Source organism: Shewanella sp. FeAMO (assembly GCF_053653955.1).
The window spans coordinates 517,908-633,250 of record NZ_CM132201.1 but is presented as its reverse complement, the minus strand read 5'-3'; the positions used below and the strand labels follow the sequence as shown (position 1 = coordinate 633,250).

Below are 115,343 nucleotides of genomic sequence, written 5' to 3'. Positions count from 1 at the left end.
AACGTTCATCCCACTGACGAACTGTTCCTTCAAACCCCTTGTACGCATCGCTAATGCCTTGCATCTCAACTCCCTGTGTCCAAGCACAGCAAGTATAGACCTCAGCGCCTCAGTTTGCCTCGCCGGGCGGTATATCACAGCTTTGCCGCCAGCAGTTACGGCTGCTGACTCCGGCTTTATGCAGATACTCGAGTAGGCTCTTTTTGCCGGCCAGATGCCCGGCACCGACGGCCACAAATAATGGCGCCTGATTGGAACCCATCAGACTCAACAGGCACTCGGCCATGCCTTGGTTACGCTGCCACAGCAGTTTTTCCAGCAATACGTCTTCACCTTTGGTGGACAGCTGATGCAACATCAACTCGGCCAACGCTTTTTCATTACCGCTGCGCCAAGCCGTGATCAGCGCCTGGATCTCCCTATCTTCACCGCGAATGCTCTCCCTAACCATACTCCACTGATACTCCAGCGCCAGCGAGTCCAGCAGTGCCAACTGCATTTCTGTACTTTCCAGCTCCAGCACGGGTCTGTCACCGACCCCATCCAACAGATACTGTTCCACACCCAGGCTGGGTTGATAACCCAGCTCCACGAAGCGCTGCATACTGATCTGTACCGACTGCAACCAGGGGGACATCATAGCCAATTGCCGGCACAAAGGCTTGCCGCCACAGTATCCCTGCAGCAGCGTCTGGGTTTCCTCATCAGGTGTTGCGGCCTTCAAGCCATACTTCTGCAGCAACTGCTGCGCCGCAGGATCGCGGACATCGGCTTCCAGCACCAGAGCACCGGCGTGGCGATAGGCCTGCTCTATCTGGTTTGGCAGTGGATAGAAGTCGGTCTTGCCGACATGCACTGAGCCCATGAGAAAAGCCGTCTTGCCGGCAAACTCCAACTGATGGAAAGGCGGCTTGTCGCCATCTCTTGCTTGGGCCATACCGCTTAAAAGCAAGCCACATCCGAAGAAGATCCACAGCAGTCGACTTGTTGCGCGCATCCCTGTTCCTTATAATTTCAGCCAAAGTTCACCAGTTAGAGGCTGTTATGCCATACACCAAGGTCATTGAGCAACTGAAAGCCAATCTGCAGACCGCTTACCGTCAGGCTGTCGATGCCGATAACCGTCTGGATCAGCTGCAACAGGCCGGCCATGGAAAGTTTTCTGCCGTATTCACCCAAGAGCAAGGCTTTACCACATGCAGTAATCGCTTCCTCCCTTATGTACAGGAGCTGGCACAGGCGGTAGCGGATCTTGAAGCCGAAACGGCGCCCACCCCGGAACAGTTGGAGGCGCTGCTGCCGAAACTGGCGGTCTTGCTGCAGACCCTACAAAAATTTAAACAACAGAGTAAGTAGCAAGAGTTCAAACTGCAAAATCACTCCGATAAGCCGGGTCAAGCCCGGCTTTGTCATCTTAGTGTCACTTGCAACACCTAGACTCTATCCGATTTGGGGCCTGGTGAGGTATTGCAGTTTGATGGCCATAGACAGGATTGCTGAGCTTAGAAGTGTGTTGGATAAAGAGGATATCACCGCACTGTTTCAGCCGATTATCAACATAGACAGCAACAGTATTCATGGCTTTGAAGCCCTAAGCCGCGGCCCTATCGGCAGCAGCGTTCATTCTCCATTTCATCTGTTCAGTACCGCCGAACGACTGGGGCGCCTCTCCGAGCTGGAGACCTTGTGCCGCCGGGTCTCCATAGCGCAATTCCAGCATAGACAACTGCCGGGCAAGCTGTTTATCAATATCTCCCCCAAGGCACTGCTGGATCCAAGTCATCCCAAGGGACAAACACTCAAACTCTTGCAACAGTTCGGCATAGCACCATCCAATGTGGTCATAGAGCTGTCGGAACAATACCCGGCCGATGACATAGATCAGCTCAAAGCTTGTCTAGATCACTACCGCAATCAAGGGTTTCTGACCGCACTCGACGACCTTGGCGCCGGCTACTCAGGCCTGCGCCTCTGGTCAGAACTCTCGCCCGACTATGTCAAAATTGATCGCCACTTTATCCATCAGATAGATAAGTTTCCGGTTAAACAGGAGTTTGTCCGCTCCATCATAGAACTGTGCCAAAGCCTGACCTGTAAAGTCATCGCCGAGGGCATAGAGACAGAAGCCGAGCTGACGATACTGCGTCAGCTCGGGATCACCTATTGTCAGGGCTTTTTGCTTGGCAGACCCGAGGCGCAACCTGATAGGCAACTGCAAACTCGCTATCTCGCCATTCGTCAGCAGGAACAACCGAGATACAACGAGGCAGCAGAGAGCCTGTGCCATCAGGCGCAAACCTGCTGCTCTGATACCGAACTCAAGCAGTTGAGCGAACGCTTTCTCTCCCAGCCGGAGCTTCAGTGCATAGTAGTTCTGGAGCAGAAACAACCCTTGGGGCTGGTTTATCGCCATCGACTGATGGAGCTGTTTTCCCGGCCCTATGGCCGCGCCCTTCATGAGCACCAAGCGGTCACAGAGCTCATGGACAAAGATGTGCTTATGGTCGATGCGGCCACGCCGCTGTCGCGGGTGAGTCAAAAACTCACCGCCAAGCCTGGTACCGAAATAGCGCAGGAATTCATTATTCTGCGTCAGGGCGACTTCATCGGTCTGGGCCATACCCGCGAGCTGCTGCAACGCATCACTGAACACAGAATACAGACGGCGCGCCACGCCAACCCATTGACTGAATTGCCCGGGAATGTGCCCATTCAGGAAGAGCTGCAACGGCTGCGCAAACTGCGACAGCATTTCTATCTGGCCTATTTTGATCTATGCCATTTCAAACCCTATAACGACATCTACGGCTTCAGTCGCGGTGATGAAGTGATAAGGGCAGTCGCCGGCCTGCTCAGACAATACGGCAAGGCGCAATTTATCGGCCACGTGGGTGGGGATGATTTCGTAATGATAGGCACAGAGCCGCAACTGCTCGGGGTTTGTCAGCAAATATTGGCAGAGTTTGAACAGGGCAAGAGGCAGTTTTTCAGTGACGAGCACTGGCAAAGACAACACTTGTTTGCACAGGACAGACAAGGGCAGGAATGCCTTCAACCGCTACTGCGCCTCAGCGTCGGAATACTGCCACCGCCATTGAGTCTGGACGCCAGCGAGCATGAGTTGTCCCGCTTGTGTGCACTGGCAAAAAAACAGGCCAAGCACAGCACCCAAGGGCTGTGCTTGCTGGAGATGCCGAGGACGGCTTAGAGTTTAGGCTTGAGTGTTTTCTGGAACCAGTCTTTCAGCATTCTTTCTTCATAACGGAAGCTGTCGCTGTTAATTCTATCTACATGGTCGAGAAACTGCATATCAGTCAGCTTTTCATCGCCGGCAACGACCACCTGATCGCCTTCCAACAATCGATAACTGAAGCTGATCTTGGGCGGGTAAACGTTCTTGACTACACGTATATCGTTGGCGGTAGCGCCAAAGGTAGGCCGCACATCGCCGGCCAAATCCACATCTGTGACTGTCAGTTCCAGCTTTTGGTTGTCTTTTAGAGATGAGGAAACGTCTTTATCCAAGGCTTTGGTCAAGGTCTCGAACAGACGTTTTTCGTAACGGGATTGCAGCTCGCTGGCAGACTTGATGTCCCGAAAATCCTTGGGTGACTGCCACTCAATTTTTACCTTACCCGACTCGGTAACCGGGTTTTCATCGACCTTGTCGGCCGCCAGCGCCGAGCCAGAGGTCAGGGCTGCTGCAAGTAACAGATATCTGATTTTCATATCAGCCTCCTTTGGGAGCGAATGTCAGTATGCATTTGGTTCAAACTCAGAGTATAAAATTTAACCTGAATCCGGGCTTAACGCAAAACTAATATGCGAACATCATCCTGTTATAAGTGATTATTTTATTTTGTTATTTTTCATAGCCACCCACAAAAATGCGTTAACCTGAGTATCAATTTGTAGCAGCACCAACAAGCTTTAACACAAGGCTGCTTGAGTCAGGCCCGAGGAAGTAATCTAATAGCAGAGCTAAAAAAACCAGTCACAACAGGAGCGCCAGTGAAATTCTCGCCGTCTTTGCTGATTACCTTGGGACTATTTACCGCCCTGGGAATTGTTCTCGTCGCCATCAATCAGGATGCCAAACCCAAGGGGCCGGAAACCTGGAGCGCCTTCATTTATACCCATGGCTTCGATTCGGGGCGTTATATCAAAGAGGACGATTTTGGCGACTATGCCAGCTGTAAGGCGTTTGCCATCGAGAAGTCCCAGGCCGCGGAGGGGGCTCCTTGGGAGTGTGGCAGCTACTGCCGCTTCGACTCCCGCCGTCAGGGCTTTCAGTGTGAACAGATGCGCAACGACTAAGCCTGCTTAGAAAGGGAAACGGGCGCTGAGCTTGGGGTAAAGCTTGCGCAGTGCCTTGGGTTGATCGTTGAAACGCTTACCCTTGGGCTGACTCAGCCCCGAAGGCACAAAAGGCAACTCTTTCCCGGTACGGGTCTCGTATAGCTGGCCGGCCAGCAGATCTATCTCCTCAACAAAAGGATAAGCATAGCCATTCAGCTGCGGCCAAACTTCCAGTTCCCCCAGCGAATCCGCTGCATTGCAGGCCGCCTGATAACGCTCCTTACCCAGAGTCACCAGGAAGTTGCGAAACTCGGCAAAGCCATAATCTGAATCGACTCCGGCGATGATGTAAGCAGCTCCCCAGAGATCCCAGCTGTAACTCAGCCTGAGCTGCCGGGCAAAGTGTTTATCAAACTCTGCCAGCTCATCATCGCTCAAGTCTTGCAGTTTTTCGGTCAAACGCGCCTGGAGTTGTTGTTGGTCCTGTTCGGGATAGTCGCGGCTGACCAGCCCCCAAAACTGCTCTTCTGTCATTGAGTGTTATCCTGCCAAAAATGTCGGCGGTTATTTTACCGCAAAAAGCGATTAAAATCCGGCTGGACTCCCCCCAGGGCTTTCCATAGACTTAGGCCAATTTCTCACAGGAGTCATTTATGTCCATTTCAAGACCAATACCATTGGTACTGCTTTGTATCCTCTACCTGGTACTGGCTGTGGTAGCACTGTGGCGCACCATCAGCACCGGCGCTGTGGATCTGTTTACCTTGGGAGTCATCCCTGTATTGGTAGGCATAGTAACGCGCACATCCTGGTCATTGTGGGCATTGCGTATCTATCTCTTTATTCAGACTCTGGGACTCATGGCATTTGCCACTACGGCTTTGGTTGCACTGCAGATTACGCCGCAGGATGTCAAACTGGAGCTGGCAGGGCGAAATATCCCCTTGCTGCCGCTGGCGGCTGTGTTGCTGGCCTTGCTGTTATTCCAGTATTGGGTGGCTTTTTCCGGCAGGACCAAGCGCTTTTTGCAGCAGGAAAAGTCTGACTAGATCGCACTGAATTTAAGGAAATCGGCGACCGGCTCACAATTTTGTGTCTTTTTGGTTAAAAAATAGCGGATAAAGCCCAAGAAGCCCGCTGAAAGGCCTTTTCAAGCCAAAAACCTTATGGCATGTTAGATGGGCAATAATAACTTATCGACGGAAAGAAGAGACGCTCCAGATGAACAAAACTGAACTGATCGCTAAAATGGCAGAACACGCCAACCTGTCCAAGGCAGAAGCTGCCCGCGCACTCAAGTCGTTCGAAGTAGCAGTGACCGATGCCATGAAAGAAGGAACTAAAATCTCCATCGTAGGCTTTGGCTCTTTCGAAACTTCAACCCGTGCAGCCCGCACTGGTCGTAACCCGCAAACCGGTAAAGAGATCCAAATCCCTGCCGCCACTATTCCCAAGTTCAAGGCCGGCAAGGCACTGCGTGACAGCGTCAACTAAGCCGCTTTTCACAGATGAAAGCGCCTCATCTTGAGGCGTTTTTTATTGCCTGAGGTTCCCAACACTCCATTGCACAAAAAAAGTGCAGCCCGCCCCAGCGAAATGCAACATTTCCTTAACCTACCTCACACTCAAAAGCTAACCACATGTATTTAATGCCTATTTAAACTTGGCACAGGATTCGCTCATTCCGCACAGACAATAACGAGTATCTGCACCGGTCAAGCTTGCCCGGCTCCAGAACCCAAACCATCGAGGGGATGAGAATGAAACACACCAAGTTTTCACTGTCAGTTATTGCAGGTCTGTTGTTGGTGGCCGGCGAAGCCCAGGCCGCTGTATCGGGGAATATAGGTGCCGCCTCCAACTATCTGTGGCGCGGCACCACCCAGACGGATGACTCTGTCGCCGTTCAAGGCGGTATAGACTATAGCCACGACTCGGGTTTTTACCTGGGAACCTGGGCCTCCAATGTCGACTTTGGTGACGATACCAGTTACGAGCTCGATTTTTACGGTGGTTACTCCGGCAGCATAGGCGAAGACTTTGGCTATGACATCAGCTATCTCTACTATGGCTACCCGGATGCCGAAGGCGATATCGACTTTGGTGAGCTGGCGCTGACTCTCAGCTGGAAGTGGTTTGAGTTGGGTTATGCCAAGGTGGTTAACGCCGGTGATGACGTGGCCGCTGCGCCACTGGATAACAAGGATTTGAGCTATATCCATGCCGGTTTCAGCTATCCCATCACGGAAACCGTGACGCTGACGGCACACTATGGTTATTCAGACGGTGATGTGGTGCAGAGTTGGTTCGGGGTTTCCGACTACGCCGACTACCACTTGGCCATCAGCAAGGAAACCGGCATAGGCTCAGTCTCCTTTATGGTGGCCGATACGGATCTGCCGGACGACGATGCCAAGATAGTGCTCAGCTATGTCTATGAGTTCGAATTCTAAGGATGGGAAAGCCCGAGGCGCAATCAGGCGATGACAGGACGATTGCGTTTACGGGCGGCAACCATTTTTTCGATATGCTCCACTATCGGCTCGGCCACCTTGATACCTGTGGTCAACTCTATACCTTCAATACCCGGAGCTGAATTGACTTCAAGCACCAAGGCGCCACGCTCGGAGCGAAGAATATCCACCCCGGCAACGGCCAGCCCCATCGCCTTGACCGCATCAATGGCTGTCTTGCGCTCCTGAGGGGTAATCTTGATTTTCTCGGCGCTGCCGCCCAAATGCAGATTGGAGCGAAAATCCCCCTCCGGGCCCTGACGCTTCATGGCTGCAACCACCTTGTCGCCCACCACAAAGCAGCGGATATCACTGCCGTTGGCTTCTTTGATATATTCCTGCACCAGAATATTGGCCTTAAGCCCCAGAAAGGCTTCAATAACGCTCTCGGCGGCCTTTTTGGTTTCGGCCAGCACCACGCCTATCCCCTGGGTGCCTTCCAAAAGCTTTATCACCAGCGGCGCACCACCCACCATGGCGATGAGATCCGGAATATCATCCGGCTTGCTGGCAAAACCTGTGACCGGCATACCCACCCCTTTACGGGAAAGCAACTGCAGTGCCCGCAGCTTATCCCTTGAGCGGGCTATGGAGATAGAGTCATTGGCAGCATACACCCCCATCATCTCGAACTGGCGCACCAGGGCACAGCCATAGAAAGTCACACTGGCATGGATCCTCGGGATAATGGCATCAAAACCGCTGAGTTCCTCACCTTCAAGATGAATACTGGGCTGCACCGAGTTGATGTTCATATAACAGTTGAGTGGATTGATCACCCTGGCCTGATGACCACGTCCCTCACAGGCTTCCACCAGCCTGCGGGTAGAATAGAGCTCGGGAAATTGAGAGAGAATACCGATTTTCATGTTTGAGTGATCCGCCAAAGAGTTATGGCCCAGCAAAAGAAGTGGCATCTTTGACTATCCCTTGCCAATAGGCAAGTAAAATCAAACATCCCCCTCGGCCAGCAAAGGTAAAATATGCTGGGTTTCAAAATCCTGGGGCTGAATCGGCCGACAATAGAGATACCCCTGCAGCAGGTTACAGCCCCGCTCACGGCAAAACTGCGCCTGCGCCTCGGTTTCTATGCCCTCGGCAACTGACACCACGTTGAAGCCGTTGGCAAAGTTGATCAAGGCCGACAACAGACGCTTGCCGCGTTCATCCTGTTCGACCGAAGCCACAAAACTCTTGTCGATTTTCAGCACATTGATGGGAAAGTACTTGATGTGCTCGAGGGATGAAAAGCCGGTGCCAAAATCATCCAGAGAGAAAACAACCCCCAGTGCAGCTATCCGCTCCAGTACCTTGGCCAGTTCCAGCGGTTCCTCTATCAAGGCATTTTCGGTGAGCTCCAACTCCAGCAGCGAAGCCGGCAGCCCGGTTTGCTGCAATACCCTGACTATGGTCTGATACAGGGTTTCACGAATGATCTGCGACGGTGACAGGTTAACCGCCACAGATAACTGCTTGCCTACCGGAGCCAGCATGGCCAGCCACTTGACGGTTTGCGCGCAGGCCTGTGCCAACACCCACTCGCCTATCTCATCTACCAGGCCTATCTCTTCGGCTATCGGCAGGAAACTGTCCGGCGCCAGCAGGCCATCTTCAGGATGTTGCCAGCGCAGCAAGACCTCCATGCCCAATAGCTCACCGGAAATCGCATCGAATTTCCCCTGATAAAAGACCCTGAATTCATCCCGCTCCAGCGCGGTTCTCAGGCCCATTTCGATGCGGTTGCGAAACCTGACTTCTCTGGCCAACTCTTCGGAATAGAACTGGATCTGGTTGCGGCCCACCTTCTTGGCGCGATACATGGCAATGTCGGCACACTTGAGCAGCTCAGAGCTGTCACAGACAGAATCGCTGTACACTGCAATGCCAATACTGGCGCCGATAAGCACATCATGTTCCCCCAGAGGGAAAGGCTCTTCAAAGGCCCTTTGTAACCTGTTGGCCACCGCCATCGGGAAGTAACGATTCTCCGACTCGGTCACCAGCACTACAAATTCATCGCCGCCGAGACGGGCAATGAGATCCCCTTCCCTGAGTGCCGCGCTGAGACGGTTGGCCACTTCCACCAGTAGGATATCCCCCACCTGGTGCCCTAAGGTGTCGTTGATACCCTTGAAATCATCCAGATCCAAGAGGATCACCGCCAGCATGTCCTGATGACGCTTGACCTGACTCAAGGTACGATTCAGGCAGAGCTCAAAACCGTAACGATTGACCAACTTGGTCAGTGAATCATGTTCGGCCAGCTCTTTGAGTTTCTCGTGGCTTTGGCGCAGTGCCAACGCCATGGAAGCCCTTTGCTTGGCATTGCGGATAGCACGGGTCAAGCGGCTGGTATTGACTTCATCCTTGAGCAGAAAATCCTGCGCCCCCAACTCGATGCAGTGCTGCGCCAGCTTGTCGTCTTCATAACGGGAGATCATCACTACCGCGGTTTGCTCTCCGGCCGATTCATTGAGGCGGCTCAATACTTCCAGGCCATTGGCATCGGGCAACATATAGTCGAGCAGTATGCCGTCGAAACGCTGCTGGCAGGCGAACTCCAAGCCACTCTGGGCACAGTTGGCCTCCATCACCTTGAACGCCAGTGACGATTGATCCAGGGCGCGGATGATAGCGGCTCTGTCTATCTCATCATCATCGATCAACAGCAGATTCATGCTTTCCATCCCTCAGGCTTCCGGCAACTCAACAATACGCCAATAGCTTTCCAGCATATTGAAAATATTATAAAAACCATCGCTTATTTCATGTTTGACCATATAGCCGGCCACATGATGCTTATAAGCCTCAACCTTGTCTTCATCGGCGCTTGAGGTGGTCAACACAAAGACCACGGAGAGAGACAGCACAGGGTCATTGCGGATATGGCTGAGAAACTCCAGGCCATTCATCCGCGGCATATTGAGATCCAGCAAGATCAGATAGGGGCAGCGCACCCGACCGTCGCCCAACATCTCCAAGGCCTCCAGGCCATCTCTGGCCCTGACCAAGGGGTTGAGCAGCCTTAGCTGCTGCATCGCCCGCTGCACCGCCATGAAGTCGACATCGTCGTCGTCCACCAACAGAATAGTCACTTCCTTGTATCTGGCTGTTTGACTCATGACTCCTCCTTGAAGTGGGCCGGCCAGGTGAAGTAAAAGCTGCAACCACGCCCTTCCGATTTCACCCAGATCTTGCCGCCCATGTTTTCCACCGACTTTTTCACCAAAGAGAGACCAAGGCCACTGCCTTCAACTTCATCTCTTGGCTTAAGCGTTTGGAATATTGCGAAAATTTTATGATGAAACTTGGCGGCTATCCCTGGGCCGTCATCCGTGACACAAAAACAATAATAGTCGCCCTGGCGCTCGCTGCTGACGCTGAGTACCCCCTCACCCTTGTCGTGGTGTTTGATGGCGTTGCTGAACAGGTTTCGGAAAACCAACTCCAGCGGTACTCTGGCCGTGGTCAGCAACGGCATATCAGACAGGATAGTCAGCTTGAACCCGGTTGGCGGCGCCACCAGGCTGAAGGTATCCTGCACCAATTGCTTGCTGTCCACTTCCGTCAACTCAGTATCCACCCTGCCTATGCGCGAGAAAGTCAGCAGGCCGTCCAGCAAGAGTACCATTCGCTGTACCCGGCTCTTGATCAGTCGCAGATACTTTTGCACCTGTTCACTGCTGTTGTCGCTGAGATCTTCTGCCAACCACTCGGATAACTGCTCTATGCCACGCAGCGGCGACTTGAGATCGTGAGAGGCTATGTAGGCAAAACTGTCCAGCTCACGGTTGATCTTCTCCAGCTCCTCTGTGTGGCGGGCTTTTTCGGCTTCAATCCGTTTGCGATCCGACACATCGTTGATAGTGGCCAGAATCGACTGGCCATTGGTGAAATGGATTGGGGTCAACCCCACTTCGACCGCCACCAAAGAACCGTCTTTGGCGCGGCCGAACAGATCATCGCGCTGGGACATATTCTTGGCAATCGGCTGCTGCAGATAACCGCCCATGTGCCGATTGTGCGACTTATGCAGACTTTCCGGCAGCAGTATGTTCACGCTGCGGCCCAATAGTTCGTCCCGGGCGTAACCGAACAGTTGCTCTGTATGGGCATTCACCAGAGTGATGAGTCCATGACCATCTACCATGATCAGCGCCGATGGCGAGGCCTCAATAACCAGACGGAAGCGTTTCTCATTGGCAAGGATCTCATTGGCTAGCAAGCCTTCCTGATACCTGGCTCTGGCGTTATTGAGCAAGAAATAGAACAACACCATGATAAACAGCACGCCTATGCCAAGCATCAGCTTGCTTTGCAGCTTCTCGGTTTCGGAGACAAAACTCTTGTCGGCGCCGATTTTCAGCAACCATTGATGACCACCGACTTTAAGCGGCAACACATGGTTGTAGGTTTTGGTAGCCTGGCCTTCCTCCTCAGTGCTGTACAGCAGCGAAGTGTCAGAGGCGGTATCGCCATCAAATACCTGCAGAATCAGGGAGGGAAACTTATCCGCCAAAATGCCTTGCATCAGGTTGTTCATCCGAAAGGCGGCATAGACCACGCCCTTGGCGGCCTTGGGGCCGGCGGCAGATTCATCATAAAGCGCCAAATACATCAAAAAACCGGCCTGGATATCCTGTTGGGTTTCCTGTACCAGGGTGATTTTGCCGGAGATCGCCGCCTCCCCTGTGTTGATGGCTCTGTCTATCGCTTCACGGCGAGTCGGCTCGGAATACATGTCATAGCCAAATGCCCGCCGATTACGCCAATCGAAAGGTTCCAGATAGATGATGGCCTGATAAGTGTCGCGCTCGCCGGACGGGTACACCCGATACTCATCAAAGCCTTCAGCCCTGATGGCCTCCTCATGGGCCGCCAGTTGCTCCGGGTGCAAAATAACGCTATAGCCTATCCCCTGGATCCCGGGATAAAAGCTTTCCATCTTGGCGTTGGTCACATACTCATGCCACTCCTCACGAGTCACTCCATCGGATGCCATAAACAGGCCCACACCGCCCCGCAGCACCTGCTCATAGGTCAACAGACGATCTCTTATGGCATCTTTGACCAGCATGGCCTGATACTCAAAGCGCTCACGTCCGCGCTGCTCCGCATATTGATTGAACAGATACCAACCCAGGCAGGTGAACAGAAGCGCCACCAACATGATCAGCCAAACCGAGGCCGGAGTGGAAAAACCGAAGCTTTTTGCAGGGGAGGATGATGCGGTGAGACGATCGTCCTGGATCATAAACAGCCTAGTCCTTAGCCAATAAAGCGAATGCTATGAGGTTAATTCTGGTCAGGATCATGAAAAAAACAAGTCAAAAACAGCAAAAAATCCCCAAGTTTTAGGTCCTTGGAAAAGATCGTCAAAATGTTGTCTCGATCTCACTTCCTGTTGCGACTCAGTGCTAGATTTCAGTTTAACCAAGGCTAATATTGAGTAGAGGGACGGACAGAATCATTTGCTTTGTTAGACAAAAATTTTTGCTTTTCAGCCAATGCTTTTTTGGCTAGAAAATCCTTGGATAAACCGTGAGGAATTCGTTATGGCCCATATTGTTGAACTCGTGCCCAACGATGCTGAAATTGAAGCGATGACCACCCCCAAAAACCGTCAGGCCGAGAAGGCACTGCAGCACAAACGCCAGGTAAAACGCCGCTTGGAAGATTACCTGGAGCGCCTGGAACTCAGACGAGCCATGGGGCTCGATGATGACGATATGTTTTAGGGAAGGTGCGAACAAGTCCCATGTGCTCTGCGTCGGCTTGCAGATGTGGGAGGATGTCAGCAACATCCTCCTTATCCTTGCCGCCCCCGCAAAGACTGGGTTTGAATAAGCAGGGCCTCGGCTTTGGCCCCCAGCCAGACGTATAATCCCAAAGCCACCAATAAACCAACCACTGCCAGCATCATCAAAATCGCTCCCTGAATATATTCCACCTGCCCGAGTGATGCCTTGAACATGGTCAGCAAGGCCTCAATAGAGATGGCGATCAATATGGTGGAAACAAACCGGGTAATGGTGCGCCTGGTGGAGCTGTGGCGGAAGATGTCTTTATGCATCAACACCTCCTCTTCCAGTATGGTCTTGCCGAGATCGAATATCGCCAACGCCAGGGTGATATAGATGATGATCCCGAACGGCTTGAGTGAGTCATGAGCCAACTGCGGCCCCTGCGCCAACAAGTGCCAGATATCCCTGGCCGAAATCAGCACCAGTACCCCGACTATAATGAATAACCCTGTTACCAGAGTGAGATAAACCGCCTTGAACAAAGGCGTCACCTTGCGCCTGTGACTGTCGCCCATCATAAATTCAATCAGCCGGGTCAGGTTGATATCCACTACCACAAAGCCGCGACTGGCATCCAAACGACTCACTCCCAGGGACGCCGACAGACATAATTGCCCGGACGCATTGGAAAGATAAGGTGAAGTTATCTGTACCCCGCTCTTGTCGCTGGCATTGAGAAAATAGGGGCGCTGGCTGCGATCCGGGTATTCACCCACAGCCAGCAGTTTGATCTTTTGCTTGATAAGCGCCAGATTCGGGCTCACTTGGTGACCATTTTCGTCGAGTAAATACATCAATTCCACGAAGGGATAGCAGGCTGCCACTTCAGAAAACACCCTGATGGCCCGCCCTGTGTCGTCAAAGAGCTGAGAGTCGGCCATTCCGGTCAGAATCGATTGCAATAGTTCATCGATTAGCGGCTGATACTCATGAAAACGTTCAATCACACTCAAGTAACTCATGTTTGCCATAACTGCTCCTGAAATTCCGGCCATCTATCTCAGGTAAGCAGCTTGAATGCCAACAATGCAACATGATGAATATCAATTAATTAGCTTAAATCATCTGGGACGACTATGCTCAATAACCAAGCGGTTGCACCAAGATCTGGCAAAGATAAATTCTGTTGCCAGACAGCGCGTTATCCAAGATGATAGCCGCCAATAACCTGTGTCTTCCGAGGAGACTATTGATGCCAGACACAAGTGCCTATAAAGAGGATCTGCGGCGCCTCTCGGACGAGCTGATCCGGTTGCAGACGCCGATAAAAATCCTCGATGCCATCAAGTGGCCGAGAGAGATGGAAGCCCGTTTTCTCGAGAGTAACGGCAAGCAATTACCCGCCATAGACGCCGAGTTTTACCAGCGTCTGCCGCTGCCTTTTGACCCGGACAAGACCCGCCAAGAGTTATCCGAACTGCGCCTGCAGACCCGCAAGTGCCTGGGAAGATACGACAAGCTGGGCAAGATATTGATAGCCAATATCGAGCAATATCTTCAGGTTATCGACATGCTGCAACACCGCGGCAAGGCCGACTTCGGCGAATTCAGCCGTCGCCTCTACGGCAGTGCCAACCATAAACTCCATGGTGATAGACACAATCTCAGACAGCTCGGCGACCGTTTGAGTTACATCTTCTCGCTACCGGCAGCGCTGCGCAGCAATCGTCATCACCCCAAAGAAATCGCCGCGCCTGAGGCGGTGGATATACTCGGCCGCCGCCTGAAAGATTACTTTCACAGCGACGATATTCGGGTGCGTCTCAGTGATGGCATAGTCTCGGATGCCGCCGTGGGCGGCGATACGGTCAAGCTCAACAGCAAGGCGCTGTTCAGCCAATCGGATCTTGATGTCTACGAGGTGCATGAGGGCTGGGTGCACGTGGGCACCACCCTCAATGGCCGGGCCCAACCCTGGGCCACCTGGCTCAGCGTCGGCTCTCCCAGAGTAGCAGCAGCCCAGGAAGGGCTGGCCGTATTGATGGAAACCATTACCCTGAGCTCCAACCCAGGGCGGGCCAGACGTATCAGCGACAGGATCACTGCGGTCGATATGGCCGAGCAAGGTGCCGACTTTGTTGAAGTATTCAACTATTTCTGCGGCCAGAATCTCAGCAAACGAGACAGTTACCGGGTAACTCAGCGGGTGTTTCGCGGCGGCATGGTACAGGGTGGCAGCTACTTCACCAAGGATATCTCCTATGTGCGTGGCTATGTGGAAAACATTAACTTTATCCGCTCCGCCATCACAGCCGGGATCCCGGAGATTATCCCTATGCTGTTTGTCGGCAAGCTGGCCATTGAGGATATCCCCGTGCTTTATCAAGCCCACAGGGAGGGGCTTATTGCCGCCCCCAAGTATCTGCCGCCCATGTTTGACAACTTCAGTGGCCTCTACGCCTGGTTTGGTTTCGCCTCTGGGATGGCCGGGATAGACCTCAAGGGGGTGCAGAGGCACTTCAGCCGCCTGTTCAAACAGTTACCCAATGCCGAACCTATGTTCGAGTTATTGGAAGACACTGAGTTTGACAGCAACGCCGACTGATAAAGAAACAGGGCAACTCGAGTTGCCCTGTTTTTGGTTCTAAACCAATTGGCTCGCTATTTTTGCAACTCGGCCTGGCGCTGCTTGATAAAGTATTCCCGAGTCAAAGCAAAGACCACTGGGCTGAGCAGTAACAGGGCTATCAGGTTGGGGATCGCCATCATGGCATTCAGGGTATCGGCCACCAGCCAGATAAAGTCCAAAGACGCCATGGCTCCCACGGGCACCATCAGAGTCCAGACCAGGCGAAACGGCACTATAGCCTTGGTACCAAATAGGTACTGCACGCATTTTTCACTGTAAAAGCTCCAGCCGAGAATGGTGGTAAAGGCGAAGATAGCCAGTGCCACGGCCACTATGTACTGCCCTATGGGCAAGGCATGGCTGAAAGCGTAGGAGGTTAAGGCTGCGCCGGTTTCCCCCGAGGTCCAGGCACCGGACACGATAATCGCCAAACCTGTGATGGAGCAGACCACTATGGTATCGATAAAGGTACCCAACATGGCCACCAGTCCTTGAGCCACAGGGTTATTGGTCTGGGCTGCTGCATGAGCAATCGGCGCACTGCCAAGACCTGCCTCATTGGAAAACACCCCTCGGGCCACCCCGAAACGTATGGCGGCCCACACTGCCGCACCTGCGAAACCGCCCTGGGCCGCCACTGGATTGAAGGCGCTCTCGAATACCAGCTCCAGCGCCGCCGGGATCTGATCGAAATAGACCACAATCACAGCCAAACCTGAGGTGATATAAAACACAGTCATCAGGGGTACCAACTTACCGGCAACGTCGGCAATCCGCTTGATGCCGCCCATTAAGACAGCACCCACCAAAATCATCATAGCCAAGCCGGTTGCCCAGGCTGGAACACCAAAGTTGCTGTCCAAGGCATCGGCCACCGAGTTGGCCTGCACTGTGTTGCCTATACCAAAACCGGCAAAACCACCAAATAAGGCGAATAGCGTTCCCAACCAGGCCCATTTCTGGCCGAGACCATTCTTGATGTAGTACATGGGGCCGCCTATGTGGTTGCCACTATCATCGACCTCGCGATACTTGACCGCCAGCACGGCTTCAGAAAACTTGGTGGCCATTCCCACCAGCGCGGTGCACCACATCCAGAACAGTGCCCCCGGGCCGCCAAGAAATATTGCCGTCGCCACCCCGGCGATATTTCCTGTACCTATGGTGGCCGACAGGGACGTCATCAGCGCATTGAAGGGGCTGATCTCCCCTTTTATATTGGTGTCTTTATCCGGGATCCGCCCGGACCAAAGTAAACGGAAGCCTCTCCCCAGCTTGAGAAGCTGCATAAAGCGCAAACCTATGGACAGAAACAGTCCTACCCCCAGGATCATCACCAGCATGGGCACACCCCAAACCAGGCTGTTGAGCTGGCTAACCCACTCCATTATTGTTTCCATTCCAACCTCGTGTAGTTATTGTTATCGCTGCAGTTTCCATCTGTGATGGCAAAAACTGCATAAGGAACACCCAGATTACAACGAAAGATTAACAATTGGAAACCTACTGTTAAACCTCCCGCCGGGAAGCGAAAACACTCAACGTCCACGCCCCCTTATGAGAAAGGGCGCGAACGCGAGCTGGATTAATTAGGATAAGACTCAGTCGACCAATCCCAGGTTGGCCGGCAACTTGGCTATATCACCGGCCACCCATTCGGCCTCTATGCACTGCTGCAGATGCTCTGCCATAAAGTGCACCAATTGCCGCGCCGCATAGGGCATACGCCTGTCTTTACGGCTCACCAGATACCAATTGCTTTCCAGCGGGAAGCCTTTCACATCCAGAATAGCCGGGCGCTCGCGCCCTTCCTCCAGGGTATGGGCCGAGATAACAGATAACCCCAGCCCCGAGGCGACCCCCAGACGAATGGCCTCATTGCTCTCTATCTGCATACAGTCGCCCAGTTCCATCCCCTGACCGCTGAGCCAGGATTCAAACATTAACCGAGTAGCCGACCCCGGCTCACGGATGAGAAAGCGCTCGCGACTGAGCTGCTCAAACTTGAGTTCACTCTGCCCGGCGGCCCAATGATCTCTGGGGGCAATCAGCTGCAGTGGGTTACGGATGATCCGTGCCGATTGCACAGTTTCGCCCCTGGGAGGATGGCTGAAGAGGTAGAGATCGTCTTCCAGATGCTCAAAGCGATTCAGCACATGGGCACGGTTACCTATGTTCAGTGTGACTCGGACACCGGGGAAACGACGATAGAAGGCGCCGAGGATCCGCGGCACCACGTACTTGGCCGTGGTCACCAGGCCGATATTGATGTGGCCGCTCTCCCCTTCCCGCACCTTGGCCAGCATGCCGTTGAAGTCTTCCAAACGGGTCATCACGTCGACGGCGGCCCGGTACAGCTCCTGCCCAACCTGAGTCGGCCTCAGTCCCCCCGGGCCGGTTTCCAGCAAGGGCTCACCCACCAGCTCGGCCAGTTTTTTCAATTGCAGCGATACGGTCGGCTGAGTCAGATACAGGTGTCTGGCAGCGGCGGAAATATTCTGCCGCCGGACCACTTCGATATACACCTGCAACAAGCGCAGGCTGAGATGGCGAAGATCCATAGATAATTATCTATATATATGTAGTGAATAATTTATTTTCCAATATAGCGCCGGGCGAGCACAATCTCCAGCCGTCTAACAAGGAGAACCCCATGCCTGATGTTGTTATTGCCTTTTTCGGTCTAGGCCTGTTGGCCGGTCTGCTCAAATCGGATCTCAGAGTCCCCGAATCCACCTACGAAACCCTTTCCATACTGTTAATGCTGACCCTGGGCCTCAAGGGCGGCATGGCGCTGCACGGCCACACAGATCAGCTGTCCTTTGCCGAGCTGGGGTTAGTGATAGGTCTGGGACTGGCTATCCCGCTGGCGCTGTATCCCATATTGAAAAAAGTGGTTCGCCTGCCACAGAGCGATGCCATCAGTATTGCCGCCCACTACGGCTCGGTCAGTGCCGGGACTTTTGCCGTTGTCTACGCCATGACAGAGCAGCTGGGCTGGCCACTCAAGCCCGAAACTACTCTCTATCTGGTACTGCTGGAGCTGCCATCCATCATAGTCATGTTGTGGCTCTATCGACGCCTGAACCGGGATAAGCCGGGACGCAGCGGTAATATCCTGCTGGAAGCGCTTACCAGCCGTGGGGTGATATTGCTGGGGGGCGGCGTGCTTATCGGATGGGGCTACGGCTCTGAGGGCTTGGCCTCTTTGAGCCCTGTGCTGATGCAGGGATTCAAGACCTTGCTGGCGCTGTTCCTGCTGGAGATGGGATTGTGTACCGCCAGGGTTTGTGCTCCGCTGCCCTTGAGTCACTGGCGCCTGTTGGCATTCGCTGCCGTCACGCCTTTCGTACTCGCCTGGGTGGGGATCATTACAGGTCACGCCCTGGGGCTGCCCGCCGGTTCGGCACTGGTACTGGCCGGCCTCTGTGCCAGCGCCTCTTACATTGCGGCACCGGCGGCGATCCGCGCGGCCATCCCATCGGCCAATATCGGCGTGGCCATGCTGGCCTCGCTGGGGGTCACCTTTCCGATTAACCTGTTGATAGGGCTTAATCTTTACCGTCAATGGGTGGCCTGGATTTACGGGCTCTGAATCTGTTCCTGCGGCGTGGGCTCAAACTCGAGTAGCAGCTTGAGATTGCTGAGCCCGCGCAGCAGATCCGTGGCGATCATGGTTTCAAAGTCAACAAACAGAAACATCAGATTCGTCGGGTAATCCAGGTGCCCCTTAAAGCTCCAACTGAGGTTGGTTCTATTGCCTTCATAAGGCTCAAACAGCATGTAGGCAGGTTCAGTGGCCTCGAAGGGAGTCAGAAACCTGAGCTCATAATCGATGCGCTTGTTAGTTTCCATGGCGACTATCTCCTGCTCGCCTTGGCCCACCTCCGGGTTATCACTCTTCCAGGCAGAGACAAAACCGACAGTGCCGTCAACGCCGCGATAGCTGCGTTTCATCGCCGGATCCATCTTGGCCCAGATGCTGAAGTTATCTTGATTTTTCAGATACTTCACATAGTCATAGACCTCAGCCACCGGGCGGTTTATCACCACATTGGTGGTCACCTGGTAGTCGCTTTTGACAAACAGGGCGGCAATCAGCGGCACAGCCACTATCAGTGCCAACAGGATAAACAGTGTCTTGATAAAACGCATAAGGATTCTCCAAACAAGTTTTCTTCCGACAACAATTACTTGCCTGAGTATATCCTGCAAACAGACCAAAAAGTAACCAAGTCGTTAGAGATTGAAATAGCCTTCTTGAAACCGCCTGCACAAACAAACCCTGGCCGAGAAGCGAACCAAGCCACAAATCCCCTCAGGCGATTTGTTGTGCAAATGCTTTTAGGTTACAGTCACCTGTAAACATGGATGTCTAATCAAGGGACTGTAATGGGATTTATCCTGGCGCCATTGCTTGTTATCTGGCTGGCAATACTGACTGTGGCGGGTTACCAGGCCACTTTATACTTCAAAGAAACTTTCAGCCTCAGCGGGCTGTTGGCATTTTCCAGTGTCAGTTTGCTTTGCGCCGCCCTCTATTTTCTGCTCCATTTCCGACGCTATCAGGACGCCGAATCCTTGGGTGCCTTCGATATCAGTATGGAACTGCTGTTTAACCCTATAAGCGGTGGCATCTGCGTATTGGCGCTGCTGCTGATCTGGCTGGTGCCCATGGGGGTTTGTAAGCCTCTACTGCTGGCACTGGTCCTTGGCCTGGCTATCGCCACCCTGGCCGGGGTCGTTTATGAGGAAAGCTTTATGACAAAACATGGGATTCAACGCACTTACTGAACAAGATATAGTGCGAGCTGTGATTTCCGGCCACTGAGGCCACATCAACCCAAGGAGAGAGAATGATCAAACTCAGCAATAAAGAAACCGGCGCTTTTATCGGCCATATCTCTGAGCAGCAGCTGCAGTATCTGATCGACAACCTGGTAGAAGAGCATGATGCCGACCAGGATTACTGGCTGAACCGCACTCAAATAGAAACCTTCAAGGCCAGCGGTGCCGATGCCGAGCTCATCAACCTGTTGGAAACGGCCATGGGCGAAGCCGATGAGCTGGAGATCCTCTGGCAGCACCAGGGCTAAAGCCAAGTTTGCGCCAACAGTAAAAACGCTCCTTTATCAAGGGGCGTCTTTATTTGTTGTTAATAGCAAAGATAAAAATAGTTAACCGATAATAGCCTTCAAGAGCACCCCTAAAATAACTCCTAGGGAAGCTGCGATTAAGTGGTTCGCAGCTCCCAATATGACGCCCCAAACCGTCCTTTATCGACGTCCTGTGGCTCAATTTTCCAATTTTCAGCCCAAAATCGTCTCTTCGTGGCTGATTTTGGCCCTGTTTCAGGCCAATTTCCTCATTTCAGGTAGATCTCGCCTGTGCCCGTATCAATTGGTCAACTCGAACCAGGTTCGCCAGGGTGAATAACATCGCCAGTTGACTGTCATTTTTAGCCAGCCCCTTGTACCTGGCTTTGACGAAACCAAACTGACATTTTACTATCCGAAATGGATGCTCAACCTTCGCTCGGATACTCGCTTTCAGGTATTCGTAACGGATGGCCAGCTTGTTCTTGCGCGGGTGTTGCTTCAATGCATTCACTTTGCCGGGACGCTTGGCGATAAGCCAGTCTGCGCTGACATCGCTGAGCTCATCGCGCTTTTCGGCCCCCTGATAACCAGCATCGGCTGAGATAAATTCTTCATCGCCATGCAGTAACTTGCCAACCTGATTGAGGTCGTGCTCGTTAGCCGCCGTGGTCACCAGACTGTGGGTCAGGCCACTTTTGGCGTCCACGCCAATGTGCGCTTTCATGCCGAAGTACCACTGGTTACCTTTCTTGGTCTGGTGCATGTCTTCATCACGGCTATTGTGTTTGTTTTTGGTAGAGCTGGGGGCTTGAATGATGGTGGCATCCACCAAGGTGCCCTGGGTCATTAGAACGCCACACTCTGCTAGCCAGTGATTAACGGTACTGAAGATTTTGCGGGCCAGTTCATGCTGCTCCAGCAAATGCCGGAAATTCATGATGGTAGTGCGGTCTGGAATGGCTTTATCCAGTGACAGGCGAGCAAATTGGCGCATGGAGGCGATTTCATAGAGGGCATCTTCCATGGCCTCATCGCTCAGGTTGTACCATTGCTGCATGCAGTGAATACGCAGCATGGTTTCCAGCGGATAGGGCCTGCGACCATTACCGGCCTTGGGATACACAGGCTCGATAACGCCAAGTAATTTGTCCCAGGGAAGCAAGTTATCCATTCTGCCAAGGAAGATTTCTTTGCGGGTCTGGCGGCGTTTACTGGAAAACTCACTGTCGGCAAAAGTCAGTTGCTGGCTCATCCGGTTACTCATTCAGGGTTCAGGTTACAACACGATGATCTCATATCTCGGACTTATTCGCACCTTCCCTAGTAGACTCATGGTTCCGGCTATCCACCAACGAGTTTCCTTTTTATGGGCAATTTCGCTTGAGTGAAGGTTAATGGCAGTGGTTACCAATGTTGATATATCAGAGTTACTCAAAGGGTTCCTTGAAATGCGTGCTTTCTTTTCAGAACATAGCCCCCGAAACTCTTCTCTTGATATTTTTTCTTCTTTATCAATATCATATAATTTTTGATAATTCCTGCGCCAAACAAGAGATGCCTTAGTTCTAGTTTGATCCAAACGAAAAAATTCAGGATGTTGCTCAAATATCCTTTTCCAATATTCTCCCTGACTTTCATCGCCAGATATACGATCAGCCCAACCAGAAAACTCCAACTTGTAAAACTTATATGTTCCCATAACCTGTATTGCGGCTATGACATCAGCTAGACGATTTTTATTATCAATGTACGGGGTATTACTCATATTGCTTTACTTTGTCCCACTTAAGGTTAATTCTCTTTTGATTCAACGTCATAGCGCTCGACCTACTATAGGGAATGAACCGAAAAGTTAAGTTTATGACTTCCCACTAAAATTTAGCCCACAACCCAGCTCAGTTCGGGTAAACGGCTGAGATCCAGCTTGTCGCCTTCGGTCGCTATGGCCGAGGCCTGGGGTCTGGGTTTGGGCTGCACGCCGTCGGCATGTTCCAGCACACTCAGGAGTTGCCGCTGGGCATCCGGCTCACCGTGAACCAGAATGAGTGGCGGCGCGCCCTCAAACTCACGGTACCAGCGCAGCAGTTCGGCCTGATCCGCATGGGCCGACAACCCGCCGACTGTGTGAATTCTGGCGGCGACGTTCACCGAGTTGCCGTTGATGGTGAGCTCACTGGCACCATCGACCAACAGCCGCCCCGGGGTTCCCAGTGCCTGAAAACCACAGATGATAATGTCGCACTCGGGCCGCCACAGGTTGTGTTCCAGATGACAGCGGATACGACCGCCGTTACACATGCCGCTGCCGGCAATAATAATAAGCCCCTGGTGTACGTCGTTGAGTTCCATCGACTCTTCGGTACTTTGGATAAACTCTATTCCAGACAGCAGCGGGTGCTGCCCGGGGTGTTGATGCACGAAACGCTTGAAGTCCTCGTCCATCAAGGGATAGTTATTGATATACACCTTGGTGGCCTCTATGGCCATGGGGCTGTCGAGGCAGATTTTCCAGCGTGACAGATCCCACTCCCCAGCATAGAGGTGAAACAGATACAAAAGCTCCTGCGCCCGGCCAACCGAAAAGGCAGGGATCAGGATATTGCCGCGGCTCTCACTGATGGCTGTAGCGAAGATCCCCTTGAGTTCTTCCAGGGTCGCCTCCCAACTACGGTGCAACCTGTCGCCATAGGTACTTTCCATCAGCACCAGATCGGCCTGCTGGATCAGCGTCGGGTCTCTCAGAATCGGCATACCGGCGCGGCCGAGATCGCCACTGAACACCAGTTTTTTCTGGGTGTTGCCATCATTGATCCACAGCTCCAGTAGCGCCGAACCCAGAATATGGCCGGCATCACTCAGACACAGGGTCACACCGGGAATGGGATCCAGCTTGGTGCCATAGTCCAGTGGAATAAAGCGGGTCAGTGCCAGTTCGACATCTTCTTCGGTGAACAGCGGCTCTATGGGCTCGAGATCTTGCTTGGCACGTTTGCGGTTCTGCCGCTCGGCATCACGCTGCTGCAGCATGGCGGCATCCTTGAGCATGATGGCGCACAGCTCCATGGTGGCCTTATGGGTATAGATGGGGCCGCTAAAACCCTGCTTCACCAGCAAGGGCAAGCGCCCCGAATGGTCAATATGAGCGTGGCTCAACACCACGGCAGTCAGGGATTCAGGAGCAAAGGGAAAGGCTTCATGGTTACGCAGTTCATCCTGCCGCCCTCCCTGAATAAGACCACAATCCAACAGCAAGCTTTCGCCGTTGACCCGCAACAGATGGCAGGAACCTGTGACTTCTTGGGTGGCGCCCCAAAACTGCAAACTCATGGACATGACACTTCCCTCTTTGAAACAATTCGGCCAATACAGCTGCGGAAAAACTCTGCCGCACCTTCCCTAAGCCTATGCCCTTATGGAAAAAAGTGACACTCCCTTATAGTCTAATTTTGCAGTGGATCATTGCGCCTCATGCTCTTCCGGCAGACCACGGGAGATAACCAATGTCAGCAGTAACATGGCGCTGGAAACCCAGAGACAAGCCTCCAGCCCCCACCACTGAAACAGCGCACCGGAAAGCACTGTGCCCAGCAAACGCCCGGCGGCGTTGGCCATATAGTAGAACCCCACATCCAGGGATACCCCATCCTCACGGGCATAACTGACAATCAGAAAACTGTGCAGCGAAGAGTTCACCGCAAACAAGGCGCCGAACAGCAACAGGCCACCGATAAGCCAGATGTGCGAGTATTGGCTGCCAAGCCCAAGGGCGATAAGAGCAGGCACCAGGGTGAGCAAGCCGCACCAGAAGAGCGCCGCCGCCCGTCCCGGCAAGGCCGAGCCTTTATGCTTGCCGGCTGTCTTGCCGTCAGTCCTAGAGGTCAGCCTGGGTGCCAGGGCCTGCACCAAGCCATAGGCGATAATCCAGCCGGCCAGAAAGCCCCCCACCTGCCAGTGATCCCAGCCAAATTGGCTGGCCAGATACACGGGCAAGGCCACCACAAACCAGATATCCCTGGCGGCAAACAGAAACAGCCTGGCCGCAGAGAGAATGTTCACTGCCCGGCTCTTGGAAAAAAGCTCACTGAACTTGGGCTTATTCTTGGCCTGGCCCAGTTCCGCCTTGAGAAACAGCAGCGAGCTCAGCCACACCAAGGTCAAAACAGCGGCCATGGCGGCAATGGCACCGGCAAACCCCAGCAGGCTAAGCAGGGCGCCGCCGAGGAAGAAACCTATCCCTTTGAGGGCGTTCTTGGAACCGGTCAGCAACGCCACATAGCGATACAGGGTCTGCCCCGCTTGGGCCGCATCCTTGGGTACCAGGGTCTTGATGGCACTCTTGGCACTCATCTTGTTGAGATCTTTGGCAATCCCCGACAGCGCCTGGGCCGCCATTACCCAGGGAATGGTCAGCCAGGCCTGAGGCACCAACAGCATGGCCAGCGCCACTATCTGCAGCCCAAGGCCGATATTCATGGTGCGGTTGAGCCCCAAACGGGCACCGAGCCAGCCGCCCAACAGATTGGTGACCACACCGAAAAACTCATAGAAGAGAAACAGCATGGCAATGGCCAGCGCACCGTAACCCAACTGATAGAAATAGAGCACCACCAGCATGCGTAGCGCACCATCTGTCAGGGTAAAGGCCCAGTAGTTGCCGGTGATCAGCAGATATTGGCGCAGCGCCGGACTCATTTCAGCCATGGTGTTGTCCTTCAGGCATCCCGGTCCAAACGGCCCACCATCAGTGCCAACTCAGCGGTGCGATTGGCATAACCCCATTCGTTGTCATACCAGCAGTAGAGTTTGAGCTGAGTGCCGTTGATCACCATGGTGGACAGCCCATCCACTATGCAGGAGCGGGGATCTGTCTTGTAGTCCACCGACACCAGCGGCCGCGACTCGAAGCCGAGAATGCCCTTGAGCTCAGTCTCGGCCGCCTGTTGCAGCAAGTCGTTGACCTGTTGCTCTGTCACTGTTTGCTCCAGTTCAAACACACAGTCGGTCAGTGAGGCGTTGGCCAGTGGCACCCTGACCGCATGGCCGTTGAGGCGGCCTTTCAGCTCAGGGAAGATATGGGTAATGGCGGTGGCACTGCCTGTGGTGGTCGGGATCAGGCTCTGGCCACAGGCGCGGGCTCGGCGCAGATCCTTATGGGGCGCATCCAATATGGTCTGGGTATTGGTGATGTCGTGGATAGTGGTCATGGAGCCATGACGAATGCCGAAGTTCTCATGGATGACCTTGACCACAGGCGCCAGACAATTGGTGGTACAGGATGCGGCTGTCACTATCGGATGCCTGGCCGAGTCGTAACTCTGATGATTCACCCCCATCACCAGATTGGCGACGCCGTCCTCTTTCACAGGCGCTGTCACCACCACCCGTTTCACCCCTTGATCAAGATAGGCTTGCAGCAGCGCCTTGGTTTTCATCTTGCCCGAGGCTTCGATCACCAGATCGCATTGAGACCAATCGCTGTCTGCAATGGCCTGATTGCGACTGGTCGCTATCCGCCGCCCGGCTATGACTATGGCACTGCCCTCATGCTTGACTGGGTGCGACCAACGGCCATGAACAGAGTCAAACTCCAACAGATGCGCCAGGGTGGCGGCATCGCCGGCAGGGTCGTTGATCTGCACAAATTCGAGTTCCGGCCAATCCCAGGCAGCCCTCAAGGCCAGCCGTCCCATGCGGCCAAAGCCGTTAATTCCCACCTTTATTGTCATCTCAATTCTCCATTGATTTGTTGGCCGCAGGTCAATTACCACGGCGGCGATTGGCAAATGCCACCAGGGATAGCATCACAGGCACTTCCACCAGTACCCCGACGACTGTGGCCAGCGCCGCTCCCGAGTGCAGACCAAAGAGGGAGATAGCCACGGCAACCGCCAGTTCGAAAAAGTTGGATGCCCCTATCATGCAGGCCGGAGCGGCTATGTTGTGGGGCAGGCGCAAACGCTTCGCCAACCACCAGGTCAGCAGGAAAATACCGTAAGTCTGCAGTAACAGTGGAATGGCTATCAGCACAATATTTTGCGGCTGGGCCACTATGGTTTCGGCTTGCAATGCAAACAGCAATACCACAGTCAGCAGCAGCCCCAATATCGACCAGGGCTTGAGTCTGGACAGCAAGGCCGTAATCGCCTCTGGCCGGCTATTGAGGTGTTTGCGTGTCCAGATCCCCGCCAATAGAGGCAGCAACACGTACAAAGCCACTGATAGAATCAAGGTTTCCCATGGCACCTGAATATCACTCACCCCCAGCAGCAGGGCCGACAGGGGGGCGAAGGCAAAAATCATGATCACATCATTGACCGATACCTGCACCAGAGTGTAGTTGGCATCGCCCCGGGTCAGTTGACTCCAGACAAACACCATGGCGGTACAAGGAGCGACTCCGAGAAGGATCATCCCGGCGATATACTCCTGCGCCGTTTGCGGCTCCACCCAAGGGGCAAATAGAAAACGGAAAAAGAGCCAGCCGAGCAGCGCCATGGTAAAAGGCTTCACCAACCAGTTTATCACCAGCGTCAGCAGCAATCCCTTGGGATTTCGGCCAACATCCTTGATAGCGGAAAAGTCAATTTGCACCATCATGGGATAGATCATCACCCAGATAAGTACGGCAATCACCAGATTGACATGGGCGTATTCCAGCGCCGCCACCGCGGCAAATACATTAGGCGCCAGATAACCCAGTGCTATCCCAGCTAAAATACACAACCCTACCCACAGGCTGAGCCAACGTTCAAAAATTCCCATACATCCCCCTCTCCGGTCCCCCGGCGGTTAACTTCCGGCGCTCAAGTGATAGATTCCGGCCGTTTTCAACAGCAAGCTTGCGGCCTCGAGGCCATGGCCTCCAGCCGAGTCAGCTCATCAGCAATAAAGCCAGGGTTGGCCGTCAGTGTGTCCCGCAGCAACTGCTCGCACCAGGGTGCCAGCTCGGGGCTGAGACGATAAAACACCCATTGGCCCCGGCGTCTGTCCTGCAGCAGCCCCTGAGTTCGCAGCTGCGCCAAATGACGGGAGATCTTCGGTTGACTCAAGGCCAGGGCCTCAGTCAACTCGCAGACACAAAGCTCTCCCTGCTGCAGGATCAACAGCAGACTGCGCAGCCGGGTTTCATCGGCCAAGGCTTTGAAAAAAATGGTTAGTTCCATGATAAATGCCACTCCTTAAGGCCAATGATCGGCCTGCCATACATCTGCCAATTTCAGTTGGTCACTCAAATAAGCACCTTCAGCAATCTGGAGAATATATGGATAAACAGATATATGATAAATCATATATAAACACGCCTATAGTTCAAGCGCTATTTTGAGGAGTTTGTCGGGTTGGAATTGGAGATCTGCCCCAGGGGTTACACGGGTTTGCAGTGGTTCGCTTGGCAGAAGCCGACGCTATCGTAAATTAATTTTAAACCCTAATTATTTCCGGTTTATTTCAGAACCAAATCAGAAAATTGTTATAGCTCAAATATAGAACCTATCGCCTACCTTATAATTGTATTCAATATATTAAAAATTGAGAAAACTAAAAAAACTACAAAATAAACAACTGATTTAAATGAAAATAATCATTTAAATCCAGTTTAAAACCTAGTATTCAACTCAGATATAAACTTGATCATTTTCTGATAAACATGAATAATATCGTTCGAACAAAAACCATTTGAACACTAATCAATAGGTTGGTTAGCCTTCAAGTGGTTTTTCGCTAGCCCAACTTCAGATGAAACTTAAGGAAGGAGAATCACGATGAATGCCAACAGCTCACAGGAGTCTGACAGTCATCTTTCACGCTACCAAATCAGCCTCAGAGATAAAGCCAAGTACCTGATCCAATTAGGGTGTTTCTGGCTCGTACTCTCAACCTACCTGTACCCATTCTGCAAACAAAAACTCAATCAAGCCTTCACTGGCAATAACGGGCACTAATCTATGGATTATTCGAGTTATATCTCTTTGGCCATCTACTTTGTGGTCATGCTGGCGATAGGCCTGTTTGCCTATCGCAATTCTACCGATGATATTTCGGGCTACATTCTCGGCGGCCGTCAGGTCAGCCCTCAGGTCACGGCGCTGTCGGCCGGCGCTTCCGATATGAGTGGTTGGATGCTGATGGGTCTGCCGGGCGCCATGTTTGTTATCGGCTTCGACACCATCTGGATTGCGCTTGGCCTGCTTATCGGCGCTTGGTTCAACTATCTGCTGGTAGCGCCCAGGCTCAGGGTTTATACCCAGGAAGCAGATGACGCCCTGACACTGCCGGACTTTTTCAGCAAGCGCTTCGAGAAGAAAAACGGCTCGGTGCGGATGATTTCTGCAGCGGTGATCATACTCTTCTTTACTCTCTACACCTCTGCCGGTCTGGTCGCCGGGGGCAAACTGTTTGAATCCGCCTTCGGCCTGAGTTACCAGCTAGGCCTGGTGATCACTGTTTCAGTGGTGGTGGCCTACACCCTGCTGGGGGGCTTTCTGGCCGTCAGTATGACCGACTTTGTGCAGGGCTGTATTATGTTTGTCGCCTTGGTGATGGTGCCTATAGTGGCTTTTCAGGAGTTCAACAATGGCACTGAGATGATGGCGCAGGCCAATCACACCATAGTGCCTCTGTCTGAATCTGTGGAGAAAATGAGCCTGCTGGCGATTGTTTCCAGCATGGCCTGGGGACTGGGTTATTTCGGTCAACCACATATCATAGTGCGCTTTATGGCCATTCGTTCGGTGAAAGATATCAAGACGGCCCGCAACATAGGCATGAGCTGGATGTTGGTGACCATACTCGGCGCCCTGGCCACAGGCCTTATCGGTGTCGCCTATGTCAACAAGTTCCACCCTGGGCTGCAGGACCCGGAAACCATCTTTATTCTGTTCTCGGAAATTCTGTTCCACCCTCTGGTGAGTGGCTTCCTGCTGGCGGCGATTCTGGCGGCCATCATGAGCACCATCTCCTCACAGTTGCTGGTGTCATCCAGTTCGCTGACAGAGGATGTCTACCGCGCCGTGTTCCACAAGGACATAGACGAGAAGAAGCTGGTTAACATAGGTCGCCTCGGGGTGTTTGCCGTTGCTGCCGTGGCCACTTTACTGGCACTGGACAGCGACAGCAGCATATTGTCACTGGTGAGTAACGCCTGGGCCGGTTTCGGTGCCGCCTTCGGGCCACTGGTGCTGTTCAGTCTGTTCTGGTCGAAGATGACCCACTCGGGTGCCGTCGCCGGTATCCTCACCGGCGCCATCACTGTGCTGCTGTGGATCCTGCTGCCTGTCTTGCCCGATGGCAAGACACTCTCCAGCGTGATCTACGAGATAGTTCCCGGCTTTATCATAAGCTCCACGGCCATAGTGCTGGTCAGCCACTTTAGCCAGGATCCCTCACACTCAGTGCAGAAGACCTTCCACGCTACCCGGGAAAAGCTGCAGCAGGTCGGCTGATAGCTGGACATTACAAATCCCGTTATAGACCCGGTGGCAGACGCCGGGTCTAGCTTCAATCCCCAATCCGCTTCGAAGTAACACCTCAAACAGGTTAAGGAAGTTATGAATAAGCAACCAAGGCAACGAATTGTTTTAAAAGTCGGCAGCGCCCTGATTGCCCCTGACAGACAGGGCTGTAGCTCGCGCTATCTGCTGGCCATAGCCCAATTCATTGTGCGCTGCCGCGCTAAAGGCATTCAGACCATACTGGTTTCTTCCGGCTCAATTGCCGCCGGAGCCCACAGATTTCCGCTCAAACCTGGCAGTGAAGCCAATAGCCCTGAGGCCCAGGTGGTACTGAAAAAAGCCATGGCCGCCGCCGGGCAGACTGAGATGATGGCGACCTGGGATAAGTTTTTCGACTTTCCCACGGCGCAAATTCTGCTGACCCATGGCGATCTGCGCGACAGAGAGCGTTACCTGTCGATTAGGGAAACCGTGTTTACCCTGCTGGATCACGACATACTGCCGATCCTCAACGAAAACGATACCGTCACCACAGATGCACTCAAGGTGGGTGACAACGATAACCTGTCAGCCATGGTGGCAGCCGCGGCCGACGCTGATACCTTAGTGATCTGCTCGGATATTGATGGCCTCTATAACAAGAACCCGCATCTGCACAGCGATGCCGAGCTACTGCCCGAGGTCAATAAAATCGATGCCGCCATCTATGCCATGGCCGGCGGCAGTCACAGCGATGTCGGCACCGGCGGCATGCGCACCAAGATAGAAGCGGCGGAAAAGGCCAGCTCCCACGGCATTGATACCTATATAGTCAACGGCTTCAAAGAGGAGAGCTTTAATGCCCTGTTGTCGGGTCGCAATCCCGGCACCCTGTTCCGGGCATCCGAAACTCCGTTGCAGGAGCGGATGCATTGGCTGACCCACACTGTCAGGGCTCAAGGGGAAGTGATAGTCGCCGCCGATGAGGAGATGGACAGCGCCAAGAATTGCGCCGAGCTTTCCAGCAATGAAGTACTTGAGGTCAAGGGCAACTTTGCCGCCGGCGATACCATACTGCTGCGCAGCGACGACGGCACCCGTCTGGCCAAGGCCCGCAGCAACTACAGCAGCAGCCTGCTGAGTTTTATCGCCGAGCAGGAAGACCCTGAACTGGCCGACAGCTTCACCGACAGCCTGGGCGGCATAGTCTCGGAAAAAGATATCGCCCTACTCAGTAAAACGCCGCAACTGGAGAAATAGCAGCGGCCCGCCACCAGAGTAGCGCAACGAACAAAGGAGGACCCAAATGAGTCTGATAACCACACTGGCAAGCTCAGCGGCCAAGGCGGCCAGGGAGCTGGCACTCATAGATACCCAAACCAAAAATCAGGTGCTGAAAGCGATGGCCCGGGCGCTTCTCGCTGAAAATGACAATATTCTCAAGGCCAATGAGGAAGATCTCCTTGCGGCCCGCAGCGCAGGTCTCAGCGAAGCCATGCTCGACCGTCTGACCCTGACGCCAGAGCGGATCGCCGCCATGGCCAGTGGCATTGACACCATAGTCGAGCTGGACGATCCCGTGGGGCAGCGCCGCGAGCTGGGCCGCCGTCCCAACGGTATTCAGATAAGCAAGCTCAGAGTGCCGCTCGGGGTGGTCTGTATGATCTATGAGGCGCGCCCCAATGTGACCGCGGATGCCGCAGCGCTGTGTTTCAAATCGGGCAACGCGGTAATACTGCGCGGCGGTAAAGAGGCGCTCAACTCCAGCCTGGCGATAGCCAAAGTGCTGCACAAAGTACTGCAGGAGTTCAAACTGCCAACCGCACTGATATCCGTGGTGCCGGATCCCGACCGCGCCTTGATGCTGGAACTGTTGCAGCAGCGCGACTACATCGACCTGGTGATCCCAAGAGGCGGCGAAGGCCTGATCAACTTTGTCAGCGACAACTCTAAAATCCCGGTTATCCAGCACTTTAAAGGCGTTTGTCACCTCTATGTCGACAGAGATGCCGATGTGGAAAAGGCGCTCAACCTGCTGCTCAACGGCAAGACCCAGCGCACCGGCGTCTGTAATGCCCTGGAAGGCCTGTTGGTACACAAGGATATCGCCAAAGTATGGCTGCCTATCGCCGCTCAGGCCTTGGCCGACAAGGGGGTGAAGATCAATGCCGATGAGAAGGCGGCGCCCTTCTTCGACCAGGCCACTGTGCTGACGGAAGAGGAGTTCGGCCAGGAATACCTGAGCCTGGAAATCGCCGTACGCCAGGTCGATTCGCTGGCGGATGCCATGAAGCATATCGCCCGCTTCGGCAGCCACCATACCGAGGTGATCTGCACCGAAAGCCAGCAAGCGGCGCAACAGTTTCAGCAAGGGGTCGATGCCTCTGTGGTGATGGTCAACGCCTCATCGCGCTTCAGCGACGGCAGCGAGCTTGGGCTTGGTGCCGAAATCGGTATCGCCACCACCAAGCTGCATGCCTACGGCCCCATGGGACTGGAGTCATTGACCACGGAGAAATTCCTGGTCAATGGCACAGGTCAGACACGCGACTGAGGAAGGGTTTGGCAATAGCGGGGCTTACTGCCAAACCGCTATTGCCCACCACCTAGAGTGCGGATGCTGGAAGCCCGGATGCCGTGAATGACAGGATGTCCGAGAACGGCCTTTCGCACAGGCGATCCTGTGACACGGCGTGAATACGTCCCTGTAGCCTCGACGAAAACATCCCTGTTTTCGACGGTCACAGTCCCGCCTATGCCTGGAAAATAGGCGTATGTCTGCAAACTCTTCAGATATTTCAAGCTACTCCATTCTCACAGAATGCACCGATTCCCGCTCGAAGCGGCCGCAGGGCGTTGATGACAATCGCGTAGCGAGGCATGGATGCCGAAGCAGCGCCAGTCGAATCAGGGATGAGCGTCTGGCGCGATAGCGAATTGACATCATAAGCACAAGGGGTTTTCCGCTGCGTCGCGGGTCGCTGGGGGTTTGGAAAGGGGGCGAGTCGATACAGCCCCCTTTCCTCGGGTGTGGGGCGAAGCTCCACGACTTTAGGCCGCTGGTACAGCGGCTATCATAGCTTCCAGCTAAGAGTATCTAAGTTAGTATTGGCCGAGCTTCCGGCGACGGATGTTACTCATTGCCTGCCGCAGGCTTATGCACAGGCGATCCTGTGACTCGGCGTGAATACGTCCCTGTAGCCTCGACGAAAACATCCTTGTTTTCGACGGTCACAGTCCCGCCTGTGCCTGGAAGATAGGCGTATGTCTGCAGCTCAAAACAACTCTGTGTGGGAAGAATTGCACCAATTCCCCCTTCGGAGCCGCCGCGGGCGTTGTTGCAAATTGGCGTAACCGAGACAGGGATGTCGAGGCTCGAAGGTCGAGCAAGGATGCGAGTCCTGAGTGTAGCCAATGTGCTTCATAAGCCAGCGGGGATTTCGGCTACGTCGGGGGTGTCCTTGGGGATGCAAGGGGCTTTGGACAAGCAAAGCCCCTTGCCCGGTGTGGTTTGGCGAGAGTTGCGTAGCAACGTGCTTTCGAGTACTGACGTTATGCTTGGATGCACTTGCTCCACGACTTTAGGCCGCTGGCACAGCAGCTAGCATTGCTTTCAGCTCAAAATAGCCAAATAACATAGATTGAACTTCCAGCAACGGATGTCTCCCATTGCCTGCCGCAGGCTTATGCACAGGCGATCCTGTGACACGGCGTGAATACGTCCATGTAGCCTCGACGAAAACATCCCTGTTTTCGACGGTCACAGTCCCGCCTATGCCTGGAAAATAGGCGTATGTCTGCAAACTCTTCAGATATTTCAAGCTACTCCATTCTCACAGAATGCACCGATTCCCGCTCGAAGCGGCCGCAGGGCGTTGATGACTATCGCGTAGCGAGGCATGGCCGTTCACGGGCGTCCTGCCCTTCACGGCATTGGGACTCCTGTCCGGCAGATGCCCACTCAGCGCCAGTCGAATCAGGGGCGAGTGTCGCCTAGCGACGAGCTAACGAGCGCGAAACAGGATGTTGAGCTGGGTCAGAGTCACATGGATGTGACTCTGAGCGTCTGGCGCGATAGCGAATTGACATCATAAGCACAAGGGGTTTTCCGCTGCGTCGCGGGTCGCTGGGGGTTTGGAAAGGGGGCGAGTCGATACAGCCCCTTTCCTCGGGTGTGGGGCGAAGCTCCACGACTTTAGGCCGCTGGCACAGCGGCTATCATGACTTCCAGCTAAAAGTCGCTAATTAGTATTGGCCGAGCTTCTGAACCATGATGCAGGCCATCACCTGCGGTGCGCTTTTCGCACAGGCGATCCTGTAACACGGCGTGAATACATATATGGAGTGTATGCCGACATTTTTCTGGAACAAATGAGGTAGTCGCCTCGACGAAAACATCTGACCTACATGGACGTAGGAAATGCCGAATTTGTCAGGAACAGAATTCGGCCTTGTTTTCGACGGTCACAGTCCCACCAATGCCTGGAAAAGAGGTGTATGTCTGTAGGTATACAAGCAATTTCAAGCAGCGCTATGATTGCAGAATTGCACCAATTCCCCTCGGTGTAGCCGGCAGCCATTGGCGCATAATAAGGCGGCAGAAACATGGATGCCGAATCAGCGCCCAAGCTCCCTGGGTTCAACCTCATTAGTCTCTATCGCGAACAGAGTTTTGCTCCAGTAAACAAAGCCTCCCCGTGGCAAAAGGTTGTGACTGAGGTAAAATAGCCCATCTTTTGTCGGCGGCATCTCATACTGGTATGACTCCACAGCGGCTCTACCTCTCAAGCACAGCCTTTTCTGCTGCTTGCTGCTGCCCCGCCGCCGGCTCGCATTCTCCCGGAAACAGGCAGATAACAATAACCCCGCCTGCCGGACTTAGCCTTAAACCCTACACCCAGAGGAATACTCGTCATGAGTCTTGCTGATTCCGTTCTAGCCGTAAACAATGATTTGCCTATCCGCACCGACAAGCCGGTTCACAGCGGAAAAGTGCGCAGTGTCTACTGGTTGACCGAGGCCGACAGCGCCAGATTGATCCGCGAAAAGGGCTATGATGTGCCCGCCGATACTCCGCTGGCGATCATGGTGATCTCGGATCGTATCTCCGCCTTCGATTGCATCTTCCACGGCGAAGATGGCCTCAAAGGGATCCCGGGCAAAGGGGCGGCGCTCAACGCCATCTCCAACCACTGGTTCAGCCTGTTCAAGGAAAAGGGGCTGGCCGACAGCCATATTCTCGACATTCCCCATCCCTTCGTGTGGATAGTGCAAAAGGCTCGCCCGATAAAGGTGGAAGCCATTATTCGCCGCTATATTACCGGCTCCATGTGGCGCGCCTATCAAAAGGGTGAGCGAGTATTTTGCGGCATCACGCTGCCGGAGGGATTGCAAAAGGACCAGCAGCTACCCGAGTTACTGATCACCCCATCGACCAAGGGCATACTCAAGGGGATCCCCGGGGTACCGGAGCAGGATGATGTCAACATCAGCCGCGCAGATATCGAAGCCAACTTCGAGGCCTTCGGCTTTGAAAAGCCTGAAGATATCGATCTGTACGAAAAGCTGCTCAAGCAGGGATTCGAAGTCATTTCCGAGGCGCTGGCACAGCAAGATCAGATCTTTGTCGATACCAAGTTCGAATTTGGCTATGTCACTGACAAACAAGGCCAGTCCAAGCTTATCTATATGGATGAAGTGGGAACCCCAGACTCTTCACGTATTTGGGATGGCAGCGCCTACCGTGACGGCAAGATCCTCGAGAACTCCAAAGAAGGCTTCCGTCAGTTCCTGCTCAACCACTTCCCGGATCCGGATATCCTGTTGAACAAGGATAGAATGCCGGAACGTGAAGCCCTGGCCCGCGACAACGACCTGCCACTGGAGGCCATGATGAATGTCTCGCGTACCTACACAGGTATTGCCGAGAAAGTCACCGGAGCCAAGATCACTCTCTCGGATAATCCCAAGGCAGAAATCATCCGGGTACTCAAGGAACAATACGGCCTGGTGGACTAAGGCATTCTGCCGCGGCTGCGACTCAGGCAGTTTCCCGTTAAGCATAAAGCCCCGTCCGGGGCTTTATTCGTTCAATGACAGGGATTTTAGCCGAATCGGCACCTGCGAATATCTCCCCTGAACGCCAAATTTGTACCTTGCCAAGGCTGGCTTAAACTTAAAGAAGTGGCCAAGGCCGAGTAAAAGGAGATGCATCATGCGTACCCGACAAATCCTCTGTCCGGTCGACTTCTCTGAAGAATCCGAACACGCCCTGGAATATGCCATAGAGTTGGCGGCGCTCTATAAGGTAAAGCTGAGGCTGCTGCATGTGATCAGCAAGGCCTATGGCGAAGACATTACCACTCTGCCCCATCACGAAGAGAACTTCGGCATAGTGGCCGTGACCCCAGTGCAGCTACAGCAACATATGCAGGCCTACGCCTCGGAGAAAATCCACGCCCTGCTGCAACAATTGCATCCAGAGCAGCAACTCGAGGTGCTTATCCGTCGCGGCAGCGCTGCCGGCCAGATCCTCGAAGAAGCCGAGAGCGCCAATGTCGGCATGATAGTTGTGGGTTGTCATCAACGCACTGCGCTGGCCCATTGGCTGCTGCCCAGCGTCACCGAAGAGATTATCAACAAGGCCAAGTGCCCTGTGATGGTAGTTAAGTAGCCTTATCGGCTCAGAGCTTCACTTCACTGTAGGTGGTCCAGGCCAGTAAATTACCCATCTGCGGCACTATCCAAACGGCTGTCTTGTGATCCTGATAGACCCGGAAGTAGTAGATCTCCTCATCACGGATATCGTCTTTACGGATCTCGCGGTAGAAGTGCATCGCCGAGTCACTGACATTGTCCGGCTTGGTGAGTTCTTTCTGGTTCACTTTCACCTGGAACACATCCACCGGGGTGCCGGAAATCTCGGTGCGGTACTGGTGAAAATAGCCCCGCAGTTGATATTTTATCGGTGTGGTAAGGCAGTCTTGATCGGTAACGCAGGCCGATGAATAAAACTGCCCCGAGTCTTTACTGTCGTAAACCAGCGATAGGCTGAGATCGGTACGCACCAAGAGCTCATCGGCGACCGGGAAATAGATATCCGCATGGTAGTTGTGCTCCACCAACTCGGCATTGTCTACCGCCGGCGGCAAAATAATGCGGTTGTAGCGGATCCGCCGCTCCATCTCCTGGCTCAGGGGCACAAACTCCTTCATGCTGAGACCGGCAGGTTTCGGATCTATGGCGGTGATATTGATGATGCCATCGCCGTCACAGCCGGTTTCATCGGCACTGGGACAGATGGCAAAAGAGTAATTACGGCCATCCGAGGCGGCATAAGCGCTGAAATGCTTCAATCCGGGGATAAGATTTCCCTCAGGCGCCAGATGCTTTTGCCACATGGAAGGATGCAGCTGCTTGGCCTCATCACTGTAAAACAACTGCGCCGAGGCCAGCGTGCCTCCCACATTCAAGGGTAACTGCTTATCGGCACGCCAATGGCTCACCTGTTTGACCATTTCGTGATAGTCACTGTAGTACCAGAAGAAGCCCACCAGCCCCAACAGCAATAAAATACCCAGGAGTTTTATTTTCAGAGACACACTCACCAAGGCAGTGCGGATGGCTTCACCATCTGAGATGGCCAGCATATGCACATGGGACTGTTCGGAAATATTCAGCTGATAGCCACGGCGGGCAACCGTCTTGAGTTGAATTTCGGGATAGGGTTCCAGTTTCTTTCTGAGAATACTGATGCATTGGGTCAGTGAGGTCAGCGCCACCACCCGCTCCGGCCAACCTACAGCCAGCAACTCATCTTTTCCAAACACGTTTCCCGGGGCAGACAACAGGTGTGACAATACCTGAGCCTCAGAAAACGACAGGACGATTTCTGAACCATCGCGTTGATCCAGCAAGTGTTTTGCCTTGGTATCCAACGCCAAATAGGGAGTCAGCTGTTGCATTGGCACTCCGAAAAGTCACTCCAGAAGATTTGACTGCCCCATTCACGGGGGCTTGAGGATAGGTTATAAGTTTAACCTGAGTGCAACAGTCAGAATGTGATACTTATATCAATTAACAATTTGTTTTCGTTAAATAAAAACTATCTAATACAGCAAGCTCCAATAGCTGATTCACAGCGGCCGGCGCTGAAAACTGTAGCGGCACAGCCAAGATAACAACAACAGCCAACCAAAGAGTATTCCCAGTAACCAGGGCCAGGTCGGCACACCACTGGCCAAGCCCAGAAAACTTTGATTGAGCAAGCGAAACACACTGGCCGGGTTCAGCAACATCAGCCACTGCAATCCCGACTGCCCAAGGGTATCGGCCGCAACCACGGCCAATACCAGCAAGGCCAGATCATAGAGCAGCACCAGCAGCAGCCAAAGCAGCATCAGCAGCGCCAGTGCCTGAGCTTTCTGTTTGACCTGCATGCTGACCCAGTAGCCTAAAAGCATAAACACCAACCCGAGCAACCAGGCGCTGGCCAGCAAGAGGGCAAGGGCCGAGGGCAACTCGACGCTACGGTATTCCTGAGCCAATACCGGCAATAACCCCAAAGGCAAGCCAAACCCCAGCAGCAAAGCCAGCAGCAGGGCGCCGCCCTGCCCCATCAGCTTGCCGGCCAGCCACTGACTGCGGCTCAAGGGGTAGGTCAATAACAATAACAGGGTGCCGGCTTCGGCCTCCCCCACCACGGCATCGAAACTCAATAGCAGCGCCAGCAGCGGTACCAGAAAGACACTTAAGGTTAAAAGAGAGTTGAACAACTGCGGCAGCGCCTGCCAACGAAACTCACCGCCTAAGGCCCCGGCGCCGAAAATAACCGCAGCCGCCAACAGGGCAAACAAACAGCAAGCCGTTTGCAGCCAGCGGCTCCGCAGGCAATCTTTGAACTCCTTGACGGCAACGATAAACAACGGATTAGGCCGCTGGGATGTCAATGCTTCATTTTCTCTGACCAGTTGCATCAGGCGGCCTCCCCGAATCTTTTGGGCGCGACATTCCGGCGATTTGAGTCAAGCGGTGCCATAAAATGATGAAACAGCTCACCGAGCGAGGCCGGAGGCAACTGAAAGTCAAAGCAGCGGTACTGCTCCGTCAGTACCGCTATCGCCTCCGGCACGCTGGCCTTAGCCAGTTTCAACCGGCCAGCGGAAAAGCTCGGCCCCAGCACGGGATCGCCACTGAGGTCCAGCCGGGATGGCAACTGGATCTCCTGTGGTAAGTCAGCCTCTTGCCTCAGGTTATCCAGGCTTCCCAGCGCCCGCATCCGGCCATTTGCCAGCATGAGAGCCAAGTCAAGATGCGGCTCAACCAAAGCCAGTTCATGGGTGCAAACCACTATGGTACAGCCCCGCTGTTTCAGCGCCGCCAATTGGGCATACATGAGCGCCGAGGCCGAGGGGTCCAGGCCCACTGTCGGTTCATCGAGCAACAGTAATCTGGGGCGGCTCAGTAGCGCCTGCGCCAACCCAAGTCGCTGTCTCTGGCCCTTGGAACACTGCCCTAACCTGCGTTTTACCAAACCGTCCAGTTCAAACTCAACCAGCAGCTCTTTGACCCTGGTCGCACCTATGCCCTTGAGCCCGGCGAAATAATTCAACAGTTCGCCCAAGGGCATATTGTCGTAGAAGCTGACGTTCTCCGGCAGATAACCCACCTGCATTGGGCTTTCACCTGCGGCCTTGCCGAGAATCTTCAGCTCGCCACCGGCGGGTTTCAGCAGCCCCAGCAGCAGTTTGATCAGGGTCGATTTGCCGGCACCATTATGGCCCAGCAATGCCAGCAACTTACCCTGGGGCAGCTGCAAGCTGATATCCTCCAGCACAGGCCTGTCGCCACGGACATAGGCCAGTTGCCGACAATCAATGCTGGGCATAGCGGGTCTCCTCGTCACTCTGTTGCGAATTGGTTTTCATCTCTTGTTTCGGCCTAATATCAATGGGCTGCAACAAAGGAAAACTGTCGCGAACACCTATATCCTCGGCCAGTGCCAGTTGGCGCTGCAGCCAGCGCAGCAAGAGCACCACAGGGCTGTCCATCAACCATCTGGCCTCGGGGTAAAGCCAAAACAGCCTGTCCAGGGCATCGTTGGGCTGATAGGGGGTATCGCCTATGCCATCACCATCGAGATCCCAGCCCTGATAGCTGCTCCAATAGTTGCCCTGTCCCAGAAGGCTCCACTCCTGCGACTTGCTGCCGACATAACGCACCTGAGTCAGATTGTTTTCTATGTTGTTGCGCCACAGACTATTGCCCTCACCGCCCAGGGCAACACTGATACCGGTATCGCTGTCACTGAAATGGTTATGGCTGATGCGGTTGTCGGCGGCGCCGTAGATAAACAGCCCCTTGCCTTCACTGGCGATGGCGGGATCGCCCTTGGGGTTGTGAATAGCCGTTACCCGGTTATGGTGCACCTCGCTCTGCTGAGTCACATTGAGCAAGATACCAAAATCGATTGCGGCGCTGACTTGGTTGTGTTCCAAGGTGATCCCCTTGGAGCTCATCAGTGCATAGCCGCCCTGTAGCCACTTGGCGCGGTTGTTCCAGGCGCTGTCATTGCGGGTATACATATAGTGAATGCCATATTGCTGGCGGCTGAATTGATTGTGGCTGACCCGGCTGGCGTCGACGTTTTCCAGATAGATACCGTCGCGCACCGAAGCTATCTGATTGTGGTGCAGCTCGGGGGCCTCAACATATTTGAGAAAGATGCCGTCACCTCTGTCCAGCAGATAACGCCTGTCGTCACCGCTTATACGGCAGTATTCCACTTCCGGGCGTTTGAGCTGCTCGCCATGAATGCCAAATCCAGGCCCCGACAGCTCAAGCTGCAGCAGGCGGACATCATCGGCCCCCGGCAGCAGACGCACCCCGGAATCATGTTCATAAAGATCGCCGCCCCAGTTACGTATCTCAAGCCCCTGCAGGCGCACGCCGGCGGCCTTGATAGTCACGGCGCTGCCTTTACCGCCGGCATCGATTATGGTGCCTGGCTCACCGACAATGGCGATAGCCTTGTCGATCACCAGCGGCCCCAAATACTCGGCGGCAGAGAGAGTCAGCACCTCGCCTTCACTCAGTGCATCTATGCGTGCCTGCAGCGGGCTTTGGCCGCCAAGGCAGCCAAAAGAGAGCAGCATCAGCGCCAGCAGGGTGCGTAACATCTGTCTCAGTTGGCTCCTTCCAGCAGTTCCAGGGTGACCTCTTCATAGGCCAGTACCCGGCCACCCCAGGCTTCGGCGAAAGCCTTTGCCGCTTCCTTGGTTGAAAACGGTGCAACGGCAGGCCCCATCACTCCCTTCTTGCTGGTGCCATAGACATACCAGGCCTTGGTGGCATCGATAAAGGCGTTGTCATCCGGCTGCTCCCAGTCGGTTGTGCCCATGTCATGAACAAACATGGCGGCAATACGGCGTTGATTTTCCGGTTGCAGCGCAAAGCTGAACATGTCGCGGCTGGAGCAGAACTTGGGCACGGCATCACTGTCTTTGAGCATAAGTTGGCCCTTGGGCCCAGGGTATTTGGTGATCATCATGCCGCACATATGGCACCTGTCATGCTGTTTCAGGTGCTGGGCGTGATGTTCATGATTGTGGCTCTGCGCCGGTGTGCATCCGGGCAGCCCCAGCAGCAGGATGGGAATGGCGATGGCCAGCAGTGTCTTTTTCATCTTTCTCTCCAATCAATAGATTCAACGCCTCGCCGGGGCCTTGCAGGGACAACCCATTTGGCGAGGGTTGAAAAATCACTCGAGTCGGCTGCGGGCGTTGGCAATGGCATATTGCAACGCCTCACGATCCAGTTGCGTATTGTTGCTGTCCAGCAGCAGTTGCCAGTGGCCTATGGCCTCGGCATATCTTTGGTTGAGGAAGGCATCATTGGCCAGCAGCAGCCGGGTGCCGGGGTCGGCACTATCCAGCGCCAGGGCCTGTTCGACCCAATCCTGGGATTCCGGCAACCACTGGCGTTGATCTCGGTAATAGGCGGCTTCGGCCAACTGCCCCAGTAAGGCGGCGCTCTTGCCCTGAAGCTGCAACAGCTGCTTCAGGGTAGCCACCGCATCCAGATACATGCCGCCGCGCACATAGGCCTGGGCCAGCTGTTGCATCAGGGCACTGTCTTGTGGCGCATCGGCACTGGCGCGTCTGAGCCGGACAATTTCGGCGGCCAGCAGGTAGTCTATGCTGTCGTCGGCCTCGGCCGACTGCCAATCCTGGTAGCGGCCGGTATAGGAGTAAGTCCCAAGACTCAGGCCTATGATCAGCAGCGGCAGCAGACTCCAGTGCCACAGGGCTGGAAGAACTCTGTCCCCGCGGCAGGTTTGCCACTGATAGAGGGCAAACAGGCTCATAAATGCCAGGCTCAGCAGGGCCAGTCCCAACCAGAGCGGATTAGCCATAGTGCCTCCTGTCAACCGTGGCCAGGCATTGGGTGCTTACTGTCTTTACCCGGCTTTTCGACCTTGACCAGCTCGACTTCAAACACCAGAGTGGCCTGCGGCGGGATCACCCCGGGGGCCTGCTCGCCATAGGCCAGCTTGGCAGGGATCACAAAACGGAACTTGGACCCTTCGGGCATCAATCTCAGGCCTTCTTCCCAGCCGGGGATCACTGTCATCAGCGCGAAACGGCCGGCGGCCTTGTTTTTGTTGCTGTCTTCAAATACTGTGCCGTCGATGAGCTTGCCGACATAATTGACTGTCACCACATCTTCCGGGTTAGGCTTCTTGCCCTTGCCCATGCTCAGCACTTCGTACTGCAGGCCACTGTCGGTAACCTTAACGCCGGACTTTTTCTTGTTCTCGGCCAGGAAAGCTTCGCCGGCCTTGAGGTTTTCCTCGGCCAGTTTGTCGAAGCGCGCCTCTCTTTCTTCATTGAGGGCGATGGCTCTTTGGTTGAGCAGATCCAGGATCTGTTCATCTGTCAGTTGCTGCTTGTCTTTAAGAGCATCGGTAAAGCCGGTGATCAGCAGCTCCATATTGACTTCGGCGCCCAGCTCCAGCTGTTGGTAAACCTGGCCCGAAATATAGTTGCCCACTGAAGCACCCAGAGCGTAGGAGGTCTTGTCTGTCTCTGTCTTCAAGTCAGCCGCCAGCGCGGGCAGGCTCAGACAAAGCGAGAGGGAAATAGTAGTAGCAAGTTTTTGTAATTTCATGGTTTTCATCCTGCAATTTCTAAATTCAATGCCCAAATAATCTATTTTCAAGGACGCTCAATCGGCCGTCCGGAAATACGCCAGCCATAGATACCATCCGGCATCTGCCTGACATCGGTATAACCCAGTTTCATCACCTCTCTGGCGGCCACATTGCTGGCGGTGCAGAGGCGGTTGGCACAGTAAAACACCATGGTGGTGTCCTTGTTTTCCGGCAACAAGGTCTTCCAGTTATTGACGTTGAAGTAGATGGCGCCGGGAATGAAGCCATCCCCCCATATCTCCAGAGTGTTGACGTCATAGAAGATCACTCCGGGCTGGCTGAGCAGCATCTCGGCCTCACGCATGGAGATCTGGTTGAGTATCTCTTCGTGGTAAGGGGCAGGAACCAGATCCCCGCCACCGCCGGCCAACACCGCCGGTGTCGCAACCATAAATGCCAGTGGCAGCAAGGACTGTTTCAGCGCCTGTTTCAATGAGAGTCGGACTCGCATCTTTATCCTCCATTAAAGGCTCCGGACGAGCGCCCGGAGCCTGAGTTGCCTAATTACAGCGAGGCTGTCTTGGTGCCTTTGCCGTCGGCGATGGCTTCAGCCTGAGTCACATAAGTGACAGCTGCATCCATACGCTTGACTGCGTAACGGGGAGCGTGAACCCCCCAGGAACCGTCTTTACGAATAAACTCAACTATGTCGCGGGCCTTGTCGGTCAGCAGCAGTACCTGAGTCTTGTCTTCGATAGACAGCTTGTTCTTGGCGACCTTGCGATCAACACGCTTGAGCGCTTCTTCCACTTTCGCCAAGCTGTCTTTAACAGGTGTCTGCCACTTCATGACCTTGCCGTAGATCTCTTTCTGATCCTTGAAGTGCAGGCCCTTGCTCAGCTCAGACTGGAACTGGCTGTGACAACCTTTACGCTCAACTACATCGTGGTCAGAGATAGAGGTACGGGCACAGGTCCACATCAGGTCGAGATAGCCGTGACCATTCTCATCCTTGGCCACAGTCCAACCTTTGGTGGTGGATTTGCGAGGTTGACCTTCGGGTGGGTTAAGGGTCTTGCGATCCGGGCTGACATCAATCTTCCACAGGTGAGACTTACGCACTGCGTCGAAACCGGCCATATCCGGATACTGAATCGCGGTGAAGTTCTCACAGCTGCCCATGTTGGGCATGTGACAGCTGGTACAGCTGTTCTTGGCGTGGGTACCTGTATTGGCTGCCATTTCGGCCTGAACCTGGTGACAGTCAACACAGTCTTTCTTGATAGCAGGCTTGGTATAACCTGATTTCCAGTCATTGCTGGTGACTTCGTGTGGATCGTGACAGGTAGAACAGCGCATGCCCTTGTCATAGTGAGAAGACATGAACATCTGTGAACCTTCGGTACCACAGGAAGGACAGGCGGACTTCATCTTGACGTTGAAGGCATATTCCAGCTTTTCTTTGCCTTGCTCTGTCTCGGCCAGCTCATCGATATAGTTGAAACGCTGGTGACAACGTTCACAGTTGGAAGGCATGCCGCCACCGTTACCACCATCCAGGTGACCACCGGCGCCGTGACACTCTTCACAAGCGATACCACGGCTGATGGTGTGTTCCTGCAGCTTCTTGGGATCGCCAAGAGCATCCAGGTATTCCTGCTTGTTCTTGAAGTCAAACTTGAAGCTATGGCAAACCTCGCAGTAGGAGCTGGCAGGCTGGAACAGGAACTCTTTCTTGTACTTGGCACCGTAGGAGGTCATACCCCACTGGTGGGAACCACTGGCGCCGAAGTCTTCCATCTTGGTGGGGAAGTCAGGAATCACCTTCTGGATCTTCTTGGCCATTTCCGGGGTCAACCATTCGGCCCAACCACGGGAGAACTGGTTACCACCGGCAACCATGGTACCTGTACCGTCTTTCAGCAGACCGCCTTCAATATGGTAGGAACCACGCACCAGGAAGCTGTCGATATAGCCATACTTGGTTCTTGGAGTACCGACTGTGGCGTAGATAGCATCCGGAGTTATGCCGTCCGGCAATACGGAAGCATCAGAACCATACAGCTTTTTCTTCAGATCATTGTCCACTTCCGGGTGTTCACCGGGGAAACGTATGGTCTTGGCGTGACGGGAGCGCTGCCACTTCTCATACTGCACCGCGTGACACTCACCGCACTTCTCAGGGCCAACAAACTTATTGGGGAAGTCGAGAATAGACTTGGCCGCCAAACGATACTGCACCGCAGAGGGGCGCCCCACCCGCTTGCTGTACTTCTGGCCATTACCTTGGTCCATGTACTCTTCACCGCGGTCACTGACCTTGTACATACCAATTAACTTGCCCTGCTCCTGATACTTGAACACAGGGTGATTCTGGAACAGGTAGTCGAACAGCTCTTTTTCCTGAACGATATAGTCCTGCAGCGTCTTGACGCCGTTTACCTTTTCCATGCCGTTGGGATTGGCGATCACCTTCTGCGCCGACTCTCCCATCTGCTTATTGCCGTGACCTGGTTTATCTGCCGCGAGCGCACCAGCCCCGCTGACGGCAGTTAAACAAAACAACATGCTGAGTGTTGTCCTTTGTTGCCATCGTCTCATCATATACTCCTGAATTTGTCGTCGGTTATTTCACAAACGAACTTGTTATTGCCGGCTTGACCGGTCACGACTCATTCTTCATATGTACAAGGACAAAAAGCTGCGCCAGAGCACAGCTCGCCCCCGCTTGAGAACTCAAGAAAGCAACACCTTACATTTACCTTTAAAAACAGTAACTTTAATCTTGAACAACAGAACTATTCAGTTCTTTTTTTGAGCGTTTTATTTCTCAAAAAACCTCAAAACCCCGGCTGAAAATTGAAAAATGCCGCACCGGCAAACATAGGCTGATAAAGGCGTGACAGATCACAAAGCCAAAGGGGTAATAACCCTAGTCTCAGTGCCATAGATCCATTTCCGGGAAGTCCCGGCATAACAAGAGAGCGGCCATGTTTTCCATCACCATGTTGCCCGAACTGGGACACTTCCTGCTGATCCTGGGCGGTAGTTGTGCCTTGTTTGGCGCCTTGCTTGCGCTGCTCAAATATCGCAACCCAGGTATCGAATGGCCGCTGCGGCCACTGCTGCTGGGGCAAGCGCTGGGACTGACAGGCGCCATACTCCTGCTGGCATTGGCGTTTATCCTCAACGACTTCTCTGTGGCTTATGTGGCCAACAACTCCAATTCGGCCCTGCCGCTGTTTTATAAAGTGGCCGCAGTTTGGGGCAGCCATGAAGGTTCTTTGCTGTTTTGGATGACAGTAATGGCGCTATGGGCCTGGCTGGGGTTGCCGAGGCGCTCGCGAGATCAGAACTATCTGTTGATGTTGCACGGCAGCTGTTCGGCGATTCTCTGTGGCTTTGTCTTTTTTATGTTGCTGTACGCCAATCCCTTTGCCCGCCTGCTACCGGAAGTGCCGATAGAAGGACGCGATCTCAGCCCCATGTTGCAGGACATAGGCCTTATCCTGCATCCGCCACTGCTGTTTCTTGGCTATGCAGGCCTTGGGATCTGTTTTTGTATCGCGCTGGCATTGCTTGTCAGCCACAAGTTCAGCGCCGCCCGCCTTGGCAAGCTCAAGCGCCATCTGCTGCTGACCTGGGTGTTTCTTACCGCGGGTAATGCCCTCGGATCCTGGTGGGCCTATAACGAGCTGGGCTGGGGCGGTTGGTGGTTCTGGGATCCGGTGGAAAATGCCGCCTTTATTCCCTGGCTGGTGACCACAGGCGCGCTGCACTGCCTGTTGATCAAAAATCACAACCCTTTGGCCCAGCTCTCGGCCCTGGCGCTGGTGTTGCTGGGCTTCAGCCTGTGCCTGCTGGGCACCTTTATTGTGCGCTCCGGCATTATTCAGTCTGTGCATGCCTTTGCTGCCGATCCCGAGCGCGGGGTGATCATTCTATTGCTGTTACTGCTCTACGGAGGCGCCGGTTTCAGCCTGTTTGGCCTCAGATGTCGCCATCACTGGCAACCGGGCAAGCTGGCACCACTTGGCCGGGACGGTCAGCTGTTGCTCGGCAGCCTGATCTTGCTGACCATGGCGCTAACGACCCTGTTGGGTACCCTTTACCCGCTTTTCTATCAGGCACTTGGCCTGGGAAGCCTGTCGGTAGGGGCGCCCTACTTCAATACTCTGTTTGTGCCCATGTTGGCGCTGCTACTCTTACCCCTGGCGCTAAGCACCCTGCCCCATATGGCGCCGAGGCGCCTGGGACTGCTGGCGCTGGTCACTGTAGCTGCGACCGCTCTGGCGCTGTTTTTCGAGGGCAGGCTCGACCCCTGGCTACTGGCGGGCGGTGCCATGAGCCTCTTTCTGCTCTGCACCCTGCTGCTTTATCTATTGCCGCTGGGCCAGATTGCCGGTAAGCGCCGCAATATTCCCATGTTGCTGGCCCACACCGGCCTTCTTGTCAGCATCATGGGTGCTACCGGAGTCAGCTGTTTCGAGCAGCACTCTCTGCTGCGTATGGGCCCGGGCCAAGGCAGTATTCTGGGCGACTACACCTTTATCTATGAGCAGACCCGTTCGCTGGACAAGCCAGCCTACCGCGGTGAACAGGCCGTAATTCGGGTTGAACGCAATGAGCAACTGCTTACTTACCTCTATCCGGAGCGTCAGGAATTCAACTCCAACGGCATGTCGCTGTCCCAGGCCGCCATCTATCGCGGAGCCTTTGGCGATCTCTATGTCTCCATGGGCACCCAACTGAGTGATGAAGAGTTTCTGGTGCGTCTCAGCATCAAGCCGCTGGTGAGTTGGATCTGGCTCGGCGGTGGTTTGATGGCCATTGGCGGCCTGCTGGCCCTCGGAAGCCGACGACGCCTGCTGCAAACCGATTTATTAACCGCCTCAGGGAGACTTCAACATGATTAAGCTAATGCTGCTTGGATTATGGCTCAGCTTGAGTTGCGCCGAAGCCCAGGCGACCGACATGGATATTGCCCGTCTCAGCATAGATATTTCCAAGGAACTTCGCTGCCCCATGGCCACCAACCAAAACCTGTTTGAGTCGGAAACCGCCATTGCCAGCGAGCTCAAGGCGCAGATCTATCTGATGCTGCAGCAGGGCAAGAGCCGGGAACAGATACTCGACTTTATGGTGGAACGCTATGGCGAGCAGATCCGTTATCAACCCACGCTGAACGCAGGTACGGCGCTGCTGTGGTTGGGGCCAGTACTCTTGCTGCTGGTGCTCCCCGGCGTGTTGCTGTTTTTCGGCCGCAGCAACAATCAATCCCCTCACGATCAGGAGAATCCATCTTGAGATCTTATTTTCTTCTATGTCTTGCCCTGCTGCTGCCGCTGTCAGCCCAAGGGGGCATAATGCAGCACAAGGCTTATCACACAGGTGAGCCTGTGCCAAACAAGCCTATGATTATGCGTGAATTTGTTGAAATGCAGCACGCCAGAAAGGTGGCAAAGGTAACCTTTGCCGATCTGCAGGGTAATCCCAAAACCTTGGCTGAATATCAAGGGCGTTTGGTGCTGCTGAATCTCTGGGCCAGCTGGTGCCCGCCCTGCCTGCGTGAGATGCCGGCACTGGCCAAGCTGCGCAGTAAACTGCAGGGCAGCAGTATTCAGATAGTGCCGCTGTCGATAGATGAAGATCCGGCTGCTGTGGCCCCTTTTCTGGCCAAGCATGAGCTCAAGTTGGATGACAGTTGGATAGACAGCAAGAAAGAGATAGAGAAGATCATGCCGGCCAACGTGGTACCGGCAACTTATGTGTTTGATCCCAATGGGAACTTAGTCGGCTTTATTCGCGGCTATCTGGACTGGGATGACCCGGATATCGCCGACTACCTGTTGCGCTTTGCCGCCAAGTATCAGGCGCTGGCCCAAAGCAAAGTGCCACAGTAAACCGTGCAACCGTCCCGGAGCATCTCCCAAGTCACTCCGGGCCACCTTAGGGAAGGTGCGAATAAGTCCTCGTGGCACTCTGGCTTGCACAGCAATTGGCGTTCAAGGCATCTGACTGAAGGCATGCCGGGGCCTGTCAAAGTCGGATAACGCAGAAAGCCGGTTGCTGTGCAAGCCCCGAAGGGCGTGGCTTACAAGCCTGCCTGCTGTGTTGTGCTTCTTGCAAAGGACTAGGGCCATTTGCGGCGAACCACGCCTTGCATTCAGACCTGTAAGCCGACGCAGAGCACACATGGGACTTGTTCGCACCTTCCTTAGGCAAATCTCTCCGCCATACTTTTTGCCCGCTTTCCCGTCACGCACGCCAATTTTTGTCGGGAAAGCCTTTTTTCTCAGAAGCGATCGAAACTCACTTCCACCGGAACCCCCTCAATCGCCAAAGGCAGGCTCTGATGCAAAGCAAGCGTGACCTTGAGCGCCGGTTTGTCACCATCGAAAGGACCGGACAGCTGCTTGGGCACCTTACCCACCAATTCGGTCGGTTCTTTAATTTCGGCGCGGATCCGGGTTCCATTGGGGAGTTTGACGCTGGCCTGCTGCCCCTGAGCGACATAGTTGAGATACTTGGGCGCCAGATAACAGACCACCACAGGCTGTGCCCGCCCCGACAGCCAAAGCATAGGCTGCTGCTCGGCTATGGTTTCCCCCTGCTGCACCAAAACATCGGCTACCCGGCCGGCAAACGGCGCCTGTATAGTCAACTGCAGGCGTTTGGCCTGCAGCTCCGCAAGCTTAAGCAGCAGGCTGTTGCGACTCTGGGCTATCACCCCCGCCTCCCGCTCCTGCTGTTGCAACTGCCTTTGCTGCAACAGCTCTGCCCTGGCCTGCTCCAGGGCCATTCTGGCACTGGTATGGGCCTGCATCACCGCCGCCATATCTGCAGTGGGAACCACCCCCTGCTTACGAAATGACTCGAACTGCGACAATAGTTCATCCTGACGCTTTACCCCCTGCTCGGCCACCAGCACCCGTTGTTCCAGTTGCCCCAGAATAGCCAAATCCTGCTCCAGCGATGGCGGTGTCAGCTCGGCCAACTGGCGCTGTAACTCGTCAATGCTGGCGTCCAGACCGGCATCGGCTATGCGCCCGAGCGCCTGACCGGCATCGACCCTACTCCCGGGTTGTACTGAAAGCTCCAGCAATCGGCCCTTCTGCATTGCCCGCATTTCCAGCGGCTCAGAGGTCAGTATTCCCGGTGCCAGCACAAACAGGCTGGGGCGCAGCAACACCCAAAGCAGCAAGACCACAGGGGCGATAACCAGCAACAGTAGCAGATACCAACGCCATTTCATTCCGCCCCGTTTTGCCGGGGCATAGTCCACCTTTAAACCTTGATCCCGGGTGGGTTGTTGCGCCTTGGCAGCCGCTTGATAAGTCACTTTCACTAAAATTTTCTCCCGCGTTTCAGCACCCACCAGGGAGCCATGGAACTCTCTTCATGTGAGCGTCTGACCATTTCATTAAGCAAGGCAAACAAGCAGATACTTCGCATGAACAAGGCGTAGAAGGGATAAAGCGGCAACCAGAGCAGCAGCTTCAGGTCCTGACGTGGCCGCTCGGAAATCGCTACCAGTACCAGCAGATAGAAGAACAGCAAGAATCCCAAATATCCCAGGTAGATGGTCAGGGCAATGATTGTCAAAAACTGCCAGGGGTACGCCAGTGCTATCCCTAAGCTGTAGAGCAGGATGACAAAGGGCATCAGCACGTTTTGCAAGAAGCCGTAGACCAGAGTAAAGGCGAAGGTGGCGCCCCCCAGAAGCCCGGGGGTAAAGGCCGGCCAGTGCTTGCGAAAGTAGAGAAACAAAAGGTCGCCATCCCAACGTAATCTTTGCCAGACAAGCGTCTTGAGATCCATGGGGGCATCGGTATGCCCTATGGCCAGCGTGGCAAAGGGAATGCGCCAATTGGGATGACGGCCGAAGTACTGTTTGAATCTCAGCGTCAGATCCAGATCCTCGGCGGTATGGGTATCCCAGCCGCCGATTTTGACCAGCAAGTCACGGCGAAAAGCGCCGAATGCTCCTGAGATATTGTTGAGCAGATTCCAATGCCCAAGACCGGTCTTGCCGCCTTGCATGGAGATCAAATATTCAATCGCCTGCATCCGGGTCCACAGCGAATCATCGACATTGCGCACCCGCAAAGAGCCACCGACTGCCGGCACGTTGGGATCGGCGAACAGCGGCACGATTTGGGAAACCATATCATTGTCGAACGAAGTGTCGGCATCGGCATTCATTACCAGCTCGCCGCTGGCCCTGGCCAAACCGGCATTCAGAGTCGAAACCCGGCCACCACGTTGCCACTTGGGCAGCACGATAATCTCCCGCCCCGGGCGGCGGCATTGTGCCGCTGCTGCCTTGGCGACCTCGAAGGTTTCGGCGTTTTGCACCGCGCCGTCAACCACGGCAATAATCTCCATCTCCCCCGGGTAGTCCTGTTCGGCCAAGGTGGCTATGGTTTGCCGCACCGCTTCTTTCTCGGCATAGCAAGTAATGATGCAACTGACCTTGGGTCGATAAGCCTTCTCAACCTTGGGGCGGCGGAACGTTTGCCAATGCCAGCCGATGACGCCTGAGACCACTATCAGCATCAATGGCATTTCGTAGAGAAAAATCATCGGCACCAGCCAGAGAAACAAGCTGACGTCTGTCGCCAGGTTGTGCCAAATATCCAGGCTCATAAAAGCCAGGGTATTGAACTCACTCACCGTCCAATACCTCGGCCTGCTGCAGACGGCTGGCTAACCAGGATTCAACTTCGGCACCAAGTTGTTGATCCGGCAGGCTGACCGCCTTGAGCCTTAACCTCAACTCTCCCTCTGGCACGCTGTCATTGAGCCTCTGTAGTTTTTGCTTCAATGCCGGTAACTGTGACTCGCCAGTGTAAGGCAATAGTAACAAGACGCCTTGGTCATCATGGCTGCTGCAGGCATCGGTCACCCGAACCAGGCTCAACAAGCGCTGCCTGAGTGCATCGAGCAGAGTCAGGGCGCGGGCTTCTCCGCTGCCGGCCAGATCCGGCGCCAACGCCTCCAGATCCAATACCAACAACAGGTGCTCATGACCATGACGCAGTGCCAACTGATTGTGCCACTGCAGTAACCAGAGGAAGTGAGCCCGGCTCATCTGTTCGCCAAGCGCGGCAAACAGTTGCTGCTGAACCCCATGGCGCACCAGTTCCCTTCCCTGCTCCGCCAGTTCAAAGTCAGAGATGCGACGTATGGTCAGCTCGTCCGGTTGATGTCCATGACCACAGTGCAGACAAACTGCCTCGACCTTGGCCTCCAAAAACAGGCTATTACAGCTATTGCAGTGTTGGTTTTCTATTGGTCTGTCATAGTCGACACCTATATGCCGCAGCCGCTGCAAACAGTTGGGGCAACTGAGTCCGCCACTGCGACTGAAGGCTTGCTGACTATCCACATGACCACAGTTAAAACAGTGCAAACTGGTCTGCATATCAATTTCTATGCTGCGGCACTGGGGACAGAGATCGATATAGTTGAGGTGCCCTGAATGGCACTTGCAGCATAGCCTGACTCTGTCCTTCAGCTTGGTGGGTGCCAGCCAATGCCGGTTCAATAATTTGTCCAACAGCACTTGGCTTGCCTTTGCTGACCCCGTCAATAGCTGCAGCAGTGGATACTCATAAAGATGTGGCTTTTCCGGCGTAGCCACAGGTTGTAAACGATATTCAGGAAATAACCACATAAAGCTCAACAGCCGATAACTGACATCATCCTGGCTGGGTAATTTAATTAAGCTCTTCCTTTGCCAATAATTTTCCAACTCTTGTTTGAAGTCAGGCTGAAATAAACCATTGGCCAGATATTCAGAGAGAGGGCTTGGCGTTATCACTTTGATCATGGCCATAAAGCTTGATGGCTGGCATCTCAGCTGAATCAGCGCTTGGTCCTGAGCTTCAGCCGGCAGGTTCAGGCAGATGACTTCATAATCAAGACCGGCAGCCAAGAAATCACTAACATCATTAAACACTTCAAAATCAGTGCTATAACTTTCTGAATTTCGAAAGCCAATCCAACAGGGGATGGCCTGTGCCTCAACACTGATATCGGCTCTGGTAATGGACATATAAATCTCGGCAACGACAAGCCCGCCAATGAAAGATGAAAACATCCTTGGCGAAGTTTGTACGAATCAATTAGAATCTATTTTTAAGCGGTGGAGATTATATAACCAAAAAAAACAAAACCGCCAATATTTTGACGAAAAAAGAGAACCTGCCACTTTATTATTCAGAACAACTCACAATTAATTATATTTAAAATAAAACTCTGAAATATACTTAATTATCCCTAAACAATATCCTTCTTTTTATCTCCAAAGGTATCAAACTGTATCCTTCAATTCAGTTTCAAAACCATCCACTTTTATATCCTGCTGTTTGCCACTGATGGGATCGATAAAGCGCAAGCGACAAGCCATCAGCTTGAGGGGCTTATTGAAATTATCTTCGCTCCTGGGTTGCAGTTCGGGGTAAAACCTGTCGTTCAGCAGTGGCATTCCAAGACTCTGCATATGCAGCCTGAGTTGGTGAGTCTTGCCGGTAATTGGACTCAGACTGAACAGCCCCATATCGCCATTAACGGCGATGAGACTGATTTCCGAGTGACTGTTGGCCTCACCCTCTGCCAAGCGCATGATAAAACTGGGCTCGCCCTTGATGAGGCGATTTTTCACTGTCCAGTGCAGCGGCAGGCTAAGTTCGCCAGTTGCCAATCCAGCCTGAAGCTCAGGTGTCAGCCGCGCCAGCGCCTGGTAGTCCTTACGTATCTGGCCTTCACGGAACAGAGCATGATAGGCATGCCGGGTTTCGGGATCGGTGGACATCAGCATGACTCCGGCCGTTTCTCTGTCCAGCCTGTGCGCCGGCGCTATCGTTTCTATTCCGGTGCGGCGCCTTAACCTATGCACCAGGCACTCGTTGACATAGTTGCCGCTGGGAGTCACAGGCAAAAAGTGCGGTTTGAACACCAGAATGCTGTGCTCGTCCTGAAACAGGATCCGCTCTTCAAAAGGGATCCGGGTTTCTTTGGGGACTTCACGGTAATAGTAGACTCTGGCGGTAGGCCGATAAGGGGTATCGGCCTGGATAAGCTCGCCATTTTGCCAGTGCACCTTGCCGGTTGCGACCCGCTCACGCCAAACATCGGCATCGATGCGCCTGAAATGGTCGATAAGAAAGGCCAAAACAGTGGGCTTGTCGGTCACATCCCTTGGCAAGACAACATAGGAGGGCTGTGCGGCTCTGTCTGTTTGGCTCATAACTCTTCCGGCAAAATAAAAAATGGCGACTCAAGGTCGCCATTCTACTCTATCTACCTTAAATTATTCGAGGCAGGTACTCTCAAAGCTGCTGCTGAACATGGGACTTAATCAACTTGAGCACAAAGTCCATGGTCTTGTGGCAATCAGGTTGATTCAACAACAGCTGTTTGTCCTTGTTGTATAAGGGCAAAACTTCCAACCAACGCTGGCTAACCCAAGCGGCATCATCCAGATGCACTTCTGATGAGTAGAGCCCGCGCAAGTCCGGGTTGACCTCATAAAACTGCTCCAGCGCCGCGCTGATAAGGGTGAACTCGCCCCGAATAGGCTCCTCGGCCCAGTTGGGACAATCCATTACCTCGGCCAGCCAGCGGCCATCTTTTTCCTGTTTGGCGGACAGGACTTTGACCCTTTGCTTGCCTTCCAGAGTGATACTCAGCGAGTCATCTTCCAACTGATTGAAGTCGATGAGCTCGCAGCGAGTGGCAATGGGGAAACTGGGCGGCATGGCAACGCTGTTACGCATTCCGAAAGCCAGCGGATATTTCCCCTTCAGGACATCGGCCACCATGCTCAGGGTGATGGGGTCAAGGATCCTGATCTCAAGCCGTCCACCTGGCAACAACAAGGCATCATAGGTCAGTAACGCCATTTCCTGTGTATGCATAGCAACCTCCTTCCCCTCGGGGAGTGAGTAACCGAAAGCGAACCTGAGGTTCAACATTCGCTTTAAAGTCTAGCAGTTGCTGAAATTTCATCCATTGGCAATTTGGGCTAGTCCTTAGGTCTGCTAATGAGTTAGACAGGCGTTGAGTGGGTTTTGTTGCAAGCTTGCTTACAGAGGCTCCAGCCTTTGGGCTATCCTGCCACCGAGAAATACCTCGGCAAATTCATCAGCCAATCTGTTACTCATATCGGCTGCGCGGCGCCAATATTGAGTACGACTGGCGCTATCCAGGGTTTCAAAGTCCTTGCGATCCGGAATTTTGCCATAGGGCAGCGAAGCGACAAATTCCTCGGTGGGAGCCAACACCAAAGCATTATGATAACGGCGCTTGGCCCGGCGCCATGGCAAGGATTTATCGAACCATCCCGGCGCCATATGGGGATAAAAATGCGGATACAGGGTCAACCCCGGCGCTCGTGACAGCGGCAGGTCGAAGTGGTAATCAGTGATGCCGCCATCATAGAAGCACCCGTTGGTCACACCGCTGATTTCGGTTACCGGTGACAGCAGCAGTGGAATAGAACCTGTGGCCAGCAACACGGCTTCGATATTGTCACTGCTGAGCAAGGCGCTATTTCCGGGGAGATCTTTCAGCTGAGCGAAGGGGGAACCCTCTATGGCAGAGGCAAATACCAGACGCTCAAAGTGCCACCCCAAGGTGCGGCGACTGACAAGGTTGGTCATGGCGGTAGCGCCCAGGCCTGCCGCCAGCGCCAACTTGCTGCCGGCCCGGTTCAAGTGACGGGCGCGGCACACCACTATGTGACTGCGAATATGCGGCTGTTTGAGGATCTCTTCGGTGCCGCTTGAGCCTAAAATCCCGCTGACTATACCGCGGACCTGGCGGCTGACCTCTTCCCGGCTCGGACGGGTTTCATAGCGCTGGCCTATGTAGAGTTGTTCCAACCTTTGATAAGCCGCCAGCGGATCTGCCTGAGCCAGACAGGCCAAACGCCAGGCGCCGGATGAAGCGCCAAAAGTGTAAAGCGGTGTCTGCCTCTGTTTGAAAAACTCGGCAAACAGGTATTTGTCGAGCCCGGCAATCCCCAGCCATTTGGGACCACCGGACGCCGCCAGTAGTTGAGTAAAATGATCAGGCTTTAATCCCTGTTCCACCAATGTCTGATAGGCATCTGTACCGGCAAGAAATCGCAAGTTAGCCAAAAAGTCACTCCCTGAGCCGCAAAAGTCACAGGCAAGATACCGCAGCCTTGCACGGCAGCCAAGTTTGACTCAAGTGTGCCTGGCTTTTGCACTGCCAGAGTGTTCCCCCTCTCCTCCCGGCGGCTCCGAAAAACGGCCGGGACGACTCAAGTTCAAACGCCCAAGAAAACACTCGTAAGGCAGATTTGAAAGTCAAGATAGTCATAAATAGGCTTTCAACTCAAAAACAACTGTATAAATAAAAGCGAAACAGCCAATTAAACCCCAAACAAACCCAATATTTCCCTTATATAACCCAAACAGCCAAAACCCCGGATAGCCAAGGTCAGGGAAAGGTTTCTATCCAAAAAACTAAATGTTTCTAGAACGCTGCGCTCTGAGTTATCACTTTTACGTCTAAATGCATCAATTGTAACAATGCTACTATCCGCGCAATAAAAATGCAGTTTTGAATCATTCAAGAGGTCGTATGCGCTTAGCTCTTATTTCACTGGCAGTGGCGAGTCAACTGACTGTTCCTGCCGTCTTTGCTGCCGAAGAGCAGCCCAGTATCGAAACCATCTCCGTCATAGGTTCACGTATCGCCCTGCGAACCGCCACCGACAGCGTGGCACCGGTCGATATCATTACGGCCGAACAACTTGAAGCCACTGGCATGACGGAAACCGCCAAGGCGCTGCAGTTTGCCGCACCTAGCTACAGCTTCCCCTTCTCCTCGGTCACCGATGGCTCAGATGCCGTGCGTCCCGCCAGTCTGCGCGGCCTGTCACCGGACCATACCCTGGTGCTGGTTAATGGTAAACGCCGTCATGGCTCGGCACTGGTCCACCTCTCTGGTACCGTGGGCAAGGGCTCGTCCAACGTCGACCTGAACGCCATCCCTATGACGGCCATCAAACGCATCGAAATTCTCCGTGATGGCGCTTCGGCACAGTATGGCTCTGACGCCATCGCCGGGGTGATCAACGTAGTACTCAAAGACAACAGTGAAGGTGGCATGGTATCGGCCCAAGCCGGTCAAACCTATCAGGGTGATGGCGAGCAATGGCGTGTCGGCCTCAACCACGGCCTCAGCATAGGTGACACTGGCTTTGTGAATCTGTCGCTGGAAGCACATCACAAGAACAGCACCAATCGCGCCGGTTTGGATCCGCGTCAGCAATATCCATTGCTGGCCGATGGCAGCCCGGATCCCCGCGAAGAAACCGTTAACCGCAAGAATCACCATGTGGGTGACGCCGAATATGACAACCTGGGGTTGTTTCTCAATGCCGCTCAGGAGTTTGCCAATGACAGCAAACTGTACGCCTTCGGTGGCTTGAGCCAGCGCGAGACCCGCTCCGGCGCCTTCTTCCGCCGTCCACTGGATAGCCGCAATGTTGCCGAAATCTATCCCGATGGTTTCCTGCCGCAGATAACGCCCAAGATCACAGATCAGTCTCTGCTGCTGGGTTATGAATTTAACCTGGGCGAGTGGCAGTTGGATGCCTCGGCCGGATACGGCAAGAACCGCTTTAAGTACCGGGTTGAGAACACACTCAACGCCTCTTTGGGCCCCGACAGCCAAACCGAATTCGACGCAGGTACCCTGTCCACCGAAGAGTGGAACCTGACTCTGGATGCCTCACGTTACTTCGACTTTTACAATGACTCAGAGCTCCTGGTCGCTGTAGGCACAGCCTGGCGCCAGAACGCTTATCAGGTGGAAGCCGGAGAGCAAGCCTCTTATATCAATGGCGGTTATCAGAACAAGGCCGGCGGCAGCCAAGGCTTTGGCGGCTTTACCCCAGAATCGGCGGTAGATGAGGATAGAGACAACATAGGTGTCTATCTCGAGGTGGAAAACCAACTGACCGACGACTTCTACTGGGCCGCCGCGGTGCGCTATGAAGACTATTCCGACTTTGGTGACAACACCAGTTGGAAGCTGGCCGCCAGATACGATCTGACCGACAACCTGGCACTCAGAGCCACTGCCAACACAGGCTTTCGCGCACCCAGCGTGCAGCAGTTGTACTTCACCAATATCTCGACCCTGTTCAACCCGGATCCCGTGACAGGCCAGCTGGTACCGACCGAGTCGGGCACCTTCAACAACCTGTCTTCCGTGACCCAGGCGCTGCAGGTAGGCAAGCTGCAACCCGAGTTGTCAGAGTCCTTCAGCCTGGGATTGGTGTACACCAATGATTCCGGTCTGGCGGTGACTCTGGATGCCTATCAGATCAGCATAGATGACAGAATCGTGCTCTCCAGCTCACTGACACCGGCCGACTCCCAGGTGGTGGCAGATGCACTGGCCGGTACCAACGCCGAGTCGGCACGCTTCTTTATCAATGCCGTAGATAGCCGCACCCGAGGTGTGGATCTGGTGGTGACCCAGGACTTTGATCTCGGCAGCTACGGCGATCTGCGCGCGAGCCTGGCCTATGCCTATAACGACACGGAAATCCGCGATATCCATCTGCCAAACCTTCTGGATGGCCTGGAAGATCAGCTGTTTGACCGTATAGAGCAGACCCGGATGACCAAGGCCAATCCGAAGAACACAGGTAACCTGGGGCTGACCCACAGCCTGGGCGACTTCAAGACCAACCTGCGCCTGAGTTACTTTGGCCCCTACACCATAGGTTACTCACGTGAAGACGTGGAGTACGACGGTAAGTTCACCGTGGATCTGTCGCTGACCTATGCGGCCACAGATAACCTGAGCTTCACCGCCGGGGTGCAGAACCTGTTCGATACCTATCCGGAAAAACGCCCGGACGACAACAACTTCAACGGGATCTTCGTCTATCCATTGACCAACACACCTTTTGGTTTCAACGGCGGTTACTACTTCCTCGAAGCCAGATACAGCTACTGATTTACCGGAAAACACATTTGCAGGGAAACATATTTGCAGGGAAACATAGGGCCGGCGATATCGCCGGCCTTTGTGCTTTTTGGCGCTGATGCCGCTGATATCGGCCGCTTGGCAACTCAAGCGCCTGTCAGGCGCCTGCAGCTTCTCAAAGAGATCAAACTTCCAGCAGGAATGCTATTATACTGAGCCAACCCCTTTCCCCAGAAGATACAAGATGATAGTGGATACTCTGGCCAACCGTGGCCATTACCGAGTGCTGGGCCCACGTATTCAGGCAGCCCTGGATTATCTGGCCGCAACAGACTTCAGCCAACTGGCCCCCGGCAGCTATGAACTGGATGGTAAAAAGCTGTTTGCCATAGTCAACGATTACCACACCAAGCCCAGAGAGACCGAGCCATTCGAGGTACATAGACGCTATCTGGACGTGCAGTATGTGGTCAGTGGTGAAGAGGAGTTTGGCTACCTGCCGCTGCGGTCCCAAACGCCCAGTCGCCCCTATCATGAGGCGCACGACTATGCCGAGTTTGATTATCAATCCAACAGCGAAGCCGCGGCATTTATCCCTTTGAAGGCCGGCATGTTTGCCATCTTCTTCCCCGGAGACATGCATATGCCGGGCACGCTGGCCAAGGCCGTTGCTGTCCGCAAGGTAGTCGTAAAAGTACTGTTGGATTAGAAGACCACTTGCAGTAAAACGCCCGCGATTGCGGGCGTTTTTGGGTCAGTGGTTTACTTATCGTCTTGGGTTGTGGGCTTGCAAAGCATCTCCTCGGCGCCATAACCCCAGGTCACCCTGGCCTCGCCCTGATGCTCCCAGAAGCTGTAGTCACCGCCCTGATACTTGGCGCCGCTGCCGCTTGGCACACTGAACATCAAAATGCTTCTGTCTCCGCGCTCGGCAATCATGGTTGCCGGCTCTGTCTCGAAAAAAGTAGTCACCAACTCATTGGCCGGGTTGCCGTCACAGGCAAAGAATACCGGGCCGGTAGACGCCACCAAATGATAACGGGCCTGCAGTTCCACTATCCGCCTTTGATATGAATCCTTGGTACATTGCAGCTTGTCTTCACTCTTCCAACATTCGTTGCGGCCCTTGATCCAGCCGCGCTGCTCGGCCTTGAGCAGGGGTGGCTGTTCATTGACCGCCTTGTCACTGGCCTTGGCATAAACCTCGGCCAGCTGCTGATCCAGCTTGGCAAGCTCTGGCTCCTGACAAATAAGCATCTCTATACTGGAAGCCCGCTCGCCCAAGGCGTTGCAATCAAATGTCGGCAGTTCCCGCTCTGTTGCCTGGGGCGAGGTTGACCCACCACCTGTAGCCAATACGGCGGCAACATCCTGGCTGTTATCCAGTGTCTGCTGCCCGCAGCCACTGAGCGTCGCCGCGGCGACCAACGCCAGTAAAAGCCCTGTCTGTGAAACTGTCCCGAAACTCATTTTTGCTCCTTAATCTTCTCGCTAAACCTACTCGCGGATGCCTAAGCCTAGTCTAAAACCCCGCGCCTGTCCGCTGGCTGAATTAAATATCAGATCAATGAGTTGGCTATTAAGCCTTATCGACAAAATCCTGCAATGCCTGCAGATTGGCAATTTTCAGCAAGGCGCCCTGTTTTATGACCAGGCCCTTGTCGATAAGCTCTTTTACCGCCCTGCGATAGACCCGGCCAGAGGTGCCGAATCGTTCCGCCTCCTGATCCGGGCTGCCACAGGAACCCAGCATCACCTCTTCGTGTTGACGCCTGAGCAGATCGAAAGCGATGTTATAGCTGATGGGGTGCAAGAGCCTATTGGTGTAGATGTCCAGCGAATCCTGATAATCCCAGGCCAGGGCGCTGGCAAAGAAGAGGGTAAATTCGGGTTGTTGCAGCAGCATCTGCCTGACTTTCTTCAGGCATAACTGGCGGATTTCCATCGGCTCTTCGGCCAGCACACTCCACTGACAACTGGTGGCGGTAAAGAACTCCATCTCACCGAAAAGGTGCCAGTCGCAATCCAGCTCCCCCAATTGAAACCTGCGACCGTTGACGGCGCAGATATTCATCGACACCCGGCCTTCGGGCACCAGGCACATATGGGTCAACTCCCGCCCCTGAGACAAGAGATCTTCACCGGCCTGCAGCAATTGGCTCTGGCCGCAGCACTCGAGCATGGCGTCGCAAAACGCCTGGTGAGACTGCTTTAGATGCGCACTGAAACGCCCGGTGCTGTATGGTTGCAGCTGCATAACAACAAGATCCCGTAAAGATGATGGCTCATGCTAGCCCATCAGCCTTACGGGCACAAACTTCAACAACAGAGCGCCTCCAGCGCCGCCAAAGATGCCAGCTTCTCCCCCTGCATCATGGCGCTATCGGCGTCGACATACTGGTTGATGCCCTGTTGCACATCTTCACCATACAAGACCACATTATTGAGCACCGCGGCCACTTCCAGGCCTCTCAGGCGGCCAAGCGTCAACAGCGCTGCTGTTTCCATGTCGGCCCCCAAGACTCCGAGTCGATGCCAATGACGGCAAATCTCCAGCTCATCATCCCGGTAAAAACTGTCGTGTGAACGCACTATGCCGGAGTGGAAGCGGCAATCGCGGCGCTGCAAATAAGCCGCCATGGCATTGATTAGCTGCCGACTCGCCAGCGCCGGATAACCGGGCGGCGCATAACAGCCGGAGCCACCGTCATCGCGCACCGCGGCCTCCGCCAGAATCAACTCGCCCAAGGCTATCTGCGGCTGCAGCGCGCCGGCAGAGCCGACCCTAATGACACGGCGGGCGCCACACTGATACAACTCTTCCAGGGCGATAATCGCCGATGGTGCGCCTATGCCTGTGCTGCAAACAGTGACAGCCACGCCTTGGTAAAATCCGCCCATGCTGCGAAACTCGCGGTTCTCTGCCAGCAACCGGCCATCGTCCAACAGCGCGGCAATCCGATTGACCCTTTGTGGCTCGCCGCAGAGAATCACCCGCTCACTCACCTGCGCCGGAGACAGACAGATATGCGGCTGTTTATCGGCACTCATCAGCAAGCCTCCGCCGGACGGCTGCCATTGTCTTTGGCGGTACGCATCCACTGACGGGTGCCGTTGGCGGCAATAAACAACAGGATAATGTATTCAATCGACAGGGCATAAACCCCCTGGGCGGCATAGATGCCGACGCTGACCACATTGATAAGTACCCAGAGGATCCAGTTCTCGACATATTTTCGGGTCATCAGAATTTGCGCCACCACAGACAGCACTGTCATCACTGAATCCCAGAAGGGGAAAGCATCCGGCTCCAGCACAGGCTGGGCCAGCCCGGCACCAAACAGGTTGAGCGTATCGACACTGACCTGGGCAAAGAGAGCAAATACCGGGTCGATATAGACAGTCATCAGGCCGATGCCCAGCACTGAAACCGCCGCGGTAAAGGCCAGTTTCTGCTTCGACAGCCAACGCACCTTGAGGGTGTCGCCGGTTTGCTGATCCGGCCGGGTCCAGGCATACCAGCCATAGAGATTGGCGCAGAAGAAAAACAGCTGCAGCAGCAAGATGCCGTAGAGCTGTATTTGATAAAAAATAATCGCAAACAGAGTTACATTAACCAATCCAAACAGATAGTTAATCGTTTTTTCCTGGCTGGCGAACCAGATACAGAGCAAACCAAATACTGTGCCCACGGCTTCAATCCATGACATGGCATAGCCACTGCCAATGGGAATGTTCACCAGGGTATTGTTGATATCAAACCAAGCGGCAATATCCATCATCTATTCCTTGCATTATTGTGTTTTGCGCCCATGTAAGCAGATGGCAAAGCTCAAGTTAAGGACATTTGTCCACCTTGGCTGATTTAAGTCACAGCTCACTCTTGTGTGGCGCCTTCAGCACTGAAGCTGTGCCCTGACGCAGATGTTCACAATGGAAATTTTCCGCTTTCGGGATTCGCTTTTTTCGATTCGGCAACATTGGGCGCCATGTAACATTTTGGTTAATTCACTCAAGTCAGATGTGACTCAGTTCACTGTCCGGGGCTGGGCTTGCCCCCATGATGCGGGCATACCTTGGAAGCATTTAACCAGCTATGAAAGATATAAAACGACTGGACTATGAATTAATGCAGGTGCTAATCGCCATAGATGAGCACAGAAATTGTCAAAATGCTGCCCATGCCTTGAGGATAAGCAATTCCGCCATCAGCAGGCACCTCAAGCAGCTCAGGGAAATTTTTGATGACACCTTGTATATCCGCCGTGCCAGTGGTTTTATTCCCACCCATAAGGCAAGCCAGTTGCTGCCCATGGTTCAGGACCTGTGTCAGCGCTATCAGGAATTGGAGAATCAGTTCACCGAGTATCAACCGGCCAAGTCACGGGAGCACTTTGTTATTTCCGTCTATGATGACTTCAGCCCCATTATTCACAAAATACTCAATAATAAGGTGCGCCCTTTCGCACCTGATATGAGTTTTGATATTCGAATTCTGTCCCACGAATACACCACAGAACTGGAAAACGGCAATATAGATATTGCCGTGATGTCAGAAAGCTATACCGGCGCCCATTTACAGGGCAATCTATTTGCCGAAGTGAGAAACCTATATTTATTGGGCAACCGTAAACATCCTTTCTTACAGGATAACGTGCAGGTGACTTTAGAAGACCTGTTCAAATATCCCTATTATGAGATGGATAATTTCTGCGACTTGCCCGAGCCTTTAATTGTCTCTGCAGCCAGACGGCGCAACCAGGAGTGTGTCATCGCAGGCTCTACGGGGAGTCTGGCCAGCCTCGCCAGCGTATTGCTGGACATGCCTTACTACTCCATCTCCTGCAATCTCTTTACCACAGATTATGTTGCCGGTTTTCCCAATCTTATTTATAGAAAACTGCCCCTCGAAATAAGCCAGACCCTATTGAGCGAAATAAACACCAACAGAGATATAGGCCATTATGTCGTGGTCAGTGATCTAAATAAATCACAGGCCAGAGACTGGCTTAAGGAGGTATTGGTCAGAGAACTGAAAAGCGAATGGAACCTTAGAAAACCCAACTCATAACAAAAAGTCTCCCGGAATGAAAAATGGCAAGAGTCCGCTCTTGTCAGGGGGAGCTATTACCTAAGGGATAACAAGATGAAACCAAGAATACTGAATATGGCCACATATTCGGCAGGGCTGGCTGCGCTCCTTTGTCTGCTGGGGCAAGGGGTTCAAGCGGCAGGCAGCTGCCTGAATTGTCACAGTGATCAAGCCAAGTTACAGGCGCTGATAAAGCAGCATCAGCTGGAAAAAGAGTCGCTCTCCGTCGAGCAACAATCACTGCAACTCCTGGTAAGCCAAACAGATATGGGCAGCCATGCCGAACTCGGTTGCCGTGACTGCCACAGCAAGGTCGACAAGCCCGGGGACAGAACCTGGCACCCAAGCGTTCTGGCCGATCCCAGTGCCGATGGTGGCAGTGTCTGTGGCGATTGCCATGGCGAGGAGATGATCACCAACTTCCGTCACTCACTGCATTTCACAGTCAATGGTGTCGCCAAAGGCTTGATGGAAAGGTTGCAGCAGACTCCAGAGCGGGCCCAGTTATTTGAACAGATGCATAACGGCGAAGAAGGCTGCGCCAGTTGTCACGCAACCTGTGGCCAGTGCCATGTCAGTGCTCCCGACTTCGCCGGTGGCGGCCTTTTGAACAAGCACGCCTTTGTCGCGACTCCGGATCCGGTCAAAACCTGTGAAACCTGCCACTATGAAAATGCCGAGCAGCACAAAGAGCAAGATGTGCACGTCACCAAGCACAATATGAGCTGCATCGACTGTCACAGTGCCCAGCAGGAATTCCACGGTCGGGACATCAAGCAGATCCCCGAAGGCAGACTCTACAGCGAAGGCCCGCACAGCAACAAGACCGGCCCTTACGAGCAGACCCAGAAACGCGACATAGTAGCGGTGAAGTGTGAAGACTGCCACCAGGATAAAGTCGCCGATCACACCGAACTTCTGAGCGGCAAGGCATCGCCCATAGATCACAATGCCAAGCTGAAGTGTACCGCCTGCCACACCCAGCCCTACAGCAACTGCTTCGGTTGCCACCAGGACGACACCTTGTCTGTGGGCAACTGGCAGAGTCTAAAAACAGCCGAGACTCCGGAGCAGAACATCAAGCTGGGGCTAAGCATAGCCAATGATAAAAACAGCAAGCTGATCCCGCTGAGCCATTCGGCCGGGATCAGTATCGATGCCGGGGTCAAGGTGGATCTCAAAGATCCGGCCACCAAATCCTATTGGGTGCCCTTTTCTACTCACTTTACCGCCAAGAACCCTCTGGCCACCAAGCAGGCACGCGAAAGTGGGCGCATGTGTGAAAACTGCCACAACACTGATGAGGATATCTTCCTCAAAGAAAGCGATTTGCGCTTGGGAGAGACAGATCCCGTCTCCGAAAGCCAATGGATAGTCCCTAAAGAACGTTTACCCAAACACTGAGCCCAGGAGCCGAACATGAAACATAAGATGATAATCAGTTTACTGCTGTGCGGCCTTGGCAGCATGCAATACGCGCAGGCCCAGGAAAGCGCCTTTCAGACCTCAGGAGTGATCATGGGGCTGAGCAACTATCTGTGGCGTGGCCTGACCATCAGCGATGACAAACCCTCACTGCAGACCGATATCATGTTGGAGCATGAGACAGGTTTCTATGCCGGAGTCTCCTTTGAAACCTATAGGTATCAAGGTGATGAGGGGATAGAGAAGGATTATGAAATCGACTACTACGCAGGTTACTACCTGACGGTCAGCGACGAGTTGGGCTTTGGCTTCAATGCCATGCGTTACACCTATGGCGACAGTCACTCCAATCTCGAATATGCCCTATCCATGGATTACAACAGCTTAAACTTGGCGCTCAACTATGATCAGGACTTTGAAACCTGGTACAGCGAGGCCAACTATGCGCTGCCGCTGGCGCAGTATGGCGAGCTGGTTATCCATGGCGGCTATTACTTCGATGCCGAAACAATGGGCTTTGAAGATAAGGGGGAACTGCAAGACAGCGCCTACGATTTGGCGCTGCGCTACAGCTATCCCTTGTTGTCACAGCTGGATCTACTGCTGAAAGCCAGCTATCAGGAGTTTGAGCACGACCACTATATGATAGGACTCGCGTTCAACTTCTAATCAAAGCTAGCTGAGGGCGAATTCCTCACCATAACAATAATTAGCAACTCCCAAACTCTTGCCCCGCCCCTGCTGCGGGGCTTTTTTTAGATTCATCGCAGCCCTCCGGATAATGCACCGGCTTGATCAGGCACATAGCGAGCATTTTCTCGGCGCAATAGGCGGCGCGCAGATAGTCCCGCGTTTTAGCTCCCTTGAGGTTGTGACTCAGCGTCATCAGCCCGAGACGCTCGGCCCTTTGCGCCAATGTTGGCCTTGGTGCCGGCAGGCCATCGGCCAGCTCATCCAGCACCCCATGCAGGGTTTGCTGCATCAGGCCAAGGCGCGGTTGCGGCGCCTGGGGTGCTGACGGCTCGGCCAGCGCCTGCGCGAGTAGTTGCTGGTCGCCGGATTGGGGCAAGGTATCGAAAAAGAGGCTGAACCAGTTATCCAACAGCAGGGACACAGGCCGCAGGTATAAGTGGCTGGCAGTGCGCTCGATGCGCGCCACTATCAGCTCGGGGACCCGCTCGCCCAGCAACTCCAGATTGGTCACGGCTCTTTGACTCAACTTGTTGTAAGGCAGTGAGAAACTCAGCAGCGCCTGTTCCCTGTCCCAATAGTGCAGTTCCATACACTGACTGACCTGATTGAAACCACTCAGGTAGAGACCGCTCGGCCGAAAACACAGGTACTCCTGTTGCCAGTCTATCTCGCCGGCAACAGAGAGGCTCACTGGCTCCAGCGGCTTGGTCGCTGGGTAGACCCGGGTATCCTGCAAACGCCGCAGGCGCCCCCAGGCATTGAGTTCGGCCTGAGCCAGGGTTTGGGTCTTACCCTGCCAACCCAGGGCCGACGGCGCGCCTTCCAGCATGGGCAGACCGCGAAATACGCTGGCATAATCCAGCCGCTGCTCGGCTTTGGGGCGGCTCTCGGCCAGGGTGATAAAACGCCCCTGCTCATCCTGCAATACCTGAGTCACACCATGGGCGCCCCCTTCGCTTTGCCAGGGAAAAGCGCCCAGCCCCAGCACCTGCTCCGGCGCTTGTTGATAGGGTCTTTGCGTCTGAGCCTGGCTGCCTTCCAGAGCCGCCAAGGAGCGGGCCAGACAGCTGAGCAGCAATTTTCTATCCCTGACGCCTTGGCCCGAGACATATTTCTCCAGCGTGCCATGCAGCTGTTTCAAAGCGGTCAGTGGCAGATTTTGCCTGTCCATGGGCACCAGCAGGAGTTCCAGCTCTACCAGGGACGAGGGTCGCAACCTCTCGATGCCGAGCTCAGTCATCTGCTCCAGCAACTTAAGGCAACGGCTCTTTAACTGATCGCGGCTCTGCTGCCCCAGATACTGCAACTGCGCCTGCTCATCGAGCAGCCATTGCGGCCATTCAAAGGCGATGGCCTGTTCTTGGCAATAGAGCCAGACGGCGAGCAGCGCATAACGCTGCGCCTCTTCGGTGCAGATAATATCCTGCAGCCCCTGTACGCACCGAAAATACAGCTGCTGCCCCTCCAGTTCGACGCAGACTGTGCCTTGCGCAAGCTTAATTTTCGCCGCCCAGCGGCGCTGACTCTGCTGGTACAGGCGGCGAACCTGAGCCTTGCCGGCATCATTCAAAAGCTCGGCCAGATGGAGTTCCACCCGGGGCGGCTCTTCGGTGCAAGTCTCAGGGGATGCGGGCCGAACCAGCAGATAAAGCGCCGCAGCCACTATGTGTTTACACAGGCCGGAGGCGCCGCAATCGCAGCGACTGGCGAGCGGGTTATTCCAATCCAGCAGCCCCTTTTGCCCTTCAAACTCAAAGCCATAATCCTGCATCTGCGGCTGGCTTTTCTCCAACGCCTTGCGGGCCCGGCGCACCAAACCTGCACTACCTAGGCTGGTGAGTATGGTTTCATTCATCGGCGTAGCCCCATAGTCAGCGCCAGCCATTCGGCAAAGCTATCCGGGCTGAGTGAGCCTATCTCCATCCCCAGGCGCTGCAGCTTGTCGGTGCTAAAAGTGCTGTAGAAAGGCTCGGCATCGTGATTCATGGCGGTCATCCCCAGCATCTTGATGCCACTGTCTATCATCCCCTGGGCCTGGGCCAGTAAGGCCTGCATCGAACCTCCCTCTTCAAAGTCGGACACGGTTGCCACCACAGAGCGCCCCGGCTCGGAGCAGAGTTGCTGACAATAGCGCCAGGCCTGGGAGATCAGGGTGCCGCCGCCCAACTGGCAATTCAGCAACACAGACACGGGGTCCTGGGCCTGCTCACTCAAGTCCACCACTTGGGTGTCGAACACTACCAGCGACAACTTCACCGATGGCAAGCGGGTCAGGATCCCGGCGATCACTGCCGAGTAAATCAGCGAAGTCGCCATGGAGCCGGACTGATCTATGCAGAGCACTATGTGCCAGGGCAGTTGGTGCTGCTGACGGGCATGGAAATAGACCCGCTCGAAACAGACCTTCTCGCCATCAAAATGCTTGAGGTTGCGGCGAATACTGGTCTGCCAGTCCAGATTGGCCAGCCGTTTCACCGGACTGTGGGCCTGGCGGTTGAGCCTGCCACTCAAGTTGTTGATATAGGTCGGCCGCAGGCGACGCAGCAACTCCTCGACCACTCCCTGAATAATCCGCTCTACCTGTTGCCGAATGGCCGGCTTGTGATGGGCATTGAGTTTCAGCAACTGCTTCAGCACCCCCATACTGGGAGTGATCTTTTCCAGCACCTGCGGCTGCTCCAACACCTGATGCAACCCAAAGCGCTCGACCGCATCGGACTGCAGCCTGTCGTTGACCGAACGGGGAAACAGGGTCTCCGCCGCCTCCAGCCAGTTGGTCACTGCCAACTCGCTTTCCCCCAAGCCAGCGCTTACCTTGAAGCCACGCTGCAGCTGGCCCTCCTGATAGAGCTGCTGCAACACCTCATCCTGTTGCTGTTGCCGGGAGCTGAGACGGGTATCAAGCGCGTTGGCATAGCGCCCCAACACCAGACGCCAGCGCTGCTTCAGTTGCTCATCCATTGACTCAATCCTTGTTGCTCCAGGTCAATTCGCAGCTGCCGCTCCAGCGCCAACCCCTGTTGAAAGTCCTGTTCAGATATCCCGTATTGCAACCAATTCAGGCCGTTATCCCACTGATTCAGCTGCAGCAAGCGGCGGCAGAGCTCATCCACCTCTCTGGCATCCAGCGCGCAAAACAAGCCCCTCATGGCCGGTAGCTTGTCGATAAACTGCGCCTCACTCAGCTCACTGAGCCAGTGATTCAGCATGGGCAGCAGGCCATGGTCTTGCCGCAACCAGTGCGGCACCACCTTGAGCAGCGCCTCAATCACAGGGAAGGGATCGTTTTGCAGCTGCAACTGTTGCAGCAGTGGCGCCGGGTCCAACTTGTCCAGCTCGATAGCCAAGGCCTGCAGGACAAAATAGAGCACGGGGCGATGGGCGTTATGGCTTGTCAACCAGCGCAGTCTGTCACGCCAGGGAGACTCGAGCTCGTCCTGATGCAAGACTGCTACGCTCTGCAGATCCAACAGTAACTTCAGCGCCTCTTCATCGCTCAGACGGTTGATTGCCGGTAAATGAAAGCCGACCTGATGCCACAGGGCTTTTTGGTAAGCCAGCAGCTCAATATCGGCAAACAGTGGATGATGCGCTGCCGCCAGCAAGGTCATAAAGCTATTGGCCAGTTGCTGAATGTCGCTGCATTGGCTTATCTGCTGCGCAATGGCATGGGCGCTCAGCTCTTCCGGCATCCCCAGATGCAGTGCCAACACCAGTTTTTCCACCAGTTGCTGCAAATCTTCCTGGGGCAACTCACTGAGCCGCCGTTTCACCACCAGCTCGAGACGCAGCCCCAGGCTGGATTTCTCGGCCAGTGCCACTTCCACCGCCGGAGTCCAATGATAGTTCCAATGTTCATGGCGATGGTTGAACTTCAATTGCCGGATGACCGGCATGCCATTTTGCGGCCTGGCAAAACCGCTGCCAACAAACAGCAGCCGACACAGGAGGCGACGGCGCTCAATATGCTTGTCCGTCATGGCGTAGAGATCGAAGTGGCAGCGTCCCGGTTTATCCGTCTGCAATCTGGCCTTGCGACATAGCGCCAACACCTCTTCCACCAGCGGTAAACTGGGTTGGTCGGCCGGTAACTGCCCAAGGGCATCGCCGCTGAGCACCTTTTGCCAGGGTTCGAGTGTCGATGCCGACAGCTGCTGTTTAATCAGGCAACTGCCCAGAGAATCCAGCAGATCATAGCTGCCGGGGCGCGCCAAGCCACGCAAACTACAGAGGGCCTGCAGATGCTCAAAGCAGTTTTTCTTATAGATCAGCGGCAGTTGCGGCATCTGCTCCAAGAGGTAGAGCAACCAATCATCGGCGTTCAATTGCCGCTGCTGAAACTGCCAGCGACAGAAGGCCGGATAAGGCATACCGGCGCCGTAGCCTTTGCGGGCATCCAGCAAGGCGTCACTGAAACGGATCACAAAGCTATCTTGCGTGTCATCGACGACGATCGCCTCGGCCTCGTCGGCAAAGTTGATCAACGCCGGGGTATGAAAACCACCTGTGAGCACAGCCACTCGCTCATAGCGGCGGCGGGCCGCCTTGATATGGGCCCGCATCTGGGTTTCACGGGCCAGATCGCCCATCTCTTCCAGGCTGTCTGTGCCAAAGCAGGCACGACTGGCGGCGCAGAACAACAATACCTGGGTAAAGAAGCTCTCGGCCGAGGCGAAATTTTGTTGTTCAAACAAACGCTGCCAGAGTTCGTCGGCATCCCGGCATCCCAGTTGCTGCTGTAGGCGGCGGCTGTAGTCCGAGCTTAAAAAGCGGCTATCACTCCAACGGTTGCTTACACCGCCGTCCTGCGCCTTTTCATCCAGATCGATGAAGATCACCTCAATGCCCTGCGCCGTCGCCCAGCGCAGCGCCTGCCATTCAGGGCTGTTCTCGGCCAGAGGGTAGTAGCTGCCACTCTGATAGATGGCAATAGGCGGCACCACAGTATCGCGCTGCAACAGTGACAGATGGCGGATAAAACTGCCGGGGGCTTCTATTAACACGGCTTGGGGCTGCCGGCGCTGCAACTGCTCCAGCGCCATGGCGGCGCAGGCCGGGCTGTGATGCCGCAGCGGCAACCAGCACACCCCGGGATCGGCCGCGGCGGCCTTGAGCAGTTCACCAAACTCCCCTCTAAGGAACATCACCTCATCCACAGAGCTTTTCCTGCCTGGAAGAAGGCTTGCCAACCCTGGCGTTCACGGGCGACCACATCCATGTAATGAGCCAGCTTCTTCACATCGTCGGCCTTGTCCTTGATTAGCGTGCCGTGCATCTGCTGCACCAACTGGGCGGCACTCATGGGCTCTTGCCAATAGAGGCTGTGCAGGGCGCAGCCATGCACTATATTAACCGCCTCGGCCGTGGACAGAGTGGCATCCATCGCCTGTGGGCCGACGGTACTGCGAAGGTCGTGAAATACTCGTACCAGCAAGTCCACCAGCGCTTCATCCAGCTGCACCTGTTGGCCGCTGTCCGCCAGGCGTTGGCTCACCTGAGCCAAAATCAGCTGGCGCTCCAGCAGAGGATCGCTGAGCACAGGCACTGTCTCGAAGTTGAAACGGCGCTTGAGCGCGCTGGACATCTCGTTGACCCCACGGTCCAGCAGGTTGGCGGTGGCTATCAGGTTGAAGCCCGGTTTGGCCTGAATCGAGACGCCCAGCTCGGGGATACTGAGGCTTTTTTCCGACATCAGCGAGATCAGCACATCCTGCACCTCCTGCGGGCAGCGGGTGATCTCTTCGATACGCACCAGCTTGCCCTGCTCCATCGCCTGATAGACGGGGCTTTTCAGCAGGGCTTCCAGACTGGGGCCACCGGACAGTAACAGGGCAAAGTTCCAGCTGTACTTGAGCTGCTCCTCCGTAGTACCTGCTGTGCCCTGAATGAGATACTCACTGCTGCCGCTGATGGCAGCGCTCAATAGCTCAGAAAGCATCGACTTGGCGGTACCGGGTTCACCGACCAGCATCAGGCCGTTGTTGCCCATCAGGCTGACAATGGCCCGCTCCACCAGGGCATCTTCCCCGTAGTATTTGCGGCTGATATCAAGCGCCGCATCGCCGCAGATAAAACGTCGCACCGCCCCAGCCGACATGGCCCAACCCGGTGGAATAACCCCCTTGTCGGCCGCCATCAAGCGTTGCAATTCATCCTGATAACGCTGCTCGGCATGAGCCCGAATGACTTGTTCCATCCTGTTTGCTTCTCCTTATTGGCTGCCACCAGTAAGGCAGCAGCCTAATCCATCCGTTATCGACCTTTACCAGGGCAGTTTCGATTCCCAGTCCGGATCTGCCACACACTTGTCGCCGACTTCACGATAGTCAACGGCGATGGCATTGAGCAGGTTGACCGGCACCTCGGCCAACGGCAGTTGACGGTAGCGGGCATAACGGCCGCGGGGGTTGGTCCGCTCCATGACCTTGATGTCATAGATGGCGGCGGCCTCGTTTTCTTCCGGCACGCAGTTACCGCTGAAACCGAACTCCACTCTCAGCCCCAGGGTATCGAAACGCTTGAAGTAGTTATCAAAGAAACCGCCGTCTTCCGCTTCACCGCGCTGATAACCTTTCTTGGTCAACAGGCCACGCAGGGTATAGCAGTCGGTCATCCGGCCGTGCTGGTCATTGAGTGCCTCCTGACCTTCAGTTAGCGTCACTTCGGCACTTCGCAGCTGCTCGAACAGCGGCTTGACCTTGTAATCCTTGAGATGTACACGCCAGGCATCCAGCGCTGCCTCCGCTAACAGGTTACCGCTCACCAGGCGTATACTCGCCGCAGCGGGCAGTTGCAGCTCTTCATCGTCAATATCGATAAAGGCGCCGTCTTCCGTGGGTCTGAAGGTTTGCCATTGACCATCAATCTCCACCTGCCAGAGGGTGCGCTGCAACAGGCGATACATGACCGGATGCTGATGCAGGTATTGCTGCCAGTCTGCGGCGAGCCAATGCCGCTCTGTGACCATGGCCTCATACAATCTGGCACTTTGCTGTTCAACCACCTGCTTGAGTTCTTTCTTGCAGTTGCTGAACCATTTTTTCACTTCGGCAATATCGCCTTCGTTATCTGTCTGCCGAGGTTGCGGCAGGCTCTTGAGCAGCTTGCCCTCTTCGTTGAGCAATCTCAGCTTGAGGTCGTCCCCGAGTGCCAGCGCCAAAGTACGGCTGCCGAATTCAAACGGGCTGGGCTGGGTCAGATGTTCGAGCCCGGCCGTCTGCACAGTGCGATCCGCCAGCTCATCCTGGGTCCAGCCGTTACGGACCGCAATTTGACTGACTTGCGCCCGCGCCAGCTCCTGCACCGAGTTGGTGCGATAACGCCGCGAAATACTCAGCAGAAACTGAATCGCCACAGGATCGTCCGAGTTGGCCAAGGCCTGCAACATGGCCTCTATCTGTGCCCGCCGCTCATAGCGCTTCTTCATAAAGGGTTGGATCATGCCCAGCAGGGTTTGCGCATCGCCGCCAGCGATCAGGGCCAACATCCCCTTGTCTTTGATGGCCGAGCCCAGGAGCTCATTCTTTTTCTCGGCAAAGCGGACCTGAAACGCATCCTCAAGGGTCTTGTGTTGATACTCCTGACCCCAGTCGTATTTGGCCCAATGCTGATAAGATTGAAAAGTCTGCTGCTGATGCGCCTTGGCATATTCCAATGCCTCATCATCCGAAGGGCAACGGGTATCCTGGGCGATAAATGCCGCCAGAATAAAATGCCCAAGACGCTGACGGCTTTCGCTGTCCAGCAGCGACAGATAGTGACTCAGCAATGGGTTGCCCTGAGGCTGCTTGAGCTTCACCGCCAAGACGACCCACCAGAACACCAGTTCGGGTTCGACCGGGCTGCCGTCTTCAAAACGGCATGCGGGCAGCGCTTCACGCGGGAACCAATCCATGGACTTGGGTGGCGCCTTTTTAAGGCCGGCCTTGGCTTCGGCCAACAGCGCTTCCTTGCCAAGGAACTGGCTGATATCGGCGCCGGTTTGCAACAATGCTTCCAGCAACACTACCCGGGTTGGCATATCTTTCTCTTTATTCATCGCCTGGCTCAATGCCTCCTGCGCCGAAGCCGCCTTGAGGCGACCCAGCCAAGTGGCGGCCAGCACCCGGTTATCCTTGCTGCCGGAGGCCAGCTCAGGAGTGATAAGGGTGATATCGGCGCCGTGGCGTTCGGCGCAGTACTGAGCCGCTGCCTGTATGGCTTTGCGGCCATGGAAGGCGTATTCATGAACCTTCCTTTGCCAGTGCTGCGGCAGCTTGGGAAATTCGGCCAGAATCGCCAAGGTCTGTATCAATACCTGATTGGCATCGTGTCGATAGGTTCCATTGAACACCTGGCCATTGAGACCATGCTCTATATAGTCGGGGTTTTCGGCAAAGAAGGGCCAGATCAGCAGTTGTTCACAGGCGGCCGGCAACCAGTCACCTTCCCGGCCTTCGTAGCCAAACAGGGCTTCAATCAAGGCCGCTGCGGGTTGATTCTCTTGGTTGCACAGGCTCAAGAGTTGCCGTAAATCCGTCATTCCCTGCAGACTTTTCAGAATATGTTCCTGGCTCAGCATACGCTCCCAGGAATGGCAGGAGAGCTCATGGCGTTCCATCCGCAAAATAAGCCGCAGACAGGCTTTGGGGTGCTCGTCGAGATCGGCGTGGCTGATCAGAGAATAAAACCCTGACAGAGATGATTGCCGGCCTCTTTCGAGGTCCATCAGCGCCGCTTGCAGTTGGGCACTACTGACTTGCTGCCAGCGTTGCAGACTTTTCCGGTCGTCGGCCAAATGCCTTTTGCGATAGCTGGGGGCATCTGGGTGCTCCGCCGCAGCGATATCGTTTTCAAGCTCTTTGATCTCTTTAGCCAACTGCTTTTCACACAGACCTAACCATTCTTCAGGCACTTTGACGTTTTTATCAATGGCCGCAACGGCCGGAATATCCCAGCTAAACTGGTCACTCTGTTGCTGCCGGGTCGTGTTATCCAGCATTTTCGCCAGTGCCGTTTTTACCGCGGCGGATTTCTCTTCACTGTGCCAGCGCTGCAGCAAGGGGGTCGCTTCAGGATAGAGGCCGGCCACAACCAGCCAGTGGCCACGGGTAGCCGCCTTGGCGCCCGGAAATTCCCGCTCCAGAAACGCCAGCAACTGCTGTTGCGGGCTCTTTTTCAGCAGTTTCACGGCCTCTTCACGGACAGTCGCCGAACCATCGGCGGCCAACGCCATGACCAGCGGCAGCTGCGCCTGTGACAGGGTCTGGCAGGCTTTATTAAGCAAAGCACAAAAGGTTTCGCGGCCGCTGAAATGTAACTGTTTCAACAGCTGCAGATATTCAGGATCTTCACTGAGCTTGAGCCAGTCGGTACTCTTCCTCAGCGCGGTGCGGAATGTATCATGATAATAAGAGTCGGAACCTTCAAGAATAAAGGCTTCCAGCTCATGGGGCGGGTGCTCATATTGCGCGACCAGCGAAGCCAGATAGTCACGACTGGGCAGATCTTTGCCCGCCAAACGGCAACCGTAATACTCTTCTGCCAACTCTCGGAACAGCATCAGCACGCCATTGAGCCAGCCGCTCGAGGTGTTTTGCACGCCGTAGATGCTTATATCTGGGTTGCAGGCATGACACACCAAGCCGAGACGGCGCATAACGGCCGCTTCATTACAGGCACCGGTTGCCACAAACTGGTTAATGGCATCACGGGCCTGAACCAAGCGTTCATCATTTTGTCCGTAGCCATAGGGAACACCCGGCCGCGCCAGTGTTTCTCCAGCACTGAGCTGCTGGAGCTGCGACAGACACGCCACAGGTTCACCGGTCAAAATATACTGACTGACGGCTTGTGCCAAACCCGTTTGCTGCTCATCGATAATCCGGCAAGCGTCTAGCAGTAACTTGTCTGTATTGGGGCGAGTGAAGGCTTCAAGCTTGTTTTTTAATACGTCCAGCATCTCTCATATTCCTTGAGTCATTAGCAAATATGTCTTCCTTCCCCCAATAGCAGACATTCAGTAAACACCTGCTTAAGCCGGCGGCCGAGCCTCCTTTTCGGACGAGGAAGGGGGAATTCTAACGGAAACGCAAAAACAATATCGCTTACAAAACACCCATTTACAGTTCAATGCCGCCAAATGTGATCTGCCCTCCCCCGGGATGACGCCATATTAGGCCAGCCTTTACCCATAGAAAGCGGTTTATTGGCCTTGAAGCCGCCAGCGGCTTTAGCCACGCTAACAGCAAAATCAGCAATATCCGGCAAGGGGTCATGGTCAATGTCTCAAACCTTGTTTGAAAAACAGGCTAGCTGGAGATTGCAAACAAAAGTTACCAATGGTAACTTTGCAATTGTTGCTATGAGTAACTTATTCAACCAAGCGCCGATGGCTGTTGTTTCATGGGTATCCGTTTCATGGGTATCCGTTTCAAGGGCGCCCATTTCGAGGACAGGCAAAGCAGCCGACCGGCACAGCTTGGTATTTTTTGCCGTTGCGCTCAAGCCGTAAACGGCCAATAACAGCAACAGGAGTTTTAGTGTGGAAAGGTTAACCAAGTGCACTCTGGACAATGCCGATGAACTGGCCAAGCCCATATTGCAGGAGATCAAGAGTCGCTACGGCATGATCCCCAACTTCTATTCGGCTCTGGGCATAAATGGCGCGGTCATGAAGGGCTATCTGGAGTTTGAGGCCAATCTGGAAGAGCACAGCCTGCTGAGCCTGGCCCAGCGGGAGATGATCTCCCTGGCGGTTGCCAACTATAACGGCTGCGAATACTGTGTCAGCGGCCATAGCTTTTCCGGGAAACGTGCCGGGCTCAGCCCCGATGCCTGCATCAAGGCGCAGCAGGGCAAGGCCGATAACCGCGAAGACCAGCTGCTGCTGGACGTCGCCCTGGCGTTGCTGCAACACAGAGGCAAGTTACCGGACTCTTTGCTAACAGACTGTCTGGATGCCGGGATCAGTGAGGCCAAGGTGATGCAGGTCTGCGCCTGGAGTGGCCTGAATAACTTCAGTAACTGGGTTAACAACACAGTGCAGCCGAAAATCGACTTCCCAAGGGTTCCACTGCAACCCTATACTGAGTGACAAAAGAGAAGCGACAATGCGATGCATTGCCGCTTTTTCAATTTTATTAAACCAGCTATCTGTGGGGGATGCGTGAAGAAGAGAATGCTCAAAGATCAGCGCCGCGAACAACTGCTCGAAGTTGCCTGTGAGATTGTCCGCGAAGCCGGTACCGATGCGCTGACCTTGAACACCCTGGCTCAAAAAGCCGGAGTGACCAAGCCTTTGACCTATCGTCACTTCGCCACCCGGCAAGGATTGCTGGCACAGATGTACCGCCATTACGACAATCTATTTGTCGAGGCGGTGAAACAGGCCGCAGCGGAGCAAAAAGCCTCGCTGGCAGAGCTATGCACCCTGGTCTGCCGCGCCTATCTGGACTGCGCCGTACGCTGCGGCCCGGAGTATGAGGCGATAGTTGCGGCGCTGCGCGGCTATCCTGAGTATCAGAACATCACCACAGATATTCGCGACTTCTTCACCGACTTCTACAGCGAACTCTTTGCCGATTACCTCAAGCTGCCTGCGCCGCAAAGCAAGCTGCTGTGCTGGGCCATACATGGCGCCATCAATGAAGTCGCCAATGCCGTGGCCTGCGGCCATGCCCAGCCGCAAGAAGCAACAACCAGGCTAAGCCAACTGCTGCAGCGCATGCTCGGCGCCGACGGATGCTGATTCAGGCAAACCTGCACTCAAGCGTTATCTCAGCCCCCAGGGTGCGCCGACTCAACCAACGCCTGAGCCGCTGCTGCACCAATGGCAATTCACCGTCCAGCCCAGGCTCCAGATAGACCACCACAGTCAACACGTTTTGCTTTTCATCCAAACGCCACAGGTGCATGGACTCGACTCTGGCCACTTCGGGCCTGGCGGCCAATTGCTCCTGCAGCAGCTCCGGAGCCAAGCCGGCCGGTGCCTGCTGCATTAGAATGCGCCCGGATTCCACCAGTAACAGTGCACCGTGGTAGATCACATAAGCTGAGATCAACACAGTAACCAGGAGATCGACCCAATACCATTGGTAGAGGATGATAAGCCCGCCGGCCACCAGTACGGCCACAGACGCCATGGCATCCGACACATTGTGAATAAAGGCGGCGCGGATGTTCATATTGTCCTTGGCACCGGCGCTGTGAGTCAGCATGGCGGTGCCAATATCGATAATCAAAGCCAGTCCCGCCAACCAGAACACCAGCATGCCATCCACAGGTTGCGGACTCCAGAAGCGCTGCAAGGCCTCATAGATAAGGTACACCCCCACCAACAGCAAGGTTGCCGCATTGATAAAGGTGCCCAGTACTTCGGCGCGTTTATAACCGTAGCTCATACCGGGGTGACTGGCTTTCTGGCCTATTTTGCGGGCGATCAAGGCAATCAATATCGCGATGGCGTCACTGAAATTATGCAGCGCGTCGGCAATCAGCGACAAACTGCCGGCCAGAATACCGCCAAACAGCTGCGCCAGAGTGAGTAACATATTGATGATCACAGCCAGTCCCAAGCGGCGACTGCCGAGATCCGGGCCATGTTTGTGGGGGTGGCCGCTGCTCTCCAACTCCAGCGGCTGCCAATCTTGAGAAGATTTCTGCATAGCATGTTTCCTTATAAAAGGGGGCATCCCTGCCCAGGCCCAGCCGCAAAGCGGCAGGCCTTATGACGCAGGCCAGGTAGGCAGTCCGGCCATGATCCAAAGCGGCTCTCATCTTCCACTTTGGGGCGTCACACTCCAATCAGTACAATGCTTCTCTATCGGAGCAATTCTGCTGTTATTCCAAGGCTTCCAGCTCCTTGTCGCTCTTGAGATACAGGGCTCGATACAGGGTTGGTAATACCAGCAGGGTCAATGCGGTTGAGCTCAGCAGGCCGCCTATCACCACCACGGCCAACGGCTTTTGGATCTCACTGCCGGCACCGGTTGACATCAAGATGGGGATAAGCCCCAGCGCCGAAGTCAGCGCCGTCATCAACACAGGTCGCAGACGGCCGACCGTACCTTCATACACTGCCTGCTCCAATGACTCACCGCTGTTGCGGCGCTGGTTGATTGAGTCCACCAGCACCACCCCATTGAGCACCGCCACCCCAAACAGAGTGATAAAGCCGATGGAGCTGGGCACAGATAGATAGGTACCGCTGAGCCAAAGCGCCAACACGCCGCCAATCAGCGCCAGTGGCACATTGGCCATGATTAGCGCCACCTGCTTGATGGAGCCGAAGGAGAAGTAAAGCAGCAAGGCAATAAGCGCCACAGAAATGGGCACCACCAGGATCAGTCTTTGCTGAGCCCGCTGCTGATTCTCATATTGGCCGCCCACCATCACGGTATAGCCGGGCGGCAGTTGGGCCTCGGGCACCAGGTTGTAGATATCCTGCACCACGGAACCCATGTCCCGGCCGGAGACGTTGGCCTGCACCACCACACGCCGCTGCACATCGTCACGGCGGATATTGGGCGGCGCCATCTCTATGCTGACATCGGCCACTTCACCCAAACGCACCTGAGCCCCATTGGCGGCCACCAGACGCAGATCGGCTATCGCATCCGGGCTCTGGCGGAAACGGCTGGCCAGACGCAGGTTGATATCGTAACGGGCGTTGCCGTCGATAACCTGGCCGGCGCTGCTGCCGCCTATGCCTGTGCTCACCAGCGACATCACCTCATCGACGCTGATGCCGTAACGTCCCAGCATCGCGTTTTTCGGCCGTACCACCAATTGCGCCTCGCCGGTGATCTGCTCAAGAGACACATCCACGGCACCGGGCACCTGGGCCACCAGTTTCGACAGTTGTTCGCCTTTTTCCGCCAGCACATCGAGATCCGGACCAAACAGCTTGATGGCCAACTGCGCCTTGACCCCGGACAGGAGTTCATCAACCCGGGTAGCGATTGGTTGGGAAAAGGTCAGCAACAACCCGGGGAAGACACTGAGTTTCTGCTCCATCAGGCGTTGCAGTTCGGCGCGACTATTTGCAGAAGTCCACTGTTCCAGCGGTTTGAGACCGATATAGATTTCAATATTACTCACAGGCTCAGGATCGCCGCCCAGCTCAGGTGCCCCTATGCGTGACAGGGCATACTCCACCTCGGGAAACTCCAGCAGCAGGGCCTCAAGTTTGGGCGCCACATCCAGTGAAGTATCCAAACTCGCAGTGGGTGCCAGGGTGACCCGCAAGTTGATGGTGCCCTCTTCCAGTTCAGGCACAAATTCCGTGCCCAACCTCGGCAACAGCGACAGGCTCATACCCAGCATGACTACCGCCACCAGCCCCACCTTGCCAGGCGCGGTCAACACCTTTTGCAGTAGCGGACGGTACACCCGCTCAAGCGGTGCCAACACTGGACTTTGACGGAAAGTCACCCCCTTGCGGAACAGATAAACGGCCATTGCAGGCACCACCAGCAGTGCCACCAACAGCGCCGAGATCATCGCGAGGATGATGCTCACCGCCATCGGCTGAAACAGCTTGCCTTCGACCCCTTGCAGGGCAAACAGCGGCGCAAACACCACTATAATGATCGCCGTGGCAAAGAACACCGGGCTGCACACCTCTTTGGCGGCCTGCCATACCCGCATGGCAATCGAGCCTCTGTGTTGGTCTTCGTCGGCATGGTAGGGATCGTCTTCGCAGTCGCTGCGCTGCCGAGCCTGGTCCTGATGGCGCCTATCCGGCTCACTCAGATGTTTGAAGATGTTCTCCACCATCACCACAGAGCCATCCACCAGCATACCTATGGCGATCGCCAAACCACCGAGCGACATCAGGTTGGCCGACATTCCCAGATAGCTCATCACCAGCAATGCCAGCAAAATGGAGACAGGAATCGACAGCAGAACCAGCAAGGTAGCCCGTACGTTGACCAGAAACAGTGCCAGGATCACCACGATAAACATAAAGGCCAGCAACAGGGCATCACGCACTGTGGTCACCGCCTTGTTCACCAGATCGGCCTGATCGTAGTACACTTCGAAGGTGACCCCCTCGGGCAGCGCCTGGCTTATCAGCTGCTCGCGGGCAGCAATTTCATCAATGGTGGCCTTGGTGTTGGCGCCCATCCTCTTGAGCACCACCCCGGCAACCACTTCGCCCAAGGCCTTGGCTTCGCCATTGTCGTCCCGACGGGTCATGGTGACGGCGCCGACCCGGATTTCACTGCCAAAATCCACTTCGGCCAAATCGGAGACAGTGACCGGTGTGCCCTGGTATTCGCTCACCGGAATGCGGCCTATGGCATCCAGCCCGGCTTGGCCCGCAGGCAACAGACCATAGCCGCGCACCACGAGTTGCTCCTGACCATTGGGCATAAACCAACCGCCGGCATTGCGGTTATTGGCATTCAGCGCCTGCTCCAGCTGTGACATAGACAAACCGTAAGCCAGCAGTCGATTGGGATCGACCCTGACCTGATACTGACGCACTTCGCCACCGAAAGAGAGCACATCGGTCACGCCGCCAACCGGCATCAGCAGCAGCTTCACCAGATAGTCATTGAGACTGCGCAGCTCATCGGCGCCGATATTACTGTCCGGCTCGGCCCGCAGTATGTACTGATAAATCTGCCCAAGGCCCGAGGTGTTGGGACCGATTTCCGGCACCCCGACTCCGTCCGGGATCATCTCTTTGGCGGCGGCCAGTTGTTCAAACACCTGCTGGCGGGCAAAATAGATGTCCGTGCCTTCCTCGAACACCACTGTCACTATGGACAGGCCGGTGCGGGAGAGTGAACGAACTTCTGTCACCGCGGGCAGTGAGTACATGCTGGACTCCACCGGATAAGAGATGAGTTTTTCCACCTCTTCGGCCGCCAGCCCCTCGGCTTCGGTATTGACAGTGACCTGCACATTGGTCACATCGGGAAAGGCATCAAGATTAAGCTTTGGCAGGGAAAACACACCCACTACCAGGACGACAATCAAGGCCAGCAACACCAGAAAGCGGTTGCGGATCGCCCAATCTATTAACGATTGCAGCATAATGCTGTCCTCAATGGTTGTGGATATCGAAGCCGGCCTTGGCCAGCTCGGATGCCAGGAAGAAAGCCCCGGCGGTAACGACCCGGGTTCCGGGCTCTATGCCGGATACCAGGTTCATGCCGCGCTCGCTGGCCAGCAGTTGCACCTCTTTGGCCTCGAAACCGTCATCATCTTCGATGAACACCTGCCAGTCGCCGTCGCTACTGCGACTGAGCGCCGCATCCGGCAGCATCACACCTTCACCGCGGGGATCGGGCAAAAACAGTTCGGCAAACTGACCTGCGTGCCAACGTACCTGGGTGTTATCCAGTCGCGCCAGCACCCGCTCGGTGCGGGTCACGCTGGACAACTCATGGGAGCGGCCTATCACACTGGCACTGACACTGCGATCGCCAATCCGCACCAGGGTTTCGCTGCCTTCACTCAGGCTTTCGGCCTGCGATGGGGTTAGCTCGGCGGCCACCCACAGTGAGCGCTCATCGGTCAGCTGCAGCAGTTGGCTGCCGGCACCGAGCAACTGCCCGAGGCGCGCCTCATCCTGCTGCACCCGACCATCTATGGGCGCCAGCAGTTGATACAGGCCTATTCCCTGCGGCCGGCTTTCCAGCGCCTTGATCTGTTGATCTGTCATCTGCAGCGACTTGAGAATGGCGCGTTTTAAACTGGCATCGACCTGAGTCTGCAGCCTGCGACTGGCACTGACGGCACTCTCGCTCATGCGGCTGACCCGGCTCCACTCGGCGGCGGCATTGATATAGTCAGCCTGGGCCTGGGCCACGGCGGCGCCACCCAAGGTCAGCAGAGGATCGCCCGCTTTTACCTCTTGTCCCGGCACTACATGCCGCTCCAGCACTCGCACTTCCAGCTGCGGCGCCAGCACCACAGTGCGCTCGCGATCCACCAGCAAGGTGGCATTGGCGAAAGCATTGAGGCTAAAGCCACCGGCGCTGACCACCTGGGTCTGGACGCCGGCCAGTTGGCGCTGCTCACTTGAGAGCTGCAGCGCCTGATGTTCATCTTCATGTCCTTCTTCGGCGGCGATAGTCAAGGGGCTGGACAGCCCTAACATCAGCGCCAGTAAAGCGGCCTGCAGCCGTGGGTATTGTAGAGTCTTGTTCATTGTCCGGTACCTTAGTGTGTATGGGGCTGTCATTGGGCGTTCTCCTGGGATACGGCTATTTCCGGCAGCGCGCCGGGCAGTTGCCCCGAAGCTCCCATCCACTCGAGCCAGCTTTGGTAGAGGGCGGCTTCCAGTTCGAGACCGGCCTGAAAGCTGCTGGCCAACTGTCGCCGGCTGGTCAAATAGTCGCTGGTGCTGAGATCGCCGCTGCGCCAGCGTTGCCCCAAAAGCTCGGCCGCCTTGCGACCGGCCACCAAGGCCTGCTGTTGCCAGTCGAGCCAGCTCTGCTTCAATCTGGGTAAGCTGTAGTTGAACTGTTGTTGTTGCTGTTTGAGCGCCATCTCAATGCTTTGGTATTGCGCCTTGGCGGCGGTGACCGCCTCCATTGCCGCCTTAATCGACTCGCTGTAGTCGTTGCGCAGATGCAGCGGCACAGAGACGCCAATCCCCAGCTTGTTGTCGGAGCCTTCCCTCTCGGCGTTGAGGCTGAAATTGGGGTCGGCCGCCGCCTGGGCCTTGGCTTGATTGACTTGCAGCCGCGCCAACTCCAGTTGTAATCCGGCGCTGGTCAGCGCCGGCACGGGCGCCTCAGTCGCGGGCAATTCGAGACGGCCGGCGAAACTGCCAAAGGGAAGCTCTGCCCGGCCAAAACGCGCCAGAATGCGGGTATCGGCATCCAGCAGCGCCTTCTGGGCCAAGGCCAGATCACTGATGGCACTGGCTTGTTCCAACTCCATCAGATTCAATTCCGCTTGGGACAAATCACCGACCTCGGCCCTTTGCCTGGCTATCTGCAACTGTTGCTCACCATAGTTTTGCTGCGCCCGCACGAACATCAGTTTCTTCTGTGCCAGGCTCTGATCGACCAGGGCCTGCAACACCTCGGCATACAAGCGGGAGCGCTCGAGAGTGATATCACTCTCCAAGCGCATCAACTCCGTAAGCGCCAATGCGCTGGCGGCTGCGCGCTTGTCGCCCCAGTCAATGGTTTGGCTAATGGACAGGCTGTAGGTGTCATCCTCTGGGGCATTGAGATAACTCAAGCCCAACTCGGGGTTGTAGATGGCGCGATCGGCGCCCTTGGCCAGATATTGAGCCTCACGGATCCTGGCTTCCTGAGCCTGAAACTCGGGTAAGGTGAGGATCTGTTGTTTGAGCTCGCCAAACCAGGCCAGTGAGGGTTCGGTCCCCGACTTGACCTGGGCTACAAGAGAGGTGTTATCCGGTTTTTCTCCGGCAAGGGCGGGCTGATAGGTTAGCGCTCCCACGCCCAATAGACTCATAGAGACTATAAATTTCAACATAAACTTTCCTTGGAAAGACATATTTGGCAGCAAGCCAATGGTGAACATTGGCCAAAGCATAAACCTTGGAGTTAAATCTAAAGTCAAGGGTTTACTTTGATAATTTCTGAGTTGATGCTGACCACAGTGCTGCACAACGCCTGCAAAGACGCATGACCAGGGTTGGTTGCAAGAGAGAACCGTTTCAGGCTCTGACGACAGCCAGCACAAGACAAACGCAATGGGACACAGGCAAGCTATGCCCGGGCTTCACACGCACTGATGATCAGAAAGATCAGGCTATTGGGGGGCGGTAATCCGGAGTGGAGAAATAGGGTTGAAAAGCGGGCTCCAGGCTCTGGGGCCTGGGGTGCATCAAGGGAGCCGGGCTCTGTGCCAGGGTAACCGGCAGTGACAGATGACCACCATGACACTGACAGTCGAGGCAGAGATCGAACTGTTGGGATTCAGTATGGGTCAGTTGATGACTGTGGCTGACAAAGGGAATATCGGCTTCCAAGGCTTCATCTGTGCCACAGGTACAATCCACACACTCGCTGATGACTGTGACTTCGGTGACAAATTTGAGATGAGGATGGTTGCTTTCTTCCTCGGCCGGATTGCCCAGATGCAACTGATGCGCGCCGAGATTAGCGGCGCAAAATTGCAGCACCACCAAGGCGATAAGCATATGAGTCAGTTTGCGGACAAATACAGTCAAGAATAATTCCGGTTAAGGGTAGAAAATGGCCCGTGCCCAAATAGACCTACAGGCCAAGATAAAGTTCAGTTATTTAAACACACAATGTTTGGCGTAATCGGCCGCTTCATTGGCGCTCCAATCACCTTTGGGCTTTTCATCCATCTGCTTACACCAGGCTTCACTGCCCACTTCAGGGGCACAAGCACTCAATCCAGCGGCAAAAGCCAGCGCCAGAGATGCAGCAAAAATTTTGGATAATGACATCGAAATTTCCTTATCTGAGTTACTTAATCGCCACAGAATAGCAGAATAACCGGCTTTACCCTATAGGAGGGTTCGGCAACTAGCAGGCCGAACGCTTGGCTATCCAACGAATAGCTTCATCCTTATGCTCCAGCGGATACCAGGCCAGTTCAGCGCTGACAAAGGGCCCCAGCAGGCGCACCGCATTGCCTACCCAGTCTGGGCCGCCGACAAATACCAAGGCATCGAAGGGGGGTAGTTGCACCTCACCGGCTCCCGAGAGTGATGCCATTTCCCAGCCTTCCAACAACACATCTGCCTCTATGTAGAGGCAGACCTGGCCCCACTCCTGGCGGTAGCTCTTGATGGCGGGACGCAGATAGGTGCGGTAATCCTCGGCTGTGATACGGCCGCTGGCAAACAAGCTGATCACGCCTTTGGCAATATCCGGAATTTGACACAACATAAGCAAAACTCCATTGAACCTTCGACACCTGCCAACGGCACGGCATCTGATGACTATGGGTTATCCCCTTATAGTAAGTTTAGCCTTACAAGACTTTCCGCCTCGTCGAGTAAGTAAACTCTCCCATGGGATGGTAATATAGCGACTGCCTCAGAAAACAGCTATTTTGCCATGATAAAGATCTCAAACCGTGTCCAAGTTTCAGAAAATGAAATCGAATGGCAATTTATCCGCTCCAGTGGTGCCGGGGGCCAGCACCTGAATAAGGTCTCCACTGCGGCCCAACTCATCTTCGACATCAAGGCCTCATCACTGCCGGATTTCTACAAGGAAAAGCTGCTGACCAAGGCGGATCATCGTATCAGCCAAAGCGGCAAGATCATTATCAAATGCCAGCAAAGCCGCAGCCAGGACGCCAACCGCCAGACTGCCCTGCAGCAGTTTATCGAGCTGGTCGCCTCAGTCGGCGAAGTGGCCAAGAGACGAATTCCCACCAAGGCCACCCGCGCCAGCCAAAGGCGCCGGGTTGACAGCAAGAAGCAACGCGGTGAAGTAAAATCGCTGCGGCAGAACAAGATCCGCTTCTGATAAGACCAGTCTCGCTGCGGGAATGGACAATAATTGCTGACAACAGGAAGGAATGTGCAGCGATTGTGCGGCTATTGGTCGACAAATTCGACAGCTTTTGCTGAAATCAGGGAGGCACAGATCCAGGTGCGAACTCTCCCTCAAGGCAAGGAAAACAATATGAGCAGTCAGGCAAAAATACTCTTGGTGAATGGCCCCAATCTTAACCTGCTTGGTCGCAGAGAGCCGGAACATTACGGTCATCGGACGCTGGAGCAGCTGGTGCAGGGACTGCAGGACAAGGCTCTTGTCGCCGGAGTGGAACTGGAACATATCCAGTCCAATGCCGAATACCAGCTCATAGAAGCTATCCACAACACAGATGCCGGATTTGTGATCATCAACCCGGCCGCCTTTACCCACACCAGCGTAGCACTCAGAGATGCCCTGCTGGGGGTCGCCATTCCTTTCATCGAAGTGCACCTTTCCAATGTGCATGCCAGAGAGCCGTTCCGCCATCACTCCTTTTTTTCCGACAAGGCCAAGGGAGTGATAGTAGGACTGGGGCCAAAGGGTTATGAGTTTGCCCTGGAAGCTGCCATAGAGGCACTCAAACAAGGCTGAGCAGAGGAAGGTCCGGTCACCCTTAAGTGCTGAGAATGACGATGGACATCCGCAAAATCAAAAAACTGATCGAATTGGTGCAGGAATCCGGCATCAATGAGCTGGAAATTACTGAAGGCCAGGAAGCCGTGCGTATCCGCCGTTTTGGTCCGCAACAACCCCAGGCCAGTTTCAGTATTGGTAATGACAGCGTGCAAGTACTGGCACCTGTGGCCGGTACCTTTTTGCGCAGCGCCGGCGACCATGGTGTCCCCTTGGTGGAGCTGGGCACAGAAGTTGAGCCGGGCACAGTACTGGGCTATGTGCAGGCGATGAAAGCCCTCAATCCGGTCAAGGCAGAACAGAGCGGCACGGTTAAAGCCATACTGGCTGAAAACGGTGAAGCGGTAGGACTACAGCAAACCCTGTTTGTATTGGACTAATTTCCCCCAATTTTGGCTTCACCCCATATTGCGGCTGAGTTGGCGCCGCTGCGTATACAAAGACTCCAACTGGCGACTGATACTCAGCAATTGCTGTCGCAGCAATTGCTGAGACTCGCTCAAAGCCTCGACGGACATCTCGGCCGCCAGTTTGGGGGCCAAATGCAGTATCTGCTGCTCGGCCTGAGTGATTGATTGTTGCTGTACTTCCTTGATAAACAAGAGCCTGAAGCAATCAAAAAATACTGCCAATAACGTCCCCTCATCTATCCTTGCCTGTCTGAAGACAGGGTCATCGGGACGGTAGCTGATGGCGGCAACCAGATTGCACAGGGTTGTCAGCGAAGTCGCACCACCGGATAAACCGCAAGCAGACTGATAGCTTGCTAGAGTGGCAGCCAAACGCTCGGCAAACTCGGCCTTCTGCCACTGGGCTGCTATTGCATGGATCACGCTCATATCCATCTCCTATAGGGATAAGTCACATAAAAACAGATAATTAAAGCGGTCACTCAAAGTGAGAATTTTCCCAATCGAAACTTTATATATCTCTTAACCGTAAATCAGTCGCATTTGCGTCAGTGAAATAAAGTATTTCCGCTGTCGGTATCAGCAAGCTGTTGAAACTTTGATTTAATCAATAAAATTCACTCATCATTTCACTGCACACAGAAATAGTTTAGAAATCCGCATCCAGAAACGGCATAGTCTTTGGTTAGTGTACAGAATACCTAAAAAGCATCAGGCAAATCTTATTGAGAACCAATTAATAAAACAGAGTAAATGTATAAATTTAGGTAACCTGCATTGGGTTATTATCTATTTTTCAATATCTTTTCCATTTAAGGTAAGTATCAACCTAGGCTGTTCACCCAAAAACTAATTAAGCCCTTCCAACTAAAATCGCTCATAAACCAATAGCACACAAAACCATATAAATCAGAGCTATAGATAAATCTCCGTGACATTTCACAGACACAGAACCAGGCCTGCCAAACTCTGCCCCAAGGACTCCAGCCTAGAAAGGCGTTCAGCTCAATAACAAGTTTGTTGGAATCCAGCTCTGTTTGATAATTGTTTGAGTGACAAATGTGACGATCATCACCAGAAAGAGTGCAGTGTTTTATATGCATATAAAGGTATGGGTATTCCTTTTGGATTAATGTATCCATGACGAATTAGAAAAGTATTTCAAGCAAGATTTAGGCTGGCCTTATTTCTATGCTGACGCATATAAATAAACGGGAGTACATATGATATCCACATTAAAAATATCAGCATTCATAGTGCCGATAATATTATTGTTCCCGGCTGTGAATGCTGCCCCCTGGGCTGATTTAAGCCAAACAGAACTGGAGCAACAACTGGAGCAAAAGTTCAGTGAAGGAAAGTATTCCCCCAAGGGTGCCGACTCCTGCTTGATGTGTCATAAGCGGGATCAGAAAGTCATGGCCCTGTTTCAGGGGGTTCATGGCGCTCTGGACAACAGCCGCTCCCCCATGGCCGGATTACAGTGTGAAGCCTGTCATGGTCCCATGGGCAAACATAACCGTGGCGGTAAAGAGCCGATGATAAGCTTCGGCGCGGGTTCAAAACTGTCGAGTGATAGCCAAAACAGTGTTTGCCTTGGCTGCCACAATGACCCCAAACAGATGGCTTGGCACAACAGCTTGCATAACCTGGAGCAGGTGGCCTGCGCCGATTGTCATCAGGTGCATGCGGCCGAGGATCCCATGCTCAACCCTCTGCGGATCAACGAGGCCTGTACCAGTTGTCACACCCGTGCCAAGGCCGATATGAACAAGCGCTCAGCCCACCCTCTCAAGTGGGATCGTATGACCTGTATCGATTGCCACAACCCTCATGGTTCCCTGACTGAAAGCGCGCTGAAACAAACCAGCCTCAATACAACTTGTTATGAATGCCATGCCGACAAGCGTGGGCCAGTGCTGTGGGAGCATGCCCCAGTGGTGGAAAACTGTGCCAACTGCCACAAGGCTCACGGCAGTGTTAACGAATCCTTGCTCAAAGCCCGGGTACCACAGTTATGTCAGCAATGTCACGCCGACGATGGTCATGCAGCAAGGGCGGTGGCTCAGGGTGGCAACAGCGCCTTTGGGGCCGGCAAGAGCTGTTTGAACTGCCACAGCCAAATCCATGGTTCCAATCACCCGGCCGGCAGTTTGCTGTCCCGTTAAGCAGGAGTGTTGAAGATGAGATTTCCTTTGAATCTGTTGACCATGGCTCTGCTGGGGCTCTCAGGCTCAGCGATGGCTGCCGACTTCAGTGTCAACCGCGCCAATACCGACAAGGTCAATACCTCAGGTTTCCAATGTCGCCAGTGTCAGTTGGCTCCCGGCTTAAGCGGTGAAGTGACTGCCAATGCCGGGTACAACGACAGTGATGATATCCATAGTGGAAATGCCTTGGGAGATGGCCGAGACGGCATGATAGCCAGTGTCGATGCCGAACTCGGTTACCGCAGCCAAGGAGGCTATCGCAGCCAGCTTAGGGCCCATGATTTGGGGTTGGATAACGGCTTCGTCAGTCTCAGAACCGGTCGCCCAGGTCAGTATCAACTGGCGTTGGATTACCGCAATCTGACGCGCTTTGAAAACAGTGATGCAGCGACTCGGCTGTGGCACGACAAGGGGCTGCTGCAACCCAGCCCCAATCTACGTTATCTGGATCTTGAGCTGGAGCGGCAACAGACCGGCATAGGGCTGAGCTATGACTTCGGCGCCTTGGCATCACTCGGCGACTTGAGCAGCTATGTGCGTTATGACAGAGAGGAAAAGCAAGGCCACCGCAGTGCCAGCCTGATAACACCAAGGCCGGTCAACTTTGCCTTGCCTGTAGATGAGAGCAATGACAAGTTGCGGGCAGGTTTACAGCTCAGTGGCCACAACTGGTTTACTGAACTGGCCTATCAAGGAAGCCAATACAACAATGATATCAACAACCTGAGTCTGCCTTATGCCGCAGACCTCTACAGCGCTACGCCGGACAACCAGGCGCACCAACTGACCTTGAACGGTCAGTACCGCCTGGCCAGCACGATTTTCAGTGGTCGGATAGTCGCCGGGAGAATGCTGCAGGATGAAGGACTGATCCAGATGACGGGAAATCCTCTGCAGAGCTGGGATGGTCAGGTCAATACCACAGACGCCAACCTGGCCGTCAGTACCGCGGTGAATAGCCGTCTACGCCTGGGCGGACAACTGGATTACCGCAAACGTGACAACGACTCCAGTGTGGCTGAATTTGTCCAGCTTGAACTCAATCCCGTCAGTGGCGCCATACGACAAAACCCACTGTTGGATATTGAGCGCCAGAGTGCCCGGCTCAATGCCAGTTATCGCCTGGCGCCCGGCTATCGCCTGCAAGGTGGATATGAATTCAAGCAGGTAGAGCGCAGCTATGGCGAGCGGGAAGAAACCCGCGACCATAACCTGTGGGCCAAGCTGGGAATGCAGTTGGTTTCACCGCTGCGGCTGGATCTCAAGGCCAGTTATGGCGACCGCGGTGGCAGTCGTTATCAAGCCGGCGAGCTGACATCCAGTGAAACCAATAGCCTGTTGCGTAAGTACCACCTGGCGGATCGGCGGCGGACAGCCATGGAAATGGGGCTGCAGTATACGCCGCTGAACTGGATGACCCTGGATTTCAACAGCCACTATGCCCTGGATGACTACCGGGACACTGTGATTGGATTGACCGAATCCCGTGACTATGGATACGACCTGAATCTGTCTTTGCAATTGAGTGAACGCTTGAGCGCCTACGGTACGGCCGGTCAACAGTGGATCAGTTCCCAACAAAACGGGGATCAGTTAACGCCATGGCACAGTGACATCAAGGATAACTTTATTTCCCTCGGGGCCGGCATGGCCTACAGCGGTTTGCTGGATGAACGCTTGACCTTGGGGGCTGATTATCTATTTGCCAACTCTGAGGGTAACACTCTGACAGAAGGCGGGGCCTATGACGACTACTACAGCTTTAACCACAGCGTAGAACTCTACGGCCGCTACCACCTGAACGACGCCATGGCACTGAAACTTACCTATAGATATGAACGCTATTTCGACACAGATGGTAACGAGGTCGGGATAGACGCAGTGACGGGTTTAACGACTCTGGGGGTGCTCAACCATAACTACAACGCCCATCAGCTGATGTTGTCCTTCAGCTACCTGCTGCCTTGAGCAAGGCTTACATTGTGAGGATAAAAAATGGAACGTAGAAACTTTTTGAAGATGAGTGCTGCTCTTGGCGCTGCAGCCACGGTATCCGGCTGTGATTCCAGCTCTAAGGACGCTAACGTGGTGCCTCCCAAGCCTCCGGTAACTGACGAACAACTGAATTGGTCGGCATGCCTGGTGAACTGTGGCTCCAACTGTCCGGTCAAGGTATTCAGCCGTGATGGGGTCATCACCCGCGTTGAATCAGATCATGAAACCACTGATGAATACGGCGTCAACCATCAGATCCGTTGCTGCCCCCGTGGCCGTTCACTGCGTCAACGCACCTATGCAACAGATAGATTGCGCCAACCCATGAAACGGGTCGGTGAACGCGGCGAAGGTAAGTTTGTCCCTATCACCTGGGAAGAAGCCTATGCCGAGATAGGCTCAAAACTGCAACAAATAGCCCAAGACCAAAGCAAGGGGCCCGAGTCTATCTACATGCACTATGGCACCGGCGCTTACTATGGTTTTGCTGCCAATACCAAAACCTGGGGACGGTTGCTGAACTTGAATGGTGGCTTCCTGGACCACCATTGGGACTATTCCTGGGCCGGCGTTTATGCCGCCTGTATTGCAACCTATGGCGATCAGTGGGATAGCATTGGCGGCACTTCGCTGGATCAAATTGCCAACTCGGATCTGTTTGTGGGTTTTGGCTTCAACCCCAATGAAATCCGTATGAGCGGCAGCGGCGAAGGCTATGATTTTATCAAGTCTCTGGCGGCCAATACCAAGGGCATCAAAGTTTGGATGGTCGAGCCTCGCTACACAGACTCAATGCGCGGTAACGAGGATCACTGGCTTCCCATCAGACCCGGCACAGATGCCGCACTGATTGAAGCCATCATTCATGAAATGATCACCTCAGGGTTTGTCACTCGCGAGGTAAAAGGCTTCCTGGATAAATATGTGGTGGGATTCGACCAACAGTCCCTGGAAAATGCTAAGGCCGCAGTCGCCCTCAACAGCGACGCCTTCATTGCCTCCCATGCCCAATACATAGATCCGGCAGAGAACTACCACGATTACATCATGGGCGTAGGTAAATTTGCCGCCGATGGTGCCCACAACACCCAGTGGGCCGCCGAAATATGTGGTGTGCCGGAACATAAAATCAAAGCCTTGGCCACAGATATCATGAACGCCAGCGCCCCCTATATCAGCGCCGGTGCAGGTATCAGCCGCCATGCCAACGGCGATCAAGCCACCCGCGCCGTGTACACCCTGGCAATCATGACGGGCAAACTGGGCCGCGAAGGGGTTAACAACGGAGCCATGCCCACCAGCTACAGTTTTGCTGTGCCGGCAATGCCTACCGGCACTAACCCGGTTGAAGTCACTATTCCGGTATTTACCTGGTCCGATGCCATAGTTCGCGGCCAGGAGTTTACCGGCAGCAAAGATGGTGTGCGTATCGCCGGCAGCAGCAACGAGCTGGTGGATCACAATGCCACCACGCTGAAAACCGGCATCAAGGCCATTATCAACTGCGCCGGTAATGCCCTGGTTAACCAACACTCTGACAGCAACGGTACTGCGGCTATTTTGAAGGATGAAAATCTGTGTGAGTTAATCGTGGTCTGCGATTGCTGGATGACACCATCAGCCAAGTTTGCCGACTATCTGTTGCCGGACAGCACCTGGCTTGAATCCAACGACTTTGCCAACGACAGCTATGCTTCGGGTCAGATGGCCTACGCCACCTTTATGAGCAGCGCCTTGAAACCTTTGGGCCAGGCTCAATCCATGTATGAAATCTGCAGCGGTATCGCCCGCGCCATGGGTAAAGAAGCCGCCTATACCGAGGGTCGCACAGGCGAGCAGTGGTGTGAGCACCTTTATACCCAGACCAAAGCAATGCATCCGGACATCAATTGGCCCGATACTTATGCAGAAGCGCAAAAGGCCGGGGTATTCCGTAAATACATGCCATCGTCGACCATTGCCATGCAGGCCTTTGTGGCCGACCCGGTTGCCAATGCCAGACCAACCATCTCAGGCAAGATCGAGCTGTACTCCATCTCTCTGGCCCGCAAGGCAGCCACCTGGACACTGCGCCCGGGAGATCAAATCACGGCATTACCCAAATATGTTGTGACCTGGGACGGATATCAGGATCAGGAAACGATTGATAAAGGCTTTAATCTGCAATTGTGTGGCTACCATACCAAGGGTCGCACCCACTCCAGTTACCACAATGTGCCCTGGCTGCGCGAAGCGGTGGAAGACGCACTGTGGATGAACCCAACTGACGCTGCTGAACATGGTATTGCCGACGGAGACATAGTCTGGGCCTATAACGAACGAGGCACCATTGAAGTACCGGTGAAAGTGACCCCCAGGGTCATACCCGGTGTTTGTTCCCTGGGACAGGGTGCTTGGTACAAGCCGGATCCGGCAATGAGTACCGGGCCTTCCGGACATACTGTCGATCTGGGCGGTTGCATCAACACTTTGACCAAGTATCACCCGTCACCCATTACCAAGGGTAACCCTCAACACACCAACCGTGTTGCTGTTATCAAGAAAAGATAATAGAGGATCAAAAAATGACTCAGCAAACTCAATATGGATTCTACTTTGACAGCAGCAAGTGCACAGGTTGCAAGACTTGTCATATTGCTTGTAAAGACCGCATGGTTGGCCTGTTACGCTCAAAAGACAACGTCAGGGAACTGGGGGTGGCCGCCTTGCCCGGAGTGATTTGGCGACGGGTGTATGAATACGGCGGTGGCAGTTGGAATCAAAACGGTGACGGAAGCTATGAACAGGACGTATTTGCCCACTACGCCTCCATAGGCTGCAACCATTGCAGCGAGCCTGTCTGTGTTAAGGCCTGCCCCACAGGTGCCATGCATAAACAGCAAGACAAGGGTTTGGTATTGGTCGAGGAATCTTTGTGTATAGGCTGTCAATCCTGCGCCCGAGCTTGCCCTTATGATGCCCCGCAATTGGATACTCAGCGCAAGATCATGACCAAATGCGATGGTTGCCAGGATAGGTTGCAGGAGGGGAAGAAGCCTATTTGTGTTGATGCCTGCCCACTCAGGGCCTTGGATTTCGACACCATGGATAATCTACGGGCCAAATACGGCGATGGCGATGGCCATTTTGCCCCGCTGCCATCACAATCCATCACCTCACCCAACCTGATAGTCAAAGCGCCACGAAATGCCCGCAGCAATGGGCAGATCCTGAATATCAGGGAAGTGTAACCCTCAAGAGAGCAGCCTTGGCTGCTCTCCCTCTTTGGAGTTTTATGGCTATCTCAACCGATACACTTCTCTGTTTGCAGAGTATCGCCAACGTATTGCATAAGGTGTTGTTGGATCTGCCCACGGCAGAGCTGGTTGAACACTTTACGCTGAGCGATATCGCCACGCAGTGGCCCAGGCTGACTCACAGCCAACGCGAATCTTTGGCTTTGAACAAGTTGAGCGACTATCTCAAGCACTGGGATGGAAGCCGTGAGCAACTGATTGCACTGCAATTGGATTATGGCCAGTTATTCAACGGCCCCGGGACTCCGGTTGCGCCGCCCTGGGGCTCGGTTTATCAGTCTGCTTCAGGTTTGTTGAATGGCTCTTCCACCCTGGATTTACTGAATTTTTATCAACAGCATGGGTTGCAGATCCATTTCGATCGCAACGAGCCGGTCGACCATCTGGGACTGATCTGCGTTGTCATCGCCTACCTGCTGGACAAAATGGCAACAGATAATCGAGAACAGTATTCACCAATATTGCAAAGGCTATTGACTGACCATGTCCAACCTTGGGTGCAACGCTGCCTGTCACTGGCGGAAGAACATGCTCAAACAGGCTATTATCTAGGTTTATCACTATTGGCCAGCGAGTATTTTCGTTATCTGCAAGCCGTGAGTAATGAACTCGATGATAGCGACGCCTGAAATCAATATGTTAAATATGGATATAAGTAGATATATAGAAAACATAATGGCATAAGTTAACCTGTTTTTACGGATCGACACCACATTTGTCCAACTGAAGCCATGTTACAATTCTTACAAATGTTATATTTTGGGTGCGAATAATGTTGACTGCAATCTCACTTGGAGCAGATGAAAAAAAGAAATCGACGCTGTTCTTTCCCGGCGGAGTTAATGATCGCATTGCCGAATTTTTCTATGCCAATGGCGCACCACAGAAATTAAAAAAAGGTGAGCAGTTAAATAAAAATCTATTATTGAACAACTTTATCTATCTCGAAAGCGGTCTGATTTTCTACTCCAAAAGAACCAATGACTTTACCCGGCCAAAATTTTTAAATGCCATATTCCCAGGGCGACTGACCGACTATCATCTGTTGCTGGATGAGGGCTGCACTTGTTGTAAGAATATTCTTGCTGCCAGAGACAGCAAAATCATCACTATAGATAAGAAACTGATAAAAAAGCTGGTGACAGAAGATATCGACCTGTTTATGCAGTTCATGTATGACGCCGCCTATTATACAGAACGCCAGACCGGATTGGCCATTTTCTTGCTGACCTCATCACCGGAAGACAAACTGATCAAGTTCTTATTTGATATATTGGTTGTACTTCAAGTTCCCTTTGATAAACATTGGTTAACCATAGATCTTAAATTAACCCGTGACGAAATTGCCGACATATTGCATATCAGTACTATTAAGTTGGACCTCATGTTTGGTCAATTAAAGAAGCAAGACTTGCTTAAACGGGTCAGTAATAAACTATGCGTTAATATCGATATTTTCAGCGACTTATCCCCCTGCCCATTGGGTAGGGAAGATGCCAGAGGCTGTCAGTCGAACAATATGCAAAAGTTCAAGCCGCAAAATATGATAAGTACCAACAATAGATATTAATCTGTTGCCCCATACCGCCATATGATTCATGGCAGATAATAATCTATATTGCATGAAAGCAACTTGGTTTCGAACTTAATTCATAGCCCCATGAGGAATATTCAGGACGGGGTAAAGGCAACAAAAAAGGCGTCCCATGGACGCCTTTTCGATTGGTTGCAGTGGCAATTACTTTTTGCCCAGCATACCGAAACGCTTGTTGAACTTGTCGATACGACCACCGGTATCAACAACTTTCTGAGTACCAGTGTAGAAAGGGTGACATGCACCGCAAACGTCCAAGTGCAGAGCTTTGCCCGCAGTAGAGTTTACTTTGATGACGTTGCCACAAGTACAAGTTGCAGTGATTTCTGCGTATTCAGGATGGATACCTGGTTTCATTGGGGTTACCTCAAGTTAAGGCCATGTCGCTCTTCCAACCCGAAGTCGGACACCACATGCGGTTAATATCAAAAGTTCAGGGCGCAGAATAGTACAGTATCTACCCAGCGCTGACAAGTAGGCGACTACATCTGCTCGAACTTTTCTTTGGCGGCCGTCTTATCTCCATAGGACTCCAGCAAACTACTACTGGGGCAGTGCAACTTGGCATCACTGCGAAGGTTGCGAATATCACCGCGACTGAAGGCCTTGGGATTGGCATCAAAAATGGCCAGCATGGCGCCATAGACGTGGGTATGGCTGCTCTCGGCATAACGGCTGGCCACCCGCCAGAGGGTTTCAGTACCATCGAAATCCAGCATGCATCCCGGCTCACGACTAGCAATTGGCAGAGTCTTCACCTGAGGGCCCGGCGCTGCAACGGTTTGAGACGCCGAGAGCACACCAGGGCTTTGTTGAGGCTCGCCATCGGGTTGGCCGGCGACTTCTTTAACTCTTTGAGCTTGAACGGCTGGCGGTGGCACGACTTTGCTTGATACTGCTGTGGCTGGTACAGCTCTGGCCTCTATCGTTTTGTTTTCTATGGCCTTGTTTTCTATAGCTTGGGTTGACACGGCAACCTGCGGTGACTCAGTCGGTATCTGCTCGGCAAAGACTCTTGCCCGGTTGGAGCGCAGCGCCACAGGCACTGAGGTATCGAATAAGGGTAAGCGTTTGAGTTCATGCCAACGATTGATTCGGTATTCCCGCACCAACAATTCGGCCTGCTTGTCGGTCACTTCATCTATCCCCAGCAGCAGCACCATGTAACGGTTGATGGGTTGCACCATGAGTTTTTCCGCCGCACCTTGCTGCCTGACAATAAACTCAAGCCGGGTCATATCCTCACTGTCGGCCACCACATTGACCTTGATCAGCGGCAGATGCCCGAGTTCAAACATTCTTTGATTGATACTGACATGGGCGGTTTCTGCTCTGGCAACAGACGTTAGCAACATGAGTACAAGCATCAGTAAACCCGCTCTCATCCATATCCTCTCTAATTTGATTTGTAGTTACCCAGTTTAGGTTATCCGGCTTAGGCTCTCTGACTTAGGTTATCTGGCTTGGGTTCTCTGGTTTGGATTCGTTAAGTCAGCACGTTCAAGCTGCGGTTTTTGCAGCTTTTTGTTTCCGGGACTGGTTCTCTCATTCTAGCCTGAGTAAACTGACGGGCAACATGTGCCGTGATTATTTGCGAAAACTCTGACTATGCCGCAGTTTGTAGAAGTTGCCCTTCCCGTTCCCATGCGGCAGAACTTCAGTTACCTGATGCCCAAAGCTTGCCCCTGGCCACTCGAGCCGGGAATGCGGGTGCGCGTGCCCTTTGGCCGCCAGCAACTCATAGGCCTGGTGACAGGCCTGAGTGATGAGTGCGAACTCGAGCCCAAACAACTCAAGCCGGTATATCAAGTGCTGGACAGCGCGCCATTGCTGCCATCTGCGCTGTACCAACTGACCCTCTGGGCCGCCAGATACTATTTCTGCAGCCAGGGGCAGATGTTGACCCAGGCCTTGCCGGTGGCGCTGCGCAAGGGTGCCGATGCCGCGCCGGAGAAAATCAGTTATCTGTGTCTGACCAGGGCGGGCCAGGAGGCCACGCTGGAGTCGCTGAAACGCGCTCCCGCCCAACGCAAACTGCTGCAACAACTCAAACAGGGGGAACTGACCACTGAAGAGGTCAATGCGCTGGAGCTGAGCAAGAGTGCCATCAAGGGGCTGCTGGACAAGGGCTGGGCCGAGCAACGAGAGCGGTCAGTCAGCGCCAATCTTGAATGGCGGCAAAAGCTAGAGCTGGGGGAAGAACCTCACAGACTCAACCCAGAGCAAGCCGTGGCGGTCGCCAGCCTCAATGCCCAGAGCGGCTATCAGTGCAGCTTGCTTGAAGGGATCACGGGCTCAGGCAAGACAGAGGTCTATCTGGCGGTACTGGAAACCATACTCAAGGCTGGCAAGCAGGCGCTGATCCTGGTGCCGGAAATCGGCCTGACGCCGCAAACCATCAACAGATTCAAACGCAGATTCAAAGTCACGGTTGCCGTGATCCATTCCGGCCTGACCGACAAGCAGCGCCTCGACGCCTGGCGCCTGGCCCGCAGCGGCGAGGCAGCTATCATAATCGGCACCCGCTCGGCGTTGTTCACTCCCATGGCCTGGCCCGGGATCATCATTCTCGATGAGGAACACGACAGCAGTTTCAAACAGCAGGAAGGCGTGGGTTATCACGCCCGGGATCTGGCCGTCATGCGCGGCCATCTGGAGCAGGTTCCTGTACTGCTGGGCAGCGCGACGCCGTCGCTGGAGAGCCTGCAAAACGCCCTCAGCGGCCGCTATCAGCATCTGCAATTGGGAGAGCGTGCCGGCAATGCCCTCAAGGTGCGTCAAGGACTGATAGATATCCGCAACCAACCCCTGCAGGCGGGCATGTCACAACCGCTGCTGAACGAGATGCGCCTGCATCTGCAGGCCGGCAACCAGGTGTTGCTGTTTCTCAATCGCCGCGGCTTTGCCCCTGCCCTGCTGTGCCACGAATGTGGCCATCTGCACGAGTGCGATCGCTGTGATGCGTTTTTCACCCTGCACCAATCCCTCGGCGAAATTCGCTGCCACCACTGCGGCAACCAGTATGCAATTCCACGCCAGTGCCACAACTGCGGCAGCACCATGTTGCAGGGTCAGGGTATAGGCACGGAGCAATTGGAGGCGGCGCTCAGCAAGGAGTTTCCCGAGTATCCCGTGGTGCGAATCGACCGGGATACCACCAGCCGCAAAGGCTCGCTGGAACAGCACTTAAGCGCCATTCATCGCGGCGAATACAAGATATTGGTGGGCACCCAGATGCTGGCCAAGGGACATCACTTTCCCGATGTCACCCTAGTGGGGCTACTCGATGTAGATGGCGCCCTGTTCAGCGCGGACTTTCGGGCCCCTGAGCGCTTCGGCCAGCTCTATACCCAGGTGGCCGGTCGCGCCGGTCGCGCCAGCAAGCCGGGCACTGTGCTGCTACAGACCCATCAGAGCGACAACCCTTTGCTCAGGGATCTTATGCACAGAGGCTATGGCGAGTTTGCCCGCAGCCAGCTCAATGAACGCCAGCAGGCACTGTTACCACCGGCCTGGCATATGGTACTGATCCGCGCCGAATCCCACCGCGCCGAGGATGCCGATGCCTTTCTGGCAGCCTTCGCCGCCATGTTACCCATGGACAAGGATTTTGAAGTGATAGGCCCGCTGCCGGCGCCGCTGGATCGCAAGGCCGGCAAGTATCGGCGCCAGTTGTTGGCTCAGGCCAAAGACAGACGCAGGCTGCAACAGGTGTTTGAACAGCTGTTGCCCCAGGCCGAACAGCTGCCCGAGGCCAAGCGCTGCCGCTGGAGTCTGGATCGAGATCCTCAGGATCTGCTGTAATTGATAAGAGTCAGCAGGATCTGCTGTAACTCCCTTGAACGGCTTTAATCCGACTCAGAATTGACCGTGAGGCCCCTGTTTATCCTGCGGCTTGCGCAGCAGCTTATAGGTCAGCCAACTGCCGAGCGCCAGCACCAGAGTAATCACCGGCGCCGCCATCAACGCCATGGTCAACAGCTTGCTGATCCGCTCCGGCAGAAACGGCATCATATAGCCCAGCGATACCAACAGCCCCACCCAGAAGAAGGCACTCAGAGCCGCAAAAAAATAGAAGGTCTTGATACAGGCCATGCGCACGCCCATCACCAAAGGCAGCAGCGAACGCACCAGCGGCAGGAAACGGGCACAGAAAAGCGCCACCAGCCCATGACGCCCAAGGAGTTTATCCACTGCCGCCAGGCTGTCAGGCGGCACCTTGTAGACCCAGCCCTGCACCCTGGGCAGACGATTGAGCAGCCGCCCCTGAACAAATGCCAAATAGCTGCCGCCTGCGGCCGCCACAAACAGCAACAGATACACCAGCAAGGGGTTAAGGATCCCCATGGCCGCCAGGGTACCTGAAAGAATGACCACACTGTCGCAAGGCAAGGGGGCCGCCGGCAGCAAGGCGCTCTCCAGAAAGATAAAGCTGAAGATGCAAACATAGATACTCAGGGCGATACCCGGAGCATGCAGCGCGGTAAAATCCTGCTGCCAAATAGCCTGTAACACTGTGGTGATGGAGTCCAGCATCTTTATCTCCATTAAAACTATCGGCACGCGCCGATGGGGAAATCTTGGATCCGAGAAGGATCGGAGAGACATCATACTCCCCCAAAATGAAGATCAGCGATTCTTAAACAAAGATTCATCCATAATAGTGATCTTAAAAGGCCCCCGGCTGCGGCAAACCCAGGCAACAACAAAATTTGCTGATAAAACCGTACAGGTGATAGCAATGTTACCGCCGAAAGCGCTAGAATGTGCGGTTATTCCCCTTTTAACCTTTATCAGTCAGTGTCGATAAAACGCCAATGAAATCACATATCCAATCTTTGCTTGAACAGACAGTAGCCACTTTGAAACAACAGGGGCTGATCCCCGAAGAGACTGCGCCAAGGATTCAGGTAGACCGAACCAAGGATAAGAGTCACGGCGATCTGGCCACCAACCTGGCCATGATGCTGACCAAAGCTGCCGGCAAACCACCTCGGGAACTGGCACAACTGATCATCGACAATCTGCCGGCCTCCAGCCATGTGGCCAAGGTAGAGATAGCCGGCCCCGGCTTTATCAACTTCTTTATTGATGACAATGCCCTGGCCAAACAGCTGCAGGCGGCACTGGCCGACGAGCATCTGGGTATAAACCTGCCCAAGTCGCAGACCGTGGTAGTGGACTACTCTTCCCCTAACCTCGCCAAAGAGATGCATGTGGGCCACCTGCGCTCCACCATCATTGGCGACAGCGTTGTGCGGGCGCTGGAGTTTCTCGGTCACAAGGTGATCCGCCAAAACCACGTCGGCGATTGGGGTACCCAGTTCGGCATGTTGCTGGCCTATATGGAAGAGCTGCGGGCACAAAATGGTGAAAACGCCAACCTGGAGCTGTCGGATCTGGAAAGCTTCTATCGCGCTGCCAAACTGCGTTTCGACGAGTCGGCCGAATTTGCCACCCGCGCCCGTCAACTGGTGGTCGAGCTGCAATCCGGTGACGAGTACTGCAACAAGCTGTGGCGTGAATTCAACGATATCTCTCTGAGCCACTGCCATGAAGTGTATCAGCGCCTGGGCGTCAGCCTGACCCGCGCCGATGTCCATGGTGAAAGCGCTTACAACGACGATCTGGAACAGGTGGTCAAAGATCTGGATGCCCAAGGCTTGCTGTCTGAAAGTAACGGCGCCAAGGTGGTATTCCAGGAAGAATTCCGTAACAAAGACGGTGAAGCACTGCCGGTGATCATTCAGAAGGCCGATGGCGGCTATCTCTATGCCACCACAGACCTGGCGGCCATGCGCTATCGCTCGGGTACCCTGCATGCCGATCGCGCCCTCTACTTCGTGGATCTGCGCCAGGCACTGCATTTCCAGCAAGTGTTCAGCCTGGCCCGCACCGCAGGTTTTGTGCGCCCGGAAATGACACTGGAACACATGGGCTTTGGCACCATGAACGGTGAAGACGGCCGCCCATTCAAGACCCGCAGCGGCGGCGTGGTGAAACTGGTTGACCTGCTCGATGAAGCCAATGTCAGGGCGCTGGAGCTGGTACGCAGCAAGAACCCCGACATGGACGAAGACACCCTGGCCGAAATCGCCCGGGTAGTGGGCATCGCCTCGGTGAAATACGCCGATCTGTCGAAGAACCGCGCCAGCGACTATATCTTCAGCTTCGATCAGATGCTGAGCTTTGAAGGCAACACAGCGCCATACTTGCTGTACGCCTACACCCGGGTTGCCGGGATCTTCAAGCGGGCCGAAGGTGTGGATCTGAGCAATGCCGTTATCGCTCTGGAACACGACAAGGAAAAAGAGCTGGGCAACAAGCTGGCCCAATTCGGTGAAATCCTTGCCCGTATGGTCAACAAGGGCCAACCCCATGTGCTTTGTGGTTATCTGTTTGAACTGGCCGGCGCCTTCTCCAGCTTCTACGAAGCCTGCCCTGTGCTGGCGGCCGATAACGAAACCCAGAAGCACAGCCGTCTGCTGCTGTCTCAGTTGACTGCCAAAACCCTTAAGCAGGGCCTGTCACTGCTGGGTATCGAGACCCTGGAGCGCATGTAATCCATGGGACGCGATTACGCCAATAGCAAGCCCAAGCCCCGCAAGCCAGCCAAGCGGGGCACTCGCAAGCAGCCGCAGCCCAGGCAAGGCTTTCCTGTGCTGTTGCTTGTGGTGGTAGTGGCCGTGGTGGCCGGCTTTGGCTATTTCCTCTGGAGCCTGAAGAGCAGCGCTCCCGAGGCCGAAGTGGTTCAACCTCAGCCACAGACTAAGCCTGTGCCCCAGAAGAAAGACCCCAACGCCCTGCCGCCCAAGCCCAAAGAGGAGTGGACCTACCTCAAGGAGCTGGAAAACAAGCAGGTAGAAGTGGATCTGCCGGAAGAGAGCAACAAGCCATCTCGCCCTTATCAGATGCAGTGCGGTTCCTTCCGGGTGCAGTCCCAGGCCGACGAGATGAAAGCCGTGATCGCCTTCCAGGGGCTAGAAGCCCAGGTGCGCAAGGTGCAAGGCACCAGCGGTGTCTGGTACAAGGTGGTACTCGGCCCCTATGACAGCAAGCGCGATGCCGAGCGGCAGCGCCACGTGCTGCAAAGAGCCGGACTCAACGGCTGTATGATCTGGTTCTGGGAAGATTAAACTCCCCTCCTCAATTTAAAGGCTGCAAACAATGAGATTTGCAGCCTTTTTGTTTTTCAGCACGAAAGCCTCTGCCGGGCACTTGATATTCCCGCCCCCAACCCCATATAGAAAACTATCACCTCATTAGTTGGCCTTGCTGTGCCCCAATGGGCCGTTTCATGCAGCAGACCCTGGGGATTTGACCCATTACGGACGCGCCGTCCGCCCGAGAAGAGGATCTATCGTGACCACTATCGTATCTGTACGCCGTAATAATCAGGTTGTTGTCGCCGGCGACGGCCAAGTGTCTCTGGGCAACACTGTGATGAAAGGCAATGCCCGCAAAGTACGCCGCCTGTACCACAATAAGGTACTGGCCGGTTTTGCCGGTGGCACCGCCGATGCCTTTACCCTGTTTGAACGCTTCGAGGCCAAACTGGAGATGCATCAAGGGCATTTGATGAAGTCGGCGGTCGAACTGGCCAAAGACTGGCGCAGCGACAGAGCCTTGAGAAAACTCGAAGCCATGTTGGTAGTGGCCGATCATGAAAGCTCACTGATCATCACAGGTAACGGCGATGTGGTGCAGCCGGAGCATGATCTTATCGCCATAGGCTCTGGTGGCAACTATGCCCAGGCCGCGGCGTTGGCGCTGCTGGAAAACACCGAACTGGGTGCCCGTGATATTGCCGAGAAGTCGCTGACCATAGCCGGTGATATCTGCGTATTTACCAACCAGTTCAAGACTATAGAAGAACTGAATTACTGATCCCGAGCGTGAGGAAGCATTATGTCTGAAATGACACCCCGCGAAATCGTCCACGAACTGGACGCGCACATCATAGGCCAACAGAAGGCCAAACGCTCTGTTGCAGTAGCCTTGCGTAACCGCTGGCGCCGCATGCAGCTGGATGCCGGCTTGCGCCAGGAAGTGACCCCGAAGAATATTCTGATGATAGGCCCAACCGGTGTCGGTAAGACAGAGATCGCCCGCCGTCTGGCCAAGCTGGCCAATGCGCCTTTCATCAAGGTTGAAGCGACCAAGTTCACCGAAGTGGGCTATGTGGGTAAGGAAGTGGAGCAGATCATCCGCGATCTCACCGACGCCGCGGTCAAACTGACCCGCGAGCAGCAGATGAAGAAGTGCCGCACCCTCGCCGAAGAAGCCGCCGAGGAGCGGGTTCTCGATGCCCTGCTGCCCAAGCCAAAGAGTGAATGGGATCAGGAAACCGAGGACAAGTCCCACACCCGCCAGGTGTTCCGCAAGAAACTGCGTGAAGGCCAGTTGGACGACAAAGAGATCGAAATCGATGTCTCAGCGCCGCAAATTGGCGTCGAAATCATGTCGCCTCCCGGCATGGAAGAGATGACCAACCAGCTGCAGAGCCTGTTCCAGAACATGGGTCAGGGACAGAGCAAGCGCAAGAAACTCAAGATCAAGGATGCCTACAAGCAGCTGGTCGAAGAGGAAGCCGCCAAGCTGGTCAACCAGGAAGATCTCAAAGAGCAGGCCATTGAGCTGGTCGAGCAACACGGCATAGTGTTCCTCGATGAGATAGACAAAATCTGTAAGCGCGGCGAAACCTCAGGCCCGGACGTGTCCCGCGAAGGGGTACAGCGTGATCTATTGCCTCTGGTGGAAGGCTGCACAGTCAACACCAAGCACGGCATGGTGAAGACAGACCACATTCTGTTTATCGCCTCCGGCGCCTTCCAGATGAGTAAGCCATCGGATCTGATCCCCGAGCTGCAGGGCCGTCTGCCGATTCGGGTCGAGCTGGATGCCCTGACCGCCTCTGACTTCAAACGGATCCTCACCGAGCCCCACGCCTCGCTCACCGAGCAGTATGTGGCCTTGATGGGCACCGAAGGAGTCAGCATCGAATTTACCGAGTCCGGTATCGAGCGTATTGCCCAGGCCGCCTGGCAAGTCAACGAGCGTACCGAAAACATCGGCGCCCGTCGTCTGCACACTGTGATGGAGCGGCTGATGGAAGACATCTCTTTCGAGGCCAGTGACAAGTCCGGCAGCAAGTTTGTTATCGATGCCGAATATGTCGATGCTCACCTGGACAACCTGGTTCAGGATGAAGATTTGAGTCGCTTCATTCTCTGATTTTCACCTCAAAAAGCCTCCTTCGGGAGGCTTTTTTGCCTTCGGCGCGCGCATTCTTTATCATCCTCTCCTTTGCCCAAGCTGGAACCCAAGCTATGAAACTGACTCTGCTGACTCAAGAGCTGTACAGCAAGCTCTACCGTGATATTCAGGAATTTCGCGCCACTTTCGACCTGCCGGTCAACTCTCCTGACACCCTGGATGCCAAGGCAGACACACTGCACACCTCGCTTATCAGCGAAGAGCTGACCGAACTGGCCGAGGCCGGTGATAAAGTTGAACAGGCCGACGCCATAGTCGACAGCGTGTATGTGTTGATGGGCCGCTTGGTACACTTGGGCTGCACCCAAGTTGGGGAGCGACTGGAGATCAGCTACCTGATAGATCTGCTGCTGCAGGTTGCCGCCAACAAGGCAATCGACTTTGAGCCCTGCTGGGATGAGGTACATGCCAGCAACATGAGCAAGGTATGCCGCAATGAGCAGGAACTGGCGGATACTGTGGCTCACTATGCCAAGCAAGGGGTGGAAATTGTCGGCAGCCGTCAGGGCGATTTCCTGATAGCCAAGTGCGCCAAAGATGTGGAAATGACCGGCAAGACAGTGCGCCAGGGCAAAGTGCTCAAGTCTGTCTATTATCGTCCGGCCAACCTCAAGGGTCTGGTTTAGGCCCCTCGAGTTTGCTCAGCTCCCTGTAGGTCATCCATTGTCCTTCAGGGGGCAGGGTCTGACTCATATCCAGCTCAGAGATGTTTTGCGGGGTGACTACCCGGATCTCCGGGCTGACCCGCCCAGGCACTTTTTCGCCCTGCAGCAGCCTCACCGCCAAATCAACCGAAATTCTCGCCTGCAGTACAGGTAAGTCGGTCACTGTTGCCATCAACTTGCCCTGCTCGACCAAGGCCATGGTTTGCGGATTACTGTAAAATGCCAACACCCGCCCGGGAAACATTCTGGCCGCCACAGTGGCCGCCACCGCATTGCCCAGTAGATAATCTGCCTGAAAGCGCCGGGTCAGCGCCCGCACCAAGTCGGCCTGCACAAAGGTTTCAGTGACACCATAACCGCCTTCAATCAGCTCGACTTGGGAACCGCTAAGCCCTTGTTTTAGCCCCAGCTCGGCATCCATCACCCAAGCCGCTCCCGAAGGGCCGGGAAACCAGGCCAGGCTGAAATCCTGTCTGCCACTGGCGGCAAACAGATATTGCACCGCGGCTTGAGTCATATCGACAAAAGACACCAACGAGCGACTGTCTACCTGATTGCTGTTAATGCCATTGACCAGATCCACAACTTTGGCGTCCTTGGCCCTGAGCCTCGGCAACTCAGCGTTGAATAGCTCCGCCGAGACGGCCGCCAGAATATAACCTTGGGCGCCACGGGCCTCGCATTCATCTAGCTGGCGCAGTTGCCGCTCCGCCTCAGTGTAGCCACCGGCATCATAAATACCTATCTCGACGCCCAGCCTGTCCGCTTCCTCGGCCAAGCCCCAGGCAACACCCCACCAGTAATGATCTTTACCATGGGGCAAAAGAGCACAGAGGCGCCAGGCTTTGTTGGCCCGCACCAGCGGCTTATACAATTGCGCTTCACCATCGGCACGCACCTTGACCGGATACCAGGTTGCCGTGGCAGGAAAAACCAGCAGCAATAAACTGCAGAGGAGATATTTCATCTTTTATTCCCGAGAGTCACTCTATTAACCTTATACCAATCGCCATAAAGTGGTGCCTTGATCGAGCATTCGACTAACTCGGGACGACAGAGAAGCAGAATTCAGCTACAAAAAAAGCAGACCTCCTGGCCTGCTTTGTCAGTGAGTTAAAGTGGTTAGAACTTCACTAGGGTCCCTTTCAGTGCCACCCCGGCCATGATGGCACCGGCGCCACACTCATATTCGGTCTCGCTGGCAAACTCACGCTTCTTGTAATAGGACTGGATATTGACCACAGCGTCCATCCCCTCACGCTCGGCGCGCTCCTGCAACGCCTTTAGCGCACTCAACATCACCCACTCACAGGCTTCGCGATCCGACTTGCCAAAAGCATTGGTCTTTTTATTGGTGATCACCTCACCATAGCTCTTGCTGATCTCCGGGTGAGCCTGAGTGGCAAAATACAGTGGCACATCGTAAAGGGCTTCTTTGGCCTTCTCGGTCTGTAGCAGTTCCTGCACCGGATACTGGGCTATGGTGTCGCGGGCCGCGGCGTTGGCACTGACCATCAGGGCCAGCAGCGCCAGAGCAAGTGATTTTTTCATCTATATCTCCCTATTGCGGCTCCACGCCGCAGTCAAAGCTTTGATTGCAGTCCATCTAAAGATAGGGTCACTCCGCCGGTTGCAGGAGTGACTAATTCGCAATGATACAGGCAGTTACATACACTAGACCAGAAAAAGCTCAAGCCCTGATAAAGGCCGCCATCAACTCACGAGTCAAGTCGGCGGCGGGAATTTCCCGACATCCCTCCGGATTCTGACCACACCAGAGCGGGCTGAAATCACTGCAGTCGCGTGCTTCTGCCGCGGCGCGCAGCGGCGCAATGGCATTGGCCGCCAATGGGAAATCCGGCGCTTGCCCCAAAGGCCCCAACTCACGCATCAAACGGGTCATTATGCCTCTGGCCGGACGGCCACTGTAGAGATTGGTCAGCGCCGTATGGCGATTCATTTGCGGATCTTTCAGCGCTTGGCGATGCAGTTCACTGATCTCGGCCTCCGGGCACAAGAGATAGACCGTGCCCACCTGCACCCCGGCCGCCCCCAAAGCCATGGCCGCCTGCACTCCGGCGGCGTCGGCAATACCACCGGCGGCAATCACGGGCACCTTCACCGCCTGAACCAGGCGCGGTAACAGGGCAAAGGTACCACTGTGCTCGGTCAAATCATCACTGAGGAAATGGCCTCTGTGACCACCGGCTTCCAGGCCCTGGGCTATGATGGCATCCACGCCTCTGGATTCGAGCCATTTGGCCTCGGCGACGCTGGTTGCCGAGGCGATCACCTTGGTGCCCCAGCTCTTGACCCTGAGCATCAGCTCGGTGGAGGGAAGCCCGAAATGAAAACTCACCACTTCGGGACGAAAGGGTTCTATAACCGCGGCAACCTCAGCATCGAAGGGACGCCGCTCGGCGCCACCGCCGAGATCTTCGACCTCGAATTCACGGTAATAGGGCGCCAGTTGCTGCAGCCAGGCATGCAAACGCTCGACTTGTTCCTCGGGTGGCTTGTGGCAGAAGAAGTTGAGGTTTACCGGCCGGTCACTCTGGCGCCTGAAGCTCTCTAGCGCCAGCTTGAGTTTGTCATGGGATAACATGGCACAGGGAATAGAACCAAGCGCACCGGCGGAAGCGACGGCCAATGCCAGCGGCACGCCCTGGGCGCCGGCCATGGGGGCTTGAATAAGCGGCAATTCAATACCAAAGAGTTGTTCTATCAACATACCAAGACTCCTTCTTGCTTCAGTCCTCAGCGGCGCTATTCCCGCTGCTTGGTTCAATCATCCAGCTGTTCAGACTAACGGTTGGCAGTTGTTTGCGCCAGCAAAAACGCCGCGATAATCGCGGCGTTGACAGTCAAACTCAGTGTCGTTCAGAGCAGGTAATCCATCCCCAAGGCGACAAACAAGGCCATACCCGCCCAGTTGTTGTTGAGAAATGCCTTGAAGCAGGGAGCCCGCTGCCGGTCGTAAATCAGCCTCTGCTGATAAAGCCCAAAGCCGATAAAGGCCAGCAGCCCCACCAGATAGAGGGCACCTCGCTCGGCCACATAACCTGCAGTCATAAAGCAGGCCAGCGCTGCCAACTGAAACAGGCCGATGATCTGCCTGTCGTAACGGCCGAACAGAATGGCGGTGGACTTGATCCCCACCTTGAGGTCATCGTCCCTGTCGACCATGGCATACATGGTGTCGTAGGCGACAGTCCAGAACCAGTTGGCGGCAAATAGCCACCAGGCTTCGACAGGCACTTCACCTGTCTGGGCGGCATAGGCCATGGGAATCGACCAGCTCCAGACTATGCCGAGGAACATCTGCGGCATATTGGTGTAGCGCTTGGTGAAGGGATAGATAATGGTCAGCAGCATGCCGACAAGGGAGAGTTTAACCACCAGAGGGTTGAGCAACAGCACCAAACCAAAGGCAAACAGCCCCATGACCACAAACAGGCCCAGCGCTTCTTTGACCGTGACCTCACCACTGGCCAAGGGCCTGGACCTGGTGCGCTCGACATAGGTATCCAGCTCGCGGTCGGCATAGTCGTTGATGATGCAGCCACAGGCACGCATCACAAACACACCTACGATAAAGATGATCAGCACCTTGAGATCCGGTAAGCCCCCGGCCGCCAGCCACAGCGCCATTAAACAGGGCCACAGCAGCAGAAAAGTTCCTATGGGTCTGTCCAGACGCGACAGACGGGCATAGACATCAATTTTTTCCCTCAAGTTCATCGGTAGGCTCTCCAACACATCTCAGCCTTAAATTTGCCAAGCATTATGACTCAGCAACAGTGTGATTGACACCGCAAAACACGAATTTTCCTACCCGGGCTGTCAACAAGCAGTTAACTTGGCGTAGGCCACCACCAACCACTTGCTGCCGAAGTCATCGAAATTCACCTGCACCCTGGCCTGTGCTCCCTGGCCTTCAAAATTGGTCACTATCCCCTCACCGAATTTGGGGTGCAGCACCCGTTGGCCAACATTGAAGCCCGTGTCGTTGAAGCTGCTTTGCGACTTGCTGAACCTGTTGTTAGCCATGGGAGTTGCCACCTGCGCCTTGAGGCGGATCTCCTGCAGGTACTGAGGCGGGATCTCCTTGATAAAACGCGACGGCCGCGAGTAGTTTTCACGGCCATAGATGCGGCGTGACTCGGCATAGGTGATATACAGCTGTTGCATGGCGCGGGTCATGCCCACGTAACACAGGCGCCGCTCTTCTTCCAAACGATCGCCCTCTTCCAGCGACAACTGGCTGGGGAACAGCCCTTCTTCAACACCGGCCATAAACACCAGCGGGAACTCCAGTCCCTTGGCCGAGTGCAGCGTCATCAACTGCACCGCATCTGTGTGGGCATCGGCCTGGCCTTCTCCCGCTTCCAGCGCCGCATGGGACAGGAAGGCATTCAACTCACCCATGTCCACCAGCTCTTCCGGCACTTCGAAGGTGCGCGCCGCGGTGACCAGTTCCTCGAGGTTTTCCACTCTGGCCTGAGCCTTTTCGCCCTTTTCCTGCTCATACATGGCCTTGAGCCCGGAGTCCTGGATCACTATATCCGCCTGGCGATAGAGGGGCAGCTCTTCGGTATCGCTGCGCAGCTGCACTATCAAGTCCATAAAGCTGCGCACCGCATTGGCGGCGCGGCCGGCCAAGACCTTCTCCTCCAACAAACGGACGCAGGCTTGCCACAGGGTCAATTGCTGCTGCCGGGCCGTGGTTCTGAGAATATCCAGGGTGCGATCGCCTATGCCTCTGGCGGGAGTGTTGACCACCCGCTCGAAGGCGGCGTCATCGTCGCGGTTGGCAATCAGACGCAGGTATCCCATGGCATCCTTGATCTCCTGACGCTCGAAGAAGCGCAAGCCGCCATAGATGCGATAGGCCAGCCCCTTGTGTAGCAAGGCCTCTTCCAATACCCGTGATTGAGCATTACTGCGATAGAGGATGGCGCAGTCACAGAGACTGCCACCCTTGTCCTGCCAGTCGCCAATGCGGCCTATGATGAAGCGGGCTTCATCCATCTCATTGAAGGCACAGTAAACTGAGATCGGCTCACCATCGACATCTTCGGTCCACAGCTGTTTACCCAGCCGATCCGGGTTGTTGGCGATAAGTTCGTTGGAGGCCTTGAGAATATTGCCGCTGGAGCGATAGTTTTGCTCCAGGCGAATAGTTTCGGCATTGGGAAAATCCTGTAAAAACTTGTGCAGGTTTTCCACTTGGGCGCCACGCCAGCCATAGATGGACTGGTCATCGTCGCCCACTATCATCACATTGGCGCTCTTGCCTGCCAATACTCTGATCCAGGCATATTGAATGGCGTTGGTGTCCTGAAACTCATCCACCAGAATATTGCGGAACCTGTCCTGATAGTGGGCCAGAATATGTTCCTTGTTGAGAAACAGCTCGTGAGCCCGCAAGAGTATCTCGGCAAAGTCTACCAGCCCGGCGCGATCACAGGACTCCTGATACACCTGATAGATTTGCACCAGTTTCTGCTCCATGGGGAAGAGGCCGCCATCCAGATGTTTCGGCCTTAGCCCTTCATCCTTCTTGCCGTTGATATAGCCGGCCACCATCCGCGGCGGATACTGTTTCTCATCCAGATTCAGGCTTTTGAGGATGCGCTTGAGCAGGCGGAGCTGATCATCCGAGTCGAGGATCTGAAAATTTTGCGGCAGGCCGGCATCCTGCCAGTGAGTGCGCAGCAGACGATGGGCCAGACCATGGAAGGTACCGATCCACATGCGGCCCATATGGTTGCCGACTATCTTCTCCACCCGTTCCCGCATCTCAGCGGCCGCCTTATTGGTAAAGGTCACCGCCATAATGGAGTATGGGCTCTGGTTTTCCACCTGCAGCAGCCAGGCAATCCTGTGAGTCAGTACCCGGGTCTTGCCGCTGCCGGCACCGGCGAGCACCAGCATGCTGGATTGAGGTGCGGCTACCGCCTCACGCTGCTTGTCATTCAGGCCATCCAATAAAGAAGATACGTCCATTCGCGCCTCCACAAAAACGAGCGCGCATTATAGCAGGAAAGACCCATAGCTCCTACGCGCCTTGGCAGGCTACTGACAGAATTGGACTCAGATGCAGTGGGCACAGCAGAGTCGGCTCCATCTGTATTCCTCCTGCTTTGACCACAAACAAGACACTGCATTTGGCATTAATATTAAATCATTACTAAATAATGACTTAACAATATAAGCAATCAAAAATACTAAAAATTAAAACAATTACCTATTAAATTGCCACAACTCACAGTTTGCATCCGGACAAACACCTAGGATCTTGAAACATTCACTATATATTTCATACATTTGTTTTGGAGCCGGGTTGTGAACCAAGCCATCTTTTCCAATCTTTCTTTGCGCAAGTTGTTGATCACCTTGTTTGCCGCGCTGCTAGCGCTGTTTTGCCTGTCATTGGGCACCATTGCCTATCACCTGCAGGAGGTGAAAAGCCAAATAAGCCTGCTGGAGCGGGAGTACCACAGCAATGATCAGGCCGCCTCTTTGCTGCAACTGGTATCCGGCCTCAGACGGGAACAGCTGGGATACAGCTTGAGACGGGTACTGAATGCCCCCATGAGTGAGGAGTCACGTCAGTACCTGCAGGATCAGACCCTGGCGATCAACTCGGCGCTGGCGCAACTGAAACAGGGTGCCGGGCAAGATACCCTGGTGCAACTGCACAAGCTGGATGCCCCACTGCAGGCCTTTATGGGACTGCATAAACAATTTTTGGATCGAGACAGCAGCGACCTGCCGGAAAACACCGCCAACATGCTGACCTCCATGGAGTCCTGGCATATTTACAACAATGTCGAGACCGAACTCAAAGCCTTGATGGAACTGGAAACCAATAAGGTCAGCTCTGCCAGAAGCGCCAGTGAACAGGCAATTCAATCCCTCAGCAGCAGTCTGGTCATCGTCTTCTGCCTCTTTGTGACTCTGGCATTGGGAGCCGGCTGGTTCCTGCTGCGGCGTATCTTTATCCCCCTTGGCGCCACTACTCAAGTGCTGGAGCAGATAGCCTCTGGCGATCTCGCAACCGAAATTCCGATGGAAAAATTCAGCAGCAGCGAGTTCAAACACCTGGCCGAAACCCTGGGACAGATGCGTAACACTCTGCATGAGATGATTTCCCAGATAGGCGCAGCCTCGGTGCAACTGGCCGCCGCCGTGGAAGAGATGACTACAGTCGCCGCCGAAGCCGCCGAAGAGATGCAGCAACAGCGCTCTGAGGTCGATCAGGTGGCTACCGCCATGACAGAGCTGCAGAGTTCGATTGCCGATATCTCCCGCAACACCACCCAAACCGCCGATCAAGCCAACCAAGGGGTGCTGGCCACCACAGAGGGCCAACAAGTGGTGCTGCAAACACTGGATACCATTCAAAGCTCGGATGCGGAAATCACCGCCGCCAGCGAAGTGATAGGCCAACTGCAAAAAGACTCAGATTCCATTGCCATGGTGCTGGAAGTGATCGCCCAAATAACAGAGCAGACCAATTTATTGGCCCTCAACGCCGCCATCGAAGCCGCCCGGGCCGGTGAGGCAGGAAGAGGCTTTGCCGTGGTGGCCGATGAGGTGCGCACACTCGCCAGCCGTACCCAAAGCTCGGCGCTGGAAATCAAAGGCACCATAGAACAGCTGCAGCAAAGAGCTCTGCATGCCAACGAAGTGATGCAAAAGAGCCGCGAGCGGATGCAGGGCAGTGTTCGCTGCGCCAATGAGGCCAGCGATGCGATTGAAAGGATCAGTGCCGCTATCGGCATCATCAACGACATGGCGATTCAGGTGGCCAGTGCCACTGAGCAGCAAACAGCGGTTACCGGTGAGTTGGGGGTCAACATCACCAATATCAGTGATGCCGCCTCCAAGGTGTCCATGGGGACGGGGCATGTGTCTCAATCCAGCCAGGAGCTGAGTCAGTTGGCCCACAACCTGGCACATTTGATCAGTCGTTTCCGCACCTAAAATGAGATCTTCGTCACACTCACGCGGCCACGACGGCCGCATGATAATACCATTCTAACTTGGAGAGACTGACTATGGGATATTCAATCAAAGACTTGGTATATAACGGTGAAACTCATGGGGTGCACAACTGGTCGACACTGGAAGGCAGCCAGTTTTACTGGCATCCGGATTGGCTGCATATCGCCGAGGATATAACCGGCCACAAGGCAACGGCCCATATTCAGGCCAAAGCCGCCAAGGCCAGCCATGAGGAGGCGAAGGCCACCATAGTCCAGCACCTCAACGACAAAAAGTAATCTCTGGAACACCTAAGCCTCCCTCACGGAGGCTTATTTATTCTTGGGCTAGTGCCCGGACGCTATTGCCTTACGGGCAAGATTATCCACCCAGGCTGGAGCGATAAGGCGGACAAAACGCCCCAGACGACCACGCCAGGAGGTGATCAACATTCGCCCCCGCCCGGCTATGACCGGCAGCATCATCTGCGCGCATTCTTCGGCGGTCATGATCTTGCTCTCTGCCATGGGAGAAGTTCCGAGCGGTTTACCCTCTCCATCCAGCGCCCGCCGGTGGATCTCGGAGACCACAAAGTCAGGACATATCACGGTCACAGCAACATTGTCCTCGGCCAACTCGATTCGCAGTGAATCAAAAAAGCCCACGACAGCATGTTTGGAGGCGGCATAACCACTGCGGGTTGGCACCCCGGTCAGACCGGCCACGGAAGCCACCACCACCACTTGCCCTTGGGAAGCCTTCAGATGCGGCAATGCTG

Annotated in this window: 104 protein-coding genes (2 of these 104 cut by a window edge); 44 read left to right on the top strand and 60 right to left on the bottom strand. The window is 54.5% G+C overall.

Features of this window, described 5'->3' with window-relative positions; translation table 11 throughout:
- Both ACWAU4_RS02895 and ACWAU4_RS02890 read right to left on the bottom strand, forming a co-directional pair.
- Positions 1-64, bottom strand: the 5' portion of a protein-coding gene (locus tag ACWAU4_RS02895; protein ID WP_025886858.1) for a chemotaxis protein CheD. Its footprint begins 572 nt before the window's first position; only the first 64 of its 636 coding nucleotides appear in the window; its start codon is at positions 62-64; its stop codon lies off the left edge, out of view.
- A gap of 45 nt (positions 65-109) precedes the next feature.
- Positions 110-997, bottom strand: a complete 888-nt coding sequence (locus ACWAU4_RS02890; RefSeq protein WP_208125468.1) for a TraB/GumN family protein — start codon at positions 995-997, stop codon at positions 110-112.
- 47 nt (positions 998-1,044) lie between these two features.
- On the opposite strand from ACWAU4_RS02890, the gene ACWAU4_RS02885 reads away from it, so the two are divergent.
- Both ACWAU4_RS02885 and ACWAU4_RS02880 read left to right on the top strand, forming a co-directional pair.
- On the top strand, positions 1,045-1,356 hold the full coding sequence (locus ACWAU4_RS02885) for a hypothetical protein (RefSeq protein WP_025009323.1): 312 nt from the start codon (positions 1,045-1,047) through the stop codon (positions 1,354-1,356).
- Positions 1,357-1,474: 118 nt separating this feature from the next.
- Positions 1,475-3,208, top strand: a complete 1,734-nt coding sequence (locus ACWAU4_RS02880) for a GGDEF domain-containing protein (RefSeq protein ID WP_407820221.1) — start codon at positions 1,475-1,477, stop codon at positions 3,206-3,208.
- Here the strand turns inward: ACWAU4_RS02880 and ACWAU4_RS02875 are convergent.
- On the bottom strand, positions 3,205-3,729 hold the full coding sequence (locus tag ACWAU4_RS02875; protein WP_025009321.1) for a DUF3016 domain-containing protein: 525 nt from the start codon (positions 3,727-3,729) through the stop codon (positions 3,205-3,207). The two genes, ACWAU4_RS02880 and ACWAU4_RS02875, sit on opposite strands and share 4 nt — an antisense overlap.
- A gap of 282 nt (positions 3,730-4,011) precedes the next feature.
- On the opposite strand from ACWAU4_RS02875, the gene ACWAU4_RS02870 reads away from it, so the two are divergent.
- Positions 4,012-4,317, top strand: a complete 306-nt coding sequence (locus ACWAU4_RS02870) for a hypothetical protein (RefSeq protein WP_025886856.1) — start codon at positions 4,012-4,014, stop codon at positions 4,315-4,317.
- A gap of 6 nt (positions 4,318-4,323) precedes the next feature.
- Here the strand turns inward: ACWAU4_RS02870 and ACWAU4_RS02865 are convergent, their stop codons facing one another.
- Positions 4,324-4,833 (bottom strand): DUF4240 domain-containing protein, encoded by a 510-nt coding sequence (locus ACWAU4_RS02865; RefSeq protein ID WP_208125467.1) that lies wholly within the window; start codon positions 4,831-4,833, stop codon positions 4,324-4,326.
- Positions 4,834-4,952: 119 nt separating this feature from the next.
- Between ACWAU4_RS02865 and ACWAU4_RS02860 the strand changes: the two genes are divergently transcribed.
- The 3 genes from ACWAU4_RS02860 (at position 4,953) to ACWAU4_RS02850 (ending at position 6,752) form a co-directional block, all read left to right on the top strand.
- A complete protein-coding gene (locus ACWAU4_RS02860; protein WP_208125466.1) occupies positions 4,953-5,348 on the top strand; it encodes a hypothetical protein in 396 nt (131 codons plus the stop codon).
- Between the two features lie 172 nt (positions 5,349-5,520).
- Positions 5,521-5,793, top strand: coding sequence for an HU family DNA-binding protein (locus tag ACWAU4_RS02855; protein ID WP_025009317.1), 273 nt, complete (start codon positions 5,521-5,523; stop codon positions 5,791-5,793).
- A gap of 266 nt (positions 5,794-6,059) precedes the next feature.
- A complete protein-coding gene (locus ACWAU4_RS02850; RefSeq protein ID WP_028779648.1) occupies positions 6,060-6,752 on the top strand; it encodes a TorF family putative porin in 693 nt (230 codons plus the stop codon).
- Between the two features lie 23 nt (positions 6,753-6,775).
- Here ACWAU4_RS02850 and rimK read toward each other — a convergent pair whose 3' ends face one another.
- The 4 genes from rimK to ACWAU4_RS02830 all read right to left on the bottom strand — a co-directional run bounded on the left by rimK (position 6,776) and on the right by ACWAU4_RS02830 (position 12,066).
- Positions 6,776-7,681, bottom strand: coding sequence for a 30S ribosomal protein S6--L-glutamate ligase (gene rimK, locus ACWAU4_RS02845; protein WP_025009316.1), 906 nt, complete (start codon positions 7,679-7,681; stop codon positions 6,776-6,778).
- Between the two features lie 81 nt (positions 7,682-7,762).
- The gene (locus tag ACWAU4_RS02840; protein WP_454290448.1) at positions 7,763-9,490 is read right to left on the bottom strand and encodes a putative bifunctional diguanylate cyclase/phosphodiesterase; all 1,728 of its coding nucleotides are present in this window, start codon (positions 9,488-9,490) and stop codon (positions 7,763-7,765) included.
- Positions 9,491-9,502: 12 nt separating this feature from the next.
- A complete protein-coding gene (locus tag ACWAU4_RS02835) occupies positions 9,503-9,934 on the bottom strand; it encodes a response regulator (protein ID WP_025009315.1) in 432 nt (143 codons plus the stop codon).
- Positions 9,931-12,066, bottom strand: coding sequence for a CHASE domain-containing sensor histidine kinase (locus ACWAU4_RS02830; protein ID WP_232786032.1), 2,136 nt, complete (start codon positions 12,064-12,066; stop codon positions 9,931-9,933). The genes ACWAU4_RS02835 and ACWAU4_RS02830 overlap by 4 nt, the downstream gene beginning before the upstream one ends.
- Positions 12,067-12,367: 301 nt before the next feature.
- Between ACWAU4_RS02830 and ACWAU4_RS02825 the strand changes: the two genes are divergently transcribed.
- Entirely contained in the window at positions 12,368-12,550 is a 183-nt protein-coding gene (locus ACWAU4_RS02825) for a PA3496 family putative envelope integrity protein (RefSeq protein ID WP_025886854.1), read from the top strand.
- Positions 12,551-12,621: 71 nt separating this feature from the next.
- Here the strand turns inward: ACWAU4_RS02825 and ACWAU4_RS02820 are convergent, their stop codons facing one another.
- Positions 12,622-13,587 (bottom strand): PDC sensor domain-containing protein, encoded by a 966-nt coding sequence (locus ACWAU4_RS02820; RefSeq protein WP_146508660.1) that lies wholly within the window; start codon positions 13,585-13,587, stop codon positions 12,622-12,624.
- 221 nt (positions 13,588-13,808) lie between these two features.
- Between ACWAU4_RS02820 and ACWAU4_RS02815 the strand changes: the two genes are divergently transcribed.
- Positions 13,809-15,161: a flavohemoglobin expression-modulating QEGLA motif protein gene (locus ACWAU4_RS02815; protein ID WP_144379753.1), complete on the top strand. Its 1,353-nt coding sequence runs from the start codon at positions 13,809-13,811 to the stop codon at positions 15,159-15,161.
- Positions 15,162-15,217: 56 nt separating this feature from the next.
- Here the strand turns inward: ACWAU4_RS02815 and ACWAU4_RS02810 are convergent, their stop codons facing one another.
- Together ACWAU4_RS02810 and ACWAU4_RS02805 are read right to left on the bottom strand one after the other, a co-directional pair.
- Positions 15,218-16,585, bottom strand: coding sequence for an alanine/glycine:cation symporter family protein (locus ACWAU4_RS02810; protein ID WP_144379752.1), 1,368 nt, complete (start codon positions 16,583-16,585; stop codon positions 15,218-15,220).
- A gap of 201 nt (positions 16,586-16,786) precedes the next feature.
- A complete protein-coding gene (locus ACWAU4_RS02805; protein WP_107005480.1) occupies positions 16,787-17,746 on the bottom strand; it encodes a LysR family transcriptional regulator in 960 nt (319 codons plus the stop codon).
- Positions 17,747-17,838: 92 nt separating this feature from the next.
- On the opposite strand from ACWAU4_RS02805, the gene ACWAU4_RS02800 reads away from it, so the two are divergent.
- Positions 17,839-18,780: a sodium-dependent bicarbonate transport family permease gene (locus ACWAU4_RS02800; protein WP_028779640.1), complete on the top strand. Its 942-nt coding sequence runs from the start codon at positions 17,839-17,841 to the stop codon at positions 18,778-18,780.
- Here the strand turns inward: ACWAU4_RS02800 and ACWAU4_RS02795 are convergent.
- Positions 18,768-19,340 carry an SRPBCC family protein gene (locus ACWAU4_RS02795; protein WP_208125463.1) on the bottom strand — a complete coding sequence of 191 codons (573 nt, stop codon included), beginning with the start codon at positions 19,338-19,340 and terminating at the stop codon, positions 18,768-18,770. The genes ACWAU4_RS02800 and ACWAU4_RS02795 overlap by 13 nt on opposite strands.
- A gap of 237 nt (positions 19,341-19,577) precedes the next feature.
- Here ACWAU4_RS02795 and ACWAU4_RS02790 point away from each other — a divergent pair, with 237 nt between their 5' ends.
- On the top strand, positions 19,578-19,979 hold the full coding sequence (locus tag ACWAU4_RS02790) for a hypothetical protein (protein WP_025009308.1): 402 nt from the start codon (positions 19,578-19,580) through the stop codon (positions 19,977-19,979).
- Between the two features lie 62 nt (positions 19,980-20,041).
- Complete coding sequence (locus tag ACWAU4_RS02785) at positions 20,042-20,281, top strand: galactosyldiacylglycerol synthase (RefSeq protein ID WP_107110188.1); 240 nt, start codon at positions 20,042-20,044, stop codon at positions 20,279-20,281.
- 274 nt (positions 20,282-20,555) lie between these two features.
- On the opposite strand, the gene ACWAU4_RS02780 is transcribed toward ACWAU4_RS02785, so the two are convergent.
- The 7 genes from ACWAU4_RS02780 to ACWAU4_RS02750 all read right to left on the bottom strand — a co-directional run bounded on the left by ACWAU4_RS02780 (position 20,556) and on the right by ACWAU4_RS02750 (position 27,447).
- The gene (locus ACWAU4_RS02780; RefSeq protein ID WP_151532535.1) at positions 20,556-21,536 is read right to left on the bottom strand and encodes an IS5-like element ISEc68 family transposase; all 981 of its coding nucleotides are present in this window, start codon (positions 21,534-21,536) and stop codon (positions 20,556-20,558) included.
- Positions 21,537-21,560: 24 nt separating this feature from the next.
- Positions 21,561-22,049 (bottom strand): N-carbamoyl-L-amino acid amidohydrolase, encoded by a 489-nt coding sequence (locus tag ACWAU4_RS02775; protein ID WP_454290447.1) that lies wholly within the window; start codon positions 22,047-22,049, stop codon positions 21,561-21,563.
- A gap of 113 nt (positions 22,050-22,162) precedes the next feature.
- Positions 22,163-23,617, bottom strand: coding sequence for an MBL fold metallo-hydrolase RNA specificity domain-containing protein (locus ACWAU4_RS02770; protein ID WP_025009305.1), 1,455 nt, complete (start codon positions 23,615-23,617; stop codon positions 22,163-22,165).
- Between the two features lie 123 nt (positions 23,618-23,740).
- Entirely contained in the window at positions 23,741-24,985 is a 1,245-nt protein-coding gene (arsJ, locus tag ACWAU4_RS02765; protein WP_144160369.1) for an organoarsenical effux MFS transporter ArsJ, read from the bottom strand.
- Between the two features lie 11 nt (positions 24,986-24,996).
- Complete coding sequence (locus ACWAU4_RS02760; RefSeq protein ID WP_208125462.1) at positions 24,997-26,010, bottom strand: ArsJ-associated glyceraldehyde-3-phosphate dehydrogenase; 1,014 nt, start codon at positions 26,008-26,010, stop codon at positions 24,997-24,999.
- Between the two features lie 31 nt (positions 26,011-26,041).
- Entirely contained in the window at positions 26,042-27,046 is a 1,005-nt protein-coding gene (gene arsB, locus ACWAU4_RS02755; RefSeq protein ID WP_144131855.1) for an ACR3 family arsenite efflux transporter, read from the bottom strand.
- Between the two features lie 65 nt (positions 27,047-27,111).
- On the bottom strand, positions 27,112-27,447 hold the full coding sequence (locus ACWAU4_RS02750) for an ArsR/SmtB family transcription factor (RefSeq protein WP_028779633.1): 336 nt from the start codon (positions 27,445-27,447) through the stop codon (positions 27,112-27,114).
- Positions 27,448-28,227: 780 nt separating this feature from the next.
- Between ACWAU4_RS02750 and putP the strand changes: the two genes are divergently transcribed.
- From putP to ACWAU4_RS02725, 5 genes are all read left to right on the top strand, one after another.
- Entirely contained in the window at positions 28,228-29,724 is a 1,497-nt protein-coding gene (gene putP, locus ACWAU4_RS02745; protein WP_044733612.1) for a sodium/proline symporter PutP, read from the top strand.
- Between the two features lie 105 nt (positions 29,725-29,829).
- The gene (gene proB / locus ACWAU4_RS02740; RefSeq protein WP_093982026.1) at positions 29,830-30,972 is read left to right on the top strand and encodes a glutamate 5-kinase; all 1,143 of its coding nucleotides are present in this window, start codon (positions 29,830-29,832) and stop codon (positions 30,970-30,972) included.
- Between the two features lie 46 nt (positions 30,973-31,018).
- Positions 31,019-32,266 carry a glutamate-5-semialdehyde dehydrogenase gene (locus tag ACWAU4_RS02735; protein ID WP_044733610.1) on the top strand — a complete coding sequence of 416 codons (1,248 nt, stop codon included), beginning with the start codon at positions 31,019-31,021 and terminating at the stop codon, positions 32,264-32,266.
- Positions 32,267-34,626: 2,360 nt separating this feature from the next.
- A complete protein-coding gene (locus tag ACWAU4_RS02730; RefSeq protein ID WP_144220393.1) occupies positions 34,627-35,730 on the top strand; it encodes a phosphoribosylaminoimidazolesuccinocarboxamide synthase in 1,104 nt (367 codons plus the stop codon).
- A 196-nt stretch (positions 35,731-35,926) separates the two neighbouring features.
- Positions 35,927-36,385, top strand: coding sequence for a universal stress protein (locus ACWAU4_RS02725; protein WP_109247263.1), 459 nt, complete (start codon positions 35,927-35,929; stop codon positions 36,383-36,385).
- Between the two features lie 10 nt (positions 36,386-36,395).
- Here ACWAU4_RS02725 and ACWAU4_RS02720 read toward each other — a convergent pair whose 3' ends face one another.
- The 9 genes from ACWAU4_RS02720 to ACWAU4_RS02680 form a co-directional block, all read right to left on the bottom strand.
- On the bottom strand, positions 36,396-37,676 hold the full coding sequence (locus ACWAU4_RS02720) for a winged helix-turn-helix domain-containing protein (RefSeq protein ID WP_025009298.1): 1,281 nt from the start codon (positions 37,674-37,676) through the stop codon (positions 36,396-36,398).
- Between the two features lie 171 nt (positions 37,677-37,847).
- Positions 37,848-38,687, bottom strand: a complete 840-nt coding sequence (locus tag ACWAU4_RS02715) for an ABC transporter permease subunit (protein ID WP_208125461.1) — start codon at positions 38,685-38,687, stop codon at positions 37,848-37,850.
- Positions 38,687-39,598, bottom strand: a complete 912-nt coding sequence (locus ACWAU4_RS02710) for an ATP-binding cassette domain-containing protein (protein WP_208125460.1) — start codon at positions 39,596-39,598, stop codon at positions 38,687-38,689. Before ACWAU4_RS02710 ends, ACWAU4_RS02715 begins: the two co-directional genes overlap by 1 nt.
- On the bottom strand, positions 39,585-40,889 hold the full coding sequence (gene nosD / locus ACWAU4_RS02705) for a nitrous oxide reductase family maturation protein NosD (protein ID WP_454290446.1): 1,305 nt from the start codon (positions 40,887-40,889) through the stop codon (positions 39,585-39,587). Before nosD ends, ACWAU4_RS02710 begins: the two co-directional genes overlap by 14 nt.
- A gap of 5 nt (positions 40,890-40,894) precedes the next feature.
- The gene (locus ACWAU4_RS02700) at positions 40,895-41,395 is read right to left on the bottom strand and encodes a nitrous oxide reductase accessory protein NosL (protein WP_208125458.1); all 501 of its coding nucleotides are present in this window, start codon (positions 41,393-41,395) and stop codon (positions 40,895-40,897) included.
- A gap of 75 nt (positions 41,396-41,470) precedes the next feature.
- The gene (locus tag ACWAU4_RS02695) at positions 41,471-42,124 is read right to left on the bottom strand and encodes a tetratricopeptide repeat protein (protein ID WP_208125457.1); all 654 of its coding nucleotides are present in this window, start codon (positions 42,122-42,124) and stop codon (positions 41,471-41,473) included.
- An 11-nt stretch (positions 42,125-42,135) separates the two neighbouring features.
- Positions 42,136-42,888: an FKBP-type peptidyl-prolyl cis-trans isomerase gene (locus ACWAU4_RS02690; RefSeq protein ID WP_044733604.1), complete on the bottom strand. Its 753-nt coding sequence runs from the start codon at positions 42,886-42,888 to the stop codon at positions 42,136-42,138.
- A gap of 38 nt (positions 42,889-42,926) precedes the next feature.
- Positions 42,927-43,313: a rhodanese-like domain-containing protein gene (locus tag ACWAU4_RS02685; RefSeq protein WP_223828960.1), complete on the bottom strand. Its 387-nt coding sequence runs from the start codon at positions 43,311-43,313 to the stop codon at positions 42,927-42,929.
- A gap of 113 nt (positions 43,314-43,426) precedes the next feature.
- On the bottom strand, positions 43,427-45,463 hold the full coding sequence (locus ACWAU4_RS02680) for a multiheme c-type cytochrome (RefSeq protein WP_025886840.1): 2,037 nt from the start codon (positions 45,461-45,463) through the stop codon (positions 43,427-43,429).
- Positions 45,464-45,852: 389 nt separating this feature from the next.
- Between ACWAU4_RS02680 and ACWAU4_RS02675 the strand changes: the two genes are divergently transcribed.
- Genes ACWAU4_RS02675 through ACWAU4_RS02665 form a run of 3 tightly spaced genes read left to right on the top strand, consistent with a single transcriptional unit; the run spans position 45,853 to position 48,765 of the window.
- On the top strand, positions 45,853-47,778 hold the full coding sequence (locus tag ACWAU4_RS02675; RefSeq protein ID WP_208125456.1) for a heme lyase CcmF/NrfE family subunit: 1,926 nt from the start codon (positions 45,853-45,855) through the stop codon (positions 47,776-47,778).
- Positions 47,771-48,169 (top strand): cytochrome c-type biogenesis protein, encoded by a 399-nt coding sequence (locus ACWAU4_RS02670; RefSeq protein ID WP_071239156.1) that lies wholly within the window; start codon positions 47,771-47,773, stop codon positions 48,167-48,169. Before ACWAU4_RS02675 ends, ACWAU4_RS02670 begins: the two co-directional genes overlap by 8 nt.
- On the top strand, positions 48,166-48,765 hold the full coding sequence (locus tag ACWAU4_RS02665; protein WP_264920747.1) for a TlpA family protein disulfide reductase: 600 nt from the start codon (positions 48,166-48,168) through the stop codon (positions 48,763-48,765). Before ACWAU4_RS02670 ends, ACWAU4_RS02665 begins: the two co-directional genes overlap by 4 nt.
- A gap of 392 nt (positions 48,766-49,157) precedes the next feature.
- On the opposite strand, the gene ACWAU4_RS02660 is transcribed toward ACWAU4_RS02665, so the two are convergent.
- The 6 genes from ACWAU4_RS02660 to ACWAU4_RS02635 form a co-directional block, all read right to left on the bottom strand.
- Positions 49,158-50,210, bottom strand: a complete 1,053-nt coding sequence (locus ACWAU4_RS02660) for an HlyD family secretion protein (RefSeq protein WP_144226030.1) — start codon at positions 50,208-50,210, stop codon at positions 49,158-49,160.
- Complete coding sequence (locus tag ACWAU4_RS02655; protein ID WP_145839833.1) at positions 50,210-51,538, bottom strand: glycosyltransferase family 2 protein; 1,329 nt, start codon at positions 51,536-51,538, stop codon at positions 50,210-50,212. Before ACWAU4_RS02655 ends, ACWAU4_RS02660 begins: the two co-directional genes overlap by 1 nt.
- Positions 51,531-52,922: a TackOD1 domain-containing metal-binding protein gene (locus ACWAU4_RS02650; RefSeq protein ID WP_208125455.1), complete on the bottom strand. Its 1,392-nt coding sequence runs from the start codon at positions 52,920-52,922 to the stop codon at positions 51,531-51,533. The genes ACWAU4_RS02655 and ACWAU4_RS02650 overlap by 8 nt, the downstream gene beginning before the upstream one ends.
- A 258-nt stretch (positions 52,923-53,180) precedes the next feature.
- Positions 53,181-54,116: a pseudouridine synthase gene (locus tag ACWAU4_RS02645; protein ID WP_208125454.1), complete on the bottom strand. Its 936-nt coding sequence runs from the start codon at positions 54,114-54,116 to the stop codon at positions 53,181-53,183.
- A gap of 82 nt (positions 54,117-54,198) precedes the next feature.
- Complete coding sequence (locus ACWAU4_RS02640; RefSeq protein WP_025009287.1) at positions 54,199-54,786, bottom strand: LON peptidase substrate-binding domain-containing protein; 588 nt, start codon at positions 54,784-54,786, stop codon at positions 54,199-54,201.
- 168 nt (positions 54,787-54,954) lie between these two features.
- The gene (locus ACWAU4_RS02635) at positions 54,955-56,010 is read right to left on the bottom strand and encodes an alpha/beta hydrolase (protein WP_208125453.1); all 1,056 of its coding nucleotides are present in this window, start codon (positions 56,008-56,010) and stop codon (positions 54,955-54,957) included.
- 469 nt (positions 56,011-56,479) lie between these two features.
- Between ACWAU4_RS02635 and ACWAU4_RS02630 the strand changes: the two genes are divergently transcribed.
- Positions 56,480-58,873: a TonB-dependent receptor plug domain-containing protein gene (locus ACWAU4_RS02630; protein ID WP_025009285.1), complete on the top strand. Its 2,394-nt coding sequence runs from the start codon at positions 56,480-56,482 to the stop codon at positions 58,871-58,873.
- Between the two features lie 214 nt (positions 58,874-59,087).
- The gene (locus tag ACWAU4_RS02625; protein ID WP_096142054.1) at positions 59,088-59,552 is read left to right on the top strand and encodes a YhcH/YjgK/YiaL family protein; all 465 of its coding nucleotides are present in this window, start codon (positions 59,088-59,090) and stop codon (positions 59,550-59,552) included.
- Positions 59,553-59,605: 53 nt separating this feature from the next.
- Here the strand turns inward: ACWAU4_RS02625 and ACWAU4_RS02620 are convergent, their stop codons facing one another.
- The 4 genes from ACWAU4_RS02620 to pnuC all read right to left on the bottom strand — a co-directional run bounded on the left by ACWAU4_RS02620 (position 59,606) and on the right by pnuC (position 62,625).
- Entirely contained in the window at positions 59,606-60,313 is a 708-nt protein-coding gene (locus ACWAU4_RS02620) for an MliC family protein (protein WP_208125452.1), read from the bottom strand.
- A gap of 109 nt (positions 60,314-60,422) precedes the next feature.
- A complete protein-coding gene (locus ACWAU4_RS02615; RefSeq protein WP_208125451.1) occupies positions 60,423-61,100 on the bottom strand; it encodes a Crp/Fnr family transcriptional regulator in 678 nt (225 codons plus the stop codon).
- Positions 61,101-61,162: 62 nt separating this feature from the next.
- Positions 61,163-61,894 (bottom strand): nucleoside phosphorylase, encoded by a 732-nt coding sequence (locus ACWAU4_RS02610; protein ID WP_037474249.1) that lies wholly within the window; start codon positions 61,892-61,894, stop codon positions 61,163-61,165.
- A complete protein-coding gene (gene pnuC / locus ACWAU4_RS02605) occupies positions 61,894-62,625 on the bottom strand; it encodes a nicotinamide riboside transporter PnuC (RefSeq protein ID WP_269149838.1) in 732 nt (243 codons plus the stop codon). Before pnuC ends, ACWAU4_RS02610 begins: the two co-directional genes overlap by 1 nt.
- A gap of 314 nt (positions 62,626-62,939) precedes the next feature.
- Here pnuC and ACWAU4_RS02600 point away from each other — a divergent pair, with 314 nt between their 5' ends.
- The 3 genes from ACWAU4_RS02600 to ACWAU4_RS02590 all read left to right on the top strand — a co-directional run bounded on the left by ACWAU4_RS02600 (position 62,940) and on the right by ACWAU4_RS02590 (position 66,029).
- Positions 62,940-63,914, top strand: a complete 975-nt coding sequence (locus ACWAU4_RS02600) for a LysR family transcriptional regulator (RefSeq protein ID WP_107110202.1) — start codon at positions 62,940-62,942, stop codon at positions 63,912-63,914.
- Positions 63,915-63,989: 75 nt separating this feature from the next.
- Complete coding sequence (locus ACWAU4_RS02595) at positions 63,990-65,339, top strand: hypothetical protein (protein WP_208125450.1); 1,350 nt, start codon at positions 63,990-63,992, stop codon at positions 65,337-65,339.
- A gap of 15 nt (positions 65,340-65,354) precedes the next feature.
- Positions 65,355-66,029 carry a TorF family putative porin gene (locus tag ACWAU4_RS02590; RefSeq protein ID WP_208125449.1) on the top strand — a complete coding sequence of 225 codons (675 nt, stop codon included), beginning with the start codon at positions 65,355-65,357 and terminating at the stop codon, positions 66,027-66,029.
- Positions 66,030-66,069: 40 nt separating this feature from the next.
- Here the strand turns inward: ACWAU4_RS02590 and ACWAU4_RS02585 are convergent, their stop codons facing one another.
- The 5 genes from ACWAU4_RS02585 to ACWAU4_RS02565 form a co-directional block, all read right to left on the bottom strand.
- Positions 66,070-67,908 carry a hypothetical protein gene (locus ACWAU4_RS02585; RefSeq protein WP_454290445.1) on the bottom strand — a complete coding sequence of 613 codons (1,839 nt, stop codon included), beginning with the start codon at positions 67,906-67,908 and terminating at the stop codon, positions 66,070-66,072.
- On the bottom strand, positions 67,905-69,014 hold the full coding sequence (locus ACWAU4_RS02580) for a VWA domain-containing protein (protein WP_208125447.1): 1,110 nt from the start codon (positions 69,012-69,014) through the stop codon (positions 67,905-67,907). Before ACWAU4_RS02580 ends, ACWAU4_RS02585 begins: the two co-directional genes overlap by 4 nt.
- Complete coding sequence (locus tag ACWAU4_RS02575) at positions 68,999-71,209, bottom strand: DUF5682 family protein (RefSeq protein ID WP_208125446.1); 2,211 nt, start codon at positions 71,207-71,209, stop codon at positions 68,999-69,001. Before ACWAU4_RS02575 ends, ACWAU4_RS02580 begins: the two co-directional genes overlap by 16 nt.
- On the bottom strand, positions 71,197-72,249 hold the full coding sequence (locus tag ACWAU4_RS02570) for an AAA family ATPase (protein ID WP_025886825.1): 1,053 nt from the start codon (positions 72,247-72,249) through the stop codon (positions 71,197-71,199). Before ACWAU4_RS02570 ends, ACWAU4_RS02575 begins: the two co-directional genes overlap by 13 nt.
- A gap of 66 nt (positions 72,250-72,315) precedes the next feature.
- A complete protein-coding gene (locus ACWAU4_RS02565) occupies positions 72,316-75,993 on the bottom strand; it encodes a DUF4132 domain-containing protein (RefSeq protein ID WP_144216853.1) in 3,678 nt (1,225 codons plus the stop codon).
- A 321-nt stretch (positions 75,994-76,314) separates the two neighbouring features.
- On the opposite strand from ACWAU4_RS02565, the gene ACWAU4_RS02560 reads away from it, so the two are divergent.
- From ACWAU4_RS02560 to ACWAU4_RS02550, 3 genes are all read left to right on the top strand, one after another.
- Positions 76,315-76,545 (top strand): hypothetical protein, encoded by a 231-nt coding sequence (locus tag ACWAU4_RS02560; protein ID WP_208125445.1) that lies wholly within the window; start codon positions 76,315-76,317, stop codon positions 76,543-76,545.
- Positions 76,546-76,575: 30 nt separating this feature from the next.
- Positions 76,576-77,127 carry a carboxymuconolactone decarboxylase family protein gene (locus ACWAU4_RS02555; RefSeq protein WP_062793702.1) on the top strand — a complete coding sequence of 184 codons (552 nt, stop codon included), beginning with the start codon at positions 76,576-76,578 and terminating at the stop codon, positions 77,125-77,127.
- A 72-nt stretch (positions 77,128-77,199) separates the two neighbouring features.
- On the top strand, positions 77,200-77,781 hold the full coding sequence (locus tag ACWAU4_RS02550; protein ID WP_025009271.1) for a TetR/AcrR family transcriptional regulator: 582 nt from the start codon (positions 77,200-77,202) through the stop codon (positions 77,779-77,781).
- 1 nt (position 77,782) lies between these two features.
- Here the strand turns inward: ACWAU4_RS02550 and ACWAU4_RS02545 are convergent, their stop codons facing one another.
- The 7 genes from ACWAU4_RS02545 to ACWAU4_RS02515 all read right to left on the bottom strand — a co-directional run bounded on the left by ACWAU4_RS02545 (position 77,783) and on the right by ACWAU4_RS02515 (position 85,894).
- Positions 77,783-78,697 carry a cation diffusion facilitator family transporter gene (locus tag ACWAU4_RS02545; protein WP_051546800.1) on the bottom strand — a complete coding sequence of 305 codons (915 nt, stop codon included), beginning with the start codon at positions 78,695-78,697 and terminating at the stop codon, positions 77,783-77,785.
- A gap of 175 nt (positions 78,698-78,872) precedes the next feature.
- The gene (locus ACWAU4_RS02540; RefSeq protein WP_335918290.1) at positions 78,873-82,079 is read right to left on the bottom strand and encodes an efflux RND transporter permease subunit; all 3,207 of its coding nucleotides are present in this window, start codon (positions 82,077-82,079) and stop codon (positions 78,873-78,875) included.
- A 10-nt stretch (positions 82,080-82,089) separates the two neighbouring features.
- Entirely contained in the window at positions 82,090-83,148 is a 1,059-nt protein-coding gene (locus ACWAU4_RS02535) for an efflux RND transporter periplasmic adaptor subunit (protein ID WP_335918348.1), read from the bottom strand.
- An 80-nt stretch (positions 83,149-83,228) separates the two neighbouring features.
- Positions 83,229-84,503 carry a TolC family protein gene (locus tag ACWAU4_RS02530; RefSeq protein WP_107352335.1) on the bottom strand — a complete coding sequence of 425 codons (1,275 nt, stop codon included), beginning with the start codon at positions 84,501-84,503 and terminating at the stop codon, positions 83,229-83,231.
- A 274-nt stretch (positions 84,504-84,777) separates the two neighbouring features.
- Positions 84,778-85,173: a hypothetical protein gene (locus tag ACWAU4_RS02525; RefSeq protein WP_418352024.1), complete on the bottom strand. Its 396-nt coding sequence runs from the start codon at positions 85,171-85,173 to the stop codon at positions 84,778-84,780.
- Between the two features lie 99 nt (positions 85,174-85,272).
- On the bottom strand, positions 85,273-85,449 hold the full coding sequence (locus ACWAU4_RS02520) for a DUF3012 domain-containing protein (RefSeq protein WP_039034819.1): 177 nt from the start codon (positions 85,447-85,449) through the stop codon (positions 85,273-85,275).
- A gap of 79 nt (positions 85,450-85,528) precedes the next feature.
- The gene (locus tag ACWAU4_RS02515; protein WP_025009267.1) at positions 85,529-85,894 is read right to left on the bottom strand and encodes a SpoIIAA family protein; all 366 of its coding nucleotides are present in this window, start codon (positions 85,892-85,894) and stop codon (positions 85,529-85,531) included.
- Positions 85,895-86,065: 171 nt separating this feature from the next.
- Between ACWAU4_RS02515 and arfB the strand changes: the two genes are divergently transcribed.
- From arfB to ACWAU4_RS02500, 3 genes are all read left to right on the top strand, one after another.
- The gene (gene arfB, locus ACWAU4_RS02510; protein WP_045283197.1) at positions 86,066-86,482 is read left to right on the top strand and encodes an alternative ribosome rescue aminoacyl-tRNA hydrolase ArfB; all 417 of its coding nucleotides are present in this window, start codon (positions 86,066-86,068) and stop codon (positions 86,480-86,482) included.
- A 159-nt stretch (positions 86,483-86,641) separates the two neighbouring features.
- The gene (aroQ, locus tag ACWAU4_RS02505; protein ID WP_107005453.1) at positions 86,642-87,085 is read left to right on the top strand and encodes a type II 3-dehydroquinate dehydratase; all 444 of its coding nucleotides are present in this window, start codon (positions 86,642-86,644) and stop codon (positions 87,083-87,085) included.
- 41 nt (positions 87,086-87,126) lie between these two features.
- Positions 87,127-87,507: an acetyl-CoA carboxylase biotin carboxyl carrier protein gene (locus ACWAU4_RS02500; protein WP_025886813.1), complete on the top strand. Its 381-nt coding sequence runs from the start codon at positions 87,127-87,129 to the stop codon at positions 87,505-87,507.
- 18 nt (positions 87,508-87,525) lie between these two features.
- Here ACWAU4_RS02500 and ACWAU4_RS02495 read toward each other — a convergent pair whose 3' ends face one another.
- Positions 87,526-87,966 carry a hypothetical protein gene (locus ACWAU4_RS02495; RefSeq protein ID WP_025009264.1) on the bottom strand — a complete coding sequence of 147 codons (441 nt, stop codon included), beginning with the start codon at positions 87,964-87,966 and terminating at the stop codon, positions 87,526-87,528.
- Between the two features lie 794 nt (positions 87,967-88,760).
- On the opposite strand from ACWAU4_RS02495, the gene ACWAU4_RS02490 reads away from it, so the two are divergent.
- The 6 genes from ACWAU4_RS02490 to ACWAU4_RS02465 all read left to right on the top strand — a co-directional run bounded on the left by ACWAU4_RS02490 (position 88,761) and on the right by ACWAU4_RS02465 (position 96,608).
- Positions 88,761-89,705, top strand: a complete 945-nt coding sequence (locus ACWAU4_RS02490) for a DmsE family decaheme c-type cytochrome (RefSeq protein ID WP_144220375.1) — start codon at positions 88,761-88,763, stop codon at positions 89,703-89,705.
- A 15-nt stretch (positions 89,706-89,720) separates the two neighbouring features.
- Positions 89,721-91,715 carry an MtrB/PioB family decaheme-associated outer membrane protein gene (locus ACWAU4_RS02485; RefSeq protein ID WP_345851830.1) on the top strand — a complete coding sequence of 665 codons (1,995 nt, stop codon included), beginning with the start codon at positions 89,721-89,723 and terminating at the stop codon, positions 91,713-91,715.
- A gap of 27 nt (positions 91,716-91,742) precedes the next feature.
- The gene (locus ACWAU4_RS02480; protein WP_025886810.1) at positions 91,743-94,292 is read left to right on the top strand and encodes a DMSO/selenate family reductase complex A subunit; all 2,550 of its coding nucleotides are present in this window, start codon (positions 91,743-91,745) and stop codon (positions 94,290-94,292) included.
- A gap of 14 nt (positions 94,293-94,306) precedes the next feature.
- Complete coding sequence (locus ACWAU4_RS02475) at positions 94,307-94,972, top strand: DMSO/selenate family reductase complex B subunit (protein WP_025009262.1); 666 nt, start codon at positions 94,307-94,309, stop codon at positions 94,970-94,972.
- Between the two features lie 44 nt (positions 94,973-95,016).
- The gene (locus ACWAU4_RS02470) at positions 95,017-95,667 is read left to right on the top strand and encodes a TorD/DmsD family molecular chaperone (RefSeq protein WP_045283199.1); all 651 of its coding nucleotides are present in this window, start codon (positions 95,017-95,019) and stop codon (positions 95,665-95,667) included.
- A gap of 143 nt (positions 95,668-95,810) precedes the next feature.
- Entirely contained in the window at positions 95,811-96,608 is a 798-nt protein-coding gene (locus ACWAU4_RS02465) for a Crp/Fnr family transcriptional regulator (RefSeq protein WP_025009260.1), read from the top strand.
- A 168-nt stretch (positions 96,609-96,776) separates the two neighbouring features.
- Here the strand turns inward: ACWAU4_RS02465 and rpmE are convergent, their stop codons facing one another.
- Both rpmE and ACWAU4_RS02455 read right to left on the bottom strand, forming a co-directional pair.
- On the bottom strand, positions 96,777-96,989 hold the full coding sequence (gene rpmE, locus ACWAU4_RS02460) for a 50S ribosomal protein L31 (protein ID WP_025009259.1): 213 nt from the start codon (positions 96,987-96,989) through the stop codon (positions 96,777-96,779).
- Between the two features lie 125 nt (positions 96,990-97,114).
- Positions 97,115-97,999, bottom strand: coding sequence for a FimV/HubP family polar landmark protein (locus tag ACWAU4_RS02455; RefSeq protein WP_454290444.1), 885 nt, complete (start codon positions 97,997-97,999; stop codon positions 97,115-97,117).
- Between the two features lie 241 nt (positions 98,000-98,240).
- On the opposite strand from ACWAU4_RS02455, the gene priA reads away from it, so the two are divergent.
- Complete coding sequence (gene priA, locus ACWAU4_RS02450; protein WP_186265276.1) at positions 98,241-100,436, top strand: primosomal protein N'; 2,196 nt, start codon at positions 98,241-98,243, stop codon at positions 100,434-100,436.
- Positions 100,437-100,490: 54 nt separating this feature from the next.
- Here the strand turns inward: priA and ACWAU4_RS02445 are convergent, their stop codons facing one another.
- Positions 100,491-101,168, bottom strand: a complete 678-nt coding sequence (locus tag ACWAU4_RS02445) for a DedA family protein (RefSeq protein WP_025886808.1) — start codon at positions 101,166-101,168, stop codon at positions 100,491-100,493.
- A 281-nt stretch (positions 101,169-101,449) separates the two neighbouring features.
- On the opposite strand from ACWAU4_RS02445, the gene argS reads away from it, so the two are divergent.
- From argS to ACWAU4_RS02420, 5 genes are all read left to right on the top strand, one after another.
- On the top strand, positions 101,450-103,195 hold the full coding sequence (gene argS, locus ACWAU4_RS02440; protein WP_454290443.1) for an arginine--tRNA ligase: 1,746 nt from the start codon (positions 101,450-101,452) through the stop codon (positions 103,193-103,195).
- Between the two features lie 3 nt (positions 103,196-103,198).
- Positions 103,199-103,768, top strand: a complete 570-nt coding sequence (locus ACWAU4_RS02435; RefSeq protein WP_144159885.1) for an SPOR domain-containing protein — start codon at positions 103,199-103,201, stop codon at positions 103,766-103,768.
- A 226-nt stretch (positions 103,769-103,994) separates the two neighbouring features.
- Entirely contained in the window at positions 103,995-104,519 is a 525-nt protein-coding gene (hslV, locus tag ACWAU4_RS02430) for an ATP-dependent protease subunit HslV (protein ID WP_025009255.1), read from the top strand.
- Between the two features lie 21 nt (positions 104,520-104,540).
- On the top strand, positions 104,541-105,866 hold the full coding sequence (gene hslU / locus ACWAU4_RS02425; protein ID WP_025886805.1) for an HslU--HslV peptidase ATPase subunit: 1,326 nt from the start codon (positions 104,541-104,543) through the stop codon (positions 105,864-105,866).
- A gap of 95 nt (positions 105,867-105,961) precedes the next feature.
- A complete protein-coding gene (locus ACWAU4_RS02420) occupies positions 105,962-106,534 on the top strand; it encodes a nucleoside triphosphate pyrophosphohydrolase family protein (RefSeq protein WP_045283201.1) in 573 nt (190 codons plus the stop codon).
- Here the strand turns inward: ACWAU4_RS02420 and torT are convergent.
- The 5 genes from torT to uvrD all read right to left on the bottom strand — a co-directional run bounded on the left by torT (position 106,518) and on the right by uvrD (position 112,582).
- Complete coding sequence (gene torT / locus ACWAU4_RS02415) at positions 106,518-107,540, bottom strand: TMAO reductase system periplasmic protein TorT (protein WP_045283202.1); 1,023 nt, start codon at positions 107,538-107,540, stop codon at positions 106,518-106,520. The two genes, ACWAU4_RS02420 and torT, sit on opposite strands and share 17 nt — an antisense overlap.
- Positions 107,541-107,695: 155 nt before the next feature.
- Complete coding sequence (locus ACWAU4_RS02410; RefSeq protein WP_025009251.1) at positions 107,696-108,124, bottom strand: hypothetical protein; 429 nt, start codon at positions 108,122-108,124, stop codon at positions 107,696-107,698.
- Between the two features lie 139 nt (positions 108,125-108,263).
- The gene (locus tag ACWAU4_RS02405; protein ID WP_096142077.1) at positions 108,264-109,304 is read right to left on the bottom strand and encodes an NAD(P)H-dependent flavin oxidoreductase; all 1,041 of its coding nucleotides are present in this window, start codon (positions 109,302-109,304) and stop codon (positions 108,264-108,266) included.
- A 149-nt stretch (positions 109,305-109,453) separates the two neighbouring features.
- Entirely contained in the window at positions 109,454-110,314 is an 861-nt protein-coding gene (gene ubiA, locus ACWAU4_RS02400; RefSeq protein ID WP_028779581.1) for a 4-hydroxybenzoate octaprenyltransferase, read from the bottom strand.
- A gap of 102 nt (positions 110,315-110,416) precedes the next feature.
- Complete coding sequence (uvrD, locus tag ACWAU4_RS02395; RefSeq protein ID WP_096142078.1) at positions 110,417-112,582, bottom strand: DNA helicase II; 2,166 nt, start codon at positions 112,580-112,582, stop codon at positions 110,417-110,419.
- A gap of 339 nt (positions 112,583-112,921) precedes the next feature.
- Here uvrD and ACWAU4_RS02390 point away from each other — a divergent pair, with 339 nt between their 5' ends.
- Both ACWAU4_RS02390 and ACWAU4_RS02385 read left to right on the top strand, forming a co-directional pair.
- A complete protein-coding gene (locus ACWAU4_RS02390; protein ID WP_025886800.1) occupies positions 112,922-114,565 on the top strand; it encodes a methyl-accepting chemotaxis protein in 1,644 nt (547 codons plus the stop codon).
- Between the two features lie 74 nt (positions 114,566-114,639).
- Entirely contained in the window at positions 114,640-114,864 is a 225-nt protein-coding gene (locus ACWAU4_RS02385) for a hypothetical protein (protein WP_025009248.1), read from the top strand.
- 48 nt (positions 114,865-114,912) lie between these two features.
- Here ACWAU4_RS02385 and ACWAU4_RS02380 read toward each other — a convergent pair whose 3' ends face one another.
- Positions 114,913-115,343 carry the 3' portion of an SDR family oxidoreductase gene (locus ACWAU4_RS02380; RefSeq protein WP_025009247.1) on the bottom strand. The gene runs 373 nt beyond the window's last position, so 431 of the gene's 804 nt are visible here — the last part of the coding sequence; the start codon falls outside the window, past its right edge; it ends in the stop codon at positions 114,913-114,915.

What these genes read in the sequence shown, in the direction of transcription:
- ACWAU4_RS02890 (WP_208125468.1), bottom strand. Translation starts at nt 997, where the DNA reads ATGCGCGCAACAAGTCGACTGCTGTGGATCTTCTTCGGATGTGGCTTG.
- ACWAU4_RS02885 (WP_025009323.1), top strand. Translation starts at nt 1,045, where the DNA reads ATGCCATACACCAAGGTCATTGAGCAACTGAAAGCCAATCTGCAGACC.
- ACWAU4_RS02875 (WP_025009321.1), bottom strand. Translation starts at nt 3,729, where the DNA reads ATGAAAATCAGATATCTGTTACTTGCAGCAGCCCTGACCTCTGGCTCG.
- ACWAU4_RS02865 (WP_208125467.1), bottom strand. Translation starts at nt 4,833, where the DNA reads ATGACAGAAGAGCAGTTTTGGGGGCTGGTCAGCCGCGACTATCCCGAA.
- ACWAU4_RS02860 (WP_208125466.1), top strand. Translation starts at nt 4,953, where the DNA reads ATGTCCATTTCAAGACCAATACCATTGGTACTGCTTTGTATCCTCTAC.
- ACWAU4_RS02855 (WP_025009317.1), top strand. Translation starts at nt 5,521, where the DNA reads ATGAACAAAACTGAACTGATCGCTAAAATGGCAGAACACGCCAACCTG.
- ACWAU4_RS02850 (WP_028779648.1), top strand. Translation starts at nt 6,060, where the DNA reads ATGAAACACACCAAGTTTTCACTGTCAGTTATTGCAGGTCTGTTGTTG.
- rimK (WP_025009316.1), bottom strand. Translation starts at nt 7,681, where the DNA reads ATGAAAATCGGTATTCTCTCTCAATTTCCCGAGCTCTATTCTACCCGC.
- ACWAU4_RS02840 (WP_454290448.1), bottom strand. Translation starts at nt 9,490, where the DNA reads ATGAATCTGCTGTTGATCGATGATGATGAGATAGACAGAGCCGCTATC.
- ACWAU4_RS02835 (WP_025009315.1), bottom strand. Translation starts at nt 9,934, where the DNA reads ATGAGTCAAACAGCCAGATACAAGGAAGTGACTATTCTGTTGGTGGAC.
- ACWAU4_RS02830 (WP_232786032.1), bottom strand. Translation starts at nt 12,066, where the DNA reads ATGATCCAGGACGATCGTCTCACCGCATCATCCTCCCCTGCAAAAAGC.
- ACWAU4_RS02825 (WP_025886854.1), top strand. Translation starts at nt 12,368, where the DNA reads ATGGCCCATATTGTTGAACTCGTGCCCAACGATGCTGAAATTGAAGCG.
- ACWAU4_RS02820 (WP_146508660.1), bottom strand. Translation starts at nt 13,587, where the DNA reads ATGGCAAACATGAGTTACTTGAGTGTGATTGAACGTTTTCATGAGTAT.
- ACWAU4_RS02815 (WP_144379753.1), top strand. Translation starts at nt 13,809, where the DNA reads ATGCCAGACACAAGTGCCTATAAAGAGGATCTGCGGCGCCTCTCGGAC.
- ACWAU4_RS02810 (WP_144379752.1), bottom strand. Translation starts at nt 16,585, where the DNA reads ATGGAAACAATAATGGAGTGGGTTAGCCAGCTCAACAGCCTGGTTTGG.
- ACWAU4_RS02805 (WP_107005480.1), bottom strand. Translation starts at nt 17,746, where the DNA reads ATGGATCTTCGCCATCTCAGCCTGCGCTTGTTGCAGGTGTATATCGAA.
- ACWAU4_RS02800 (WP_028779640.1), top strand. Translation starts at nt 17,839, where the DNA reads ATGCCTGATGTTGTTATTGCCTTTTTCGGTCTAGGCCTGTTGGCCGGT.
- ACWAU4_RS02795 (WP_208125463.1), bottom strand. Translation starts at nt 19,340, where the DNA reads ATGCGTTTTATCAAGACACTGTTTATCCTGTTGGCACTGATAGTGGCT.
- ACWAU4_RS02790 (WP_025009308.1), top strand. Translation starts at nt 19,578, where the DNA reads ATGGGATTTATCCTGGCGCCATTGCTTGTTATCTGGCTGGCAATACTG.
- ACWAU4_RS02785 (WP_107110188.1), top strand. Translation starts at nt 20,042, where the DNA reads ATGATCAAACTCAGCAATAAAGAAACCGGCGCTTTTATCGGCCATATC.
- ACWAU4_RS02780 (WP_151532535.1), bottom strand. Translation starts at nt 21,536, where the DNA reads ATGAGCCAGCAACTGACTTTTGCCGACAGTGAGTTTTCCAGTAAACGC.
- ACWAU4_RS02775 (WP_454290447.1), bottom strand. Translation starts at nt 22,049, where the DNA reads ATGAGTAATACCCCGTACATTGATAATAAAAATCGTCTAGCTGATGTC.
- ACWAU4_RS02770 (WP_025009305.1), bottom strand. Translation starts at nt 23,617, where the DNA reads ATGTCCATGAGTTTGCAGTTTTGGGGCGCCACCCAAGAAGTCACAGGT.
- arsJ (WP_144160369.1), bottom strand. Translation starts at nt 24,985, where the DNA reads ATGGCTGAAATGAGTCCGGCGCTGCGCCAATATCTGCTGATCACCGGC.
- ACWAU4_RS02760 (WP_208125462.1), bottom strand. Translation starts at nt 26,010, where the DNA reads ATGACAATAAAGGTGGGAATTAACGGCTTTGGCCGCATGGGACGGCTG.
- arsB (WP_144131855.1), bottom strand. Translation starts at nt 27,046, where the DNA reads ATGGGAATTTTTGAACGTTGGCTCAGCCTGTGGGTAGGGTTGTGTATT.
- ACWAU4_RS02750 (WP_028779633.1), bottom strand. Translation starts at nt 27,447, where the DNA reads ATGGAACTAACCATTTTTTTCAAAGCCTTGGCCGATGAAACCCGGCTG.
- putP (WP_044733612.1), top strand. Translation starts at nt 28,228, where the DNA reads ATGGATTATTCGAGTTATATCTCTTTGGCCATCTACTTTGTGGTCATG.
- proB (WP_093982026.1), top strand. Translation starts at nt 29,830, where the DNA reads ATGAATAAGCAACCAAGGCAACGAATTGTTTTAAAAGTCGGCAGCGCC.
- ACWAU4_RS02735 (WP_044733610.1), top strand. Translation starts at nt 31,019, where the DNA reads ATGAGTCTGATAACCACACTGGCAAGCTCAGCGGCCAAGGCGGCCAGG.
- ACWAU4_RS02730 (WP_144220393.1), top strand. Translation starts at nt 34,627, where the DNA reads ATGAGTCTTGCTGATTCCGTTCTAGCCGTAAACAATGATTTGCCTATC.
- ACWAU4_RS02725 (WP_109247263.1), top strand. Translation starts at nt 35,927, where the DNA reads ATGCGTACCCGACAAATCCTCTGTCCGGTCGACTTCTCTGAAGAATCC.
- ACWAU4_RS02720 (WP_025009298.1), bottom strand. Translation starts at nt 37,676, where the DNA reads ATGCAACAGCTGACTCCCTATTTGGCGTTGGATACCAAGGCAAAACAC.
- ACWAU4_RS02715 (WP_208125461.1), bottom strand. Translation starts at nt 38,687, where the DNA reads ATGCAACTGGTCAGAGAAAATGAAGCATTGACATCCCAGCGGCCTAAT.
- ACWAU4_RS02710 (WP_208125460.1), bottom strand. Translation starts at nt 39,598, where the DNA reads ATGCCCAGCATTGATTGTCGGCAACTGGCCTATGTCCGTGGCGACAGG.
- nosD (WP_454290446.1), bottom strand. Translation starts at nt 40,889, where the DNA reads ATGTTACGCACCCTGCTGGCGCTGATGCTGCTCTCTTTTGGCTGCCTT.
- ACWAU4_RS02700 (WP_208125458.1), bottom strand. Translation starts at nt 41,395, where the DNA reads ATGAAAAAGACACTGCTGGCCATCGCCATTCCCATCCTGCTGCTGGGG.
- ACWAU4_RS02695 (WP_208125457.1), bottom strand. Translation starts at nt 42,124, where the DNA reads ATGGCTAATCCGCTCTGGTTGGGACTGGCCCTGCTGAGCCTGGCATTT.
- ACWAU4_RS02690 (WP_044733604.1), bottom strand. Translation starts at nt 42,888, where the DNA reads ATGAAAACCATGAAATTACAAAAACTTGCTACTACTATTTCCCTCTCG.
- ACWAU4_RS02685 (WP_223828960.1), bottom strand. Translation starts at nt 43,313, where the DNA reads ATGGTTGCGACACCGGCGGTGTTGGCCGGCGGTGGCGGGGATCTGGTT.
- ACWAU4_RS02680 (WP_025886840.1), bottom strand. Translation starts at nt 45,463, where the DNA reads ATGAGACGATGGCAACAAAGGACAACACTCAGCATGTTGTTTTGTTTA.
- ACWAU4_RS02675 (WP_208125456.1), top strand. Translation starts at nt 45,853, where the DNA reads ATGTTTTCCATCACCATGTTGCCCGAACTGGGACACTTCCTGCTGATC.
- ACWAU4_RS02670 (WP_071239156.1), top strand. Translation starts at nt 47,771, where the DNA reads ATGATTAAGCTAATGCTGCTTGGATTATGGCTCAGCTTGAGTTGCGCC.
- ACWAU4_RS02650 (WP_208125455.1), bottom strand. Translation starts at nt 52,922, where the DNA reads ATGTCCATTACCAGAGCCGATATCAGTGTTGAGGCACAGGCCATCCCC.
- ACWAU4_RS02645 (WP_208125454.1), bottom strand. Translation starts at nt 54,116, where the DNA reads ATGAGCCAAACAGACAGAGCCGCACAGCCCTCCTATGTTGTCTTGCCA.
- ACWAU4_RS02640 (WP_025009287.1), bottom strand. Translation starts at nt 54,786, where the DNA reads ATGCATACACAGGAAATGGCGTTACTGACCTATGATGCCTTGTTGTTG.
- ACWAU4_RS02630 (WP_025009285.1), top strand. Translation starts at nt 56,480, where the DNA reads ATGCGCTTAGCTCTTATTTCACTGGCAGTGGCGAGTCAACTGACTGTT.
- ACWAU4_RS02625 (WP_096142054.1), top strand. Translation starts at nt 59,088, where the DNA reads ATGATAGTGGATACTCTGGCCAACCGTGGCCATTACCGAGTGCTGGGC.
- ACWAU4_RS02620 (WP_208125452.1), bottom strand. Translation starts at nt 60,313, where the DNA reads ATGAGTTTCGGGACAGTTTCACAGACAGGGCTTTTACTGGCGTTGGTC.
- ACWAU4_RS02615 (WP_208125451.1), bottom strand. Translation starts at nt 61,100, where the DNA reads ATGCAGCTGCAACCATACAGCACCGGGCGTTTCAGTGCGCATCTAAAG.
- ACWAU4_RS02610 (WP_037474249.1), bottom strand. Translation starts at nt 61,894, where the DNA reads ATGAGTGCCGATAAACAGCCGCATATCTGTCTGTCTCCGGCGCAGGTG.
- pnuC (WP_269149838.1), bottom strand. Translation starts at nt 62,625, where the DNA reads ATGATGGATATTGCCGCTTGGTTTGATATCAACAATACCCTGGTGAAC.
- ACWAU4_RS02600 (WP_107110202.1), top strand. Translation starts at nt 62,940, where the DNA reads ATGAAAGATATAAAACGACTGGACTATGAATTAATGCAGGTGCTAATC.
- ACWAU4_RS02595 (WP_208125450.1), top strand. Translation starts at nt 63,990, where the DNA reads ATGAAACCAAGAATACTGAATATGGCCACATATTCGGCAGGGCTGGCT.
- ACWAU4_RS02590 (WP_208125449.1), top strand. Translation starts at nt 65,355, where the DNA reads ATGAAACATAAGATGATAATCAGTTTACTGCTGTGCGGCCTTGGCAGC.
- ACWAU4_RS02585 (WP_454290445.1), bottom strand. Translation starts at nt 67,908, where the DNA reads ATGAATGAAACCATACTCACCAGCCTAGGTAGTGCAGGTTTGGTGCGC.
- ACWAU4_RS02580 (WP_208125447.1), bottom strand. Translation starts at nt 69,014, where the DNA reads ATGGATGAGCAACTGAAGCAGCGCTGGCGTCTGGTGTTGGGGCGCTAT.
- ACWAU4_RS02570 (WP_025886825.1), bottom strand. Translation starts at nt 72,249, where the DNA reads ATGGAACAAGTCATTCGGGCTCATGCCGAGCAGCGTTATCAGGATGAA.
- ACWAU4_RS02565 (WP_144216853.1), bottom strand. Translation starts at nt 75,993, where the DNA reads ATGCTGGACGTATTAAAAAACAAGCTTGAAGCCTTCACTCGCCCCAAT.
- ACWAU4_RS02560 (WP_208125445.1), top strand. Translation starts at nt 76,315, where the DNA reads ATGTCTCAAACCTTGTTTGAAAAACAGGCTAGCTGGAGATTGCAAACA.
- ACWAU4_RS02545 (WP_051546800.1), bottom strand. Translation starts at nt 78,697, where the DNA reads ATGCAGAAATCTTCTCAAGATTGGCAGCCGCTGGAGTTGGAGAGCAGC.
- ACWAU4_RS02540 (WP_335918290.1), bottom strand. Translation starts at nt 82,079, where the DNA reads ATGCTGCAATCGTTAATAGATTGGGCGATCCGCAACCGCTTTCTGGTG.
- ACWAU4_RS02535 (WP_335918348.1), bottom strand. Translation starts at nt 83,148, where the DNA reads ATGTTAGGGCTGTCCAGCCCCTTGACTATCGCCGCCGAAGAAGGACAT.
- ACWAU4_RS02530 (WP_107352335.1), bottom strand. Translation starts at nt 84,503, where the DNA reads ATGTTGAAATTTATAGTCTCTATGAGTCTATTGGGCGTGGGAGCGCTA.
- ACWAU4_RS02525 (WP_418352024.1), bottom strand. Translation starts at nt 85,173, where the DNA reads ATGCTTATCGCCTTGGTGGTGCTGCAATTTTGCGCCGCTAATCTCGGC.
- ACWAU4_RS02520 (WP_039034819.1), bottom strand. Translation starts at nt 85,449, where the DNA reads ATGTCATTATCCAAAATTTTTGCTGCATCTCTGGCGCTGGCTTTTGCC.
- ACWAU4_RS02515 (WP_025009267.1), bottom strand. Translation starts at nt 85,894, where the DNA reads ATGTTGTGTCAAATTCCGGATATTGCCAAAGGCGTGATCAGCTTGTTT.
- arfB (WP_045283197.1), top strand. Translation starts at nt 86,066, where the DNA reads ATGATAAAGATCTCAAACCGTGTCCAAGTTTCAGAAAATGAAATCGAA.
- aroQ (WP_107005453.1), top strand. Translation starts at nt 86,642, where the DNA reads ATGAGCAGTCAGGCAAAAATACTCTTGGTGAATGGCCCCAATCTTAAC.
- ACWAU4_RS02500 (WP_025886813.1), top strand. Translation starts at nt 87,127, where the DNA reads ATGGACATCCGCAAAATCAAAAAACTGATCGAATTGGTGCAGGAATCC.
- ACWAU4_RS02495 (WP_025009264.1), bottom strand. Translation starts at nt 87,966, where the DNA reads ATGAGCGTGATCCATGCAATAGCAGCCCAGTGGCAGAAGGCCGAGTTT.
- ACWAU4_RS02490 (WP_144220375.1), top strand. Translation starts at nt 88,761, where the DNA reads ATGATATCCACATTAAAAATATCAGCATTCATAGTGCCGATAATATTA.
- ACWAU4_RS02485 (WP_345851830.1), top strand. Translation starts at nt 89,721, where the DNA reads ATGAGATTTCCTTTGAATCTGTTGACCATGGCTCTGCTGGGGCTCTCA.
- ACWAU4_RS02480 (WP_025886810.1), top strand. Translation starts at nt 91,743, where the DNA reads ATGGAACGTAGAAACTTTTTGAAGATGAGTGCTGCTCTTGGCGCTGCA.
- ACWAU4_RS02475 (WP_025009262.1), top strand. Translation starts at nt 94,307, where the DNA reads ATGACTCAGCAAACTCAATATGGATTCTACTTTGACAGCAGCAAGTGC.
- ACWAU4_RS02470 (WP_045283199.1), top strand. Translation starts at nt 95,017, where the DNA reads ATGGCTATCTCAACCGATACACTTCTCTGTTTGCAGAGTATCGCCAAC.
- ACWAU4_RS02465 (WP_025009260.1), top strand. Translation starts at nt 95,811, where the DNA reads ATGTTGACTGCAATCTCACTTGGAGCAGATGAAAAAAAGAAATCGACG.
- rpmE (WP_025009259.1), bottom strand. Translation starts at nt 96,989, where the DNA reads ATGAAACCAGGTATCCATCCTGAATACGCAGAAATCACTGCAACTTGT.
- ACWAU4_RS02455 (WP_454290444.1), bottom strand. Translation starts at nt 97,999, where the DNA reads ATGCTTGTACTCATGTTGCTAACGTCTGTTGCCAGAGCAGAAACCGCC.
- priA (WP_186265276.1), top strand. Translation starts at nt 98,241, where the DNA reads ATGCCGCAGTTTGTAGAAGTTGCCCTTCCCGTTCCCATGCGGCAGAAC.
- ACWAU4_RS02445 (WP_025886808.1), bottom strand. Translation starts at nt 101,168, where the DNA reads ATGCTGGACTCCATCACCACAGTGTTACAGGCTATTTGGCAGCAGGAT.
- argS (WP_454290443.1), top strand. Translation starts at nt 101,450, where the DNA reads ATGAAATCACATATCCAATCTTTGCTTGAACAGACAGTAGCCACTTTG.
- ACWAU4_RS02435 (WP_144159885.1), top strand. Translation starts at nt 103,199, where the DNA reads ATGGGACGCGATTACGCCAATAGCAAGCCCAAGCCCCGCAAGCCAGCC.
- hslU (WP_025886805.1), top strand. Translation starts at nt 104,541, where the DNA reads ATGTCTGAAATGACACCCCGCGAAATCGTCCACGAACTGGACGCGCAC.
- ACWAU4_RS02420 (WP_045283201.1), top strand. Translation starts at nt 105,962, where the DNA reads ATGAAACTGACTCTGCTGACTCAAGAGCTGTACAGCAAGCTCTACCGT.
- torT (WP_045283202.1), bottom strand. Translation starts at nt 107,540, where the DNA reads ATGAAATATCTCCTCTGCAGTTTATTGCTGCTGGTTTTTCCTGCCACG.
- ACWAU4_RS02410 (WP_025009251.1), bottom strand. Translation starts at nt 108,124, where the DNA reads ATGAAAAAATCACTTGCTCTGGCGCTGCTGGCCCTGATGGTCAGTGCC.
- ACWAU4_RS02405 (WP_096142077.1), bottom strand. Translation starts at nt 109,304, where the DNA reads ATGTTGATAGAACAACTCTTTGGTATTGAATTGCCGCTTATTCAAGCC.
- ubiA (WP_028779581.1), bottom strand. Translation starts at nt 110,314, where the DNA reads ATGAACTTGAGGGAAAAAATTGATGTCTATGCCCGTCTGTCGCGTCTG.
- uvrD (WP_096142078.1), bottom strand. Translation starts at nt 112,582, where the DNA reads ATGGACGTATCTTCTTTATTGGATGGCCTGAATGACAAGCAGCGTGAG.
- ACWAU4_RS02385 (WP_025009248.1), top strand. Translation starts at nt 114,640, where the DNA reads ATGGGATATTCAATCAAAGACTTGGTATATAACGGTGAAACTCATGGG.